Raw genomic sequence first — 86,371 nt, forward strand, 5'->3', positions numbered from 1 at the left:
AGCGGTTCCAAGGACGCGCTGAAGGTCAACGACGCCAACGTGATCTGTGGTGGCGTGCACACCGCCAACGCCACCGTCTACCTCATCGACTCGGTCCTGCTGCCTGCCTGACATCTCCAGAGGTAGTAGTACCGCGACTCCGGGAACCGTGCTTTTGCAGGCGGTTCCCGGAGTTTTTTGCGCGCTTGAAGACGTCGACATGTCGTCCGCGATGTGATCACCGTGTGTCCACATGGCACGGCGGGTTTTGTGTCGCAAAGTAGCGAAGAATAGATGTTTCGAATTATTTTGTGGCGTTGAGCTGCTAGAACAAAAGTTTCTCCACTTTCGTGCAATCTGCTCTATCGGGTGAATCCGAATGCCTGATGTACGGGTGCTGATTCGCCGAAAGGGGGTGATTACATGAAGGCGACATGCTCCACAGCGCTTCGCCGCACTCTCGGTGTGGCCGGGTTCCTGATCGGGTTCGGCCTGCTCTCCGCGGGAGTTGCGAGCGCTGACGAAGGTGACTCGCCCGGCTTGCTGGGCGGCGTTGCCGACCTCCTCGCGCCGGTGACCGACACGGTCGCGCCGGTGACTCGAGACATCACGGCGGTGGCCGATCCGGTGCTCAAGCCGGTGTTGAAGGCCGTCGAACCGGTGACCGAGCCGGTGCTCGCGCCGTTGGCGCCGGTCGTCGGCACCACCGTCCGGACGCTGAGTCCGGTGCTGGAACCACTTTCTCCCGCGACCGAGCCGTTGCTCGCCCCTGTGGTGAACACGGTGCGGGACGTGCCGGTGGTGCCGCGGATCGCGGAACCGTTGGTGGCACAGCCTTCCGCTCCGGCGGAGGTTTCGCCGCCGGTCGCCGTTCCGGAGACACCGCAGGTGCCGGTCGTCGCACCGGAGGTCTGGGCCGCGACGGCCGCTCCGGTGGCCAAGGTCCCGCAACAGCAACACATCTCCGCGCCTGACGTGGCGCCACCGATCGAGGCGCCCTCCCCGCCGTCACCTGACGTGCCGTTCGTTCTGCCCGGCACGATGGGATCGGCGTCCTCCGGTGGATCGACGGGCCTCGTGCTCGCGGATCTCCCGGCAGGATCGGGAGTTCGCCCGAGCGGCGAGTCGCTCGTGGTGGTCACCGGCCACCAGGTGCACGGGTCGTGGTGCTACTACTACGGCCGAAGTCATCCCAGTTGATCAGTCCTGACAACCAAGCCGACAGATCACCAAGCTTGTTTGACAGGAAGGTTCGACATGCACAGCTATGTGCGACGCGGTCTCATGGCCGCAGTGTTCTCAGGAGGCTTCCTCCTGGCGGGATCGGCGATCGCAAGCGCTGACACGGGTGGCAACGGCCTCCTGGGCGGCGTCGGCGATGTCGTGCACTCGGTCGTGAACGCCGGCAACGGCGGCAACTCGGGCAACGGAGGCAACGCCTCCAGCTCGAACAACGCCACGTCCGGCAACTCCGGTAACTCGGGCAACTCCGGCGCCACTGGCGGCAACAGCGCCTACGGCGTCTGCGTGCTGGCGGAGTGCCACACCAAGGTGAGCTCGGGCGACTCGGGCAACACCGGCGCGACCGGTTCGACCGGCGACGCCTCCAACCACAGCAACACGGTGGGCGGCAAGTCCGGTGCCGCGGGCAACGGTGGCGACGCCACCGCGGCCGGCCGTTCGCAGAACGCCAACGCGAACGCGGGCAACGGCGGCAACTCGGGCAACGGCGGCAACGCCTCCAGCTCGAACAACGCCACGTCCGGCAACTCGGGCAACTCCGGGAACTCCGGCGCGACCGGTGGCAACAGCGCCTACGGCGTCTGCGTGCTGGCGGAGTGCCACACCGAGGTCACCTCGGGCGACTCGGGCAACACCGGTGCCACCGGTTCGACCGGTGACGCTTCCAACCACAGCAACACCGTGGGTGGGAACTCGGGTCCTGCCGGTGACGGTGGCGACGCGGTCGTGATGTCCAAGGACCAGAAGTGGGGCCACCACAAGAACTCCGGCTCCACGGAGGCCACTGCGGGCAAGGGCGGCAACTCGGGTAACGGCGGCAACGCCTCCAGCTCGAACAACGCCACGACCGGTAACTCGGGCAACTCCGGGAACTCGGGTGACACCGGTGGCAACAAGGCCGTCGTCCGCTCGATCGGTTCGAAGCAGGGCCACAACTGGTTCCAGGGCACCAAGTCCTGGACCAAGGTGACGTCGGGCGACTCCGGCAACACGGGTGCCACTGGTTCGACCGGTGACGCTTCCAACCACAGCAACACCGTGGGTGGGAACTCGGGACCTGCCGGTGACGGTGGCGACGCGGTCGTGATGTCCAAGGACCAGAAGTGGGGCCACCACAAGAACTCCGGCTCCACGGAGGCCACTGCGGGCAAGGGCGGCAACTCGGGCAACGGCGGCAACGCCACGAGCTCGAACAACGCCACGACCGGTAACTCGGGCAACTCCGGGAACTCCGGCGACACCGGTGGCAACACCGCGGTCGTGAAGACCGAGAACAAGCACCAGCAGTGGAACGGTCACAAGGGCCACGGCTGGAAGAACCACGGCTGGAAGCACGACTGGAAGAACCACGGCACCAAGTCCTGGACCGAGGTCACCTCGGGCAACTCCGGTGACACCGGCGCCACGGGTTCGACCGGCGACGCCTCCAACCACAGCAACACGGTCGGTGGGAACTCCGGTCCTGCGGGCGACGGCGGCGACGCCTCGTCCTGGACGCACGGGAAGCACTCCGTGAAGGCGTGACCACGAGGTGATCAGGGCGGGGCTGACTTCGGTCGGCCCCGCTTTTCTTCATGGAACCAAAGCGTTGTGCCGCTTCACTTCTTCTGCACAGTGGCGACCTGTGCTTCCAGCGCGGCCTGCACGGCGTCGAACGGCGCGGTCGACTGCAACGACCGTGCGGTGATCAAAGCGCCTTCGGCCCCCGCGAGCACCGCGTGCGCGAGCAGACGGGCATCCGACTGCTCGATCCCGAACGCCGAGAAGTGCCCGGCCAGCGCGTCGATGATCATCGTGAACGACCGGCCGCCGACGGCGTCGAGTTCGTCGGACTCGCTGGTCGACTCGATCACCAGCGGCGCGATCGTGCACCCCTGCCGGTAGTCGCTCGCCGTGAGGTTGGTCCTGGCTAGTCCCAGGTAGGCGCGGACGAGGTCGCCGGCTGTGGTGGCGTCCGCAGCCGCCCGGTCGATGTTCTCGACCTGTTCCCGCGTGTGTTCGTCCGCCGCCTCCGCCGCCAGTTCGGCTTTGCCGCCGGGGAAGTGGAAGTACACCGAACCGCGCGGCGCCTCGCTCCGCTTCAGCACGTCCGACAGCGCGGTCGCGTGGTAGCCCTGCTCGCGGAACAGCTCCCGGGCAGCGGAAACCATCTTCTGCCGCGCGTCGGAGCGCTTGCCTGCCATGGAACCCACCCTACCCCGAAGGTATGACGTACGACATAGCTCGTTGCCAAGTATGCCGACCGACATAGTATGGATCCACCGACTCGGGAGGGTTCTCATGTCATCTGTTCTCATCACGGGCGCGTCGAGGGGAATCGGCCGCGCCATCGCCGTCGAACTGGCCGGCCGCGGCCACCGCGTCATCGCGACCGCCCGAAACGTGGACGACCTGGCCGATCTGCCCGCCGATCTGCGCCTGCGGCTCGACGTGACCGACCAGGCGAGCGTCGACGAGGCCGTCCGCGCGGCCGGCGAGGTCGACGTGCTGGTGAGCAACGCGGGCACGACCGTGCGCGCGCCGCTCGAGACCGTCCCCATCGCCGAGGTGGAGAACCTGTTCCAGCTCAACACGTTCGGCGCGTTGCGGGTGGCGCAGGCCGTGCTGCCCGCGATGCGCGAGCGCGGTTCCGGCCGGCTGGTGTTCGTCTCCAGCGTCCAGGGCCGGGTGGTGCTGCCGATCATCGCGCCGTACGGCGCCAGCAAGTGGGCCCTGGAGGCGATCGCCGAAGGCCTGGCGCTCGAAGCCGGTCACTTCGGCGTCAAGGTCAGCGTCGTGCAGCCGGGGGCGGTGTCGTCCGGCGGCGCGGAACGGGCGAAGTCGTTCTTCGCCGACGACGACCCGTACCTGCCGCTGCTCCGCCAGGTCGGCGCCCTGCGCGGTGAAGCGGTCACCCCGGAAGAAGTCGCGGCGGCCGTGGCGGACGTGGTCGAACACCCCGAACCCGCGTTGCGCGTCCCGGTCGGTGTTCCGGCCGAGACGCTGCTCAAGGCCCGCAAGGACGCTCCCGACAGCACGCCGTTCCTCCCCGTGGAACTCGACTGGTAGCCGCCTGCCCGACTCCTGCCCGCCTCTCGCCCGGTATTGACAGAGCTGCCATCTGCGAACAACCATGGAAGCGCTCTCATAACCGGTCTGGACCAGTTCTCGGACCGGGAGGCCGCCGACCACCCTGATGCCGGTCGGGGCCCTGCTGACGGAGCACCCCTGCACAAGGAGTCAGATGCGCACTCGAACGAAGTGGTTCAGCGCGCTCGCCGCACTGGCGGCGATCGCATCGGCGGCTATCGCGAGCACACCGGCACAGGCGATCGGCCCCGACCTGCTGCCGCTGAACGTCACGAACAACAGCGGCCGGTCCGAGGCCGTGCACCTGTACGTCCTGGGTACCGACATCCGCAGCGGACGTCTCGGGTACGTCAACCAGGCGGGCGCGTTCACGCCGTGGTCGCCGGGCGGCAACCCGCCCACGCCCGCGCCGGACGTGTCGATCGCCGGCCCCGGTCCCGGCGGCACCGCCTCGCTGCGCGTGCCCCGGTTCATCTCCGGCCGCGTCTACATGTCGTTCGGCGAGAAGCTCAAGTTCTTCCTGACGCCCGACGGCCTGGTGCAGCCGGCGCCGTGGGCGGGCGGCGACCCGAACAGCGGCATCCTGTTCGACTGGAGCGAGTTCACCTACAACGACGCGGGTCTGTGGCTCAACAGCTCCCAGGTGGACATGTTCGCGGTCCCGCACGCGGTGACCGTGACGGGCGCGAGCGGCGCCACGAAGAAGACCGGTGAGCTGAAGTCCGGCGGCCGGGACGCCGTCATCAACGGCATCCGCAACCAGTCCGGCTGGGGCGGGTCGGTCATGTCCCGTTCGGACGGCACGGTCCTGCGCGTGCTCGCGCCGGGCAAGGCGGCCGACGTCGGCAACTTCGACCGCAACTACCTGGACTCGTACATCACCCAGGCGTGGAACGCGTACATGACCAAGACGCTGACCGTGCAGCCGTTCGGCGACCGTCCGGACGTGAAGTACTTCGGCGGCACGTCCGGCGGCACGATGAACTTCAGGAACAGCGCCGGCCAGCAGGTGGCGTCGTTCCAGAAGCCGTCCACGTCGAACGTGTGGGGTTGCGACGGCAATCTGGCCGCTCCCAACGACCAGGTCGTCGGCCCGATCGCGCGCACCCTGTGCGCCGCACTGCACCGCTCCACGCTCGGCCGCATCGACGTGCAGCCCGGCGGCGGTCCCGCGGACTTCTACCAGGGCGCGATCACCAACCACTACTCGCGGCTGGTGCACCAGAACATGGTGGACGGCAAGGCGTACGGGTTCGCGTTCGACGACGTGCAGGCCCAGGAGTCGCTGGTGCACGACGGCGACCCGCGCTCGGCCGGCATCATCCTCACCCCGTTCAGCGGCGGCTCCACGACGCCTCCGCCCGCCACCACCGGCAGCATCGTCAGCGACTGGCACGGCAAGTGCATCGACGTGCCGAACTGGAACTTCGCCGACGGCCAGCGCCTGATCGTGTGGAACTGCACGGGTGGCACGAACCAGAAGTTCGAGTTCACCGGCGGCACGCTGCGCACGGAGAACAACAAGTGCATGGACGTGGCGTGGGGCTCGCGGGACAACGGCGCGGCCGTGCAGCTCGCGACCTGCTCCGGCAACGCGGCACAGCAGTTCGTGCTGAACGGGAACGGCGACCTGGTGAACCCGCAGGCCAACAAGTGCGTGGACATCGCCGAGTGGAACCCGAACAACGACGCCGTCCTGCACATGTGGGACTGCGTCGGCGGCGCCAACCAGAAGTGGCACCGCGGCTGACGAAGAGTTCGTGAACGCGGCGAGGCAGGTCGAGATCTCCGACCTGCCTCGCCGCGTTCGTCAGCAGGGCGGGGAGTACGGCACGTCCGGGACGTACCTGCGCCACTCGTCCTCGGTCAGGCGCGGTCCAGCCGACCCGCACGCCTCGGCGACGGCGGCGTCGAGATCCGCGTTCAGCAGCCGCATGGTCGGGTCGAACATGGTCCACACCAGGGTCCGGCCGTCCGGGCTGAACGCGATGTCGGCGATCGCGATGGCGGGGCCGGACAACGTGGCGATCTCGGTGACGTGCCCGGGATCGCTGACGTTCCACAGCCGCACCGTGCGGTCGTCACTGCCGGACGCGAGCGTACGACCGTCCGGGCTGAACGCGACGCTGCCGACGACGTCCTCGTGGCCGGTGAGCGAGGGGTGCTCGGAAGGCCTGCGCGGGTCGGAGACGTCCCACAGCCGCACGGGTTTGTCGTTGCCGCTGCCGACCGCGATCGTGCGCCCGTCCGGGCTGAACGCCAGGTCGTACACGTCGAGCCTGGTGCCGGACAGCGACGTGATCTCGGCGCCGTCCTGCCACAACCGCACGCTGTGGTCGTCGCTGCCGGTGGCCAGCGTCCTGCCGTCGGAGCTGAACGCCACCGCCCGCACCGCGTCCGTGTGGCCGCGCAGCGTGCCGGTCAGGACGGGGGTGCGCGGGTCGCTGACGTTCCACGTCCACACCTCGCCTGTGCCGGAGCCGGCCACGAGGGTCTGACCGTCCGGGCTGAACGTGACCGCGCGCACGGATCCCAGGCCGGTCAGCGCCGCGATCTCCTTCTGGTCGCTCCACAACCGCACGGTTCCGTCGTCGCCGCTCGACGCGAGGACCTTCCCGTCCGCGCGGTAGGACAACGCGCGCACGGCGCCGGTGTGGCCGGTGAGAGTGCCGAGCCGGACCGGTTCGCGCCTGTCGCTGACGTTCCACAGGTGGATCGAACGGTCGCGGCTCGCCGTCGCCAACGTCCCGTCTCTGCTGAACGTCGCCGCGTAGACCTCCTCGTCGTGGGCTTTCACGACGGTCGCCAGCGTGCTCAGCACCGCGTCGCGCGTCTTGCGCGTCGCGGCGAGGTGGTGTGCGGCCAGACCGAGTTGCAGCCCGAGGGACGGGTTCGCACGATGCTCCACCACCGCCTCGGACGCGAGGTTCTGGGCGATCGCGCTGTTGCGTTGCGACGTGATGTCGTTGCGCGCCCGCACCGCGTAGAACGTCGTCGCCGCCGAGACGACCAGCAGCGCCGCGAGCACTCCGACCAGGTAGCCGAGGCGTTTCGCGCGGCGTCTCGCCACCACGTGCTCCTCGGCTTCGGCGTCGGTGCTGGCCTCGACGAACGCCCGTTCGCGAGCCGTGAGGGCCTGGGACCGGGTGGCCCACTCGCGGGCGGTCGCCAGCCGGGCTCCCCGGTACAGCGCGCTGCGGTCGCGGTCGAGTTGCTCCCACACGTCGGTGGCGTGGGTCAGTTCACGGTGGACGCGTTGCCCGTCGCGGTCGTTGCTGAGCCAGTCCCGGAACCGGGGCCACGTGCGGATCAACGCCTCGTGCGTGATCTCGATGCTGTCCGTGTCGCGCACGACGAGCCGTGCGGCGGTGCACCTGTCCAGCACCACCGCGGTGTCGTGGTCGTCGTCGAGCTCGGCGGGGGAGATGCGGCGCTTGGTGTCCTCGGTGCTCTCACCCAGCACGGCGAGGCGCCGGAAGAGGTCCCGCGCACGGCCCTGCTGGCGCGCGTCCAACGAGCCGTACACCGCCTCGGCCGTCTTCGCGAGCGCACCGTCGATGCCGCCGACGGCCTGGAACCCGGTGAGCGTGAGCCGGTTTCCGCTGCGCCGGCGCCACGTCTCCAGCAACGCGTGCGACAGCAACGGCAGGACACCCGCCTGGCCGTGGGCGTGCGCGATGAGCGTGGCCACGAGATCGCTCTCGACCGTGCAGTTCGCCTTCATCGCGGGCAACGTGATCGCGCGACGCAGCTCCTCCGCCGTCATCGGCCCGACGGTGAACTGGGAGTCCTGCAGCGCGCCCGCCAGCTCGGGAACCATGCAGCAGTGCGTGTAGAAGTCCGACCGCACGCCGATCACCGCCCGGCGGCCGAGCAGTTCGGCGATGAACCGCGTCCGTTCGTCCGGGTCCTGGCAGAGGGTGAAGACCTCCTCGAACTGGTCGACCACGACCACGGTCTCCGGATCGGACGGAAAACCGGGCACCAGCCGCATCGGATGTTCACCCGGTGTCCGGAGAACGTGCGCCGGCAGCCGCGGCAGAAGTCCCGCGCGAATCAGGGACGACTTTCCCGACCCGGACGGCCCGAACACCGCGACGAACTTCTGCCGTTCCACCAGAGCGAGGAGATCGTCGACAAGGCGTTCCCTGCCGAAGAACCGAAACGCGTCTTCAGCGCGATAGACGGAAAGTCCGACATAGGGCGCCTGGTCGTAATCCTCCGGTTCGGCGACAACGGTCGCGTTGAGTTCGGTCGCGAGAGAGTGCCACCGTTGCTCCCACAATTCGACGTCGCCGTCGCAGGCGCGGACGTAGGCGAGCGTGACCTCGAGACTGGGGAACCTGCGCCCGCCGGCGGCCTCGGCGAGCGTCGTCGCGGAGTAGCCGCCGCGCTTCCCGAGCTCGCGGTAGGACGGACCACCGGCGTCCTGACGCAGACGTCGCAGGTCAACGGCGAACTCGACCAGCGCCGTCCCATCGAGCTCCAGCGGTCGCTCCGGGCGTGGCACCTGATGTCTCTCCTCGGATTCGTGTTGTCCGGTGCGCCGCTCTCCGGCGCCTGACAACACGACCACGCTATACACATCACGGGTCCGGCCTCGATGGCCATCAATTGGGGGTGTCATCGAGGCTGGGCCGGTATTGCGACCTGGGTCGTGAATCACTTCTTCACTGGGGAGTTCAACGCATGAAGTTCGCCGCATTGGCCGCTGTGTTCGCCGTGAGCGCCACGCTGATCACAGCCGGGGCGTCCAGCGCTTCGGCGGCGCCGATGTCCGCACAGTCGGTTGTCTGCGTTCAGGAGAACAACGTCATCTATCGCAAGACGCCGGAAGGCACGCCGCTGGGCCAGGTGCACCGCGGCCGGCGTTTTGACGTCTTCGAGTCCGGCGGCCCTGACCTGACGTGGGCCCACGGGAACATCTCCGGCGGGGCCTCGGGCGTGTGGATCTACTGGGGTCTGCTCGGCAACTGCTGATCCCGCAACGCGCGGAACGGGCCCGTCACCCCTGCGGTGGCGGGCCCGTCCGCGTGCCGTGCCACTTTTTAGGAACGGTTGTTCTTGACTGACCGTTCCTGAAAACGCTACGGTCGTCACATGGGACGACGCAGGTCTTTCGACGTCGATGAGACCGTGGCCGCGGCGGCCGACCTGTTCGCCCGCCGTGCCTACGACGGTGTCTCGATCGACGACCTGGTCACTCGACTCGGAGTGCACCGCAACAGCCTCTACGGCGTGTTCGGCAGCAAACGCGGGCTGTACCTGGCGGCGTTGCGCCGGCACATCGAGCAGGACGTCCGCCCGCACCTGGCCCGTGCCGCCCAGCCGGACCACGTGCCCGCGTGGGACTTCCTGCTGGTGGCCGCGGTCGATCGGGCGCCGGACGACCCCGAGGTCGCCGGCCTGGTGTCGGCGGTCCTCGCCGAGGTCGACGAGGCGACGGGTGACCCGCGCGCCACCGAGGTGCTGCTGGGCCGATGGCTGCGCGGCCGGCCGGATCTCGCGCGCCACGACGTCCCCATCACTCACGATGCGCCGGAAGCGGTGCCGGGCAAGGAGATCTGACATGGCGACGATCAGCGTGCAAGGCCAGGACCTGGTGGTGGAGATGAACGGCCTGGACAAGTTGTGGTCGTTGAAGAGCAAGCTGACCATCCCGCTCGCCCACGTGCGGGGTGCCACGGTCGATCCGGGAATCCTGGGGGAGCCGAAGGGGGTGCGGGCGCCGGGCACGCACCTGCCGGGGGTGATCACGGCCGGCACGTTCCACCAGGACGGGGAGAAGGTCTTCTGGGCGGTCCGCGACGGGCTCAAGGCCGTGGTCGTGGAGCTGGCGGACGAGCACTACACCCGTCTGGTCGTCGAGGTCGACGACCCTCGCGCGGTGGTGGCCATGGTCGAGCAGGCGACGAGCCGATGATCGTCAAAGTCGTCTCGGCGCTGGTGGCGGCTGTGTTGGCCGCCGGCATCACGCCCGCCGCTGCCAGCGGTCAGGACTCCTGGTTGCCCGCACGCGACGAGCAGGTGTCCTTCGTGGTCGAGGGCACGACCACCTACGGGACGCTCCACGTACCGGCCCGGCGGCGCGGTGAACGTCTGCCCGCGGCCCTTCTGCTGCCGGGCAGCGGTCCCACCGACCGCGACGGCAACCAGCCGCCCTCGCTCACGCCGAACACCCTCCGCGACCTCGCCACCGCGCTGGACCGCGACCGGGTGGTGAGCCTGCGGTTCGACAAGTACGGAACGGGCCGCACGGGACTGGGAGCCTGGGCCGGGCACCCCCAGGACCTCGACTACCCGGCCTTCGTGCGCCAGGCAGCGGCGGCTCGCGACCTCCTGCAGCGCCGGGCCGAGGTGGCCCGGCACCGGGTGGCGCTGGCCGGTCACAGCGAAGGAGGCATGACGGCACTGGTGCTCGCCGCGCAGGCACCTCCGCGTCAGCGCGCCGCCGCGCTGATCATGCTCCAGCCCCAGTCGTTGCGGCTGCTGGACGTGCTCGCCACGCAGCTGCACGACCAGATCGCCCAACTCGTCGCCGCCGGTGCGTTGACCGAACAGGAAGCGGAGATCATCGACCGGTCGATCGACGTGGCCGTCGCGGATCTGCGAGGCGGCCGCGCCGTCGACACCACGGCCATGCCCGCACCGCTCGCCGCGCTCTTCCAGTCGTTGGCGGGACCGAGCCGCCGCTTCGTGATCACGGACGACGCGATCTTCCCGCCCGACGTCGCCCGCGGGCTGCCGCGGATGCCCGTGCTTCTGACCTGCGGCGAGCTGGACCCCCAGGTGCCCTGCCACGCGACCGACCAGCTCGCGTCCGTCGTGGGCCACCGCGTCGTGCTTCCCGGTGTCGGCCACGCGATGACCACCGCCGACGGGACGCTCTCGCCCGTCCTGATCCGTGAGCTCAGCGCCCTGCGGTGGTGACGGTCCGCCTGGTTGCCCGCGACAAGTAACAATTCGGTTGAGCCGATGAACCTCTCCGTACGTACTCCCGTTCATGCGCCGCATGAACGAGGAGTACGCATGACGCACCGCGTGACGGACAGACGGAAGTTTCGCCTGATCGCATCATTGTCGGCGGTAGCCGTGGTCGCAGCGGGTACCGCGACGGTGGCGTTGGCCGCCAAGGACGGCGAGCCGGCGCCGCTCGGTGCGTTCGCGCCCATCGAAAAGGTGAGCAAGAACGTCGTCGAGCCGAAGATCGGCAAGAACGGCGCCAGTGGCGTCTTCAGGGTCGACTGCGGCACGAACGAGACCAACAAGTTCAGCGCCGACAACCCGGTCGCCCAGCCGGGTCTGAAGCACGGCGCGCAGCACGTCCACGACTTCGTGGGCAACCAGTCGATCAGCGCCGAGTCGACCGACGAGAGCCTGGTCGACGCGGAGACGACCTGCCGCAACGGTGACCGCTCGTCCTACTTCTGGCCGGTCGTGCGCATCAACACCAAGGCCAACCCGCAGGACGTCGGCTCCAACCCCGACAAGATCAAGGAGAACGGCCCGGGCGAGGTCGCGTGTCCGGGCGTCGCCCAGCGCCTGCCCGCCGTTCCGCAGCGGGTGCGCGACGAGATCATCCGGAACCTCCAGCAGCTCTCGCAGCAGCTCAAGGAAGCCAGCGACCGGGTGGCGAGCGCCCAGAACCCGGCCGACCCGAACTTCGTCAACAACACCATTCTCGGCCCGTTGCGCGGCAAGCGCGTCGCCACCCTCGAACGCATCGCGAACGCTCTGAGCCGATCCGGCCGCAAGCCGAACCTGACGCCGCTCGCCGACTGCGACCTGCGCTGGGGCCACGGCCACGGTGGCGGTCACGGCAACGGCAGCAACCACTCGAAGCCGCACAAGTTCGCCGCGGACGGCGTTCTCCAGCAGGCCGAGCAGAACGGCGCGGAGCAGAACGGCGCCGAGCAGGACGCCGCCACGCCGACGATCAAGTGCCCGTCGGTGCGCGAGGCGTTGCCAGGTGTGCCCGACCAGGCTCTGGACGAGGTGGACGACAACCTCAACCAGCTGGACAAGCAGATCGCCGAGGCCAACCAGCGCCTGGTGAAGACCAAGGGCCAGGGAGGCCCGAACTTCATCGACAACGCGATCCTCGGGCCGCTGAAGGACAAGCGCGTCGCGACCCTCGACCGGATCGCGATCGCGATCGGCCGCAACGCCGAGAAGCCGAAGGGACTGGACCGCCTCGCGAAGTGCGGCCTCAACGAGGGCGACGAGGGCGGCAACGAGAACAACGGCAACGAGAACAACAACGGCGGCAACAACAACGGCGGTGCCACCACCACGACCGCCGCGCCGACCACGACCGTCGCCCCGGCGCCGCCGCTGGCCGCTCCCACCGGCAAGAACCTGGAGCTCGTCGGCAACAACGGCAAGATCGTCCGGCCGGCCGAGGTGAAGATCGAGTACCGCGGCAACGCGACCAGCAAGGTCACGGGCATGCCGAAGTTCCTGAAGATGGTCGTCGGTGACGCCAAGCCGACCAGCCGCGGCCCCGCCAACGCCCGCGCCACGTGGACCTGCAGCGGGTTCGAGGACCGTCTGTCCGACAAGTACGTGATCTGCCCGAACGGCAGCAAGGTCATGCGCGTGCACGACTTCGCGGGCTGCTGGGACGGCAAGAACGCGGACAGCGCCAACCACCGCGACCACGTCCGGTTCGCCGACAAGCAGACCGGCGCGTGCCCGCAGGGCTTCAAGGCCATCCCTCAGCTGCGGATCAGCATCTCCTACAACATCTCCCGCGACATCCAGCAGAAGGGCCAGTACCAGCTCGACGCGTTCCCGGAGGAGAACCACAACCCGTTCTCCGACCACAACGACTTCGCCAACGTCAACTCCGACCAGACGATGGCGAAGATCGTGAAGTGCGTGAACGACGGGCGCAAGTGCTCCTGACCTTCGCCTGACCCATCGAACGGGGGAGCCCTCCGGACCTCAGGTCCGGAGGGCTCCCCCGTTGGCGTGCGTGGGGGCTCCCGGCAACTGTCAGGAGACCGAATGCAACGTTGGGGGCCACTTCTCCATTAGGGGTCGAAATCGAAGGCGAGTCGACGATCTGGAGTGGCCGGTGGAGTTTGCCGAGTACGTGGCGAGGCAGCGTCCCGCGCTGATGCGGTTCGCCATGGTCCTGACCTGCCGGACATGGCTGGCCGAGGACCTGGTGAGCGACGTGCTGGGCCGGGCGTTCGAGCGCTGGGAACGGATCTCGAAGATGGACGAGCCGCACGCCTACGTGCGGCGGATGGTCGTCAACGAGTACCTGTCCTGGCGCAGGAGGCTGACGCGCACGTCCCCGCGCGCCGAGATCGAGCCGAGAGTGGTCTCCGACGGCGCGGACGAGCGGGCCGAGCGGGACGCGATGATCAGCCGCCTCGCCGGCCTGCCCAGAAAACAACGCGCGGCCGTGGTCCTGCGCTACTACGCGGGCCTGTCCGACAGGGAGATCGCGGCACAGCTGGGGTGCCGGGAACCGACCGTGCGCAGCCAGATCCATCGGGCACTCAACGTTCTGCGCATCGACCTCACCGCCACCGCCCCGGACTTCCAGGAGACCTCATGAGCGACCTGCGCACTCTCCACGACGCCTTCGCCGAGCTGGAACGGCAGGTCGACGCCGAGGCCGCGTACCGCGCCCCGGTCGTGCGGCGGCGCAGGGCTGTGCGGCTGGTGCCCGTCGCGGCCACCGTCGTCGCGGTGGCGTGCCTGGCCGCGGGTGTGGTGTGGCTGATGCCGGCCGACTCCGGCACGCAGATCGCCGATCCGCCGACCGCACTGTCCACGACCCCGGCGCGCAACCCGGTCCCCACCTCGCCGGACGACCTGATCGCCCGGTTCAGGGTGGTGCTCGGCGACACCGCCACGTTCGAGGCGACCATGAAGACCACCCTGCCAGGAGGTGCCCCGTCGAGGAACCCGGAGCCGCCGGGGACGGGCTCGGTCAAAACACCACAACCGGCGGAGCTGGGCCCCAACCCCACCGCGCTCGTCGGCGGAACCCTGACCTCCGCGGGCATCACCGGGAGCTTCGCCCTGACGATCCATCCCAACCGTTCCGAGCCGAGCGAGTGGTGCCGCCTCGCCCGCACGGAGAACTGCGACGTCACCACGCTGCCCGACGGCTCCCGGCTGGCGACGGGCACCGCGCGGCCGGACACCGGCGCGGTGTCGTACATGGCGGGCATCGAGCGGCCCGACGGCACGATGATCCTCCTGCACGTCGGCAACCAGGAGGACCCCCGAGGCGCCGTGATCGGCACGCCGGGCGGCCAGATCTACGCGCCGCAGCCACCGCTGACCATCGAGCAGATGAAGGCGATCGTCACCTCCGGCAAGTGGTGACGAGGTTCTTCCCTCCCGGCAGTTCGTTCCCTGCCGGGAGGGAAGATTTCGGATGAGCACGCGAAAAGCAGAGAAGCAGGTAGAGACGAATCTCTACCTGCTTCTCTGAAGTACGCCGCCAGGGACTCGAACCCCGGACCCGCTGATTAAGAGTCAGCTGCTCTAACCAACTGAGCTAGCGGCGCTTGTTTGTGTGCCGGAGGCTTGCTCGATCCGACGTGAAGAACGTTAGCACAGGGGTTCCAACGGGTTTTCACGCGGGTCACCCGTTCGACGCTTTGAACCCCGTGTGCAGGAGCCACTGGGCCGCCGCGTAGGTCGGCATGACGCCGGTCGACGCCACTCGCGCCGCGCGTCCCTTGAGGACGAACCGGCTCGCGCCGAGCAGGGCGTCCGAGACCGCGAACAGGGCCGCACCACCGAAAACCCGTCGTGCGCCTGCGCCTCGGGCTGTGGAGGCGGCGGCGACCATCGTGCCGAGCGTCAGGGCGTAGAAGCCCACCGGCTTTCCCATCGGGCCTGCCGCCTTGCCGAACACCACGGCTCCCGCGGCTGATGCCGCGACGATGGGGAGGACGGCCTTGCGGGAGCCGGGGGAGGAGCGGCGGGCCAGTGCGGCGGTGTAGCCGACGTGGGCCACCAGGAAGCTGAAGAGTCCTGTTCGGAACGCCTTGTCCGAGTCGCCGAGCAGTGCGACGTCGCCCAGCCACGAGCCGGCCAGGCCTACCGCCATGCCGGGGTCGCTCGGTGGGCTGGCCACGGCCAGTGCGGGCATCAGAGCGGTCTTCGTCACAGTGCGCGCGGGCTTGGCGCCGCGCACGGCTGCCGCGATCGAGTCCACGACCGCGGCAACCGCGTACGCCTGCTTCTTCATGGGCTCAGACTAAAAGCCTCAGCTCAGGGTGACCGCCGTGTCGTCGATCACGAACGACGTCTGGAGCGAGGCGTCCTCCACGCCGGTGAACTTGACCGTGACCGTCTGGCCCGCGAACGAGGACACGTCGAACGTCTTGAGCACGTAGCCCGCCGCCGCGTTCGTGTTCGAGAGCGTGGCGAGGGTGGTGGTGCCCGCGGTGACCGTCAGCTTGTCGTAGACGGTGCTGCCGGTCTCCTTGGTGTCGATGTGGACGTAGAACGTCAGCGACGCCTTGCAGCCGGCGGGGATCGTCACCGACTGGGACAGCGAGTCGGTGTGCGAGGAGCCGTAGCCGTTCAGCCAGGACGACCAGGTGCCGCTGCGGGCGGGCTCGCCGTCCGCGCTGTGCTGGCCGATGACGCCGGAGCTCGCGGTCCAGGAGGTGGCGCCGGATTCGAAGCCCGGGTTGGCGAGCTTCTGGCCGGAGCAGTTGCCACCGCTGGTGCCGACGGTCCAGCTGAACGACGCGGTGCCGCTCTTGGAGGCGCTGTCCGTCGCGGTGACCGTGACGTTCGAGGTGGCCGCGGTGGTCGGGGTGCCGGAGATGGTGCCGTTGCTGGAGTTGATGGACAGGCCGGCGGGCAGGCCGGTGGCGGACCAGCTGTACGGCGCGGTGCCGCCGCTCGCCGACAGCGGCAGGCTCACCGCGGTGCCGATCGTGCTGGACTGGTTGCCGGGGTTGCCGATCGTCACCGTGCCGGTCGCGCTGCACGTCGGGTCGGCCGACTGCGCGGGCACGCTGATCGCGTCCCAGGCCGCCTTGACCGTGTTGAACTCCGCGCAGCTGCCGGGGTACAGGTTCTTCGCCGCGGTCAGCGTCCAGGTGCGGTACTTGAGGTACGAGCTGCTGGAGGTCTTGAGCAGCATGGCGTTGTAGAAGATCTTGATGGCCTTCTCGACGCCGAGGCCGGTGATCGACGTGTTGTTGCACGTGGTGCTCGTCGGCTGGCCGTTGGTCGGGTTCGTGCCCTGCGAGAGCAGGTAGAACCAGTGGTTGCCGGGGCCGGCGGCCGCGTGGACCTCGGTGTTCGGGATGGAGCTCGAGTAGCAGTTCGCGTGGTTGAGCGCGGACGGGTTGTACATGTTGCGGATCGGGCCGCGGCCGACGAGGTTGATCGTCTCGCCGACGAGGAAGTCCGGGGTGTCGTAGGGCGACGGCTCGTTCGCGAACCACTCGGTGGTGGCGCCGAAGACGTCCGCGACGAACTCCTGGGTGCCCGCGCCGGAGATGCCGCCGGGCGTGTGGTCGTCGATGCCGTGGCCGAGTTCGTGCGCGACGACGTCGATCGAGCCGATCCACTGGCCCGCGGAGTTCTTGCCGATCTGGACCTGGCTGCCGTCGTAGTAGGCGTTCTGGTCGTTCAGGCCGACGCGCATCGGCCAGCCGCCGCCGTTGCCGTCGAAACCGTTGCGGCCGAGCCACTGCGAGAGCATCTTCGACTCGGTCTGCGCCGCGAACAGCACGTCGACGCAGCCGGTCTCGCGGTTGGTCTGGGTGCCGTTGCCCCACGTGTCCGTGGTCTTGGTGAACGTCGTGTTGTTCGCCGCGTCCTGGCAGCTGACGTTGGTCAGCGTCGGGTCTTTGAGCGAGTAGTTCGAGCCGGAGTGCGTGGTGGCGATGGTGACCGGGTTCGGGCCGTTCCAGCCGCTGGTGCCGGTGCCGTGCATGACGCGTTCCTGCTTGCGCAGCACCTTGCCGGTGGCGGCGTCCACGACCACGTCGAGCTTGCTCGGGCCCTCGGAGTCACGGCCGGTGACGGTGACCTTCCAGGCGAGCGTCGGGGCGGAGTCGAGCGCGTAGACGACCTGCTCCGCGGTGCCCACCCCGTCCACAGTGGACATCGTGGTCCTCGCGGCGGTCTCGGCCTGCGCCTTGGTGACGGAAGGCGTGGTGCTGGCGAGGTCGATCGTCGAGTTCTGGCTGACGGAGGTCTGCAGGACCTGGCCGGTCGAGTTCGTGACGACGACGAAGTCGCCGCCCACGACCGGAATTCCCTTGTACGTCCGGTCGTACGGCACGTACTTGAGGCCGTTCGTCGACGAGATCACGCCGTGGCGGACGAACTCGTCGTTCGCGCCGGCGTGCAGCTGTGCGGGGCGGTTCGCGACGAGGCTCGCGGCCGCGTCCACGGCCAGCGCCTCGGCGGTCTGAGCGGGTTGGGCGGCGGCGGTCTGCGCGCCGGTCTGGGTGAGAACGGCTGCGACCAGTGAACCTGCCGCGGCCAGCACGAGTGTGCGTCTCGCTTGCATTTTTCTCCTCGTTGCAGGGCGAACTGACCGGCCCTCGTTTGCAGGGGGAGCCGGTGCGTTCGTCGAGGTGAATGTGGTGGCGGAGCAGGGAAAGGATGAGTTGCGCGGCGACCGTTAACAAGTACTAACTTATTCACACCAACAATTCGTGCGCATTTGTAGGGCTTGCGTCCGCGCATTCCTTTGTCTGGCTTGATGTTCGATTTGCCCCGAGAAGTCTGCGCAGGGCGGTTGGCGTGTGTCCGAGGTGTTCGCGCACTGTGCGGCACAGGTGGGCCTGGTCGGCGAACCCGAGGTCGGCGGCGAGCGCGGCGAGGCTGGGTTCCCCTTCCTCCAACCGGTCCAGCGCGCGGGAGACGCGCATCCCGTTGCGGTAGCGGGTCAGCGACACCCCGAGCTCACGGGTGAAAGCGCGGCTCAGGCGGTACGGCGAGACGCCGAGAAGATCAGCTAACGGAATCAGCCCGGACGCCGCCGGGTGGTCGTCGCCGATCACGCCACGAGCTCTCGCCACCAACGCGCCGTCGCCACTGCCGCCCGGAGTGGGGGTGGTGACGACCTGCTGGACGGCCCGCGCCACCAGCCCCACCAGTTCCTCGGCCCCGTCCTCGCGGGCGGCCAGCAGCAGCCGCCGATGGGCGAGATCGAGCCTGCCGTCCACGTACAGCGACGATCCGGCCAGCAACGGCGTCTCGCCCGCCAGCGAACGCCACAGGTCGGGCCGCAGGCTGATGGACGTGCACACGTCCCCGCCGGCGGGATGGGAGAAGTGCTCCTCCTCGCCGGGTAACCCGAGATAGCCGACCGTGCGGTCCAGATCCGTGCACACACCGCGAACCCGGCGCCGAAATCCACCACTGCGCACGAGCACGAGCCGCACGTCCGCGCGCGGCCGCTCGGCAGACCAGCCGCGGTGGTCGTCCCGGCAGTCCACGGCGGACACGGTGAACTCCGGGCGGGCCGCGAGAGCGATGAAGGAGAGCACCCCTTCAGGCTAGGGACGGGGTCTGACAATTTTCGCGCGCAAGGATGTTCAAGACCCGGAACGCGGTCGCGGAGCAGGCTGGTGCCCGTCGACCCAGAAGGAGAACGAACCATGCCCGCCCAGCTCACCACGATCGTCCTCGACTGCGCCGAACCCGGCCCGCTGGCCGAGTTCTACCGCGCCGTCACCGGGTGGACGATCACCTCCAGCGACGACGATTCCGCCTACCTGGGCGAGAACGGCGTCCAGCTCGCGTTCGTCCGCGTGCCGGACTACCGGCCCCCGGCGTGGCCTGGCTCGGACAAGCAGGCGCACCTGGACTTCCACGTCGAGGACGTCGACCTCGCGGTCAAGCAACTGCTCGAACTCGGTGCCACCAAACCGGATTTCCAGCCCGGCGAGGGCCAGTGGACCGTGCTCGCCGACCCGCAGGGCCACCTGCTCTGCCTGGCAGCGTGATCACGTGGCCTCCATCGTCCTGGAAGTCGTGGTCGAGTCGAGTGCCGACGACGTGTGGAAGGTGATCGGCGAGTTCGCCACCGGCCCGTCCCGGATGGCGCCGGGGCTCGTCGTGGACACCCAGGCAGAAGCCGACTTCCGCACCGTCACGTTCGCCGACGGCACCGTGGTCACCGAACGGCGGATCGGCGTCGACGACCAGGCACGCCGGATCGCCTACTCGATCGTCGGCGGCACCGTGGAACCGGTTCACGACAACGCGTCCATGCAGGCCTTCCCCTACGGCGAAGGGCGTTGCCGGCTGGTGTGGACGCGCGACGTGCTGCCCGACCGGCTGGCCGCGCCCATGGCCGACTCGATGTCGCGCGGACTGGAGGTCGTCAAGCGGACGTTCGAGAAGTCGTAGTGCGACACCGGAAAACTCCTCGCCGCACGGTGTGCGCTCACCGTGGAGGTCGGCCGTAGGAGCGTGGCTTCACCGTGCTGGTTGAAGTAGTAGCTGTGCGCGGTGGAGCACTGTCCGAGGGAGAACACCGAGTTCTGCGTGACCTTGGCGCGCATGCGTTCGAGGAACTCGTCGTTGGCCCGCTGCGAGATCTCGAAGACCTCCGAACCACGGGAGCGCATCGCCGTGAACAGCCGGCGCATGTGCGTCATCTGGCACTCGATCGTCGTGAAGTACGAGAGTCCGCTGTAGGAGTAGGGACTGTTGAGCGACAGGTAGTTCGGGAACCCCGGCACGGTCACGCCCTCGTAGGCCTGGAACCGGTTCTGCCGCCACCACGCACCGAGGTCCTTCTCGTCGCGTCCGATCACCTGGAACGCCGGGAAGTTGGTGTCCCACAGGTTGAATCCCGTCGCCAGCACCAGAACGTCGATCTCGGTGCGGCCCCGCGCCGTCACGACACCGGTGGCGTCGATCCGTTCGATCGCCGACGTCTCCAGCCGCACGTGCGGCCGCGTGAACGTGCGGAAGTAGTCGTTGGAGAACGTGGGCCGCTTGCAGCCGAACGAGTAGTCCGGCGTGAGCTCGCGACGCAGTTCCGGATCGCGGACCTGGCGCCGCAGATGAGCCCGGCACCACCGCTCCGCCAGCCGGTTCACGACCCGCAACTGCTTGTAGCGCACCACTCCCGAGATCATCATCAGCTCGAGGACCGAACTGCCCACCCACCGCACGGCCCGTTGCGCGAACGGCAGCCGTGCGAACAACTTCCTGACCGGCGACGGGATCGGGTAGTCGGGCTTCGGGCTGACCCAGATCGGCGTGCGCTGGAAGACGGTCAGCGCGCTCGCCTGCTTCGCGAGTTCGGGGATCAGTTGCACAGCGGTGGCCCCGGTGCCGATCACCGCCACCCGCTTGCCGGTCAGGTCGGCGGGCTCCCACGCGGCCGTGTGGATCACTTTGCCCTGGAACGACTCGACGCCCGCGATGTCCGGCGTCTTCGGTATCGACAGGAACCCCGTGGCGGTCACGAGGTACCGCGCGGTGAAGGTCTCCTCGCCGGCGACGACCTCCCAGTGGTCGTCCCTCCAGCGTGCGCCCGTCACCGTCACGCCGAAGCGCGTCAACGGCCGCAGCCCGTACTTCGTGGCCACGTGCTCGGCGTACCGCTTGAGCTCGGCACCCGGCGCGAACAGCCGTGACCAGTGCGGATTCGGCTCGAACGAGTACGAGTAGGTCGAGGACGGGATGTCGACGGCCAGCCCCGGATACCGGTTCACGTGCCAGGTGCCGCCGAGGTCGTCCTCCCGCTCCAGGATCAGCAGGCCGTGCAGCCCGAGCCGCTTGAGCTCGATCGCCGCGCCCATGCCGCCGAACCCGGCGCCGACGATGACTGCGTCGTACTGCGGGGCCATGCCGACCTCCAGCTGGAACGGAATCGCGTGTCAGTTTCGGAACCGTATGTCAGTTCTGAGGTGATCGCAAGACTCCGCAGGTCATAGACTTGGGCGCATGACGTCCAGTGCCGAGCCCGTCAGCCGCGCCGAGCGCAAGAAGCAGGAGCTGCGCCGCGAGATCATCGACGCGGCCTTCGACTGCTTCGCCGAACGCGGCTACCACGCCACCGGAATCGCCGACGTGGCCACGCGCCTGGGCATCGGGCACGGCACGTTCTACCGCTACTTCCAGAACAAGCGGGACATCGTCGACCACGTCGTCGACGACCTCGTCGGACGCATCACCGGCGCCCTGACGGCCGAGAACGCGCCGGACGCGGTGTCGACGCTCGCCGAGTACCGCGAGCAGTCCGCGCGCATCGGCGAGTCGCTGGGCCGCATCTTCGGCGAGGACCCCCGCGTGCCGCGCCTGCTGCTGTTCGAGGCGCCCGGCATCGACCGGGCCATGGCCGAACGGATCCTCGACCTGTTCGACCTGGCCGCCGCGCTCACGTCCGCGTACCTCTCGCACGGCGTCGAACTGGGCTACCTGCGCGCCGACCTCGACGTCGAGAACACCGCCAGGGCCATCAACGGCATGATCCTCGGCACCGCGATCTCGTCGCTGCGCACGCCGGAAGCGCAAGCGGCGCAAAGCGAAGCGCTGCGGCGCGTGATGTACGACGGCATCGCGGCCCGCTGACTACCCGAGCCACGTCCGCGCGGCGACGACCAGAGCGTCGACCCCGGTGGTCAGCGTCGGCTCGATGTCGGGCGCGTACTCGGGGGAGTGGTTCATCGCGACGGGCTGCCCGGGTTCACGGGTGCTGAAATCCGTGCCGCCGAGGAACCAGAACACCGTCGGAACCCCTGCCGCCGTCCCGAAGACGCCGACGTCCTCGCTGGCGTTGACCACCGCGCCGGGGATCAGGTTCTGCTTGCCGAAGTGCTCGGCGAACGCGGCCATCGTCGTCGTGGTCGCGTCCGGATCGGACACGAGCACGGGAGTGCCGTCGTACCAGTCGAACTCGGGCTCGCGCGGTGCTCCGGACGCGGCGGCCTCGGCGCGGGCGATCCGTTCGACGGCGGCGCGGACGATGCCGCGGATGTGCTCGTTGAACGTCCGGATGTTGACGCCGATCTCGGCCGTCTCCGGGATGACGTTCTCCTTGGTGCCGGCCTGCAACCGTCCAACCGTGACGACGGCACGTTCTGATGGCGCGATCTCACGCGCGACGATGCCTTGCAACCGCACCACGACATGCGCGGCCATCAGCACCGGATCGACCGTGGTCTCCGGCGCCGAACCGTGGCCGCCCCGGCCGAACAACGTGACCCGCACCGAGTCGGACGCCGCCATCAACGGCCCGCTGCCGTACGCGATCATGCCGGCGGGCAGTGGGCTGACGTGTTGCGCCAGCACGACTTCCGGCTTGCCGAACCGTTCGAACAGCCCGTCGGCGACCATGTCCCGCGCACCACGGCCCAGTTCCTCGGCGGGCTGGAACACCACGAGCAGCGTCCCCGACCACTCCGCACGGGTCTGCGCCAGCCGCTCGGCCGCCCCGATCAGGCACGTGGCGTGCATGTCGTGCCCGCACGCGTGCGCCACCGGCACGTCCTCACCATCTGCGTTCGTCGCACGAACCGTTGACGCGTACGGCAGTCCGGTCGTCTCCGCGACGGGCAACGCGTCGATGTCCGCCCTGAGCATCACGATCGGGCCGTCGCCGTTGCGCAGCACGCCCACCACGCCGGTGCCACCGACCTCGGTGGTGACGTCGAAACCCAGCGGCCGCAAGGCATCGGCGAGCACGCCCGCCGTGCGGAACTCGTGCAGCGACAGTTCGGGGTGGCTGTGCAGATCGCGGTAGAGCTCGTGCAGGTCGGTCATCACCAGATCCTGACCACTGCGCGCGGACAATGCAAAAGGGCCCCGACCGGCGAACCGGTCGAGGCCCTTCCTCACAGCGGGTGGATCAGCCGATCAGGCGCGTGCCGCCCCAGCCCCAGCCGCGGGCGGTGCCCTGGTAGCGGCTGTTGTCACCATCCGAGATCCAGGCGAACTCCACGAGGGTGCCGTCCGTCGCGATGGTGGTGAAGTGGTCCGAGTCGCCGCCCGCGATCAGGCGGACCCAGCGGAAGTCGCTGCCGTAGGACGGGAACTCCTGCAGGCCGGTAGAACCGTTGACCCAGTAGGAGACGCTGTTGAACGCGTCACCCTTGATCTCCAGGAAGAGGTACGGGTCGAGACCGGTGATGCTGCGCGTCGCGCCCCAGCCCCAGCCCCGAACGATCTTGCTCAGGCCGTTCGAGCCGTCGATCGTCCAGTAGGCGAGCTCGCCCTGGTTGTTGACCTCGATGAACTGACCCAGGCTGGTGCCCGTGATCAGGCGGGCGTTGTTCCAGCCCCAGCCGATGACGGCCTCGGTGTACCAGGTGCCGTTCCACGACCACTTGGACAGGCGGCCGTCGTTCTTGACCTCGAGGAAGTTCTGCTCGTCGAGGGTCGTGATGGCACGCGTGCCACTCCAGCCCCAGCCGCGAACCTGCTTGGCGTAGCTCTCGCCGGAGCGCGACCAGTGGACGAGCTCGTTGGCGGCGTTGATCTCGAGGAAGGACTGCCCGTTGGTCGTGAGCGTGGTCGCGCCACGGTCACGCGGAAGGCCCTTGGCCGAGATCGAGTCGTTCTTGTCCCCCTGCGCCACGCTCGGAGCGGCCGTGACGACGGTGACCATCGCCGCGATGCCGAGCACAGCTGCCATTACACGCTTGAATCGCATTGTTCGACTGCCCCCATGACAATCAGTCGTTGTGTGACGCGCCCATCCTGGCGGTAGTTAGCGCAGGTCACAACCTATTTGTGCGCTATGTGAAACACCTGCGACACACAGAGCGATGGAGGAGGTGCGCGGAGTTGCGCGCTTTCCACGCCGCACGTGTGCGGGCTTCCCTCAGTCCTGGCCGAGCTTCGGCAGCGCGTCGACGAGTACTGCCAGCGAACGCAGCAACGCCTCCCGGTCCGCAGCGGGCAGCCGGGCGAGCAGCCGTTCCTCACCGCGCTGGATCTCCGTCTGCACCGCGCCGTGCCGGCGACGGCCCTCCTCGGTGATCGTGACGAGCCGCGCGCGCCGGTCCGCCGGGTCGCGGGTGCGCTCCAGCAGGCCGTCGTTCTCCAATTCGTCGAGCACGCCGATGATCCGGCTCTTGTCCGCTCCGATGAACTCTGCGAGCGCGGCCTGGGTGCGCACCGGCTGGCCTTCGACGGTGTCGAGCACGACGTAGCCCCACATGCTCAGCCCGTGCGCGCGCAACACCGGTTGTTCGGCGGCGACCAGCGCTCGTTGCAACGGCGCGATCATCGCCGCGAGGTCACGTCGCCGGCCATCCACGAACAGGATGATAGCGACCTTGCGGCGATAGTAAGCATGTGCCTATCGTAGGCGCATGCTTATCAATGACCTGCTGGTCCTCCACCGCACGGCGGTGCGGACCAGCGTCGAGATCGTGGCGGAGGTGTCCGCCGACGACCTGGGAAAGCCGACGCCCTGTTCGGAGTGGACACTCGCCGAACTCCTCGCCCACATGACCGCCCAGCACCACGGGTTCGCCGCCGCGGCCCGGGGCAAGGGCTCGGATCTCGCGGCCTGGGAGGTTCTCACCAGTTCGCGGCCCGTCGCCGACTACAGCGAAGCCGCGGAGGACGTGCTCGCGGCCTTCGCGGAACCCGAAGTGCCGCAACGGGAGTTCGACCTGCCGGAGTTCGGGGCGCGGTTCCCGGCGACGCAGGCGATCGGCTTCCACCTGATCGACTACGTGGTGCACGGCTGGGACGTGGCGCGCTCGCTCGGGCTCGACTACCGCCTGGCCCCGGAACTGGCCGAGCCCGCGCTGCGGATCGCGCTGGCGGTGCCGGACGGTGAGGGCAGGCTGAAGCCTGGCGCGCCTTTCGGGCCTGCGCTGGCAACAGACGACGATCCGTTGAACCGAATCCTCGCCGCCCTGGGGCGCTCGCCGAAGTGGTGAGTCCTTTCAGGCACGCGACACGATGAGGCGGAAGCCCGCGTCCCACTCGTCGAGGTCGAGCAGGTCCTGGTGCCGCTCGTGCCAGCGACCGCTGTCCAGGTCCGCGCGCAGCCGGCGGACACCCCGGTCGACGGCGGCGGGATCCGTTTGGGCGAGGGCGGAACAGGCGCGGCGGACGCGGGGATCGAGGTAGGCGGCCGGCCGTCGCCAGTAGGCCGGGAACACGCCGTCGGTGAAGTCCCACGGCAGCGGCAGAACGGTGACGCTGTGAGCACCGAGTTCCTGCGCGATGTCGTCCGCTGACGGCCGGGTGCGTTCCAGGTCGGCGATCTCCGGCACGTACTCGCGGACGAACCAGAAGTCACTGTGCCGCAGCGTGTCGTAGGCGAGGACGACCTGAAGTGGCGCTGTGCGGCGGAGTTCGGCGAGACCGGCGCGCCAGTCGGTCCAGTGGTGGACGGTGAGCACGGCCAGCGCGGCGTCGACGGCGCGGTCGCGGACCGGCAGGGCTTCGGCGACCGCGCGTACGGCCGGACTCGCGCCGGGTGGTCGTTGCCGGATCATCTCGACGGACGGTTCGAGCGCGAGCACCGTCCGGTCGTGCGGCTCGTAGGAACCGGTGCCCGCGCCGACGTCGGCGATCGTTCGAGCGGTGCCGAGCGCGGCGAGGATCTCGGCCATCCACCGCGGATCGGTACGCCGTCCCCACGAGTACCCGGTGCCGATCTCGTCGTACAGGTCCGTTCCGCTCATGCGTCCCCCCGGCTTTCGAGAGTAACGAAAGTGGCCCGGCGGTCGTCGGGACCGCCGGGCCACTCCTGCAGGACGGTGTTACGGGGTGACCGGTGCGTTGGTCAGGCCCTTCACCGCCCCCGTCACGGTGTTGGAGGCGTAGACGACGTTGGGCATCGCCGAGCACTTCGACACCGAGGTGATGTTGATGGCGTACTGACCGACGCCGCCGAGGTCGGAACGGTTGTTGCGCCAGACGTTGCCGCAGCCGTTGGGCAGGCTGGGGGTGGTGCTGGTGTTGTGCGTCTCGTAGCCGTTGGCGAAGGTGCCGGGGCTGCGGAACGTGCCGGTGTTGTCCTCGATGAGGTATCCGATGCCCTTGACGTCGATCCAGGAGTCGGCCGAGTTCTGGCCGCTGATGCCCTGTCCGTCGAAGGTGTTGCCGCGGATGATCCCCTCGTAGGTGCCTTCCTTGACGTCGATCGGCTCGGCCGCGATGTTCGGGCCGATCCTGTTGTTCAGCACCTGGACGCGGTCGCTGCGGTCGATGCCGCCGTTGTTGCCGTGGCAGGCCCAGTTGGAGTTGGCGGAACCGAGGTACACGCCCTCGCCGAAGCCGGGCTGGACCAGGCCGGTGTCGGTGATCGTGGAGTTGCGGAGGATGCCGTCGGCCGAGGAACGGCGGAAGTGGACGGCCTCCTCGTCGACGTGGTGCACCGAGACCGAGTCGATCGTGGTGTGGTGCGAGTTGTCGAGGACGATGCCCTTCTTCGACTCCTGCACGGTGAACCCGGTGAGGTTCCAGTACGGGGAGCCGAAGACCCACAGGCCGTAGCCGGAGTCCCAGCCCGCGGTGGGCGCGGGGCAGGACGGGGCCTCGCCGGTGGGGCCGTCGTTGATGAGCACGGCGTCGCGCGGGCCGCTCAGGGTGATGGGCTGGGACGCGGTGCCCGCGCGGCCGTTCACGACGAACGAACCGCGGTAGGTGCCCGCCGCGAGCTTGATCGTCTGGCCCGGGGTGGCCGCGGCCAGTGCCGCCTGGAGCTGCGCCGCGGTGGAGACGTTGACCGTGCTGCCGCCGCCGGTGCCCGGACTGGTCGTGGCGCTGACCGCCGCGCTCGCCGCCGAGGTGTTGCCCGCCGCGTCCTTGGCGCGCACCGAGAACGAGTACGCGGTGGCGGGGGACAGGCCGGTGACCGTGGCCGACGTGCCGGTGACGGTCGCGTTGACCACGTTGCCGAGCAACACCTCGTAGCCCGTGACGCCGACGTTGTCCGTGGACGCCGTCCAGGCCAGCGACACCGAACCGGACGTCACGCCCGTGGACCGCAGACCCGCGGGCACGGTGGGGGCCTGCGTGTCGGTGGGCGGAGTGCCGCCGCCGCAGGACACGCCGTTGATCGTGCAGTTCGTGGGAAGACTGCCGCCGGACGCGTTGAAGCCGAACTTGGTGCTGGCGCCGGGTTTCACGGCGCCGTTGAAGCTCGCGTTGGTGAACTTGTGGTGCTGGCCCGTGGACGTCCGCACGGAGCTCCAGGAACTGGTGATCGTAGTGCCGGACGGCAGGTCGAACTCGATCGTCCACGACGTGCTCGCGGCGTCACCGGAGTTCGTGATCGTCACGTCCGCGCCGTAACCGCCGTTCCACACCGACGTCTGGGTGACCGCCGCCTTCAGCACTGGTGCCGCGGCCTGCGCGGAACCGCCGCTCAGCAGTGCCGCGACCGTCGCCGTCACCGCGGCGAGCGCGAGTGTTCGTGTGCTCATCAGTTGCCTCCGCAGGACTTGCCGTTGACGGTGCAGCCGGTGGGGAGTCCGGCACCCGAGGCGTTGAAGCCGAACTTCGTGGTGGCGCCGGGTTTGATGGCGCCGTTGAAGCTCGCGTTGGTGAACTTGTGGTGCTGGCCCGTGGACGTCCGCACGGAGCTCCAGGAACTGCTGACCGTGGTGCCCGACGGCAGGTCGAACTCGACCGTCCACGCCGTCGTCGCGGTGGCGCAGCCGTTGGTGATCGTCACGTCGGCGCCGTAGCCGCCGTTCCACACCGAGGTCTGGGTGATCTTGGCGGTGACGCACGCACCCGCAGGCGGCGTGGTCGTGGTGGTGGTTGTCGACGTCGTCGTAGTGGTAGTCGTAGTGGAGGTGGTGGTGCTGGTCGGCGGGGTGCCGTTGACCGAGCTCAGGAACAGCGACGCCGCCGAGTCGGTCTTCGTGGCGTCCACGCCGTGGCCGCCGGTGAAGTCGCGCTGCTCGTTGGTCGCCCAGTCGGTGATGGGCGTGCCGCCGATGTCCAGGTGCTGGTAGGCCGTGCCGTTCCAGCCGAACTGGTAGATCCGCGCGCGGTCGGCGTAGTAGTCGTTGAACGGCCCGCCGGTCGCGGTCTGCTTGGTCATCGTGTTGTTGTGGAAGACGTTGCGGGGACCGGACGCGCCGGACCACTTCACGGCCTTCTTGCCGGCGCCCCACCAGATCGGGAACCAGTTGGAGTTGTCGGGACCGCCGCCGCCCTCCTCGCCGCAGTTGGCGCGGCAGTTGGCCGAGCGGTGCGCGTAGGGCACCCGGGCCGTGTTCAGCTCGAACAGGTTGTTGCGCTCCCAGCCGCCGTGCAGGTTCAGGTCGGAGTCGAAGTCGTTGCCGATCACGACGTTGCCCGACGCGGACCACTGGAACGTGAAGTGGCGCAGGTTGCGCGAGGTGTTGCCGGTGTACAGCGAGTCCCACACGCGCGAGCCGCGGAAGTACCCGTTGCCGCCCTTGCCCTTGTTCCACGAGCCGTCGAGCTCGTTGTTCACGATCTGGAGGTTCTTGGCCTCCTCGGTGACGATCGGGTGCGAACCGGTCATCTCCGCCCTGATGCCGCGCACCCAGGAGTTGGCCGCCCACTTGAAGACGATGCCGTGCATCTCGGCGGCGGGTGCCATGTTGCCGTAGTTGTTGATCGCGTCGGCCTGGTTCAGGCCGGGCATCGCCTGGGTGAAGCCGAAGTCCTCGAAGCCGACGCCCTCGACCGGGTCGAGGAGCGGAGACACCTTCGAGTCGTACGGCGTGCCGTCGATCGGCGCCGAACCGTCCGAAGTGGAGTTGACCGGGACGTCGTACTCGAGAGGCTTGTCCAGCGTCACGGTGTTGCCGGAGACCGAGGTGACGGTGAAGATCTGCTGCCGCATGTGCATGTTCAGCATCGGGAACTCGGTGCCGGTCGCCTGCTGCTGCTCGTAGAACTTGACCGAGTTCGCGGCGCGGACGTTCACGAACATGCCGGCCTTGATCCTGCTCGCCGACTGCACGGTGATCGTGCGGTCACCGGTCTTGGCGGCGGTGGCCACCTTCGCGCCGACCTTCCAGTGCACGTTGACCGTGCCCTCGAAGATGTCCTTGCGGTTGGCGGGAGCCGCGGCGTAGTCGCTCGCGTAGCTCGGGTCGACCCCGCGCGACTGGACCCGGAACAGGCCGCGGCCCGGCCACAGCCAGCCACCCTTGCCCGCGCCGGAGGTCATGCCGTCCTCGTCCCAGTCGGAGCCGTCCGGGGTGAGGGCGTCGTAGAGGGTGTTCGCGTCCGGCCGGTAGGTGATCTTCGTGGCGTCCTTGCCCGCGCCGCGCAGGATCAGGTAGTCGGCGTCCACGTGCAGTTCGCGCGACACGGCCAGCTCACCGGCGGGCAACGTGATCAGGCTCAGCCTCGAGTAGCTCGCGGACGGCGAACAGGTCGTCTTGATCGAATCGATGGCCGATTGCAGACCGGCGGAATCGTCCTGGCCGTCATTCGGGTTCACGCCGAACTGGCTCGCCAATTCGGCCGCGGTGATCTGGCACGCCGCACTGGAGTTGATCTCACTTGCGCCGGGAAGGTTCTGGCCACCCCGATAACCGGCTTTGCTCCAGTCGTACAGCCCGCCCACGGGTGCCCGGCGATTGCCCGCCGAGGTGTCCAGCCCGGTGAGCGCGCCCGCACCGGGAGCCGCGCCCGCGGCGTTGACCAGCACGGCGATGCCCGCCGCGGCGAGAGTGCCCACAATTCCGAGCGTGGCGGCTCGTCGTAGGCCATGACTTCGGGACACGCATGCCTCCAAGGAACAGTTCGACCACGTATGTGGGGCGGCTCACATCGTGGAGTCGAATTGTGAATAGTTCCTGAGGTGTCGTCAATGATTCGCGCGTAATTCGCGACAACGTTCAAGGGTGTGAAAAGTCAGATATGTGAATTAGGGAAATGGCACCGTTTGCAGAAGTCTGTTGTGACGAACTTCGACAGGAGGCCCGCCCCGCGGTGGATCGTGCGGGACGGGCCTCGGTGCCTCGCCGACCTCGGAAGGCCTTGTCAGGGAGCGATCCCGATGCCGGGAATCCGGCTCCACGCGCATTCCTGTGCGTCCGTCAGTGCCGGCCACTTCTGGCCACCCGGCCGCGGCAGGACCCGTGACGCGTACGACGCGGGAGCGAATTCCGGCTGGTAGAAGCATCCGCTGCGGTAGGTCTGGTCGAACGTGCCGCACGAGTCGGCGATCGACCGGGCGGTGGGCTTGCGGCCGGTGCGGACCCAGGTGTCGAGCGCGGCGATCGAGTTGGCGTACTCGGCGTCGCTCAGCTCGCTGTGGTCGGCTTCGTCCGTGAACGTCTGCACGAGGTTGCCGGCGCGTCCGGCGGCCTGGACGGTCTCGCGGTAGGCGGACTCGTGCTCCACGTAGACCTGCGGGTCGTGGATCGCGTGCAAGGTGAGGACGGGGAGGGAGATCTTGCCGGTCAGGTCGGCGTCGTAGGACAGGTCACGCCGTGCGGTGCGGTCTGCCGAGAACCGTTCCACTCCCGCGTTGAGCGCCTTGTCGTCGCTAGAGCCGGTGTACCGGACACCCTCGTTGCCGAACGGGTTCCCGCCGTCGAGCCGCTTGAAGACGATGTCCTGGAACAGGAACGTCGCGTAGAGCAGGTTGGTGGGCAGCACCTCCTCGGACATGCGGGTGACGGCGAGGATCTCGCCGAGGTTGCGCTGCTGCGCCGCGGTCCGCTGAGCGGCGTCGGAGCCGATGCCGGTGCACTCCCGCAGCCGGGACAGGACGTCCTCGGGTGCCAGCGTCGAGTCGGCGGGAAGTCCTTGCCACAGCGGGTATCGCGGCTCGGTGGGACGCGGCAGGTTGGCGCAGTAGTACTGGTAGACCACCCGCAGGTCGACCCGGTGGTCGTAGCCGCGTGAGCCGCCACCCACAAGACCGTTGGTCAGCAGCACGCCGTCGTAGAGGCCGGGCTGCCTGCCGTAGGTCTCCGCGATCTTGGCCGCTACGTTCCCGCCGAAGGACTGACCGTGCAGGTAGGTGCGCGCGGGCTTGCCGAAACGATCGATGAACAACCGCCGGACGTTGTCGGTGTCGGCTGCGGCCATGCGGACGCCGTACCCGCCGCGCCGATACGACGAAGCGGCCCACGCGTAACCCTGGTCGACCATCACCGCCCAGCGTTCCAGCTCTTCGTCCGTGCTGGACTGGTCGTAGGCGAAGTCGGGACCACCGTGGGAGTGCACGACGAGAGACTTGTTCCACTGCTTCGGGACGGCCATCGTGAAGTAGGCGCCGTTGGCGTCCTGACCGGTGTAGCAGGTGGCCTTCTCCGCCAGGGGCGCGGGACACGGGGCGACCGCGCCGGGTGAGGTCCCGGCGTTCGCGACGGGCGTGGCGCCGAGCGTGCCGGCGGCGAGCGTCGTGACGAGCATCGCTGCCATCGCGCGGCGAGCCGGAAGTCGTGCCAAGCCGGACGGGCGTGCGTCGGATGTGTTCAAGAAACCGCTCCATCGTCGAAGGTGCGACCGGTGTGAGGAACGTTGAGCCGCCTGGCGATGCGGGCCCTCTGCGCCGTGCTCAGCACAGGTGGTCGCGCCGTGGTTCCGGCTCTTCCCCATGGGTTACCGACCGGTAACGCGCCGTCACGTTACTGGAGATGCTATAGCAAAAGCAATATGCAACTTCTAGAACGAATGACGTGGATGTCGTGTCGGCATGGTGGCGGAGAGGAAAGAGTTCGCGGGAGAATGACGATGAGTCCGGAAACGCAAAAAAGCAGGTAGAGACGAATCTCTACCTGCTTCTTCGGAGTACGCCGCCAGGGACTCGAACCCCGGACCCGCTGATTAAGAGTCAGCTGCTCTAACCAACTGAGCTAGCGGCGCTTGTTTGTGTGCCGGAGTCTTGCTCGTTCCGACGGGAAGAACGTTAGCACAGCGGCTCCACGCGCTCCCAATCGGCTGGTCAGCACGGGTTTGGGGACGCATCGGCCACGTAACGATCCGGCCACTTGCGCAACTTCGACCCACCCCCTGTCGTCACCTAGTCGGGGGACGCCAAAACGACTTCGTGCAGGCAGTCTCGGGAGTGGCGACAAGCAGATCGGAAGTACGTCGATGGGGATGTGGGGCAGGCGCGGTCGTGGGGTCGTCGCAGCGGGCGTCGCTGTGATGCTGATCGCAGGCTGTTCAGGAGGCGGCGACAGCGGGACGGGCGGCGCCGGCGGGGAGTCGAGTGCTGCTCCTCCTCCGCCGAAGCCCGTCACGCTGACACTGGCGCTGAACGACGGCGCGGCGGACGTGTCGCCCGGTCTGCCGGTCATCGCGACCGCGGCGGACGGGAAGCTGACCGACGTCAAGCTGACGAACCCCGACGGCAAGGTCGTCGAGGGCAAGATGAACCCCGAGTCGACGCAGTGGACGAACACCGAGCCGCTCGGGTACTCCAAGACGTACAAGCTGTCCGCCACCGCGACCGGCGAGGACGGCAAGCCGCAGACCAAGGAGTCGTCCTTCACCACGGTGAAGCCGCGCACGCTCACGTACGTGTCGACGAACCCGCAGGACGGCACCACGATCGGCGTCGGCCAGCCGCTGGCCTTCTACTTCGACGAGCCGGTGGCCGACAAGGTCGCGGCCGAGAAGATGCTGGAGATCACCACCGAGCCCAAGGTCGAGGGCGCCTTCTACTGGTTCAACAAGAAGGAGGTGCACTGGCGTCCGGAGAAGTTCTGGAAGTCGGGCACCAAGATCACGATGAACATCAAGGTCTACGGCAAGCACATCGGTGACGGCATCTACGGCCAGGAAGACCGCACGATCACCACGACCGTGGGCGACGAGGTCATCTACGAGGCCGACGGTCAGTCGCACCAGGTCAACGTCAAGGTCAACGGCAACGTCGTGCGCACCATGCCGACCTCGATGGGCAACGCGGCCAACACCACCCCCCACGGCACGTACGTGCTGATGGAGAAGCACGACCACATGATCATGGACTCGACCACGTACGGCCTCGCGCTGGAGAACGGCGGCTACAAGACGCCGGTCGACTGGGCCTACCGCATGTCCAACAGCGGCATCTTCTTCCACAGCGCGCCGTGGTCCATCGGCGACCAGGGCAACCGGAACGTGAGCCACGGCTGCCTCAACCTGTCGCCGGAGAACGCCAAGTGGGTCATCGACAACAGCAAGCAGGGCGACGTCGTCGTCGTCACCAACTCCGGCGGCCCGCCCCTGGAGCCGTGGGACGGCTTCGGCGACTGGCAGGTGCCGTGGAACCAGTGGGTCCAGGGCAACCGCTAGAGCTCTAGTGGCGCGACCCGGAACGTTGGCGAGGTAATTCACGCTCAGCAGGGCGCCTCGCGGCACCGCCCCCGCACCCCCATACGGTCCAGCATGAGGACGCGGGGGCGGCACCACGATGCACCCGTCTGACCGCGAATTCCCCCGGCAACCTTCCGGGCCACACCACTAGGAGACCGTCACCTGGCCGCCCGACACGGCCAGGTGACGGTTCACCTGCACCGCTTCCAGCATCCGCCGGTCGTGCGTCACCAGCAGCAACGTGCCGGGGTAGTTGTCCAGCGCCGACTCCAGCTGCTCGATCGCGGCCAGGTCGAGGTGGTTCGTCGGCTCGTCCAGCACCAGCAGGTTCACCCCGCGGCCCTGCAGCAACGCCAGCGCCGCCCGCGTCCGCTCACCCGGTGACAGCGACGCCGCCGGACGCTTCACGTGCACGGCCTTCAGCCCGAACTTCGCCAGCAACGTGCGCACGTCGGCCGGGTTCATCTCCGGCACCGCCTCCTCGAACGCGTCCACCAGCGGCAGGTCGCCCAGGAACAGCCCCCGCGCCTGGTCCACCTCGCCCACGACGACGCCGGAGCCCAGCGTCGCGTAGCCGGAGGTCAGCTCGACCCGGCCGAGCAGGGCGCCCAGCAGCGTCGACTTGCCCGCGCCGTTCGCGCCGGTGATCGCGACCCGGTCCGCCCAGTCGATCTGCAGGTCCACCGGGCCGAGCCGGAAGCCACCCCGTTCGACCACCGCGGCCCGCAGGGACGCCACGATCGCGCCGGAACGCGGGGCCGCGGCGATCTCCATCCGCAGCTCCCACTCCTTGCGGGGCTCCTCGACGACGTCCAGGCGTTCGATCATGCGGTCGGTCTGGCGGGCCTTCGAGGCCTGCTTCTCCGTGGCGTCGGCACGGAACTTGCGGGCGTTCTTGTCGTTGTCCGTGGCCTTGCGCCGGGCGTTCTTCACGCCCTTGTCCATCCACGCGCGCTGCATGCGCCCGCGGGCTTCCAGCGAGGCCTTGGTGTCCGCGAACTCCTCGTAGTCGTCACGGGCGTGCTGACGGGCCCGTGCGCGTTCTTCGAGGTACGACTCGTAGCCGCCGCCGTACAGGCGCACGGAGTTTTGGTGCAGGTCGAGCTCCAGCACGCTGGTGACCGTGCGGGCCAGGAACTCGCGGTCGTGCGAGACCACCACGGTTCCGGCGCGCAGGCCCGTGACGAACTTCTCCAGCCGCTCCAGGCCATCGAGGTCCAGGTCGTTGGTCGGCTCGTCCAGCAGGAAGATGTCGTAGCGGCTCAGCAGCAACGACGCCATGCCGGCTCGTGCGGCCTGGCCGCCGGACAGCGAGGTCATCACCGCGTCGAGGCCCACGGTCAGCCCGATGTCCGCGAGGACCTCCAGGGACCGTTCCTCCAGATCGGCGCCGCCCAGCGCGAGCCACTGGTCCAGCGCGTCCGAGTAGCCCTCGTCGTTGCCCGCGGTTAACGCCTCGGTGGCCACGTCCAGCGCGGCCTGAGCCTCCGCGACGCCCGTCCGCCGGGCCAGGAAGTCCCGCACCGTCTCGCCCTCGCGGCGTTCGGGTTCCTGCGACAGGTGTCCGACGTTGGCCCCTGGCGGGCTGAGCGTCACGCGGCCGGACTCGGCGGGGATCAACCCGGCCAGGGTCTTCAGCAGCGTCGACTTGCCCGCGCCGTTCACGCCGACGAGCCCGATGACGTCGCCGGGAGCGACCACCAGGTCCAGTCCGGAGAACAGGACGCGGTCACCGTGACCCGCGGCGAGATCCTTGGCGACGAGCGTGGTCATGAAGACTCCCTGAACGTGAAGAAAGGCCCCCGCGAGTGCGGAGGCCTTTCGACAAAGGGTGAGTGACGGGACTTGAACCCGCGACACCTGGGATCACAACCCAGTGCTCTACCGGCTGAGCTACACCCACCATTGCCAGTCGTTGACCGGCGAGGAAAGCATAGCAACGAGAGCTACCGATATTGAAATCAGGGGGTCATTCGGCGCTCTTCAGCAGGTCAGCGGCCACGGCCTGGGCCTGCTCGGACGACGGACCGGGCTGCGGCACGAACGCCGTCCGCCGGTAGTACGCGAGCTCCCGGATGGACTCGACGATGTCGGCGAGCGCCCGGTGCGCGAGGCCCTTGCCCGGCTGCGCGTAGTAGATGCGCGGGTACCAGCGCCGGCACAACTCCTTGATCGACGACACGTCGACCATGCGGTAGTGCAGGTGCGCGTCCAGCGCCGGCATGTCGCGGGCGATGAACCCGCGGTCGGTGGCGATGGAGTTGCCGGCCAGGGGAGCGGTCCGGGGATCCGGCACCCACTCCTTGATGTAGGCCAGCACGGCGGCCTCTGCCTCCTCCATGGAGACGGCGGACGCGCGCACCTCCTCGGTCAGGCCCGACTTGGCATGCATCTCCATGACGACGTCCGGCATCGAGGCGAGCACGTCGTCATCCGCGTGGATCACAATGTCCACGCCGTCGCCGAGCACGTTGAGCTCGGCGTCCGTGACCAGTGCCGCGATCTCGATCAGAGCGTCCTTGCCCAAGTCGAGTCCGGTCATCTCGCAGTCGATCCACACCAGACGATCCATCACGCCGGAAACATTACTGCGCGAGGGCTCAACTTCGAGTGGCGGCGTGCAGCAACCTGATTACGCTCCTCGTGCATGACGGCTCAAGCTGAGATCGCTGCCGGGTACGCGTCCGAGAGCGCGGCCATCGAACTCGGCGCCGTGCTGGTCGACGGCACCGTGGAGCCGACCGCTCACGTCCGCATCCCGTTGGCCATGGTCAACCGCCACGGACTCGTCGCGGGCGCAACGGGAACGGGCAAGACGAAGACCCTCCAGCTGCTCGCCGAACAGCTGTCCAACAACGGCGTGCCGGTGCTGATGGCGGACGTGAAGGGCGACTTGTCCGGTCTGTCGCAGCAGGGTGGCGTCAGCGACCGGACCACGGCCCGTGCCAAGGACACCGGCGACGACTGGCAGCCGCAGTCGTACCCGACGCAGTTCCTGTCGATCGGCACCGGCGGTCTCGGGGTGCCGCTGCGGGCGACGATCACGAGCTTCGGGCCGATCCTGTTGTCGAAGGTGCTGGGGCTGAACGACACGCAGGAGTCGACGCTCGGCCTGATCTTCCACTGGGCCGACAGCCGCGGCCTGCCGTTGCTCGACACCAAGGACCTGCGCAGCGTCATCCAGCACCTCACCAGCGACGAGGGCAAGGCCGACCTCAAGGGCATCGGCGGCGTCTCGAGTTCCACGGCGGGCGTGATCCTGCGGGCCCTGGTCAACCTGGAGGCGCAGGGCGGCGACAGGTTCTTCGGCGAACCGGAGCTCGACCCGGCCGACCTGATGCGGCAGCGCGACGGCAAGGGCGTCGTGAGCCTGCTCGAACTCGCGGAGCTGCAGGGCAACCCGGCGTTGTTCTCCACGTTCCTGATGTGGTTGCTGGCAGAGCTCTTCGAGACGTTGCCGGAGGAGGGCGACGTCGAGAAGCCCAAGCTCGTCTTCTTCTTCGACGAGGCGCATCTGCTGTTCTCCAACGCCTCCAAGGCGTTCCTCGACCAGATCACCCAGACCGTGAAGCTCATCCGGTCCAAGGGAATCGGCGTCTTCTTCTGCACGCAGCTGCCGACCGACATCCCGAACGACGTGCTGTCGCAGCTCGGCGCGCGCGTCCAGCACGCACTGCGCGCGTTCACGCCGGACGACCAGAAGGCGTTGGCGCGCACGGTGAAGACGTACCCGACGACGCCGCACTACGACCTGGAGAAGGCGCTCACGTCGCTCGGCATCGGCGAGGCGATCATCACCGTGCTCAGCGAGAAGGGCGCGCCGACACCGGTGGCGTGGACTCGGCTGCGGGCGCCGCGCTCGTTGATGGACACCATCGGCAACGACGCGATCAAGCAGGCGGCGTCCTCCAGCGACCTGCACGGCAAGTACTCGGAGACCGTCGACCGCGAGTCGGCCTACGAGCAGCTGATGCAGAAAGTCGCGCCACCGCAGGAAGAACAGCAGCAGGCCCCGGCTCCTCCTCGTCAGGAGAAGGAGGAACCGGGGATGGTCGAGAAGGTGCTGGGCAACAGCGCCGTGAAGTCGTTCCTGCGGTCAGCCGGCAGCGCCCTGGCGCGCGAGATCACGCGAGGTCTGTTCGGGACTTCGCGCAAGCGACGCTGACAGCACGGCCGCGCCGATGCAGAGGGCGCCCGCGACGTACCAGGCCAGGTCGTAGCTGCCCAGGTGGTCGCGGGTGAGCCCGGCCGCCGAGGCCGCGACGGCTGCGCCGAGCTGGTGCGACGCGAACACCCAGCCGAAAACGACGGGCCCGGACATGCCGAAGTACTGACGGCACAACGCCACGGTCGGCGGCACCGTCGCGACCCAGTCCAGGCCGTAGAAGATGATGAACACCAGCATCGACGGGTGCGCCGAGTCGCCGAACAGCTGGGGCAGCAGCATCAGCGAGAGGCCGCGCAACGCGTAGTAGCCCGCCAGCAGCAGCCGCGAGTCGACGCGGTCGGTCAGCCAGCCGGACGCGATCGTGCCCACGATGTCGAACACGCCGACCAGCGCCAGCAGCCCGGCGGCGGTCGTCGTCGGCATGCCGTGGTCGTGCGCGGCGGGGATGAAGTGCGTGCCCACCAAACCGTTCGTGGACGCTCCGCAGATCGCGAACCCACCGGCCAGCAGCCAGAACGGCCGGGTCTTCGCGGCGGTGGCCAACGCGGTGAGGGCACGCTTGGCCGCGCCGCCGGACGGTGGCGGGGGAGTGTCCTCGGTGGCGCCCAGCGGCAGGAGCCCCACGTCACGCGGGTACTCGCGCAGGAAGAACGCGGCCAGCGGCACGACCGCGAGCGCGGCGATGCAGATCACCAGCGACGCGTACCGCCAGCCGTAGGACTCGGACAGCCAGGCCACGGTCGGCAGGAACACCAGCTGGCCGGCCGCGCCACCCGCCGTCAGCACGCCCGTGACCAGGCCGCGGTGCCGCACGAACCAGCGACCGGTGATCGTCGCGACGAACGCCAGCGCCATCGAGCCGGTGCCGAGCCCGACCACGACGCCCCACAGCAGAACGAGCTGCCACGACGCGGTCATGAACACCGTCAGCCCGCTGCCGATAGCGACCAGCGTCAACGCGCAGGTCACCACGACCCGCACGCCGAACCTGTCCATCAGCGCGGCCGCGAACGGCGCGGTCAACCCGAACAGCAACAGGTTGATCGAGATGGCGAGCGAGATCGTGCCGGTCGACCAGCCGAACTCCGCCCGCAACGGCTCGATCAACGCTCCCGGCGCCGCGCGGAACGACGCGGCACCGACCAGGGCGATGAACGACACGCCCGCGACAACCCAGGCCCAATGCAGTCTCACGCCGACAAGGTTCGGTGATGGCGGATTCAGCGACCAGTGGCCCGATGGCCAACATGTGAAAGAATCAGGCCATGCACCGGATCGCCGTTCTCGCGCTGGAGCAGTCGGTCGCGTTCGACATCGGCAGCTCGACGCACATGTTCGCCCGGCTCAAGGACCGCTACGAGGTCGTCGTCTGCTCGCCGGACCGCCGCCCGATCCCCACCAGCGGCGGCTTCACCATCGCGCCCGAGCACGGCTTGGAGGTGCTCCAAGACGCGGACACGGTGCTCGTGCCGGGCACCCACTACAAGCCGGCACGCGAGGGCCGGCTCGAACCGGCGGTGCTGGAGGCGCTCACGACGACCAACGCGCGCCGGATCATGTCGATCTGCACGGGCGCGTTCGTGCTCGCGGCCGCCGGGCTGCTCGACGGCAGGCCAGCGACCACCCACTGGGGCACCACCGACGAGTTCCGCGCGCTCTACCCGAAGGTGCGGCTCAACCCGGACGTGCTGTTCATCGACGACGGCGACATCCTCACGTCGGCGGGCGTCGCCGCGGGCATCGACCTCTGCCTGCACGTCATCAGGTCCGACCACGGCAGCGAGGTGGCGAACTGGATCGCCCGCTACTGCGTGGTGCCGGCGTGGCGGCAGGGCGGGCAGTCCCAGTTCGTCGACCGCCCGGTGCCCAGCTACCCGGACACCTCCACGGCGCTCGCCCGCGAATGGGCCTTGGAACGCCTCCAAGAACCGCTCGACCTCGCCGCGATGGCCACGCAGGTGCGGATGAGCGTGCGCACCTTCACCCGCCGGTTCCGCGCCGAGACGGGGATGTCGCCGGGCCAGTGGCTGACGCAGCAGCGCGTCGACCGCGCCCGGCACCTGCTGGAGTCCACCGACCTGCCGATCGACCAGGTCGCGAACCACGCCGGTTTCGGGACGGGAGCGGCGCTGCGCCAGCAACTGGCGGCGTCGATCGGGGTCTCGCCGAGCGCGTACCGTCAGACTTTCCGCTCGGCGTGACCCTCCACAAAGGAACTACTCGTCGATCAGGAACGGCCGCAACAGGTCCGGCACGGCCTCGTCGGCCAGCGCCAGTCCGTCGGACTCGCCGACGTCCGTGACGTGGTAGACGCCCGCACCCGCCGCGGTGGTCGCGCCGATCGTCACCAAACCGCTGCGGCGCTGGAAGAACGACCGGTGGATGCGCCACCCGATGATGCCGGTGCGCTGCAACGCGACAGTGCTGCGCACGAGAGAGTTGTTGCGCGTCACCAGATAACGCTCGTCCAGGGCGTTGCCGAGCGAGCGGTAGTTGTCCCAGCCGACCAGCGCGGCGAACGGGAGGATCGCCACCGGGATCGGCCACGCCCACGACGGCGCGAAGACCGCGAGGCCGACCGCGATCACGATCCACGGCATGGTGTGCCGGACCATGCTGCGGCGCAACGCGGCGAACGGGTGCTTGCGCAGCCGCAGCGTCGTCGGGTCGTTGCCGACCTTCAGCACGTCCCGCGACACCTGGTGCGCCACGGACAGCGGCGCGGGCGGCAGCAGCAGGTTGCTCTCGCCCTTGGAACCGAGGCCCGTCGTCACGGCCGCGAGCTTCGCGCCCTTGCCGGCGCGCACCAGCAGCGATTCCTGGATGTCGACGCCGCGAAGACGTTGCTCCTCCACCGAAACCGAGCGGGTGGTGAGCAGACCCCGTTGCACGCGCAGGGTTCCGTCCGGCTCGCGGGTCAGCTGGTAGTTCCAGAACTGCAGGATGTACAGCGGGATCGACAGCACGAGCCCGAGGACGGCCAGCACGACCAGGAACACGGCGAAGAGCGCGAGGCTGGGGTTCTCGAACAGCCACTCCCACAGGTCCTGCACCGGGTGCAGGCCGAGGTCGTCGGCGTAGTTGGACAGCACGCCGAACACCGCGCCGATCGCGACGAGACCCGACAACGACAGCGGCGCGAACTTCAGCCACTTCAGGTCGAGCTGCGAGATGACCTCGGACTCGGGCAGCGGAACCGGTTCCGCGTTCTCGCCCTCGGCCACAGCCTTGGGCGCGACTCCCTTCTGCAGCAACAACAAGCGCAGCCGCTCGGCCTCCTGCTGCGTCACGGCGTCGAGCGTGAGGCCGTCCGTGCCGGGGGCGTCCTGCTGCCCGGTGCCGATCCGGACCGCCGACAGCCCGAAGATCCGGTGGCCCGGTTTGGACGTGAGGTCGACCGTCCTGATGCGATCACGCGGCACCGCGAGCTGCTTGCGGGTCAGCAGACCCGTGTGCAGCTCGACCTGGTCGCCGGTGATGCGGTATTTCGTGGTGCGCCAAATGAGATAGCTGAACGCGAGGATCGCCGCGACCGTCGCTCCGGACGCGATCAGCCGCCACTTCTCGCCGTTGCCGGTGAACAGCAGCACGAGGATCGGCACCAGCATCGCGATGCCCTCGTTGAGCGGCCGCACGACCAGCATCCGCACGTGCAGGCGGTGCCATTCCTGCAGCGGCTCGGTGAACTCCGGCGCCGCGGGCAGCTCGGCGGGGGTGGTCACGTGGCATCACCCGGCGTGGCCTGCGTCGTGTTCGTCAGTTCCACCACGAGCCTCTGCGCGACCTCGTGCTCCAGGCCCTCGATCTCCACGGGACCGGCGGCCGACGCCGTCGTCACCGTGACGGTGGACAGGCCGAGCAACTGCTGGAACGGCCCGCGTTTCGTGTCGATCGTCTGGATCCGCGAGACCGGCGCGACTCTCCACTCCTGGTTCAGCCAGCCGGAGAGGGTGTAGACGGCGTCCGGCGTGGTCTCCCAGCGGTGGACGCGGTAGCGCCAGCTCGGTTCGACCGCGGTGTGCACGACGCCGACGACCAGCGTGGCGATCATGAGCACCAGCTCCCACGTGGGCGGGTTGCTCACCAGCAGGAACACGATCAGCTGGGGCACGAAGAGCACGAGCCAGAACACGGCGGCCTGCATCGTCCACAGCAGGACGGACTTCGGACTCACCTGGTGACGAGGCGTGCGCAGTTGCAGAGTCACCCCACAAGGGTGCCTCACCGGTACCTGGTGGTGTGGTCAGGTGCGTCAATTGGTGTGTCGGTGGCCGGGGTGGTCCCGCTTGCGAGGGAGGCGGGACCACCCCGGCTCAGACGATCCGATCAGGGCCGGGCGCAGTACGGGGGAGTGAAGCTGCTGTCGTGCTCGTCAGCCGAGGCCGCGCCCGACATCGCCAGCAGTGCCCCCAAACTGAGGATCACGGCCGCGACGGTTCGAGCGATAGTGTTCAACTTCATTAAGGGGCTCCTTCGATAGGTGGCGGCCGTGGATGAGGGCAGGAAGTCGTTGACGAGGTTCGGTGCGCGGTTGCGGGCGGTCCGGCTGCAACGTGGTTTGTCGCAAAAGGACCTCGCGTGCCCCGGCGTCTCGATGAGCTACGTGTCCCGGCTGGAGTCCGGCGAACGGGTGCCGTCGCCCACCGTCGTCCGCAGGCTCGCCGAGGTGCTCGGCGTCGACCCGTCCGAGCTGATGGTCGACGAGGACCGCACCGCGATGCAGGACGAGGCGCTGGCGTGGTGCGAAGCGCTGCTCGCGTACCACGACGGCGACCTCGTGATGGCCGTCGATCTGCTGGAAACGCTGGGAAAGCGGTCCGACGAGGAGATGTTCGGCTGGTGCGTGCGCTGGACGCGCCTGGTGATGCTCGCGCGGCAGCGAGACCACGAGGGTCTGCTGCTGGCGGGGGCGAAGCTGCGCAAGTCGTGGTCTCCCGGTCCGGCGGTGGACGCGCTCGTGGAGATCCTGCGCGCATCCTCGTTGCGGCGCCTCGGCCGGACGGCCGAATCCGTGAAGGCCGCGACCGAAGCCGTCGAACTGTCGAACGGCGAAGGCGACCGGGTGCGTCGCGTCCACACGCGTGCGCTCATCGCGTTGTGCGCGGAGCTCACCGCGGCCGGCCGCCTGGCGGACGCCGAACAGGTCGTGGACCAGCTTTCCGCGCGGCTGCCCGAACTCGGCCGCGACCGGCTCGCGATCTCCACGTGGTGGGTGCGCGCCAAGGTCGCGGATCGCCTGGGAGACCGGATGGAGGCCGCGCACTGCATCCGCGAGGCCGTCGCGATGCTGGACGACTTCGACGGCGATCCCGAGTACCGCTGCCGCGTCCGCCTGGCCGGCGCGTCCATCACGCTGCGCACGCCGGGAGCGAACCTCGACGACGTGGTCGCGTTGCTGGACAAGGTGGAGACGACGGTCGCGGCCATGCGCCGCCAGGAGAACCTGCTCGCGCACGCCCGTGCGCTGCGGGCGGAACTGGCGCTGCGCGACGGCGAGGTCGACCGGGCCCGCGAACTGGCGGAGGTCGCGCTCGCGACCGGCCAGCTCGACGCCGAGCAACAGCTGCGGTGCCACCTGCTGCTCGTGCGGGCGGCGGACGAGGTCGACGCGGACGGCGGCGACGCGCGCACCGCACTGGCCGCGATGCTCGAACACATCAACCCCGAGGCCGTCGACCCCCTGCTGTGGCGAGACGTGGCACGCATCGCGCTGCGCAAGCACTAGCCCGGCGTTCGGGCGGCGTTGCCTCGTCATGACCGCCCCTCGCTCGTTAACTGGACACCTTGTTAACGGAGCATGACACAGACCAGTTACCCATCACATCACCCAATTACACCGCGTGAACATGGGTAAAACACCCGGGAACCGGCAGTTCCCGGTCAGCGACAAGCGACCGAACGGGCGATGGCCCGCCTGTCCGGTCGGCCCAGTTGTCAAGGGGTTGACAGCGAATGACTAGCTGGTGGTGAGGTTCATCCACCAGACGATGGCACCGGCGCGGCCGTTGACGTCAAGCGTCGTGTAGATGCGCTGGAGGTGGTTCTGCACGGTCTTGGGGGACAGGCCGAGTGACTCCGCGATCATCGCCGTGCTCGCTCCGGCGGCCACGAGTCGCAGCACCTCGATGCCGCGTTTGGTGAGTCCCGCCCGCAGGGCGCGGGCGATCCGGGTGTTCGTGTGTTCCGCGGTACCGGTTTCGTGCAGCTCGCCCGCGTTCGGGACGCGCACCACGGTGTCCTCCCGCTTGGGCTCGAAACGCCTGTGCGCCAACTGTTCCACCAGTCGTGACGACAGGTCGTGCTCGCGCATCCGCAGCAGATCGCGGCCCTCCTGCAGTTCCCACAACCGGTATTGCTCCAGCTGCAGCCGCGCGTGCCGCAACGCCCGTTCCAGATCGCCGGCTCGTTCGTGCGCCTCGCTGAGCTGCTGGTGCGCGTGCACCGCCACTTCCCGTGCCAGGCAGCTCATCGCGAGTTCGGCGGCCTGGGTGAGCTGGGCGATCTGCTCGGGGTAGCGCGCCCGCGCTCCACTGAGGCGTGCCCGTGCCATCAGCGCCTCCGCCCGCGCCACCGGCCGGTTCCTTCCGGCAAGCAACTGGTCAGCGCGCTGCCAGCTGCGGTGTGCGCGGTCAAGTTCACCCAGATCGATGCGCACGTGTGTCAGCAGGACGTTGACCATCGCCATCCGCACCGGGTCGCCGAGCGTCTTCCACCGGTCGCGCACCTGAGCGCACAACGCTTCCGCGCGGCGGATCTTGCGCACGCACGGCTCACCGTCGAGGCTGCAGCGGTTCTCCTCGGTGCGGATCATGCAGTGCTCGTGGTACTGCATGCGCATCACCCGTGCCTGTTCGAACAGCACCGAGCCGATCAGCTCGTTGTCGCCGGTGAGCTCCGCGAGACCCAGCGCGCGGGCGAAGGAGTGGAAGCTCCGCTCCCGCGAGTCGAGCCGCAGTTCCACCACAGCACGGGAAAAGCTGCAGCGCGCCTGGAGTCCGATGTGGCGGTTCGCCGCCGCGATCTCCTGGACCTTGTCGATCGTGTCGAGCGCGCTGGGCCACAGCCCCCGTTTGCCGAGCGCCACCGACTGCGCCAGCACGCCCTCCGCGACACCCTCGACGTCGTCCAGCCACGCGAACGCGGCCACCGCCTTCTCCGCGTACTCCAACGCCTCGCCCGGCCTGCCCTCGTCCAGGGCGATACGTGCCTCGCGCAGGTTGTGCACGGCGTTGGAACGCGGATCCGCGGTCCTGCCGGGAACCGTCATGGTGAAGCCCCCTCATTCGGAGGCTGACTCTAGTGGTGATCTCGCAATTGACGTTTCAACACTTTTCCGGCTGCGTTGCGCGGCAACTCGTTGACGAAGAAAACATCCCGGGGAACGGAGTATCGCGCCAGATTCGCCTTCACGTGTTCACGTATGTGTTCGGCCGTCAGGGTTTTTGCGCCGACAACGAAAGCCGCCAGACGCTGGCCCCACTCGTCGTCCGGTACGCCGAGCACCGCGACCTCCGTGACGCCGTCCAGCGTCGAGAGCAAATCCTCGACGTCGTGCGGGTAAACGTTTTCACCGCCTGACACGATCATCTCGTCGTCGCGTCCTGCCACGAACAGCAGGCCGTCCTTGAGATAACCGAGATCGCCGGTCGACATCAGGCCGTCCAGCGATTCTTTGCTGGTGCCGTTGGTGTAGCCGTCGAACAACATCTCGTTGCCGACGAAGATGCGCCCGGTCTCGCCCGGTGTCACCGGCTTGCCCTGATCGTCCACAATGGCCAGTCTGGTGCCGAGCGGAGGCTTGCCCGCCGTGCCCGGTTCGCGCAGCATCTCCTCCGGTGTCGCGATGCTCGCCCAGCTCACTTCCGTTGAGCCGTAGAGGTTGTAGAGCACCGGACCGAACTCCTGCAACGTGCGGGCCGCGACGCGGGGCGGCAGGGCGGAGCCGCTGGAGGCGATGATCCGCAGGTTCGGCCGGTGCGAGACCTCCAGCATGCGTTGCAGCATCACGGGAACCACGAACATCGCGGTGCACCTGTCGGCGTCCTTGAGCGCCTGCGCCGGATCGAACCTGCGCCGCAGCACCAGGGTGGCGCCGAGCACGAGCCCGAGCTGGAACGCGGCGAGGCCCCAGGCGTGGAAGAGCGGGGAGGTGATGGAGATGACGTCGCCGTGCTTGAGCGGGATCCGCGACAGCAGCGCGGCGGCCGGGGCGAGGCTCGCGGGTTCCGGCCTGCGGGCGCCCTTCGGCGTGCCGGTGGTGCCGGAGGTGAGGATGATCAGCCGGCCGCGCGGAGGCCTGCGGGGCAACGAGGTCGTGGGCCCGTTCGCGGTCAGCGACTCGAGCTCGTCGGTGAAGAACACCGGGATGTCCGCGGGCAGCGCGTCGGCGAACTCGCGGTCGGCGACGATCCTGCCGATCTTCTGGTCCTGCGCGACCTGGGCCAGTTGTCCTTTGCTCAGGCCGGTGTTGAGCAGGACGGCGTCCGCGCCGATCTTCGTGCAGGCGGTCATCGTCTCGATGAAGGCGCGGCCGTTGCGGCACAGCAGGCCGACGCGCTCCTTGGGGCGGAAGGCGTGCGCGAGCCGGCTGGTGCGCTCGTTCACTTCCGCGTACGTGAGCATGCCGTCGTCGTCGACGATCGCCGCACGGTCCGGGTGCCGTCCCGCGCCCGTCTGGAAGCCCCACGCCAGCGTGATGTCCCACTGCAGATACCCGCGCACGGTGCCGGAGAGCCCGCGCGGGCCCAACGGCCGGATCACTCCGGCTTTGACCAGGGTCAGCAGCACGCGGGTCACCATGCGACCCACTCTGCCATCTACCTACTAGCGAGTAGGTAGCGGTGTGACGGCGGTCACATGTCGGTGTTGGACGCGCTCACGACCGCATCGCGCAACGCCGCTCGCAGGCGGCCGACTTCCAGTGGTGTCAGCACGGCGGCCTCACCCGGTGGCACGGTAATCACTATGTGCCCCTGGCTGACGAACACCGTCATGTCCCGTCGGCGCGAAGCGATGTCGCGGCAGCTCACCTGCCACTCCTCTTGGGCTCCCACGGGTTTCTTCCTCCAGCTACCTCGGCGCACCGGCCCGGTGATGCCGGTGCTCGCGTCAGTAGAGACGCGCGTCACCGTCGGTCATGACGAAGGTTTCGCGTTCTCCGTTCAGCGACCGCGCCGAGCTGCGGATAGCGTCGCACGTGGGATGAGACTTGGTCACCTGGAGGGGTGAAAATGGCGGAACCGCAACGGATCGTGATCGTGGGGACTGGCCTCGCCGGTGCCTCCGCAGCCGGCGCGCTCCGAGACCGCGGCTACGGCGGCAAGATCACCATGTTCGGCACCGAGCACCACCGCCCGTACGAACTTCCCGCGCTGTCCAAGGACGTGCTGCTCGGCAAGGCGGCCGAACCCGCGTGGGTGCACGAGCCGAGCTTCTACTCCGACAACGAGATCGACCTCCAGCTCGGCGTGTCCGTGCTGGAGCTGCGGCCCGGCGATCACACGATCGTGGACTCGGATGGAGCAGTGCGCCCCTACGACCGGTTGCTGCTCGCGACCGGATCGCGCCCGCGCGTTCTGCCTGGCGCGCAAGGACATGTGCTGCGCACGCTGGACGACTCGCTGGCGCTGAAGTCCGCGCTGCTCGAGGGCAGGCACGTCGTGATCGTCGGCGCGGGCTGGATCGGGTGCGAGGTGGCGTCCGCCGCTCGCACGCACGGCTGCCGCGTCACGGTGGTCGACCCGCTGGCCGAACCGCTGCTGCGCGTGCTGGGTGCCGAGATGGGCGCGATGTTCCGCGGCCTGCACACCGAGCACGGCGTGGAGTTCAAGCTGGGCACCGGTGTCGCGGGCTTCTCGCCGGCGGGCGTGCGCCTGGACGACGGCACCGAGCTGCACCCGGACGTGACCGTGCTGGCCGTGGGCGCGACACCCCGTCTCGAACTGGCCGAGGCCGCCGGTCTGGAGCTGGCCGAGGGCGGCGTCGCGGTGGACGCGCTGCTGCGCACGTCCGCGCCCGACGTGTTCGCCGCCGGCGACATCGCGGCGCAGGAGCACCCGCGCTACGGCCACCGGGTCCGCGTCGAGCACTGGGCGAACGCGAAGGACCAGGGCACGCACGCGGCCGGACCGCTGATCGGGCTGGACGAGCCGTACCTGAAGTCGCCGTACTTCTTCACCGACCAGTACGACCTGGGCATGGAGTACCGCGGCCTCGCCGGGCCGGACGACGAACTGGTCGTGCGCGGCGACGTGGCCGCGCGGGAGTTCATCGCGTTCTGGCTGCGCGACGGACGGCTGCGGGCGGCCATGAACGTCAACGTCTGGGACCACGGCACGGCGTTGAAGGCGCTGGTGGACGCGCAGGCGACCGTGACGGCGGAGCAGCTGCGAGAGGCAGACCTGGGCTCTCTCGTCTAGATGCAGGAGCCGTGCATCGGGCCCTCGCCGCGCGAGAGGTCCTGCAGGGCCTTGCGGATGATCGCCATCTCCTCGGCGGTGAAGCGGGAGTGGAAGGCGCGTTCGACTTCGGCGAGCGCGTCACCCGCCTCTTTCTGCAGCTCCCGGCCCTTGTCGGTGATGATCGGCGTGCGCACGCGCCGGTCGCTGGGGTCGGGCACGCGCATGACCAGACCGATCCGCTCCAGCTTGTCGAGCTCGCTGGTGAGCGTGGTCTTGTCGAGGCCGAGCATCGCGCCGAGCTTGAGCTGGGTGCGCATGGCCTCCTCGTTCGCGAGCGCGCCGAGCACCAGCTGACCGCGCAACGAGATCCCGAACTTCGCGATCTCTTCGGCGTACGCCGCGCCGACGCGCTGGGTGGCGCGGTGCAGCAGCCAGTTCAAATCCCACTTCTCCAAGCAGGCTTCGACGAGTTCCGGCTGCTCCTCCATGTGTCCCATCCTACATCCCGAAGGAGATGTTCTTAGCTCGGAACATCTTGACTCGGAAGTTCTTCGCTCGTATGTTCCGAGTATGACCAATCTGCTTCACATCGACACGAGCATCCGGTACGAGGGCTCCGTGACCCGCGAGATCTCCAGCGCGTTCGCGGAGAGCTGGCGTGCCGCGAATCCCGGCTCCGGCTACACCTACCGCGACCTGCACGCGTCGCCGATCCCGCACAAGGACGGCACTGACCAGGGCATTGCCGCCGGCCTGATCGCCGAGGTCGACGACGCCGACGTGCTGCTGATCGGCGCACCGATGTACAACTTCTCGATCCCGTCGACCCTGAAGGCGTGGATCGACCAGGTCGCGACTTCCGAGCACTTCGCCCGTGAGGACGGCACGTTCGCGTGGGGCGGCAAGCGCGTTGTGGTCGTGACGGCCCGGGGCGGTTCGTACAAGCCGGGCACGCCGCGCGAGGGCTTCGACTTCCAGGAGCCGTACCTGCGCGCCGTGCTGTCGATGGTCGGCCTCGACCAGAACCTGGAGTTCGTGCACGCCGAGCTGACCCTGGCGGACGTGGTGCCGCAGATGCACCAGTTCCGCGAGCTCGCCGTCGAGTCGCTGGCCGACGCGCACCGCGTGGTCAAGGAACTCGCCAGCGCCTAACCTCGGTCGCGTGATCGACAAGGTGGCTTGGATCTACTTGAAGGACGGCCGCGTGCTCGGCACGCGGTCAGCGGGCAAGGACACGTACTACCTGCCCGGCGGCAAGCGCGAGCCGGGGGAGTCCGACGTCGAGACGCTCGTGCGCGAGATCCGCGAGGAGCTGTCCGTCGAGATCGACGCGGCGTCGGCGAAGCACCTGGGGACGTTCGAAGCGCAGGCACACGGCCACACGTCGGGGGTGATCGTGCGCATGACCTGCTACACCGCGTCGTTCGACGGGGAACCGGTGGCGTCGGCCGAGATCGAGGAACTCGCCTGGCTCACCACCGCCGACGCGGACCGGATCTCACCGGTCGACCGGATCATCTTCGCCCACCTGCGGGACATCGGAGTGCTGTCCTGACGTTCGCGGACCGCGGCCGCGAACGCCCGTCCACAGCGCCGTTCCCGCGGTGAGTGCCGCGATGACCAGGTAGATCACCTCGAAGTCCACGTTCGCCACGAGCGCGGCACCGGCGGCCAGCCCGAGCGGCACGGCACCGAACACGATGCTCATCGCCGTGGCGCTGACCCGGCCGAGCACGGCGACTGGTGTGCGTTGCTGGACCAGCGTCGCCACCGCGATCACGGTCCAGGCGAGACCCACGCCGTTCACGAACCCCGACACCAGCACCGCGGGCAACCACGCCGACATGCGTGCCGCGGCGGCGACGGCCATCAGCACCAGCCCCGCCGTGACGTTCGCGCGCCTGCCCAGCAGGCCCGCGAGCACCGATCCCGCGCCCTGAGCAGCGGCGAGGACGCCCAGGAACTCAGGTCCGTAGCGCAGGCCGTGCTCCACCAACGGAAACGCCGCCGCCGTGTTCAGCGAGGAGGCGAACAACGCCACCGCCGTGCCGATGATCGGCCACCGGAGCGCCCTGAGGTGCGGCAGGCTCGCGAACTCGCGCGGAGCCGGCGGCGGTTCGTCGACCTTGATCATCGCCGTGGCGCCGGCCGCGAGCAGGAACGACAGCGCGTCGATCGCCACCACCGGCCACGCCCCGTGCGCCGCGAACAGTGCCGCGCCCGCCAACGGCGCGATGAGCTTCATGCCCTCCTGCAACGACGTGCGCAGCCCGTTGACCCTGGCCAGCCGATCGGGCGGGAGCAGCGCCACCAGCAACGCCGGTTCCGCCGCGCTGACGAGCACCGCCTTCGTGCCGTAGAGCAGCAGCACGACGAAGATCACCCAGATCTCGTCGGTGAAGAACAGCACGGCCAGCGCGGGCACGATCGCGAGGTCCGTGCAGATCAGCAACGGCCTGCGGCGGTAGGAGTCGGCGAACCGGCCGATCCACGGGGACAGCACGCCCGGCGCGTAGACGCACAGCAGGGCGAGGGTGGCGAGGGTGTCGCTGCCGGTCAGCGACTTCACCCACACGCCGGAGACCAGCATCATCGCGCTCGTCCCGAAGAACGACAGCACGAGCCCGGCGAAGTACCACCGCACGTCGTGACCCCCAGAAACGACGAAAGAGGAGAGCAGCGCTCTCCTCCCACTTCAACATATAGCGCACGGGGGGCCTTGCCACAAGACCCCGGGTGTGCTTCATCATTTCCCGGCCAACGTCATCTACCTGGGGAAATGGGGAAGACTCCATGATCGACGTCATCATCGCCGGCGGTGGACCGACCGGCATGATGCTGGCTGGCGAGTTGCGTTTGCACGGCGTGAGCGTGCTGGTGCTCGAACGGGATCCGGAGCCGACGAAGGTCGTCCGGGCGCTCGGCATGCACGCGCGCAGCATCGAGATCCTGGACCAGCGCGGCATCGCCGACCGGTTCCTGACGGCCGGCCAGACGCATCCGCTGGCCGGGTTCTTCGCGGGCATCGACAAGCCCGCGCCGGAGCGGCTGAACACGAAGTACCCGGTCGTCCTCGGCTTGCCGCAGCCGATCACCGAACGGCTGCTCGCCGAGCACGCCACCGAGCTCGGCGCCGAGATCCGGCGCGGCAGCACGGTGACCGCGTTCACGCAGGACGACGAGGGCGTGACCGTCGAACTGGCGGACGGCACGTCGGTGCGGACGCGGTACCTGGTCGGGTGCGACGGCGGCCGCAGCACCGTGCGGAAGCTGGCCGGCATCGACTTCCCCGGCGAGCCGTCGCGGGTGGAGACGCTGCTGGGGGAGATGGAGATCGGCATGCCGTGGGAGGAGGCGATGCCGTTGATGCTGGAGGTCCGCAAGCTCCAGAAGCGGTTCGGCATCGGCCCGATCGGCGGCACCGCGACGTACCGGGTCGTCGTGCCCGCGGAGGGGGTGAACGAGGACCGCGCGGTCATGCCGACCCTGGACGACTTCAAGGAGCAGCTCGTCAAGGTCGCCGGAACCGACTTCGGCGTGCACTCGCCGCGCTGGCTGTCCCGCTTCGGCGACGCCACCCGGCAGGCCGAGCGCTACCGCTCCGGCCGCGTGTTCCTGGCGGGCGACGCGGCGCACGTCCACCCGCCGACCGGTGGGCAGGGGCTCAACCTCGGCGTGCAGGACGTGTTCAACCTGGGCTGGAAGCTCGCAGGCGCGGTGCACGGCTGGGCACCTTCTGACCTGCTCGACACCTACGAGGCCGAACGGCACCCGGTGGCCGAGGAGGTGCTGAACAACACCCGCGCGCAGATCGAACTGATGAAGGTCGAGCCGGGGCCGCAGGCCGTGCGGCGGCTGTTCACCGAGCTCGTGGGGTTCGAGGAGGTCAACCGCTACCTGATCGAGAAGATCATCGCGGTCTCCGTCCGGTACGACCTCGGCTCGGAGAACGACCTGGTGGGCAGGCGGATCGGGGACCTGTCGCTCAAGCGCGGCGGCCTCTACGACCAGATGCACGCCGGTCGCGGCATCCTGCTCGACCAGTCCGGGTCGTTGTCGGTCGGTGCCTGGGCGGACCGGGTCGACCACGTCGTGGACGTCAGCGAGGACCTCGACGCGCCCGCCGTGCTGGTGCGGCCGGACGGGCACGTGGCGTGGGCAGGCGAGGACCAGGCGGCGCTCGAAGTGGAGCTCGCGCGCTGGTTCGGGACGGCCGGCTGAGGTCACCCGTTCGAGGGCCGGAGGCGCTTTGCCACACTGTGCGGCGTGTCCGAGCCGATGACAGCCGTGCTGCTGCGCGCAGCCGAGCTCACCGCCTCGGGGAAGCCGCGGCAGGCGATCGACCTGCTGCGGCCCCTCGTGGCGGCGAACCCTCGGCACGCCGAGGCGTGGTGCCGGCTCGCCGCCGCCCACCTCGACCTCGGTGAGGCGGACCAGGCGCTCGACTCGGCGAAGCGCGCGATGGTGCTCGACGGCGAGCCCGCCTGGCCGCAGCGGCTCGCCGCGCTGGCGTTGAGCGACCTCGGCAGGCACGTCGAGGCGGCCGTCGCGGCGCGGGAGTCCGTGCGGCGCAAGCCGGGCGACTGGCGTTGCTACGTCGTGCTCGCCGAGGTCCTCGCCGACAACCCGGACGGGGCCGTGGAGGCGTTCGACTCGGCTCTGCACGCCTCCCAGCTCGCACCGACCGAGGCGCGGGCGTTCCAGGTGCTCGGCGACGCGGCGCTGCGCATGCGCGACTGGGGCACCGCCGAGCACGCGTACCGGTCGGCGATCAAGCTCGACCCGTCCGACGCGGACTCCAAGGCGAACCTCGCGACCGTGCAACGGCGACGTTCTTCCCGGCCCACGCAGCTGCAGTTGAACAAGGTGCAGGTGTGGCGCGCGCTGCGGATGCTCTCGTTGCTGCTGGTCGGCGGCGGTTTACTCGCGCTGATCGCCGGCATGCCCCGGCCGACGCCCTACCTGGGGTTCTTCACCGGCGCGCTGGTGCTGTGCTGCCTGGTCGTGGCGTTGCGGCTGCGTCCGTTCAAGCTGCTGTTCAGCCTGCGCAAGCTCGCCGTGACGGTGTCCCTGCTCGCCGCCTCCGCCCTGATCCTGGTCGGCTGGACCGTCGCGTTGTTCTTCGGAGCCACCACGATGCAGCCACTTGTGCTTTCCTGGTTGTGCGCTGTCGTGGGGGGAGCGCTCGTCTACGTCGGTGGAGGCAGGAAGCGGTGATGCGTCGCAACGCGGTCGCGCTCGCGTTCCTGCTGTTCCTCGGACAGCTGTTCATCGTCGCCGCGCCCGCCGAGCCCGTGGTCTCCGGTGCTGTCGTCCGGCACGGCCACGACTTCGCGAACCTGCCCGTCACCACGCCCAAACCGCACAACCTCCAGGCAGCCCAGGTCCCGCAGGCCCAGGTGCCGTCCGACGTGCCGCCCATCGCGAAGCCCGCGATGCCGATGCGGTTCGTCGTCGCCTTCGCCCGCCGCGTGCACCGCACGCCCGAGGGCATCCGCTGGACCCCGCAGCCCGCTCGTTCACCGCCTTCCGGTCGCTGAATCTCGTTTCCCAGCAACCCTCTTCGGAAGGCTCACTCACCCATGTCGCGCGACAACGCGCGCCGGGGTCTTCTCGTGCGCGGTCTCATAGCGCTCGGGGTCCTCGTCGCATCCGCTTTTCTGCTGCTCACCACAGATCCCCGCCTCGGCCTCGACCTGCGCGGCGGAACCCAGATCGTCCTCGAAGCCAAGGGCGACTCCGACGCCGCCGACCGTTCGCTCGAGGTCCTGCGCCGCCGAGTCGACGCATTGGGCGTCGCCGAACCGGTGATCGCCCGCTCCGGCGAGAACCGCATCGTCGTCGAACTGCCCGGCGTCCAGGACCCCGCCGAGGCGGTGAAGGTCCTCGGCCAGACCGCGCAGCTCACCGTTCAACGCAACGGCCAGACCGTCATGACCGGCGAGGGCATCTCCGACGCGCAGTCCGCGCGCAACCCGCAGGGCGCCGGTTTCGTGGTCAACATCCAGTTCCAGGGCGACGGCGCGAAGACCTGGCAGAAGGTCACCGGCGAGGCGGCCTGCGAGCCGTCCGGCACTCCTGGCCGGCAGATCGCGTTCGTGCTCGACGGCAAGCCGATCTCCTCGCCGGAGGTCAGCCTCGACACGCCGTGCGGCGCAGGTCAGGCAGGCGGCGCGACCACGGTCACCGGCCGCTTCTCCCAGCCGGAGGCCAAGGAACTGGCACTGGTCATCCGCTCCGGCGCGCTGCCCGTGCCAGTCGAGGTGATCGAACAGCGCACCGTCGGCGCGACCCTGGGCGCCGAGGCCATCGAGGCCAGCGCCAAGGCCGCGATCATCGGCATCGCGCTGACCTCGTTGTTCCTCATGGTCGCCTACCGCCTGGCCGGGTTCCTGGCCGTGGTCGCCCTGGTCGGCTACGCGGGCGTCGCCTACGCCGGGTTGCTGGCGGTGGGGGCGACCTTGACGTTGCCGGGTCTGGCCGGCTTCGTGCTGGCGATCGGCATGGCGGTCGACGCGAACGTCCTGATCTTCGAACGAGCGCGCGAGGAGTACGCCCGAAAACCCAATCTCCGCCGCGCCTCCGAGAACGGCTTCCGCGGCGCGCTGAGCGCCATCGCCGACTCGAACGTGACGACACTCCTGGCGGCCGGCCTGCTGTTCTGGTTGGCCACCGGCCCGGTCCGGGGCTTCGGCGTGACGCTGACCATCGGTGTGCTGGCGTCGATGTTCAGCGCCCTGGTGCTGTCGCGCGTCCTGGTGGTCTGGGCCCTCGGAACCCGTTTCGTCGGCCGGCATCCTCAGCTGAGCGGCCTGCACACGTTGGGCTGGGTCCGCCAGCGCCTGTCCGTCGTGCTCTACCGCCGCCCGTCGTTGTGGCTGATCAGCGCCGGTGCCGTGGTGCTGGTGGCGTTCTCGGGCCTCCTCGTGCGGGGCCTGAACCTGGGCGTCGAGTTCACCGGCGGCCGCATGCTCGACTTCACCGCGGGCGGTGCTGTGGACTCCGGTCGCGTGCGCACCGCCCTGGGTGACGCGGGCTTCTCCGACGTGGTCGTCTCGTCGTCGGGCAAAGAGGTCTCCCTGCGCACCGGCCCGATCGACGACGCCATCTCGTCCCGCCTGGGCGAGGTGGTCTCCTCGGCCGTGGACGGCGGCGCCCGCCAGTCGAGCAACGAACTGATCGGCCCGTCACTCTCGTCCGAACTGCGCCGCAACGCAGTGATCGGCCTGGCCATCGCCGTAGCCGCCCAACTCGGCTACCTGGCCATCCGCTTCGACTGGCGCCTCGGCGTGGCCACCGTCGCCGCACTGCTCAGCGACGTCTTCGTCCTGGTCGGCATCTTCGCGTGGATGGGCAAAACGGCCGACGGCGTGTTCCTCGCTGCCCTGCTGACCGTGATCGGCTACTCGGTCAACGACTCGGTGGTCGTCTTCGACCGACTGCGCGAACTGCGAGGCTCCCGCCTGAAGGCCGCGTACCCGGACGTGGTGTCCGACGCGGTGGTCCAAACCGTGCCACGAACCGTGAACACCGGCATCGGCGTGCTGTTCGTGCTGTCGGCACTGTTGGTCCTGGGCGACGGCTCACTGGCCAACTTCGCCACCGCACTGCTGATCGGCCTGGTCGCCGGCACCGCGTCCACAGTGGTCACCGCCGCACCCGTAGCCATCTGGCTGGAGACGCGCTGGCCCAGGCGAGCGGTTTTGAAGAAGCGCCCGGCGGGAGCGCGGGCCTAACGTTTGCGCATGATCACTCATGTGCACTCGACCACCATCAACGTCCGCGATCTGGACGAGGCCTTGAGCTTCTACGTGGACGTGCTGGGCTGGGAGAAGCGACAGGACAGCAACGCGGCGGGCATGCGCTGGCTGACCGTCGCTCCTCCCGGCGCCCGGACGGCGTTCGCGCTGACCCTGGCGGACGCGCCGAACGTGTCGTTCGCGATGGGCTGCGGCATCTCGCTCATCTCAGACGACATCGACGGCGACGTCGCCGGGCTGGTGGGGAAGGGGGTGCGGGTGAAGGGCGCGCCGGAGACCATGCCGTGGGGTGATCGGGCCACCTGGTTCAGCGACCCTTTCGGCAACGAGTTCTTCCTAGTGCAGCTCGCTTCGTAGCAAAGTAGGCGGCATGACCTCCTTCGCCGGGTACCAGAACGAGATCTTCTGGTTGCGTGGTCGGCGGACCTGCGTCTGTCCGCAGAGGACATCGCTTGAGCAGCGGGAACTATCTCCGTAGTTCTCACGGATTCTCGTGGTCGCCCGACGTCCCACGGCCTGGGGGACGGCCTGGCCGTGACTGACCATGGCGTGTCGGGGTGAGGCCCCTTCTCGTTGGCAAGGCGGTGGAGCCGTCGCGGCAGTCGATCGCCGTGACCAGCTCGGTCGGCAGCGTCACGCGCGATCGTCCCGACTGGGACACCTGCCAAAGCCCAATGGGTCGGGTTCCGTCGTCGGTGGCGTGCTGCCGCGCCGGAGGACCGACGGCGGAGCGAAGCGGGAGCCCGGCGTGCCCGGATGGATGTGGCCACGCTGGTAGGCGACTGGCCCAGTGCGTGCCGCCGACGGCGGCGCCTTGATCCCATAAAGCAGAATTCAGCAGTGAGAGATCTTGCTAGTCTTTGGCGGTGTGTACGGAACTCAAGTCGAGGAGCATTTTCCGCTGAAGCTCGTCCACTGCCTTCTTGAGCTTGCTGTAGAGATCTTCTTCTTCGTCGTCTGAAGCGCTGACGTAATTCCTCAGAGCCGATAGGACTGCCTGACAGGCTGGCTGTAGATTTCCTTCGCTCAGAAATTCTATCTCTGCTAGGCCTGCTTCTAGTTCCTCCATTGCGACCTGTGTGTGCAGGCCAACGGTCGAGTATCCTCTTTGTCTATGTACGGCGTCGACAATGTTTTGTACGACCTGAGTGCGCTCTTCTCCTTCTTTGAGGTCGGTAACTTTAGCTCGCAGGTGCTGCAGTTTCTCTCGTTCTCCTGGGGGCAGTTGGTCAACCTCGGCGCTATCGAGAACGGCGAGGAACTCCTGCTCGTATTGCTTAAGTGATTTATCCAGTGAGGCGCGGGTGAGGCGCGAGGTGAATTTCTCTGAATATGTAAATCCAACTGCTCGGCCTAGTCTTGCGATGACCTTGCTATAGGTCTCTCGCTTGACTTTCTCTATCTCAAAGAAGTTCTTTCGGTAGTCTTGCTGCTCTGCTATATATTTTTGCGTCTGGCGTTGGCGCTCGCCTACTTTGTAGGTCGAATAGATGCCGGCTAGACCAACTAGTGCTGTGCCGACCCACTCGTAGGCCATGATCGATACCTCATATGTAATAGGGGGATGGCCGTTCTTCATGTCCGTAATTGATTCTAATTTTGATTGAGGGGTTTACGTTTAGCTCGGATATGAGGGCGCGCTCTATCCAATGAACTTCCTTGGACTCGCTGCTGGTGTGAAGCTCTCCGCCCACATGCCGAGCTCGGAAACAGATGGAGAACTCCTGACGTACCCCGCCGCCGTCGTCGTCGTAGGCGATGACGTGATCGGGGTTGGAGTACAACCCGATGAGTCCCGTAACCTTGACGTCAACGCCGGTCTCCTCCTTGACCTCCCGGATCGCCGCCTGAGCAAGCGTCTCGCCGACTTCCTGTTGTCCGCCACGGATCGCGTACTTGTCGTTGTCTGTCCGGCGGATCATCAGCAACCGCCCGGCGTCGTCCTGGACGAACGCGCTCACGGCGGTCGGAGGCTGTTGGCGTTCGGGGCGTTCGGGGCGTTCGGGTCGTGGAAGTGGTCCACGCGCGCCATGCGTCTCCTTAGAACGTTGCTGGCTTCGACAGGTTCCAAACGTGCTCGAAGCTCTCAGAGTAGGTCTCGAAGAGGTCGCCTGCACCGAGGCGGCGCAGGTGCAGGGCCGGAGCGTGTGCACCCTGGAACCCATACACGTGCGTGTTGATGATCATCTCGTCGTCGATCCGGAAGAGAGTGGTCGACAACGTGCACGTCTTCGCGCCTCCCAAGGGAGGGAAGGAACGAGACGTGCCACTGCCTGAAAGCGTCCTGCGGGACCTGGACGACTACATGAAGAACTTCCCGCCGGTCGAGGTCACGTTGCCGTGGAAAGAGGCTGACGGGGAGCCGGAAACGGTCTCGCTCATCCTCGTGAACCAAGACGGCAAGCCTGTCCGCAGGGATGGCTTCAACCAGTACGTGTGGTGGCCCGCCCTGAAAAGGGCCAAGGTAACCAGGACACTGCGGCAAGACGGGATGCACGCGCTGAGGCACTTCTACGCTTCGATACTCCTTGATGCGGGCGAGTCGATCAAGGCTCTTGTCGAGTGGCTCGGGCACGCGGACCCGGCCTTCACGATGCGCGTCGACACCCACCTGCTGCCGTCCAGCAGCGATCGGACGCGGAAGGCGGTAGACCGGGTGCTTGCGCCTCCGCCCGATGACAACGAGCGTGATCGGGCCACCTGGTTCAGCGACCCTTTCGGCAACGAGTTCTTCCTAGTGCAGCTCGCTTCGTAGCAAAGTAGGCGGCATGACCTCCTTCGCCGGGTACCAGAACGAGATCTACCTTCAAGGGCTCGGTGGCGCAGTGCCGCCGTTCACCACCGATCCGGACGCGCTGGAGCAGTCCGCGCGCGACAGGCTCGGACCGGGCCCGTTCTGGTACGTGGCGGGAGGCGCGGGTTCGAGTGCCACCGTGCGGGCGAACCGCGAGGCGTTCGACCGCGTGCGGATCGTGCCGCGGATGCTGACCAACGCGACCGAACGGCACCTCGGCGTCACTGTGCTGGGCACCGAGTTGCCGGCGCCGGTGATGCTCGCACCCGTTGGCGTGCAGTCGATTCTGCACCCGGACGGCGAACTGGCGACTGCGCGGGCGGCGGCTGAGCTCGGTGTGCCGATGGTGCTGTCGACGGCCTCGTCGCACACCATCGAGGAGGTCGCCGAGGCGTCCGGCGACGGGCCGCGCTGGTACCAGCTCTACTGGCCGAACGACCCCGACGTGTGTGCGTCGTTGCTGGATCGGGCGCGCAAGGCCGGGTACACGGCGCTGGTCGTCACTTTGGACACTTGGACGTTGGCGTGGCGGCCGCACGACCTGGACCAGGCCTACCTGCCGTTCCTGCGTGGGGTGGGCACGGCGATTCCGTTCAGCGACCCGGTTTTCCGCGCCGGACTGCAGAAGTCGCCCGAGGAGGATCTGCCGATGGCGATCCTGCGGTGGGTGCAGCTGTTCACCGGCACCGACAAGTCGTGGGACCAGCTGGCGTTCCTGCGCGAGCACTGGGACGGGCCGATCGTCCTGAAAGGAATCCAGCACGCGGACGACGCGCGCAAGGCCGTCGAGTACGGAATGGACGGTGTCGTCGTCTCGAACCACGGCGGGCGTCAGGTGGACGGCGCGGTCGGCTCGCTGGACGCGTTGCCGTCCATCGTCGAGGCGGTGGGGGAGCAGATCGACGTGCTGTTCGACTCCGGGATCCGCACCGGCGCGGACATCGTCAAGGCACTGGCGTTTGGTGCCAAGGCCGTGATGGTGGGGCGGCCCTTCGCGTACGGGCTGGCGCACGGCGGTCAGGTCGGCGTGAAGCACGTGCTGCGCAGCCTGCTCGCGGACTTCGACCTGACGCTGGGGCTGTCGGGTCACCGCAGCCCGGCCGACCTGGGGCCGGACGCGCTGCGGTTCTCCTGAACGACGTCGGCCGGGCCGCAGCTGCGACCCGGCCGACGGGGCAGTTCTTCTTCGCCTTTACGGCATGGTGGCGGTCATCCGCGCCAGCGTGCCGAAGTCGGCTGGCTGCACCCGCAGCCAGCCGTCGCTCTTCGCCGCGAGGTACCGCCCGCTCGGCGTGTCGATGTAGGTGAGCGGGTTGACGCAGCGCTGCTTGCGGCCCATGTGATCGCGCTTGGCCGAGAAGACCTGACCGCCGCCGGTGCGCGGCTGGCTCATGATCTCGTTGAGCTGCGCGACCAGTTGGTCGTTGGGCGTGCTCGTCGGCCTGCTCTGCTGCATGAACGAGCCGGTGTCCTCGTAGGACTGCCGCGGCTTCTGCTGCAGCGCTTCCTCGGGCAGCGTGATCGGGTTGCCCCTGCCCGCCGGCGTGGGAGGCAACGCGCCGACCAACGCCTGCGGTGCCTCGTCCGCGCGCACCGGTTCGAGCACGAACTGCTGGTCCTGGGTGAGCAGGATCCGCAGCGCGTCCTGGCCGTTCGACACGACCAGCACGCTCTGCTGCGGGCCGTCCTTCAAGCTGAAGAACGCCCAGTACTCCACACCCGCCTCGACCACGAGCCGCAACGCGTTCGCCAGATCCGGGTGGATCTGCCCGCCGCGCGCGAGCCCGTACTGCTCGAGCTGCGCCCACGCCGACCGCTGCAACCGTTCGAGCTCGCTCACGTCGCCCGACTCGAGGAGATCCTCGTCGAAGTCGACCTGAGCGATCAGTGCACGGTGCAGCGTCGGCAGGCCCGCGGCCTGCCACGCCTGGTAGAGCGCCGTGACAGGGATTGCGACCCTGCTCCGCAGCACGATTCCCCCTTATCCGCCGATGACCGGCGGAGCAACCATTGTTCCGTCGCCGAAGATGTCCTCGGTCTCCTGCAGGTAGGACGCGGACTTGTGCTCCTTGTCCTCCTCGCCGTCGCCACGACCGCCACCGGCGCCCATACCTCCGGCGCCCATGCCGCCCGCACCACGGCCACCGGCACCCGCGGCACCGGCACCGGACGGCCCGAAGCCACCGGCGCCACCACGACCGTCACCGGCAACACCGGACGCGCCACCGAAGCCGCTGCCCATGCCGCCAGGACCACCCATGCCCTTGGCCGCCGCGGCGCCACCGAGGCCGCCACCGCCGGGTCCGCCGAGGCCACCGCCACCGCGACCACCGCCGGCACCACCACCGCCACCGCCGCCGGGCCCGCCAAGGCCACGGCCACCGGGTCCACCGGGACCGTTGGGGCCGCCAGGACGGTTGCGCGGGTTGTTGGGGTCGAGCGGGCCACCGGGACGACGCGGGTCGTTCGGGTTGAACACGCCGTCCGGCGGCTGGTTCGGGACGCCGATGTTGGGCGGCGGACGCCGCCCGCCGTCATCGGTGGGCGGCTGCGGGAACCGGTCGTCGACACCCGCGGTGCTGGTGTCGTCATTACCGCCGCCAGGAGGCTTCCACGCGGCCAGCTGGGAGTCGTCCGAGCCGTTCCGGTCGCCACCGCCGCCGGGCGGGTTGCTGCCGATGGGCGGCGGCTCGCCGTGTTTCGGCGGGGTGACCGGCGGGATCGGGGGCTCTTTGCTCTCTTCGAGATTGCCCTCGGTAGCCGTCGGCGCGATGAACGTCGGCTGGTTGTCCATGCTCGCGTTGACGGCGCCCGCGTACTGGTTGAACGCGCGGACGTTCGCCTCGCTGACCTGCTGGTTCTTCTCGAGCGCCTTGTCGTAGTCGGTGTCCCACGGGCGCCAGTCGTTCAGGAACGGCTTGTCGGGGACGGTCGGCGGCATCGACATCGCGTTCTTGGCGTCGACGTACGCGCTGCCGACGGTGTCGGCGGTCGTGCCGGCCTGGGTCGCGGACTCGCCGGTGACGGTCGCCCAGGTCGCGAGAGGTGAGGTGTTTCCACGGGCCGCGTCACCCGCGGAGCCCTCCCAGGCGGCGCCGGAGTCGCGCACGGCCTTCTCGATCAACTGGGCGACGTCCCCGTGCCCGGTGGAGAGATTGCGCCAGGCCTGCGAGGTGACAGAGGTGCTCTGGCCGGGCCCCTTGCCGTTCTCGAACCACTTGTAGATCGTTTCGCCGCCCGCGAAGGGGAGCATCGCGAAACCGCCGATGTTCGGCTCATCCCCAGCCATCTCGCTACCCCTTCAGGTTTGTGATGATCAGCTGCGCTACGCGCTCTGCCTCCGGGCAGGCCTTCTTGGTGGCCCGCTCGTCAGCGGCGGTACCGACCTGCACCGTGACCGAGTCGGTCGCCGACGCCTGGAGAGACGCCTGACAGGCCAGTTCCCCGTCGATGGCGTCGGTGACGACGACCCGGACACCGTCGACCTTCTTGTCGGTGAAGACCGGGTTGCCCTTGAGGTTTCCGACGATCTCGTCGAACGACTTCTTCTCGGTCACGTTGACCGTGTACCGGGAGTTCTTGATGACGTCCTGGCCCTTCCAGGCGCAGTTCGGACCGAGCACCGAGGAACCGGGTTCGGGAGCACGCACCGACCCGAGCGTGGTGACCTGGCCCGCCGTCAGGATGCTGCACGGGTCGCTGAGGTACTTGGCGATGCTGAGACCTGGGCCGCTACCGGTACTGGTGGGATCGCTGCTCGTCTGGCCGGCGCTGGTCTGCGGAGCCGTCGTGGGGTTGCCACCGGTCTGAGTGCTCGTGCACCCGGCCAACGCACCGAAGGCGAGCGCGGCGGTCAGCAGGGCGGTCATGCGCTTCAAGATCGTGTCAGCCCTTCATCGCGGACTGCGCCGCTTCATCGGTCTTCTGGTAGTCGGCGAGTTGCTTCTCGATGTTCTTGATGGTCAGCTCCAGCGCTCGCTGAGCCTCCCGATTCGCCCAGCGGTAACCGCCGGACTCGGCTCCGGCCGTCTTGCGCATGGCGAGCGTCGCGTAGCCGCTGAACGGGTCGGGGCCGGGGGCGCCGGCGGTCTGGATCTGGCCGGCCTCGGTTTCCAGTTCCATCAGCCGCTCGATGGCCTTCTTCAGGCCTTCGATCATCGTCCGGGCCTGGTCCGGGTCAACGCTGAACCTCACGACTCCGCCGCCGGCGGCACCCGCGGCTGCTCCCGCTGCGGCACCCGCCGCTGCCCCGACCACGGGTACGAGTGCGTCGAACATCAGCATCCTGGCCAGCTCCCCTCAGAACTCCACACCCCTGTTAGAGGATTTTCGCATAGGACCGGTTCCCCGCGGAGTCGAACGGATCAGCTGATCAGGTCACATGGCCGATTCGTTCAAGACCGCACACGGTGACCGGCATAGGTTCGAGGCATGATCGAACAGGCGAGGAACTTCCTCTGGCTCAACGCCCGCACGCTGGAACAGCGCTGGTTCGAACACGCTTTCGCCGGCGGAAGCGCCGAGCACGTGGTCAGCGCCGTGCTGGCTTATCGCAACGACGACGGCGGCTACGGGTACGGCCTCGAACCCGACCACCGCGGTCCCACCAGCCAGCCGTTGCACGCCCTGCGCGCGCTCCAGCTGTTCGTCGAGGTCAACGCCCCGGAGCAGGCCGAATCGATCCTGCGCTGGCTCACCGACACCTGCCCGGACGGAAGTGTCCCGTTCGGCATGTCCACCTCGAAGGACCACCCCAAGGCACCCTGGGTCGCCGCCGACGACCAGGGCGGACTCCTCCTGACCGCCCAGATCGCCGCCGCACTCCACGCGCTCGGCACGACCCACCCGTGGCTCGACAAGGCCACGGACTACTGCTGGCAGGAGATCGAGAAGCTCGAGCAGACCCACCCGTACGAGCTGCGAGCTGCGGCGATGTTCCTGGACGAGGTGCCGGACCGGTCCCGCGCCGAGCTCGCGGCGGAGAAGCTCAAGCACCTCCAGCCGAGCACCGAGGGATACGCGGACGGCGAAGCGCTCGAGCCGCACACCTACGCGCAGAAACCCACCAGCCTCGCCTGCGGCTGGTTCACCGAGAAGGAACTGGCCGAAGACCTCGACGAACTCGAACGGGGCCAGCAGGAGGACGGCGGCTGGAACTTCGGCTTCCCCGCCTTCACCCCGATCGTCGACTTCGAATGGCGTTCCATCGCCACGGTCGACGCACTGCTGACCCTGCGCCGCTACGGCCGGATCAGCTGACCCAACGGCACTCCGGCCAACGCGCGCACCTCGCGGGCCAGGTGAGCCTGGTCCGCGTAGCCGGCCTCGAAGGCGACGGCGGCGAACGGCACCCCGCTCCAGGCCAGCCGAAGAGCCACGTCGAACCGCAGCACCCGCTGCAACACCTTGGGCGGATACCCGAACGCGTCCAGGCACCGCCGCCGCAGCTGACGTGAGCTCAGCCCGATCTCCCACGCCGCCGACGCCACGTCCACGGAACGCAACAACGAAGCCGTCGCGGCCACCGCCGGATCCACGACCACCCGCGAGGCGCAGAACGCCACCATCTCGGAGAACGACGAGAGCCGCGCGGCAGGCACCAGGTCAGACAACGGCACCCGCAGATCCCGGACGGCATGCGCGGGCACCCCGAACACCGACGGGAACGCTCCCGGCGGCAACCGCACCCCGTACAACGTCCCGGGAGCGACCACGGCGAGCTGAGCCGAAGCGTCCGGACCGGCCACGAACAGCGCGCCGGTGGCGGGCGCCCACATCAGGTCGGTGCAGCCGTCCGGCACCACCCGCTGCACGGTCGGCGAAGACACCGTCCGCGTCCAGAGGCAGGTCAGACCCGCGGGAGCAGGACGTTCGGCGTACACCGGTCCATTGTCTCAGCTCCGCAAGAGGACCGGACCTGTTTCCGGTCCCTGCAAACGTTGTCATCCGTGGTAGGCAAGAACAAAACTCCCGTCGCCACACCCCACGAGGAGACGACCGAAGGACAACTTCATGCGAGGCAAACCCCTGCACAAAGCCTTGGCAGCAGCGACGGCGGCGCTACTCCTGCTGACCGGAGCGCCGTCGGCCCAGGCCGCCCCGCCCACGTTCACCCACCCCGGCGTGCTCGTGAGCAAGGGCCAGCTGGACGTCATGCGCACCCGCGTCAACGCCGGCACCCAGCCGCAAAAGCGGGCCTACGACGCGATGATGGGCTCCCGGTACGCGTCCCTGTCGTACACGCCGCACCCACGCGCGGTGGTCGAGTGCGGTCCGGTGTCCAATCCCAACAACGGCTGCACCGACGAACGCGAAGACGCCATCGCCGCCTACACCCACGCACTGGCCTGGTACGTGACGCGCGACGCCAGGTACGCCAACAAAGCCATCCAGATCATGGACGCCTGGTCCGCCACGATCCGCGACCACACCCACGACAACGCCCACCTGCAGACGGCGTGGTCGGCGTCGAGCTGGCCGCGCGCCGCCGAGATCATCAAGCACGTCTACGGGACCTGGCCCAACGCGGGCAGGTTCGGCACGATGCTGCGCAACGTCTACTACAACGAGATCCAGGGCAGCGACCCCCGCACGGGCAACTGGGAGCTCAGCATCGCCGAGGCCATCGTCGGCATCGGCGTGTTCCTGGACGACAAGGCCATCTACGACCGCGGCATCAGCCTCTACCGCGCCAGGGTCCCCGCGTTCATCTACCTCACGTCGGACGGCGCTCTGCCGAAAACCGTGCCCAGCAACAACCTCAACACCCGCGAGAAGATCATCGGCTTCTGGCACAACCAGTCGACGTTCGTGAACGGCCTCACCCAGGAGACCTGCCGCGACTTCGTCCACACGGGATACGGCCTGTCCGCGATCTCGCACGTGGCCGAGACCTCCCGCATCCAGGGCGTCGACCTCTACCCCGAGGTCGGCACGCGCCTGCGCGAGGCACTGGGCTTCCAGGCCACCTACGAACTGAACGGGCCGCCGTCGTGGCTGTGCGGGGGAGCGGTCAAACGCGGCCTCGGCCCGATCACGGAGGTCGGCTACAACGCCATGCACAACAGGCTCGGCAACCCCATGCCCAACACCGAGACGTGGACGACCCAGCGCCGCCCGCTCGGCACCAACAACCTGTTCGTGTCGTGGGAGACGCTGACCCACGGCGACAACCTGGGCTAGAACAAGAAGAAGGGCCCGTCGCCAGACGGGCCCTTCTCTCAAGTGGACGATACTGGGATTGAACCAGTGACCCCTACCGTGTCAAGGTAGTGCTCTCCCGCTGAGCTAATCATCCGTGTCGTACGGATGACATTCTAGCGGACGAACCGGTCCCTTCGCTCAGGGGGTCAGAGGCCGAACTTCACCCAGTTCACGCTCACGTAAGCCGCCGGCTGGCCGCTCGTGAACGTCACGTACACGTCGTGCGTGCCGGAGATGTTCGAGATGTTCGCGGGGATCGTTCTCCACGCGTCCCACCCACCGGTGTTGCCGACCGCGAACGAACCCGCCGGAGTCGCCGTGCGCGATCCGAGCCGCACCTCGACCAGGCCGCTCACCCCACTCCCGGCGCCGGAGGCGACGCGAGCGAGGAACTGGGTCGCGGGGCCGTTGCCGAAGTTCACGCCGGAGAACTTCAGGTAGCCGCCGTTCGCGATCTGATGAACGCCGGAACCACCATCCCCAGGCGCCACCGAACCACCGGAGCGTTCCGAGGCGTTCTCCGCCTGCAGCTCGCTGTACGCGGAACCCCCACCGCCGGGGTTCGACGTGGTGGTCGTGGTCGTCGGGGGAGTGGTGGTCCCGCCACCAGCCGAGAAGACGGCCACGTAGTCCACGACCATCGAGTGCCCGGATTGCGTGGCCGCGACAGGGGTCGGCTGGTTGTTGTTCAGCGCGTTCGGGAACGCGCCGCCCATCGCTAGGTTGAGCAGGATGAAGTGCCCCGCGTGCGACGTCATCGCGTTCCACACGTTGACACCGACCCGGGCCTGCGTGACCTGGTGGAACGACTGGCCGTCGACGAACCACGTGAACGTCTTCGCGGCGTCGTCCCACTCGAAGCGGTAGGTGTGGAAGGCGGACTGGCAGGACGAGCCGGGGCACGCCCGCGAGTTGCCGATGCCGGTGAACTCACCGCAGGCACCGCCGGGAGCGACGTCGCAGTGCAGCACGCCCCAGACGGAGTTGATGCCGTTGACGTTCTCCATGATGTCGAACTCGCCGATGCCCGGCCAGTTCCAGTAGTTGCCGCGGTACGGCGCGCCCAGGGTCCAGAACGCGGGCCAGTAGCCCAGAGCGGCCTCGCCGGTCACGTTCGGCATCTGGATCCGGCCCTCGATGGCGAGCTTGCCGCCCGTCGGAGGCTTGAAGTTGGAGCGCTGGGTCTCGATGCGCGACGACGTCCAGTTGCCCGCGCCGTCCTTCAACGCGGTGATGCGCAGGTTGCCGTTGCCGTCGAGCTTCAGGTTGTTGGTGCTGTTCGTGTAGTTCTGGATCTCCCCGGTGCCCCAGTTGGCAGGTCCGCCGGGGTAGCCGTGGCCGGTGTCGATGATCCAGTTGGAGCTCGACGGCAGCGATCCGTTCGAACCGTTGAAGTCGTCACCCCACACCTGCGTCCATCCCGAAGCAGGGGGAGGGATCGAAGCGTTGGCGGACATGGCGGCGATCGCCAGGGGGACCGCGGCAATAAGAGCTGTCGTGGCCGCGAGGATGCGGCGGCGTTGCCTCATGCGCGAGTGACCTCCTTGTCACGGGTGCAGTCCACTTATGAGAGCGCTCTCACGGTGTAAGAACAAGCGCCCGTTCGGACCAACGACGCAGAACGCACGAGGACACGAGCGTCTCGTTTGGACTTATTTCGCGTCTGCGTAGCAGGTCACGGGCACCGCGTTCATCGGGAAGCGCACCGCCGTGTCGCCGAACAGAAGTCGCGTCGCCTCCCGCCCGGCCTCGGCGATCGCCTCGATCACGGCGTCGGCCTCGGCGAGCGGGCAGTGCACGAGCACCTCGTCGTGCTGGAAGAACACCAGGTGCGCGTCGGCGGGCAACCGGCTGCGCAGCACGCCCAGCAACGCCGCCGTCCAGTCCGCCGCGCTGCCCTGGACCACGAAGTTGCGGGTGAACCGGCCCCAGTTGCGCGCCGCCTGCCGCGACGAGCTCGACGACTCACCCGACTCGTCGGCACCGCCGGTCAGCTCCTGCCACGCCGCCGACGGAGTGGGTGACGTGCGACCCAGCCTTGTGCGCACCATCCGGCCCTGCTCGCCGGCGCGCGCGGCGCTCTCCACGTAGCCGACGGCGACGGGAAACCTCTTGCGCAGCACGGCGAGCAGCGGCCCGGCCTCACCCGAGGTGCCGCCGTACATGGCCGACAGCATCGCGATCTTCGCGCGCGGCCGTTCGCCCTTGAACGAGTCTTCCGCCAGCGCCGCATAGAGATCGTCGTCCGTGCACACCTCGATCAGCCGCGAATCCCCTGACAGCGCAGCGAGAATCCGCGGTTCGAGCTGCGACGCGTCCGCCGCCACCAGACACCAGCCGTCGTCCGCGATCACGGCCTGGCGCATCAGCCGCGGAATCTGCAACGCCGCCCCGCCCCGCGACGCCCAACGCCCGGAAACCACGCCACCGACGACGTAATCAGGCCGGAACCGCCCGTCCGAAACCCACGCATCGAGCCACGACCACCCGTGCGCCACCCACAGCCGTGCGCGCTCCTTGTAGTCCAGCAGCGGTGCGACGGCAGGGTGGTCGACCTTCTTCAGCACCCACCGCCGCGCCGACGGCACCTCGACGCCGGCCCGCGCGAACGCCCGCACGATGCTGGCCGGCGCGTCCGGGTTCATCTCCTTGCCCCCGAACGCCTCCTGGATCTGATCCGCCAGGTCCTGCAACAACTTCGGCCGCTGACCGGGCGCCGGCCGCGGCCCGAGCACCTCCTCCAGCAGCCGGACGTGCACGTCCTCCCGCCACGGCAACCCGTGGAACGTCATCTCCGCCGCCACCAGCGCCGACGCCGACTCCGCCGCGATCAGCAGCCCCAAAGCCGGATTCCTTTGCTGCGAACGGAAAACCATCGACAACGCGGCCAGCTCGTCCGTGTCGCCCGGCAGCGCCACCGGCTCCGGCCCGAACAACGTCAGCGCGTCGTCTTTCTTGGGCGGCCCGACATCGGCAGGAGCAGGCAGCCCGAGCACTCGCGCCAGCGCACCGGGCAGTTCCTTCGGCTCCCGATGCCGACCCTCGGCGCCGAGCAGCAACGATTCGGTCAGGTGCAGGTCCCAGCACCGGTCGACCCGCACCCCGGCGGCGAGCAGCACGGGGTAGATCTCGGACGTGTCCGCCCACACCCAGCGCGGCTTGTGGGCGCGCTCCAGCGACGCGACGGCGGGAGCCAGCGACGAAGCTGTCATCACAGGACCAGACGGCGTCCCGTCGTCCTGAAGCTTCTGCCACCGTCCCGCACCGTCCGCCTCGGCAACCAGAGCGACCAGCACACCTGGGATTGTGCCGAACAGGTCTGACAATTTCAGTCCAGGCTGAGACTTTCACGAGTAACCAGTACATGAGCGGCGCGCGCCGGGAGGTAGCGCTTCGCGCAGCGCGGTGTTGTGGTCGGAAAGGTTTTCATACAAACCACAGGTCATCCCCTAGTGGAAGCGCTGCCACAGTGCCAAACCAAGGAACGCTCACCTTGGGAGAGCTCTCATGACCAACGGCAACGCGGCCACCGGCCTGCGCGACCTCAACGCCGGCATCCCCGACGCGGCCCAGCTCAAGGGCGCTGTCTCGGCCGTCTACGACGACGTGGCGTCGTGGTCGCGGACAGGCGACTTCTGGAACTGGGGCATGCACTGCCCCGAACTGCTGAACGAGCTCAACAGCCTGCGCCCGAACTTCAACGCGGGTGTGAGCGACGGGTTCTCCGAGCAGCTCTACTTCCAGACCCTGCGCGGGCTGCCGTACACGACCAGCGACTTCAGGACCCTCAAGGTCCTCGAGGTCGGCTGCGGCATGGGCGAGGGCCTCAACTTCCTCACCCGCCTGATCGACCCGGCCCAGGCGGTCGGCCTCGACATCTCCGGCGCGGCCATCCGCAGGGCCAACGCGATCCTCGCGCGCGGCGACCGGCTCACCTACGTCGAGGGCGACGCGGAGAGCCTGCCGTTCGAGGACGGCGAGTTCGACCTCGTCATCAACGTCGAGAGCTCGCACAACTACCCCGACGTCGAGAAGTTCTTCCGCGAGGTCGCGAGGGTCCTCAAGCCCGGCGGCCACTTCTCGATCATCGACGTCTTCGACCCCCGCTCCAACCAGCGGTTCAGGAACAGCCTGCAGCAGGACGTCACCGAGTTCGACTGGATCGCCGAGCGCGACGTCACGGAGAACGTGAAGAGCGCGATCCGCCAGCGGATGGCTCCCGGCAGCTTCTTCCGCAAGGAATACGCCCGCAAGCAGATGCCGTTGCGCGCCCGGATCATCGGTGGCCTGAACGGCGCGCACTACGCCGGCGCCGACTTCATCGGGCACAAGGACACGCTGTCGAAGGTCCTGGAGCTCGCCCGCATCCGGACGAAGTTCGTCGGCGAGTACGAGAGCTACCGGCACCACCTCGCGCGTCGGGCGTAGCTGTTGGACCTTCTCCAAGCCAGTAGGCGATGGGGTGAAGGAAAAACGGGAAAAGGCCACGATGGTGTGGTCTTGCTACCCCTGACCTGACCTGCGACCGACTATGAAGTGGTGGACCGAGCACTCAGCGTCGCCGCATTGCTGGATCCCACCCATCAGGTGGTCCCCTTTCACGGCAGAGAATCCGAGCTGAACACACTCACGCTGTGGCGCGACAGCCCCGCGCCGCAGGCGTCTCTGCTGCTGCACGCCCCGGCGGGCGCGGGCAAGACCAGGCTGCTCCAGCACTTCCAGGAGGAGCTCTGGGCCGACGACGCGCACGGCAGGCTGCTGGTGATCGACGACGCCGATCGCCTCCGGTGGCAGGACGTCTTCCTGCTGCTGCAGGACACGCTCCGGCACGGACCGGCGCGCACGCGAGTGCTGCTGGCGGCGAGGACCACGGGCTGGTGGTGGTCCTCCACCCGCCAGCGCATCGCGGACTTCGACCACGAGGTCACCGACCTCGAACTGGCCGCGACGCTCGACGACCGGGCCGAGTCGTTCACGCTGGCCTGCCAGCACTTCGCCAAGCACCTCACCGTCACCGCACCCGACGAGCCGCCGCCGAACATCGCCGGGGAAACAGTCCTCGACCTGCACATGGCCGCGCTGACCGTGGTGCACGGCGACCCGTGCGACGTGAATCGCACCCAGCTCGTGCGGCAGCTCCTCAAGCGCGACGACGGCCGCAAGACCGGCCGCATCGCCGAGGACTACCTCGCGGTCGCCACCCCGGACACCCCGGATCCGGACCTGCTGGCGCGTGCCGCCCAGCGCTGGCCGAACCTCAGGCCCGCACTCGACGAGCTCGTCACCGGCAACCCGGAGATCGTGCGCGACCTGGCCCGCGACAGCCTCCGCATCGCCGCGGAGATCGGGTCGTTCGCCACCCTGGAGACCATCGCGCGGCAGATCTTCCGCGACGAGCGCTTCGCCACCGACGCGATCCCGTCGATCCTCACCCACCGGCTGATCGACCGCGCCGACGACGTCCTCGAACGCGCCGAGATGTACGGGATGCTCAGCGCCCGCACGATGCTGTGCGGCCTGCGCCAGGAGTCCGTCGAGGCCTCGCAGGCCGAGGTCGAGTGCTACCGCGAGCTCGTGGAGCAGGACAGGGAGAACCGCCCGCTGCTCGCGGACGCGTTGGGAGACCTGGGACTCCGGCTGATCAACGCTCATCGCAACGACGAGGTGCTCGCCGTCTCGGAGGAGGCGATCGACCTCTGGCGCGAGATCGCGGAGGACGACCCGGAGACGATCCCGCAGCTCGCGTCCGCCCTGGAGCAGATCAGCTACCGCTACCAGACGCTCGGCCGCGACGAGGACGCGATGACCGCCATCAGCCGTGCCACCCTGCTCTTCCAGGAGCTCGCGAAGAACCACCCGGCGCTGTTCCGCGCCGACTTCGCCAGGGTCGCCGCCGCGATGGCCCGCCGCTTCCACGTCGAGGGCAACCGCCAGCACGCGGCCGACTCGATGCAGCTCTCCATCGCGAACTGGCGGGTGCTCGCCCAGGAGGACCCGCGCTTCGAACCCGAACTCGCCCGCAACCTCGTCGCGGCGGGCACCATGCTCGTCGACCTGGGCAGGGCGGAGGCCGCCAGCGAGGCGTTGAAGGAGGCCATCGACCTCTTTCGCCGGCTCGCCGTCGCGAACCCCGAGACATTCGGCACCGACCTCGCCGAGGCGCTGACCCAGCGCAGCCAGGCCTTGAGCGAACTGGCCGACGACATCGACGCCGCGCTCACCGCACGCGAGGCCGTGATGCTCTGGCGTGAGACGGGGGACCGCAAGGGCCTGGGTGCCGCACTGCTCAACGTCGCCGAGGTCGTGGGCGACGTCGCCGCGGCCGAGGAAGCCGTTGAGGTGTACCGGGAACTGGCTGCCGAAGACCTGGTCTGGAACCAGGCGGGCCTCGTGATCGCCCTCGCGTCCCTGGTCCAGCAACAACTCCTGCACGACCAGGACGAGCAGGCGTTGCAGACCGCCGACGAGTGCCTCGACCTCTGCCACCGCCTGCCGTCGCAGCTCGTCGAGTTCTTCGGCGCGAAACTGGCGCCACCGCTGCAGAACACGGCCCGCGCACTGTCCGAAGCGGAGCATCACGTCCGCGCGTTGCGGATGTCCGAGTTCGCGGTCGGCGTCTGCCAGGCCCTGAAGGCGAGGACGGCACCGACCGTGTACCTCTCGGCCCTCCAGCAGCACGTGTGCCGGCTCCGTGGCGCGGAACGGAAGGAAGAAGCACGCAACACCGCGCACACGGCCGTGGTGCTGTGGCACCTGGCAGGCCTCGACCTCGACCGTCACGCCGGTTACGGCGACGCGCTGACGATCTACGGCCGGCTGTGCGCGGAGACGAAGTACGAGACGGAGAAAGCACTTCGGCTCACCCACCGCGCGGCAGAGATCTTCCGCGAGGCAGGTGAGCCGGTGAAGTTGCGGTTCGCTCTCGAGACGGCCGCGGAGCTCAGCTCTTCGTGAGCAGCGAGCGCACGAAGAACGCCACGTTGGCCGGACGCTCCGCGAGGCGGCGCATGAAGTAGCCGTACCACTCGTCGCCGTACGGGACGTAGACGCGCATGCGGTTGCCCTCGGCGGCGATGCGGCGCTGCTCCTCGGGCCGGATGCCGTACAGCATCTGGAACTCGTAGGTGTCCTTCGAGCGCGCGGACGCCAGGTCGGCGGCGATCGCGATCAGGCGCGGGTCGTGCGAGGCCACCATCGGGTAGCCCTGCCCCTCCATCAGCACCTTCAGACACCGCACGTACGACAGGTCGACGTCGTGCTTGTCCTGGAACGCAACAGAAGCAGGCTCCTGGTAGGCGCCCTTGCACAGTCGCACCCGCGAACCGGAGTACGCGAGGTCGCGGCAGTCCTGCTCCGTGCGGTGGAGGTACGCCTGCAACACCGCGCCGACCCAAGGGAAGTCCACCCGCAGCTCGCGCAGGATGCCCAGCGTCGAGTCCGTGGTGGTGTGGTCCTCCATGTCCAGCGTCACGGTCGTGCCGACGACAGCGGCGGCGGCACAGATGCGACGAGCGTTCTCCAGCGCGATCTTCTCGCCGTCGATCGCCAGCGACTGCCCGACGGCGGACAGCTTGACCGACACCTCGGCGCCCTCGGTGAGCCCGAAGGCCTCCAGCCGGGACAGCAGCGTCAGGTACGCCTCGACGGTGTCGTTGGCCTGCGACTCCTCGAAGGTGTCCTCACCGAGGTGGTCGAGGGTCACCAGACGACCGTCGCCGAGCACCTCGGCGGTCGCGCGGATCGCGGAGTCGACGTCGGCACCGGCGACGAACCGCTCGACGACGGGCCGGGTCAGCGGCGTCGACTCGACGAGCTTGCGGGCGCTCGCGTTGCGGGCCGCGAAAAGAAGGCTGGAGCGCAACATGGTTCACGTCCTCAGGGTGTGAGAGGTGAGAGGAACGTCGATGTGCTTGTGGCTCAACGACGTTCCCCTCACTTCAGAAGGGCTTGGGTATCAGCCCTGGTGCGGGTGGAGGTGGGAGGTGGGCGCCGCGAAGGTCTCCTTGATGGAGCGCGGGCTGACCCAGCGGAGCAGGTTGTGGACCGACCCCGCCTTGTCGTTCGTGCCGGACGCGCGGCCGCCGCCGAACGGCTGCTGGCCCACGACGGCACCGGTCGGCTTGTCGTTGACGTAGAAGTTGCCGGCGGCGAACCGCAGCTCCTCCTGCGCGTGCGCCACGGCGGCACGGTCACGCGAGATGATCGAGCCGGTCAGACCGTAGGGCGCCGCGCTCTCCATCTGCTTGAGCACGGTCAGGTAGTCCGCGTCCTCGAACACGTGGATCGCGAGCACCGGGCCGAAGAACTCGGTGGTGAACACGGAGTTCGTGGGGTCCGATCCGAGCAGCACGGTCGGCCGCACGAAGAAGCCGTCGCTGTCGTCCGCGGTGCCACCGGCGGCGATCTCCAGCGAGGAGTCCGCGCGAGCGGCCTGCAGCACGCCCGACAGCTTGTCGAACGAGCGGCGGTCGATCACCGCGCCACCGAAGTTCGAGAAGTCGGTGACGTCGCCGTAGGTCAGGGCGTCGACCTCGGACAGGAACTGGTCCTTGATCTTGTTCCACACCGAGCGCGGCACGTAGGCGCGCGACGCGGCGGAGCACTTCTGGCCCTGGTACTCGAAAGCACCGCGGATCAGGGCGACGCGCAGCACGTCGGGGTCGGCCGACGGGTGGGCGAGGACGAAGTCCTTGCCGCCGGTCTCGCCGACGATGCGCGGGTACGAGCGGTAGTTGGCGATGTTCGCGCCGACCTGCGCCCACAGCTTCTGGAACGTCGGCGTGGAGCCGGTGAAGTGGATGCCCGCGAGGTCGGGGGAGCTCAACGCCACCTCGGACACCGCGAGACCGTCACCGGGGAGCAGGTTGATGACGCCGGGCGGCATGCCGGCCTCTTCGAGCAGGCGCATGGTGAGGTGCGCGGCGAACGACTGCGTGGGCGACGGCTTCCACAGCACCACGTTGCCCATCAACGCCGGCGCGGTCGGCAGGTTGCCGGCGATGGCGGTGAAGTTGAACGGCGTGATCGCGTAGACGAAGCCCTCGAGCGGGCGGTGGTCGGTGCGGTTCCACACGCCGGGGGAGGAGATCGGCTGCTCGGCCAGCAGGTTGCGGGCGAACTGCACGTTGAAGCGCCAGAAGTCGATCAGCTCGCAGGCCGCGTCGATCTCCGCCTGGATCGCGGTCTTCGACTGGCCGAGCATCGTGGCGGCGTTCAGCGTCTGCCGCCACGGACCGGCGAGCAGGTCGGCGGCGCGCAGGATGATCGCCGCGCGGTCGTCGAACGACATCGCGCGCCACGCCGGAGCAGCCTCACGGGCGGCACGCAGCGCGTCGGTCGTGTCCTGCTGCGTCGCGCCGGCCAGCGTGCCGAGGACCGAGCGGTGGTTGTGCGGCTGGACGACGTCGAAACGCTCACCGCCACCCATGCGCTGCTCGCCACCGATGGTCAGCGTCAGCTCGAGCGGCTCCTTCTGCAGCTCGACCAGCTTGGCCTGCAGCTCAGCGCGCTCCGGGGTACCGGGGGCGTACTGCAGGACCGGCTCGTTGACCGGGGCGGGAACCTGGGTGACCGCGTCCACTCGCAACACTCCTTATGGCTTGTTCGGTACGCAAACCGTAAGTCCGGCCGACCTGGCCTCGGTTGTTCAACAGGCCAAGATTCACCAGGTCAGATGTACGATCGAACAGTGTCGAGCCTCCGCCACGTTCTCATCGCGCTGGGCGATCCGCTCGTCGAACTCCAGGTTGCCCCGCAGGGCCTGGAAGTAGACGTGCGCGATGTGGTGATCATGGATCCGGACGACCCGCCGGACGTGGTGGCAGGAGACCTCGCCCTGCTCATCGGGGCACGGGGCAGGGCGGCATTGCCGCTGATCAGGGCCGCTGGACGAGCCAAAGCCGCGGCCGTCGCCGTCAAGGAGTCGTCCCCGGCCCTCGTCCAGACCGCCACGGACGCCGGAGTGGCGTTGCTCGAGGTCCGCCCCGAGGTCCGCTGGGGCCACCTGGAGTCGCTCGCCAAGAGCGTCCTCACGACCACGACCGACGACGGCGAGGTCCTCGGGGACCTGTTCGCGCTCGCGCAAACGATTGCCACCCTGACCGGCGGCATCGTCAGCATCGAGGACACGGCTAGCCGTGTGCTCGCTTACTCCCGCTCGACCGACGAGGTCGACGAACTGCGCAGGCTCTCGATCCTCGGCCGCCAGGGGCCGGAGCCGTACCTGAAGATGCTGCGCGAGTGGGGCGTCTACAACCTGCTGCGGTCAGGCGAAGAGGTCGTCCGCATCGACGAACGCCCTGAACTGGGCATCCGCAAGCGCATCGCCGTGGGCATCCACGCCGGGCGCCAGCCGCTCGGCACGATCTGGGTGCAGGAGGGCGACCAGCCGCTGACCGACCAGGCCGAACGAGCGTTGCTCGGCGCCGCCCGCGTCACCGCCCCGCACCTGATCCAGCAGCGCAACCAGCCCACGTCGAGGTTCCGCGAGAACCTCCTCGCCGCCCTGCTCACCGGCCGGATGGACGCGGCCACCGTCGCCGGCCAGATCGGCGCCGACCCGAAGAAACCCGCCGCCGTCGTGGTGTTCGCGGTGCGCAGCGCCGAAGGCGACCGCAGCGAACACGAACTGCGTCGCGCCGAGATGACCGGCCTGATCTCCGTGCACGCGGCGGCGTACCGGCGCAGCGCCCTGGTCAGCGAGTCCGGCGGCCGCACCTACGTCCTGCTGCCAGACCTCGCCCCGAACGCCCAACTCCTGAGCCTGACAAGGGAAATCGTCACCACCGCACGCCGTCACCTGCACACCGCGGTCCAAGCCGCGGTCGGCTCGACGGTGTCCACACTGGACGACGCGCAGATCTCCCGCCAGGAGGCCGAACGCGTGCTGGACGCGATGGCGCGCGACCTCGACGCCGAGGTGGCGACGCTCGCCGACGTCCGCTCCCAGGTCCTGGTGAGCGAGATCCTGGCCCTGCTCCAGGACAATCCGCGGATCCGCGATCCGAGGATCGACGCGCTCGACCCCGAACTCGCGAAGTCGTTGCTGACCTACCTCGACGCGCTGGGCGACGTGCGCGCCGCGGCGGACCGGCTGCACGTCCACCCGAACACGTTGAGGTACCGGCTCAAGCGGATCGACCTCGACCTGGACGACCCGCTCGTCCGGCTCGTCGCCCAGCTTCAGCTCAGGATGCGGTAGAGCAACGCCCGTTCCGCGATCGTCCACGTCGTCGTGGTGAGCAGGTACAACCCGGCGGCCAGCGGCAGGTACGCGGCCACCAGGATCGTCCCGAACGGCAGCACCTTGACCAGCCCGGTCATGAACCCCGGCTGGGGCGTGGTGGTCATCCGCGACTGCTGCCACTTCACGGTCAGATAGGCGACCACGGCCAGCAGCCCGAACAGCACGAAGAACACCCACGCGAACCCGGTCGTGAAGTGCGAGCCGAGCGAGATGCCGAACAACGTGCCGTCCAGCAACGGGTTCGGGGTCGTCACCACCTGGTAGATGACCATGAAGAACGGGACGGTCGCGAGCATCGGCAGCATGCCCGCGAACATCGACACGCCGTTCTTCTTGTAGACCTTCTGCGACTCCTCGGAGAGCTTCATCAGGTCCTTGCCGTACTTCTTCTGCAGCTTCTGGATCTCCGGCGCGAGCTTGGCCTTGGACTTCTCGCCGCGCACGGCCGCGCGGTAGAAGGGGTGCAGCGCGAGCCGCACGACGATCGTGAACAGAACGATGGCGAGCGCGGGCATGCCGAAGCCCGCCAGGGCAGCGCCCAGGTCAGCGAACAAGGGTTGTTTCTCCGTCTTGAGTTGGGTGTGCGGGACGTGTCAGAACGTCCGGCATCCCGGTGCTCGGGGACGGGCTTTGCCTGCGGCGTCAGGGTTTCGCAGCCGCAGCTGAGCCGAGCGTTGAGCTCGTTCGCGGATCGAGAGCGACCGCGCCGGTGCCACCGACAGCGGCACCAGCGCGACGACCACGATCAACGCGAGGGCGAGCGCGGTCACGGCCGCGACGACCTCGGTCGGAGACGAGAACAACGTGAAGGCGTAGAGGGCAGGCAGGAAGACCGCGAGCATCAGCATCGCTCGCTGCCTGGTCTCCGGCCGCCACATGCCTCGCAGACTACCTGTTCTCCGGCGTCACGGTCTCGAGAACGTGACCAGCCTCGTCGTACGTCGTGACCGACGATGCGTCGGCTTCGGACGGCCACCACGCGGCGACCCAGCCGTCGGTCAACGTCGCGATCACCTGCCTGCCGTCCTCGGTGCTGATCACCACGCGACGCACCGCCGGCCGGACGTGCCCGGTCAGGATCCGTGCGAAGCCCGGAATGGAGAAGCCGGACTTGGGCGAGGCTCGGAACCACGTCTCGCCGTCGCCGATCTCGCTCGTGCCGTGGATGGTGATTCCCGGCGCGTACAGGCAGTACACGATGCCCTGCGGACCGGCCATGGCGACCAGCGTCGTGTCGCCTCTTCGGTCGACGAGCGAGGCTTCGACGGGCGTCGGCGTCGGCGCGACACCGGACACCGTCTCACGCCAACGCGCTATCACGTCCTGGCAGCCGCTGGCGATCGCCTGCTCACGGGAACCCGGTGCGCGCGGCTCGGCGCTCCACGACGCGAACGCGGACGGGTTCGACACCGGCCACAGGGCCACGCTGATCGCGACCGCCGCGGCGAGAGCGGTCACGGGCACGGCGAGGCGCCACCAGCGACGGGACGGCTTGGTGCTGATCTCGTTGAGCAGCGCGTGCTTGCGAACCTGGAGCCGCATCGGGTCCAGGTTCGGGATGTCGGGCTTGATCACAGAACCTCCTCAACCAGAGCGCCACGCACGGTGCGTTGCGCGCGAGCGAGTCGGGACTTCACCGTGCCGACCGGGATGCCGAGCACCCTGGCGATCTGCGCCTGACTCAGGTCCGACCACGCGGACATCTCCAGCACCTCCCGATCGCCTGCGGGCAGCTTCTCCAGTTCCGCGATCACCTCCCGAGTCCTGGCCTCCGCGTCCACCCGCCGTGCCACGTCATCGGCGTGGTCGTCGTCGGCGGGCTGCGGTGCAACCTTGTCCAGCGCGGTCTTGTACCGCTTGCGGGCACGTTGGTGGTTGCGGGTGACACCCAACGCGACGGTGTACAGCCACGGCAGGAGCGACTCCTCGACGGTCACGGACGTGCGTTTGCGCCAGGTCTCCATGAACACCACGGACACCAGGTCCTCGGCGACCGCCCACGTGCCGGTGCGGCGCAGGCAGTAGGCGAACACGGCTTGGGCGTGGCGTTCGAACAGCTGCCCGAACGCCTCGCTCACCCCGGCCCGGACCTGCCCCCAGAGTTCTTCGTCGGTCACGGACCCTCCTCTCTGTCCCACCTATGTCCGCGGCGGGCAGAGCGGTTCACGACTCGACCAGACCCGGCCGTTCCGGGTGGTCGTAGCGCACGAAGAGGTCGGCCACCGGCTCGTAGTCGTCGAACACGGGCAGCGTCCACTCCTCGGCCGTCTTGCGTTTCAAAGCGCCGGGGGAGAGCCACAGGTGGACCGTGAGCTCGGCCGGCAGCCACCGGTCGAGCATCAGCGTGCCGTCGACGAGCACGACACCGTTCTCCGGCACGTCGACGTACTCGGCGCGGCTGGCCCGGTCGGTGGCGGCGTTCCACAGCGACGGCAGCACCTTGCCGTCCATCGCCGGGTCGAGGACCTCGCGTTGCAGGCCGCCGTAGTCGAACCAGTCGTGCCGGTAGGAGTACGAGTCGGTGCGGCCGTGTTCCAGTCGCACGGAAGCCGGTCGCAGGAAGTCCTCAAGGGACACTCGCTGTACGGCGCGGCCCAAGGCGCGCAACGGTTCCACGGCGGCGTCCGCGAGCCTGCCAGGTTCGGCGGCGGGTGCGCCGTCGATCAGCACGCGCACCCGCCCGCCGATCTCCGACACCTGGTCGACGATCTCGCCGACGAGTGCGTCGAACGTGAGCGGCCGAACCTTCAAGGCGTCCACGCCGCCCAGGCCGTGTCCCACCAGATCTCACCGGACGCCAGCATCTTCTCGATCTTGAGCCCCTCGGCCCTGATCTCCTCGGCCTCCTGCGCGGAGTACTTGCCGGAGGCGACCTGCTCCTCGAACTCGTCCAGGTCGCGCTGCGCCCAGGTGCCGTCGGGGTCGAGGGTGTAGTCCAGCGCGTGGTCGAGGGTCTCGAACCCGTCCTCGACGCGGCGGTAGGGCGCCTGCAGGTTCAGGTAGTAGTTGCCGAACGTCCTGTCGTCGCCCTTCCAGAACAGGTCGACGGAGTAGGCGTCCTGCGGGCGGTGCAGCATGAGCTTGCCGTGGCCGCGCCAGAAACCTCGTTCCGGCTTGTCCCACGGGTGCGGGTGGTGGTGGTCGGGGTAGGTGAGCCTGGTACCCGGCTCCACGAACACCGCGAGCAGCCCCGGCTCGTCGACGATCACCCTGGTCGGCATCTCGGACCAGACCTTGCCGTGCAGCACCTCACGCCGCACTACGACCTCACCCGGCGTGAACAACCTCATGGTCAGAACTTACGTGATCACGCTCCGCCGCGTCCTCGGCCAGCATCTTCCGCTTGAGCACGGGCACGGCGTTGGTCACGCGCAGGAACGTCCGCTGGAACGCCGCCGCGGCCCGTCCGACCACCGGCTTGTGGACGATGCTGTTGCCGTCCATCATCTCGCGTGACGCTTCGACGGCCTTGAACCCGTACTCGACCATCTCCTGCTCGTACTCGCCGATCGCCTCCACGACGTTCCTGCCGTGGTGGGCCTCGATCAGCTTGCGGGACAACAGTTCCGCGTCGCGCAGGGCGGTGTTCGCGCCGATGCCGCGGCCGGGCGTCATGAGGTGCACCGAGTCGCCGATCATCGTGACGTTGCTCGGCTTCCAGGGCTTCAGCCGTTCGGACGTGCGGACCCTGATCTGGAACACGGTCTCCGGCGTGGCCAGCGCGAAGAGCTTGCGCAGGTTCGGGTGGAACTTCGGGGTCATGGTCAGGACGGCCTGCTTGAGCTCGGCCTGGCTCATGTTCTTCAGGTCCGGGAACTTGTGGTGCGAGGCCGCATAGCCCCACATGATGTAGTCGTCCTCGACGCCCACGCCGTCGAAGCGCATCACGTGGAGGATCACGAACTCGCCGTTCGGCCCGAACAGCAGCGTGATGCCGCCGTCGGCCAGCGGGGGCAGCAGCTTGACGTTCTCGTCGGTCAGCGGAAGCTTGCCCGCGATCGACGTGATGCCGGTGTCGACCACCTTGGCGTCCGGCAGGTGCTGCCTGCGCACCCTGGACTGCGCGCCGTCCGCGCCCACCAGCACGTCACCGGTCTCGGACGTGCCGTCGTCGAAGAACGCGGTGACGGTGCCGTCGTCGTTGCGGGTGAAGCGCGTGAACGTCTTGTCGAACCGGACGACGTCGTCCAGACCGCCGAGCAACGCCGTGCGCATCGCGATCCTGCTGACGGACTTCTCGCTGCGGCTGTCGTCGCGGTCCGTTGCGATGTCGCCGACCAGCAGTTCCTTGTACTTCTCGGTGCGCATGACTATGTGTTTCGGTGCCCGTGCGGTGGTGCGGACGAACTCCGCGAACACCTCCGGCGGCAGGCAGCTGTGCAGCGCCTTGCTGCCGTCCGGGCTGATCCCGACCCGGTAGCCGATCAACATGCTGCGCGGTGTGCGGTCGCGTTCGAACAACGCCACGTCCACGCCGGCCTTCTTCAGCCCGTGCGCCAGGCACAGGCCACCGGTCCCCGCTCCGATGATGAGTACGCGCATGACAACCCCCTCACTAAGTCTCTTAGTGAGGAAGATATTCAGTTCATGAGACTCTTGTCAATCGTCCTGACTGAGTCTCCTGAGTCGCGCGGTGGCGATGGCAAGCCTGACGTCGTCCGGCGGAAGCAGCCTGACCAGCTGTTCCAGTGCCTCGACGTCGTGTTCGCCGGAGTCGGTCTGGGTGAAGGTCCACAGCGCGTTCGCGTCGCCGCGCTGCAGGACCGCCTTGCGCACGCTGGTCGCGAGGTCGTCGCGTTCGGCCAGCACGACGGGTGCCTCGGAACGGCGCAGCAGCGAGCCGCGGTACCTGCTCGCGGCCAGCGGCAGGTCGGCGGCCTTGAGCGCGGCCCGCACCGCCAGGAAGTCGGTCTCGACGTCGGCCGTGAGCCGGTACGGCCTGGTCGCGAGCACGTCGGGGCCCAGCTGGGCGCGCAGCCGGTGCAGTTCGGCGCGCACGGTCGTGGGGTTGCCGCGCTCGCCGTAGAGGTGCAACGCGAGCTGGTCGGCGGTCACCCTGCCCTGCAACGCCAGTGCGCACAGGATCTCCGCGTGCCGCAACGAGAGCGGCACCTCGCGGCCGTCCAGCACGACCTTGGGTTCGGGCAGCAGGAACGACAGCGACAGCACGCTGCGCCGCACGTGCCGTTGGCGTGGAATGCGCAGCAGATAGCCGTGAGCGAGCGGTTCGAGCACCGCCTCGCGGCCGTCGGGAAGCTTCACCCGGTCCGTGGAGACGTCGACGCGCGGGGGCAGCAGCCCGTACGGCTCGACGGCGACGACCCGGCCGGTGGGGCTGAGCAGTGCGCCGGGCTCACCGCGCAACGCGATCAGGTGCCGCATGTTGCGCGCCCGCAGCTCCTCGTCCTGCGCGTGCATCCGGGCGAGCATCTCCGACTCGGCCAGCCGGGCCGACGCCGAGACCAGCGCCACCATCGAGGGATGGACGGTCTCGATCGGGCCACTGAGGTCGACGACCCCGATCGTGGTGCCCGTGTCGGGGTCGCGGATCGGGCTCGCCGCGCAGGTCCAGTGGTGGTAGGTCCGCACGAGGTGCTCGGCCGAGTGGACCGTGACGGGGGAGTTCACCGCCAGCGCGGTGCCCATCCCGTTCGTTCCCGCCGCACCCTCTGACCAGAGCGTTCCCTCCGCCAGACCGACATCCTCGGCGCTGCCGCGGGTGTCCTTGGAGCCCTCGCACCACAGGATGTGGCCCTGGGCGTCCGCGACGATCATGATGTGCTTGGCCTCTTCCGCGAAGCCCAGCAACGTCTCGCGCAACAGCGGCAGCGTCGGGTGCAGCGGATGCCGTTTGCGCAGGTCGGAAAGCTCGTCCGCGGCGAACACGGTCGGCGCGGTGTGCAGGTCGGGATCGACGTTCGCGGCGAGTGACCGCTGCCACGACGCGGAAATCACTGAGCGTGGCGAATTCACCGTGCGAGTGCCACTCAACACGGCTTCTCTGACGCGACTCAGCAACAGTGCGTGTTGCCCGGGTTCGTGGGTCACTGATCCATCCACGGCTTGCAACGAGCATGCAACGTTCTGCTGCCTACTTTCTCATTTCCCCCACCTCAGCCTACGTGTGGGCCCTCTTCTGGCAGGGAGTCGAGAAATGACGCAGTACGCGGCACCGGGTCAGCCCGGCAGCGTGGTCGCGTACCGAGCGAGGTACGACCACTTCATCGGCGGCGACTACGTGGCGCCCGTGGCCGGTGAGTACGCCGAGAACGTCACGCCGGTGACCGGTGAGGTGTTCACCGAGGTCGCCCGCGGCACCGACGCCGATCGCGCCCGTGCACTGCACGCGGCCAGTGGCGCCGCACGCGCGTGGGGGAGCACCACGCCCCGAGAGCGCGCCACCGTGCTGTGCGAGATCGCGGACCGCATCGAGGAGCACGCGACCGAACTCGCCGTCGCAGAGACGTGGGACAACGGCAAGCCGGTCCGCGAGGCCATGGTCGCCGACATCCCGATGCTGATCGAGCTGTTCCGCCAGTTCGCCGCCGTCGTCCGGGCCGAGGTGGGCGAGGTCGAGCAGCTCAGCCGCAACTCCTACGACTACCGCTCGTTCCAGCCGATCGGTGTCGTGCACGAACGCGTCTCGTGGACGTTCCCGCTGTTGAACGCCTGCCGCGTGCTCGCGCCCGCGTTGGCCGCCGGCAACGCCGTGGTGCTGGAGCCCGCCCTGCAGACGCCGGCCTCGATCCACGTGCTGCTGGGTGTGATCGCCGACCTGCTGCCGCCCGGCGTCGTCAACGTCGTGACCGGCTCCGACGACCACCCCGTGGTGGCGGGACGCTGCCCGAACATCTTCTTCTCGGACGTTTCCGCTCAGCGCGACAGCTTCCTGGACAAGGCCCTGGAGGGGTTCGCGATGTTCGCGGCCAACCAGGGCGAGATCTCCACGGCCCCGTCGCGTGCGTTGATCCAGACCGCCATCTACGAGGAGTTCCTGCACCTCGCGACGGTGCGCACGCAGGCGTTGCGGATGGGCGACCCGCTCGACACCGACACGATGGTCGGCGCTGTCGTGAGTCTTGCGCAACGCGATCGAGTTCTTGCGTACGTGGAGCGGGGCAAGGCCGAGGGCGCGCGGCTGGTTGCTGGTGGGTCGGCCTCCGGGCACTACGTCGAGCCGACGATCTTCGAGGGTGATCACCGGTCTTCCGTGTTCTCCGATGACGTGCTCGGACCCGTCGTGTCGGTGACCCGGTTCGACGACCGCGATGACGCGTTGAAGATCGCCAATGAAGCCGTTGCCCAGCTCGGCGCCGGCATCTGGTGCCGCGACGTCGCGCTCGCGCACAACGTCGGCCAGGAACTGCGCGCCGAACGGGTGTGGGTCAACAACTACTACGCGTACCCGGCGAACACGGCTGTGCTCGCCGACTACCGCCGCGTGAAGCACCTGCTGGTCAGTTACTCGGACCGGGGGCAGGGGTACTTCTGAGGGGTCACTTCTTCCACGGCACCTGGGTGCTCGCGTAGAAGTTGATGCCCTGGACCTTCCAGCGTGGTGCCTGTGCGCCCAGGCGTGGGGCGAAGCGGTCCCAGTTGTGGATGCTCGCCGGGGACCAGCCGAGTTCCGCGGCTACCGGAAGCCTCGGGAACGCCATGTACTCGATGTCGGCCGAGGACTTCAGGGTTTCGGTCCACAGTGGAGCTTCGACGCCGCGGATGTTCGCTTCGGTCACGCCCTTGAGGTACGCGCCCGGGTTCCAGCTGTAGGCGTCCTTGACCTCCACCAGGCCCGCCCAGTCCAGGCCCAGTTTGGTGTCCTTGTTGTACTTCATGTCCAGGTAGATGCGGTTCGCCGGGGACATGAGGATCTTGTTGCCGCGCTGGGCTGCTGCGGCCACGTTTGCGTCGGTTCGTTCGGTGCCCCAGAACTGGGGGATCGCCGTGGTGTCGTTGGTGGTCTTGATGAACTCGTGCCAGCCCGTGGTGGTTTTGCCGTACTTCTTGATCAGCGGGAGGACTCGGTTCATGAATGTGGTGTAGTCGGCGTCTGGGGTTGAGAGGGCCTCGTCGCCGCCCAGGTGGAAGTACGGGCCTGGGGTGATCGCGGAGACTTCGCGGATCACGTCTTCCACGAACTTGTAGGTGATGTCCTTGTTGATGCAGAGGGAGCTGAAGCCGACCTCGGTGCCTGTGTAGAGGGGGCGTTTTTTGCCGTCGCAGTTCAACTCGGCGTAGCTGGCTTGGGCGGCGTTGGTGTGGCCCGGCATGTCGAATTCCGGGATCACTGTGATGCCCCTGTTTGCGGCGTACTGGACCAGGTCCTTGTACTCGTCTTGGGTGTAGAAGAGTTTGCCTGTGCGGCCGCCTACTTCGGTGCTGCCGCCGATCTTGGTTAGTTCTGGCCAGCTCTTGATCTCCAGGCGCCAGCCCTGGTCATCGCTCAGGTGCAGGTGGAAGTAGTTGATCTTGAACGCTTGGATCTGGTCTATGTAGCGTTTTACCTGGGCTGGGGTGAAGAAGTGCCTGGAGACGTCGAGCATGGCGCCTCGGTGGTGGTACCTGGGGTGGTCCAGGATGCTTGCTCCTGGGAGCTGCCACGGGCCCTGTTGTTTGGTTTTTGCCTCGGCCTTTGGTGGGAAGAGTTGGCGGAGGGTGGAGATTCCGTTGAAGTGGCCTGCCGTTGTGTTGGCTCGGATTACCACCTGTTTTGGGGTTACGTCCAGTTGGTAGCCCTCTGGGCCCGTTTTCGGGTCTGCGCCTGAGGTTAGGACTATGCCGTCGCCTGTCACGCCTTCCGTTACCGGCAGGGCGTAGCCGGTGGAGGGGCGGAGGATGTTGGCCAGCAGTTCTGCTGGCTTGCGGGCGTCTGGTGTGGCCAGTTGGATCTTGGCTGTTGCGGAGAGGGTGAAGGTTTCCGCCCTGGGTTGGACTTGGACCGGTTGGGGGACCAGTTCTTGCAGGGCGGTGGCTGCTGTTGGCGCTGCGGTTGCGTCGGCTGTTTCGGTCACCAGCACTCCTGATCCGGCGATCACCAGCGCCGCTAGTGCGGCCTGCAGTTGTTTTGACTTCACGCCAATCCTCCACGGGCATGGGGGGACCTTGGCGGCGTTCAGCCACGGTTTCAGGGGGTGGCTGGGGATGTCAAGGTTTAGACCAATTCTGGGGGTGCTGACCGCGATTGGGTGGGTGGGTCACCTTGCGGGCGGCGACCTTGCGGTTGCGTGCTTCCCGGGGGGGGGGGGGGGGGCCCCCCCCCCCCCCCCCAACCCCGGGGGGGGGGGCCGCGGGGGGGGGGGGGGGGCCGGGGAGGAGTGG

The 86,371-nt window shown here is 68.5% G+C and carries 79 protein-coding genes, 4 tRNA genes and 2 pseudogenes; 36 read left to right on the forward strand and 49 right to left on the reverse strand.

Translation table 11 applies throughout. The features are described from left to right. Positions 1-18: 18 nt before the first annotated feature. The 3 genes from ACH413_RS45430 to ACH413_RS45440 all read left to right on the forward strand — a co-directional run bounded on the left by ACH413_RS45430 (position 19) and on the right by ACH413_RS45440 (position 2,745). Positions 19-111 carry a hypothetical protein gene (locus tag ACH413_RS45430; RefSeq protein WP_360048476.1) on the forward strand — a complete coding sequence of 31 codons (93 nt, stop codon included), beginning with the start codon at positions 19-21 and terminating at the stop codon, positions 109-111. Between the two features lie 291 nt (positions 112-402). Further along, on the forward strand, positions 403-1,179 hold the full coding sequence (locus tag ACH413_RS45435) for a hypothetical protein (RefSeq protein ID WP_360048473.1): 777 nt from the start codon (positions 403-405) through the stop codon (positions 1,177-1,179). An 84-nt stretch (positions 1,180-1,263) separates the two neighbouring features. After that, on the forward strand, positions 1,264-2,745 hold the full coding sequence (locus tag ACH413_RS45440) for a hypothetical protein (protein ID WP_396426081.1): 1,482 nt from the start codon (positions 1,264-1,266) through the stop codon (positions 2,743-2,745). A 74-nt stretch (positions 2,746-2,819) separates the two neighbouring features. Here the strand turns inward: ACH413_RS45440 and ACH413_RS45445 are convergent, their stop codons facing one another. After that, positions 2,820-3,404, reverse strand: a complete 585-nt coding sequence (locus ACH413_RS45445) for a TetR/AcrR family transcriptional regulator (protein WP_360048470.1) — start codon at positions 3,402-3,404, stop codon at positions 2,820-2,822. A gap of 97 nt (positions 3,405-3,501) precedes the next feature. On the opposite strand from ACH413_RS45445, the gene ACH413_RS45450 reads away from it, so the two are divergent. Next, positions 3,502-4,269: an SDR family oxidoreductase gene (locus tag ACH413_RS45450; RefSeq protein WP_360048469.1), complete on the forward strand. Its 768-nt coding sequence runs from the start codon at positions 3,502-3,504 to the stop codon at positions 4,267-4,269. Between the two features lie 175 nt (positions 4,270-4,444). Continuing rightward, on the forward strand, positions 4,445-6,040 hold the full coding sequence (locus ACH413_RS45455; protein ID WP_360048467.1) for a beta-1,3-glucanase family protein: 1,596 nt from the start codon (positions 4,445-4,447) through the stop codon (positions 6,038-6,040). A gap of 60 nt (positions 6,041-6,100) precedes the next feature. Here the strand turns inward: ACH413_RS45455 and ACH413_RS45460 are convergent, their stop codons facing one another. Then, positions 6,101-8,800: an XRE family transcriptional regulator gene (locus ACH413_RS45460; protein WP_360048466.1), complete on the reverse strand. Its 2,700-nt coding sequence runs from the start codon at positions 8,798-8,800 to the stop codon at positions 6,101-6,103. 179 nt (positions 8,801-8,979) lie between these two features. On the opposite strand from ACH413_RS45460, the gene ACH413_RS45465 reads away from it, so the two are divergent. The 7 genes from ACH413_RS45465 to ACH413_RS45495 all read left to right on the forward strand — a co-directional run bounded on the left by ACH413_RS45465 (position 8,980) and on the right by ACH413_RS45495 (position 14,640). Next, positions 8,980-9,270, forward strand: a complete 291-nt coding sequence (locus ACH413_RS45465) for a hypothetical protein (RefSeq protein ID WP_360048464.1) — start codon at positions 8,980-8,982, stop codon at positions 9,268-9,270. A 120-nt stretch (positions 9,271-9,390) separates the two neighbouring features. Further along, complete coding sequence (locus ACH413_RS45470) at positions 9,391-9,858, forward strand: helix-turn-helix domain-containing protein (protein ID WP_360048462.1); 468 nt, start codon at positions 9,391-9,393, stop codon at positions 9,856-9,858. A 1-nt stretch (position 9,859) separates the two neighbouring features. Further along, positions 9,860-10,213, forward strand: coding sequence for a hypothetical protein (locus ACH413_RS45475; RefSeq protein ID WP_360048460.1), 354 nt, complete (start codon positions 9,860-9,862; stop codon positions 10,211-10,213). Next, on the forward strand, positions 10,210-11,220 hold the full coding sequence (locus tag ACH413_RS45480; protein WP_360048458.1) for an alpha/beta fold hydrolase: 1,011 nt from the start codon (positions 10,210-10,212) through the stop codon (positions 11,218-11,220). Before ACH413_RS45475 ends, ACH413_RS45480 begins: the two co-directional genes overlap by 4 nt. A gap of 99 nt (positions 11,221-11,319) precedes the next feature. Then, positions 11,320-13,197, forward strand: coding sequence for a DUF1996 domain-containing protein (locus ACH413_RS45485; protein ID WP_360048456.1), 1,878 nt, complete (start codon positions 11,320-11,322; stop codon positions 13,195-13,197). A 172-nt stretch (positions 13,198-13,369) separates the two neighbouring features. Next, positions 13,370-13,861 (forward strand): SigE family RNA polymerase sigma factor, encoded by a 492-nt coding sequence (locus ACH413_RS45490; RefSeq protein WP_360048455.1) that lies wholly within the window; start codon positions 13,370-13,372, stop codon positions 13,859-13,861. After that, complete coding sequence (locus tag ACH413_RS45495) at positions 13,858-14,640, forward strand: hypothetical protein (RefSeq protein ID WP_360048454.1); 783 nt, start codon at positions 13,858-13,860, stop codon at positions 14,638-14,640. The genes ACH413_RS45490 and ACH413_RS45495 overlap by 4 nt, the downstream gene beginning before the upstream one ends. Positions 14,641-14,751: 111 nt before the next feature. On the opposite strand, the gene ACH413_RS45500 is transcribed toward ACH413_RS45495, so the two are convergent. From ACH413_RS45500 to ACH413_RS45515, 4 genes are all read right to left on the reverse strand, one after another. After that, positions 14,752-14,825, reverse strand: a tRNA-Lys gene (locus ACH413_RS45500). 77 nt (positions 14,826-14,902) lie between these two features. After that, positions 14,903-15,514 (reverse strand): lysoplasmalogenase, encoded by a 612-nt coding sequence (locus ACH413_RS45505; RefSeq protein WP_360048453.1) that lies wholly within the window; start codon positions 15,512-15,514, stop codon positions 14,903-14,905. Positions 15,515-15,532: 18 nt separating this feature from the next. Beyond that, positions 15,533-17,806 (reverse strand): M4 family metallopeptidase, encoded by a 2,274-nt coding sequence (locus ACH413_RS45510; protein WP_360048451.1) that lies wholly within the window; start codon positions 17,804-17,806, stop codon positions 15,533-15,535. A gap of 133 nt (positions 17,807-17,939) precedes the next feature. Next, the gene (locus tag ACH413_RS45515; protein ID WP_360048449.1) at positions 17,940-18,791 is read right to left on the reverse strand and encodes an AraC family transcriptional regulator; all 852 of its coding nucleotides are present in this window, start codon (positions 18,789-18,791) and stop codon (positions 17,940-17,942) included. 111 nt (positions 18,792-18,902) lie between these two features. Here ACH413_RS45515 and ACH413_RS45520 point away from each other — a divergent pair, with 111 nt between their 5' ends. Continuing rightward, positions 18,903-19,250: a VOC family protein gene (locus tag ACH413_RS45520; protein ID WP_360048448.1), complete on the forward strand. Its 348-nt coding sequence runs from the start codon at positions 18,903-18,905 to the stop codon at positions 19,248-19,250. 61 nt (positions 19,251-19,311) lie between these two features. Further along, positions 19,312-19,566 (forward strand): annotated as a pseudogene (locus ACH413_RS45525) (SRPBCC family protein); the annotation flags it as partial. Here ACH413_RS45525 and ACH413_RS45530 read toward each other — a convergent pair. Continuing rightward, entirely contained in the window at positions 19,530-21,110 is a 1,581-nt protein-coding gene (locus tag ACH413_RS45530; protein ID WP_360048446.1) for an NAD(P)/FAD-dependent oxidoreductase, read from the reverse strand. The pseudogene ACH413_RS45525 and the gene ACH413_RS45530 sit on opposite strands and share 37 nt — an antisense overlap. 97 nt (positions 21,111-21,207) lie before the next feature. Here ACH413_RS45530 and ACH413_RS45535 point away from each other — a divergent pair, with 97 nt between their 5' ends. Next, positions 21,208-21,834: a TetR/AcrR family transcriptional regulator gene (locus ACH413_RS45535; protein ID WP_360048445.1), complete on the forward strand. Its 627-nt coding sequence runs from the start codon at positions 21,208-21,210 to the stop codon at positions 21,832-21,834. Here ACH413_RS45535 and ACH413_RS45540 read toward each other — a convergent pair whose 3' ends face one another. The 3 genes from ACH413_RS45540 to ACH413_RS45550 all read right to left on the reverse strand — a co-directional run bounded on the left by ACH413_RS45540 (position 21,835) and on the right by ACH413_RS45550 (position 24,523). Next, positions 21,835-23,025 (reverse strand): amidohydrolase, encoded by a 1,191-nt coding sequence (locus tag ACH413_RS45540; protein ID WP_360048444.1) that lies wholly within the window; start codon positions 23,023-23,025, stop codon positions 21,835-21,837. It abuts the gene before it with no gap. 85 nt (positions 23,026-23,110) lie between these two features. Continuing rightward, positions 23,111-23,896, reverse strand: coding sequence for a hypothetical protein (locus tag ACH413_RS45545; RefSeq protein WP_360048442.1), 786 nt, complete (start codon positions 23,894-23,896; stop codon positions 23,111-23,113). 189 nt (positions 23,897-24,085) lie between these two features. After that, positions 24,086-24,523, reverse strand: a complete 438-nt coding sequence (locus tag ACH413_RS45550) for a MarR family transcriptional regulator (protein ID WP_360048441.1) — start codon at positions 24,521-24,523, stop codon at positions 24,086-24,088. A 55-nt stretch (positions 24,524-24,578) separates the two neighbouring features. Between ACH413_RS45550 and ACH413_RS45555 the strand changes: the two genes are divergently transcribed. After that, positions 24,579-25,157 carry a TIGR03086 family metal-binding protein gene (locus ACH413_RS45555; protein WP_360048439.1) on the forward strand — a complete coding sequence of 193 codons (579 nt, stop codon included), beginning with the start codon at positions 24,579-24,581 and terminating at the stop codon, positions 25,155-25,157. 6 nt (positions 25,158-25,163) lie between these two features. On the opposite strand, the gene ACH413_RS45560 is transcribed toward ACH413_RS45555, so the two are convergent. The 5 genes from ACH413_RS45560 to ACH413_RS45580 form a co-directional block, all read right to left on the reverse strand. Further along, positions 25,164-25,910, reverse strand: a complete 747-nt coding sequence (locus tag ACH413_RS45560; protein ID WP_360048437.1) for a methyltransferase domain-containing protein — start codon at positions 25,908-25,910, stop codon at positions 25,164-25,166. Positions 25,911-25,988: 78 nt separating this feature from the next. Beyond that, complete coding sequence (locus tag ACH413_RS45565) at positions 25,989-27,656, reverse strand: cellulose binding domain-containing protein (protein WP_360048435.1); 1,668 nt, start codon at positions 27,654-27,656, stop codon at positions 25,989-25,991. Further along, on the reverse strand, positions 27,656-29,902 hold the full coding sequence (locus ACH413_RS45570; protein WP_360048433.1) for a cellulose binding domain-containing protein: 2,247 nt from the start codon (positions 29,900-29,902) through the stop codon (positions 27,656-27,658). Before ACH413_RS45570 ends, ACH413_RS45565 begins: the two co-directional genes overlap by 1 nt. A 305-nt stretch (positions 29,903-30,207) precedes the next feature. Continuing rightward, positions 30,208-31,656, reverse strand: a complete 1,449-nt coding sequence (locus ACH413_RS45575; protein WP_360048431.1) for a DUF6351 family protein — start codon at positions 31,654-31,656, stop codon at positions 30,208-30,210. 313 nt (positions 31,657-31,969) lie between these two features. Then, a tRNA-Lys gene (locus ACH413_RS45580) sits at positions 31,970-32,043 on the reverse strand. A gap of 285 nt (positions 32,044-32,328) precedes the next feature. On the opposite strand from ACH413_RS45580, the gene ACH413_RS45585 reads away from it, so the two are divergent. Further along, the gene (locus ACH413_RS45585) at positions 32,329-33,462 is read left to right on the forward strand and encodes an Ig-like domain-containing protein (protein ID WP_360048430.1); all 1,134 of its coding nucleotides are present in this window, start codon (positions 32,329-32,331) and stop codon (positions 33,460-33,462) included. Between the two features lie 168 nt (positions 33,463-33,630). Here ACH413_RS45585 and ACH413_RS45590 read toward each other — a convergent pair whose 3' ends face one another. The 3 genes from ACH413_RS45590 to orn all read right to left on the reverse strand — a co-directional run bounded on the left by ACH413_RS45590 (position 33,631) and on the right by orn (position 36,058). Then, entirely contained in the window at positions 33,631-35,256 is a 1,626-nt protein-coding gene (locus ACH413_RS45590) for an ABC-F family ATP-binding cassette domain-containing protein (RefSeq protein WP_360048428.1), read from the reverse strand. Between the two features lie 57 nt (positions 35,257-35,313). After that, a tRNA-His gene (locus ACH413_RS45595) sits at positions 35,314-35,386 on the reverse strand. Positions 35,387-35,452: 66 nt separating this feature from the next. Continuing rightward, positions 35,453-36,058, reverse strand: a complete 606-nt coding sequence (gene orn / locus ACH413_RS45600) for an oligoribonuclease (RefSeq protein ID WP_360048426.1) — start codon at positions 36,056-36,058, stop codon at positions 35,453-35,455. Between the two features lie 72 nt (positions 36,059-36,130). Between orn and ACH413_RS45605 the strand changes: the two genes are divergently transcribed. Beyond that, positions 36,131-37,648 (forward strand): helicase HerA-like domain-containing protein, encoded by a 1,518-nt coding sequence (locus tag ACH413_RS45605; protein ID WP_360048424.1) that lies wholly within the window; start codon positions 36,131-36,133, stop codon positions 37,646-37,648. On the opposite strand, the gene ACH413_RS45610 is transcribed toward ACH413_RS45605, so the two are convergent. Beyond that, positions 37,580-38,845 carry an MFS transporter gene (locus ACH413_RS45610; RefSeq protein ID WP_360048423.1) on the reverse strand — a complete coding sequence of 422 codons (1,266 nt, stop codon included), beginning with the start codon at positions 38,843-38,845 and terminating at the stop codon, positions 37,580-37,582. The genes ACH413_RS45605 and ACH413_RS45610 overlap by 69 nt on opposite strands. Before the next feature lie 71 nt (positions 38,846-38,916). On the opposite strand from ACH413_RS45610, the gene ACH413_RS45615 reads away from it, so the two are divergent. Then, positions 38,917-39,852 carry a helix-turn-helix domain-containing protein gene (locus tag ACH413_RS45615; RefSeq protein ID WP_360048422.1) on the forward strand — a complete coding sequence of 312 codons (936 nt, stop codon included), beginning with the start codon at positions 38,917-38,919 and terminating at the stop codon, positions 39,850-39,852. A gap of 15 nt (positions 39,853-39,867) precedes the next feature. On the opposite strand, the gene ACH413_RS45620 is transcribed toward ACH413_RS45615, so the two are convergent. The 3 genes from ACH413_RS45620 to ACH413_RS45630 form a co-directional block, all read right to left on the reverse strand. Then, on the reverse strand, positions 39,868-41,373 hold the full coding sequence (locus ACH413_RS45620) for a PH domain-containing protein (RefSeq protein ID WP_360048420.1): 1,506 nt from the start codon (positions 41,371-41,373) through the stop codon (positions 39,868-39,870). Then, entirely contained in the window at positions 41,370-41,852 is a 483-nt protein-coding gene (locus ACH413_RS45625) for a PH domain-containing protein (RefSeq protein ID WP_396426113.1), read from the reverse strand. Before ACH413_RS45625 ends, ACH413_RS45620 begins: the two co-directional genes overlap by 4 nt. 125 nt (positions 41,853-41,977) lie before the next feature. Further along, complete coding sequence (locus ACH413_RS45630) at positions 41,978-42,112, reverse strand: hypothetical protein (protein ID WP_360048418.1); 135 nt, start codon at positions 42,110-42,112, stop codon at positions 41,978-41,980. 28 nt (positions 42,113-42,140) lie between these two features. On the opposite strand from ACH413_RS45630, the gene ACH413_RS45635 reads away from it, so the two are divergent. After that, a complete protein-coding gene (locus ACH413_RS45635; protein ID WP_360048417.1) occupies positions 42,141-43,376 on the forward strand; it encodes a helix-turn-helix domain-containing protein in 1,236 nt (411 codons plus the stop codon). A 231-nt stretch (positions 43,377-43,607) separates the two neighbouring features. On the opposite strand, the gene ACH413_RS45640 is transcribed toward ACH413_RS45635, so the two are convergent. The 3 genes from ACH413_RS45640 to ACH413_RS45650 are packed head-to-tail and all read right to left on the reverse strand — an operon-like array spanning position 43,608 to position 46,704. Further along, positions 43,608-44,918 carry a LuxR C-terminal-related transcriptional regulator gene (locus tag ACH413_RS45640; RefSeq protein ID WP_360048416.1) on the reverse strand — a complete coding sequence of 437 codons (1,311 nt, stop codon included), beginning with the start codon at positions 44,916-44,918 and terminating at the stop codon, positions 43,608-43,610. 29 nt (positions 44,919-44,947) lie between these two features. Further along, positions 44,948-46,450 carry an AMP-binding protein gene (locus ACH413_RS45645; RefSeq protein WP_360048414.1) on the reverse strand — a complete coding sequence of 501 codons (1,503 nt, stop codon included), beginning with the start codon at positions 46,448-46,450 and terminating at the stop codon, positions 44,948-44,950. Positions 46,451-46,503: 53 nt separating this feature from the next. Then, positions 46,504-46,704, reverse strand: coding sequence for a hypothetical protein (locus ACH413_RS45650; protein WP_093599065.1), 201 nt, complete (start codon positions 46,702-46,704; stop codon positions 46,504-46,506). A gap of 177 nt (positions 46,705-46,881) precedes the next feature. Here ACH413_RS45650 and ACH413_RS45655 point away from each other — a divergent pair, with 177 nt between their 5' ends. Continuing rightward, positions 46,882-48,069 carry an FAD-dependent oxidoreductase gene (locus ACH413_RS45655; protein WP_360048412.1) on the forward strand — a complete coding sequence of 396 codons (1,188 nt, stop codon included), beginning with the start codon at positions 46,882-46,884 and terminating at the stop codon, positions 48,067-48,069. Here ACH413_RS45655 and ACH413_RS45660 read toward each other — a convergent pair. Then, a complete protein-coding gene (locus ACH413_RS45660; protein ID WP_360048411.1) occupies positions 48,066-48,539 on the reverse strand; it encodes a MarR family transcriptional regulator in 474 nt (157 codons plus the stop codon). The two genes, ACH413_RS45655 and ACH413_RS45660, sit on opposite strands and share 4 nt — an antisense overlap. Before the next feature lie 82 nt (positions 48,540-48,621). Here ACH413_RS45660 and ACH413_RS45665 point away from each other — a divergent pair, with 82 nt between their 5' ends. Together ACH413_RS45665 and ACH413_RS45670 are read left to right on the forward strand one after the other, a co-directional pair. After that, entirely contained in the window at positions 48,622-49,203 is a 582-nt protein-coding gene (locus ACH413_RS45665) for an NAD(P)H-dependent oxidoreductase (RefSeq protein ID WP_360048409.1), read from the forward strand. 10 nt (positions 49,204-49,213) lie between these two features. Further along, positions 49,214-49,606, forward strand: a complete 393-nt coding sequence (locus tag ACH413_RS45670) for an NUDIX domain-containing protein (protein ID WP_360048407.1) — start codon at positions 49,214-49,216, stop codon at positions 49,604-49,606. On the opposite strand, the gene ACH413_RS45675 is transcribed toward ACH413_RS45670, so the two are convergent. Further along, positions 49,550-50,695, reverse strand: coding sequence for an MFS transporter (locus ACH413_RS45675; RefSeq protein ID WP_360048405.1), 1,146 nt, complete (start codon positions 50,693-50,695; stop codon positions 49,550-49,552). The genes ACH413_RS45670 and ACH413_RS45675 overlap by 57 nt on opposite strands. A gap of 149 nt (positions 50,696-50,844) precedes the next feature. Between ACH413_RS45675 and rox the strand changes: the two genes are divergently transcribed. The 5 genes from rox to ACH413_RS45700 all read left to right on the forward strand — a co-directional run bounded on the left by rox (position 50,845) and on the right by ACH413_RS45700 (position 56,168). Continuing rightward, complete coding sequence (gene rox / locus ACH413_RS45680) at positions 50,845-52,272, forward strand: rifampin monooxygenase (RefSeq protein WP_360048403.1); 1,428 nt, start codon at positions 50,845-50,847, stop codon at positions 52,270-52,272. 45 nt (positions 52,273-52,317) lie between these two features. Then, positions 52,318-53,268: a tetratricopeptide repeat protein gene (locus tag ACH413_RS45685; protein WP_360048401.1), complete on the forward strand. Its 951-nt coding sequence runs from the start codon at positions 52,318-52,320 to the stop codon at positions 53,266-53,268. Further along, positions 53,268-53,591 carry a hypothetical protein gene (locus tag ACH413_RS45690; protein ID WP_360048400.1) on the forward strand — a complete coding sequence of 108 codons (324 nt, stop codon included), beginning with the start codon at positions 53,268-53,270 and terminating at the stop codon, positions 53,589-53,591. Before ACH413_RS45685 ends, ACH413_RS45690 begins: the two co-directional genes overlap by 1 nt. Before the next feature lie 75 nt (positions 53,592-53,666). After that, positions 53,667-55,787 carry a protein translocase subunit SecD gene (secD, locus tag ACH413_RS45695; protein ID WP_360048399.1) on the forward strand — a complete coding sequence of 707 codons (2,121 nt, stop codon included), beginning with the start codon at positions 53,667-53,669 and terminating at the stop codon, positions 55,785-55,787. Between the two features lie 9 nt (positions 55,788-55,796). Further along, the gene (locus ACH413_RS45700; protein WP_360048397.1) at positions 55,797-56,168 is read left to right on the forward strand and encodes a VOC family protein; all 372 of its coding nucleotides are present in this window, start codon (positions 55,797-55,799) and stop codon (positions 56,166-56,168) included. 496 nt (positions 56,169-56,664) lie between these two features. On the opposite strand, the gene ACH413_RS45705 is transcribed toward ACH413_RS45700, so the two are convergent. From ACH413_RS45705 to ACH413_RS45715, 3 genes and pseudogenes are all read right to left on the reverse strand, one after another. Further along, positions 56,665-57,348, reverse strand: a complete 684-nt coding sequence (locus ACH413_RS45705) for a hypothetical protein (RefSeq protein ID WP_360048395.1) — start codon at positions 57,346-57,348, stop codon at positions 56,665-56,667. 10 nt (positions 57,349-57,358) lie between these two features. Beyond that, entirely contained in the window at positions 57,359-57,772 is a 414-nt protein-coding gene (locus ACH413_RS45710) for an NUDIX hydrolase (protein ID WP_396426100.1), read from the reverse strand. A gap of 79 nt (positions 57,773-57,851) precedes the next feature. Then, positions 57,852-58,016 (reverse strand): annotated as a pseudogene (locus tag ACH413_RS45715) (XRE family transcriptional regulator); the annotation flags it as partial. Between ACH413_RS45715 and ACH413_RS45720 the strand changes: the two are divergent. Together ACH413_RS45720 and ACH413_RS45725 are read left to right on the forward strand one after the other, a co-directional pair. Next, positions 57,991-58,566, forward strand: a complete 576-nt coding sequence (locus tag ACH413_RS45720) for a site-specific integrase (RefSeq protein ID WP_360048393.1) — start codon at positions 57,991-57,993, stop codon at positions 58,564-58,566. The pseudogene ACH413_RS45715 and the gene ACH413_RS45720 overlap by 26 nt on opposite strands. Positions 58,567-58,579: 13 nt before the next feature. Next, complete coding sequence (locus ACH413_RS45725; RefSeq protein WP_360048392.1) at positions 58,580-59,740, forward strand: lactate 2-monooxygenase; 1,161 nt, start codon at positions 58,580-58,582, stop codon at positions 59,738-59,740. A 57-nt stretch (positions 59,741-59,797) separates the two neighbouring features. On the opposite strand, the gene ACH413_RS45730 is transcribed toward ACH413_RS45725, so the two are convergent. Genes ACH413_RS45730 through ACH413_RS45745 form a run of 4 tightly spaced genes read right to left on the reverse strand, consistent with a single transcriptional unit; the run spans position 59,798 to position 62,889 of the window. Further along, positions 59,798-60,577, reverse strand: a complete 780-nt coding sequence (locus ACH413_RS45730; RefSeq protein ID WP_360048390.1) for an ESX secretion-associated protein EspG — start codon at positions 60,575-60,577, stop codon at positions 59,798-59,800. Between the two features lie 9 nt (positions 60,578-60,586). Further along, positions 60,587-61,894 (reverse strand): PPE domain-containing protein, encoded by a 1,308-nt coding sequence (locus ACH413_RS45735; protein ID WP_360048389.1) that lies wholly within the window; start codon positions 61,892-61,894, stop codon positions 60,587-60,589. Positions 61,895-61,898: 4 nt separating this feature from the next. Next, positions 61,899-62,474 (reverse strand): DUF3558 domain-containing protein, encoded by a 576-nt coding sequence (locus ACH413_RS45740; protein ID WP_360048388.1) that lies wholly within the window; start codon positions 62,472-62,474, stop codon positions 61,899-61,901. Positions 62,475-62,490: 16 nt separating this feature from the next. Continuing rightward, positions 62,491-62,889 (reverse strand): hypothetical protein, encoded by a 399-nt coding sequence (locus ACH413_RS45745; RefSeq protein ID WP_360048386.1) that lies wholly within the window; start codon positions 62,887-62,889, stop codon positions 62,491-62,493. 147 nt (positions 62,890-63,036) lie between these two features. Between ACH413_RS45745 and ACH413_RS45750 the strand changes: the two genes are divergently transcribed. After that, positions 63,037-63,864 (forward strand): hypothetical protein, encoded by an 828-nt coding sequence (locus ACH413_RS45750; protein ID WP_360048384.1) that lies wholly within the window; start codon positions 63,037-63,039, stop codon positions 63,862-63,864. Here ACH413_RS45750 and ACH413_RS45755 read toward each other — a convergent pair. Further along, a complete protein-coding gene (locus ACH413_RS45755) occupies positions 63,846-64,487 on the reverse strand; it encodes a helix-turn-helix domain-containing protein (protein ID WP_360048382.1) in 642 nt (213 codons plus the stop codon). The two genes, ACH413_RS45750 and ACH413_RS45755, sit on opposite strands and share 19 nt — an antisense overlap. A 130-nt stretch (positions 64,488-64,617) precedes the next feature. Between ACH413_RS45755 and ACH413_RS45760 the strand changes: the two genes are divergently transcribed. Further along, positions 64,618-65,787, forward strand: a complete 1,170-nt coding sequence (locus ACH413_RS45760; protein WP_360048380.1) for an alginate lyase family protein — start codon at positions 64,618-64,620, stop codon at positions 65,785-65,787. 43 nt (positions 65,788-65,830) lie between these two features. On the opposite strand, the gene ACH413_RS45765 is transcribed toward ACH413_RS45760, so the two are convergent. From ACH413_RS45765 to ACH413_RS45775, 3 genes are all read right to left on the reverse strand, one after another. Then, a tRNA-Val gene (locus ACH413_RS45765) sits at positions 65,831-65,902 on the reverse strand. A 52-nt stretch (positions 65,903-65,954) separates the two neighbouring features. Continuing rightward, on the reverse strand, positions 65,955-67,337 hold the full coding sequence (locus tag ACH413_RS45770) for a carbohydrate-binding protein (RefSeq protein ID WP_360048379.1): 1,383 nt from the start codon (positions 67,335-67,337) through the stop codon (positions 65,955-65,957). Between the two features lie 123 nt (positions 67,338-67,460). Beyond that, positions 67,461-69,104 carry a bifunctional 3'-5' exonuclease/DNA polymerase gene (locus tag ACH413_RS45775; RefSeq protein ID WP_360048378.1) on the reverse strand — a complete coding sequence of 548 codons (1,644 nt, stop codon included), beginning with the start codon at positions 69,102-69,104 and terminating at the stop codon, positions 67,461-67,463. A gap of 211 nt (positions 69,105-69,315) precedes the next feature. Here ACH413_RS45775 and ACH413_RS45780 point away from each other — a divergent pair, with 211 nt between their 5' ends. Both ACH413_RS45780 and ACH413_RS45785 read left to right on the forward strand, forming a co-directional pair. Continuing rightward, positions 69,316-70,236: a class I SAM-dependent methyltransferase gene (locus ACH413_RS45780; RefSeq protein WP_360048377.1), complete on the forward strand. Its 921-nt coding sequence runs from the start codon at positions 69,316-69,318 to the stop codon at positions 70,234-70,236. A gap of 111 nt (positions 70,237-70,347) precedes the next feature. Beyond that, complete coding sequence (locus ACH413_RS45785) at positions 70,348-72,762, forward strand: hypothetical protein (protein WP_360048375.1); 2,415 nt, start codon at positions 70,348-70,350, stop codon at positions 72,760-72,762. Here ACH413_RS45785 and ACH413_RS45790 read toward each other — a convergent pair. After that, positions 72,749-73,672: a proline dehydrogenase family protein gene (locus ACH413_RS45790; RefSeq protein WP_360048373.1), complete on the reverse strand. Its 924-nt coding sequence runs from the start codon at positions 73,670-73,672 to the stop codon at positions 72,749-72,751. The two genes, ACH413_RS45785 and ACH413_RS45790, sit on opposite strands and share 14 nt — an antisense overlap. Before the next feature lie 90 nt (positions 73,673-73,762). Continuing rightward, a complete protein-coding gene (gene pruA / locus ACH413_RS45795; protein WP_360048371.1) occupies positions 73,763-75,388 on the reverse strand; it encodes an L-glutamate gamma-semialdehyde dehydrogenase in 1,626 nt (541 codons plus the stop codon). A gap of 93 nt (positions 75,389-75,481) precedes the next feature. Between pruA and ACH413_RS45800 the strand changes: the two genes are divergently transcribed. Continuing rightward, positions 75,482-77,008 carry a PucR family transcriptional regulator gene (locus tag ACH413_RS45800; protein WP_396426107.1) on the forward strand — a complete coding sequence of 509 codons (1,527 nt, stop codon included), beginning with the start codon at positions 75,482-75,484 and terminating at the stop codon, positions 77,006-77,008. On the opposite strand, the gene ACH413_RS45805 is transcribed toward ACH413_RS45800, so the two are convergent. From ACH413_RS45805 to ACH413_RS45840, 8 genes are read right to left on the reverse strand one after another with little or no spacing between them, the layout of a single operon-like run. Continuing rightward, entirely contained in the window at positions 76,990-77,607 is a 618-nt protein-coding gene (locus ACH413_RS45805; RefSeq protein WP_360048368.1) for a membrane protein insertase YidC, read from the reverse strand. The genes ACH413_RS45800 and ACH413_RS45805 overlap by 19 nt on opposite strands. Before the next feature lie 39 nt (positions 77,608-77,646). Then, positions 77,647-77,931 carry a DUF6412 domain-containing protein gene (locus tag ACH413_RS45810; RefSeq protein ID WP_360048366.1) on the reverse strand — a complete coding sequence of 95 codons (285 nt, stop codon included), beginning with the start codon at positions 77,929-77,931 and terminating at the stop codon, positions 77,647-77,649. A 10-nt stretch (positions 77,932-77,941) separates the two neighbouring features. Continuing rightward, positions 77,942-78,628, reverse strand: a complete 687-nt coding sequence (locus tag ACH413_RS45815) for a hypothetical protein (protein WP_360048365.1) — start codon at positions 78,626-78,628, stop codon at positions 77,942-77,944. After that, entirely contained in the window at positions 78,625-79,170 is a 546-nt protein-coding gene (locus ACH413_RS45820; RefSeq protein WP_360048363.1) for an RNA polymerase sigma factor, read from the reverse strand. Before ACH413_RS45820 ends, ACH413_RS45815 begins: the two co-directional genes overlap by 4 nt. A gap of 46 nt (positions 79,171-79,216) precedes the next feature. Beyond that, the gene (locus tag ACH413_RS45825) at positions 79,217-79,834 is read right to left on the reverse strand and encodes a uridine kinase (protein WP_360048362.1); all 618 of its coding nucleotides are present in this window, start codon (positions 79,832-79,834) and stop codon (positions 79,217-79,219) included. Next, the gene (locus ACH413_RS45830; RefSeq protein ID WP_360048360.1) at positions 79,801-80,343 is read right to left on the reverse strand and encodes a DUF402 domain-containing protein; all 543 of its coding nucleotides are present in this window, start codon (positions 80,341-80,343) and stop codon (positions 79,801-79,803) included. Before ACH413_RS45830 ends, ACH413_RS45825 begins: the two co-directional genes overlap by 34 nt. Beyond that, positions 80,321-81,595 carry an NAD(P)/FAD-dependent oxidoreductase gene (locus tag ACH413_RS45835; RefSeq protein ID WP_360048358.1) on the reverse strand — a complete coding sequence of 425 codons (1,275 nt, stop codon included), beginning with the start codon at positions 81,593-81,595 and terminating at the stop codon, positions 80,321-80,323. The genes ACH413_RS45830 and ACH413_RS45835 overlap by 23 nt, the downstream gene beginning before the upstream one ends. Positions 81,596-81,652: 57 nt before the next feature. Further along, entirely contained in the window at positions 81,653-83,008 is a 1,356-nt protein-coding gene (locus ACH413_RS45840) for a GAF domain-containing protein (RefSeq protein WP_360048357.1), read from the reverse strand. 199 nt (positions 83,009-83,207) lie between these two features. Between ACH413_RS45840 and ACH413_RS45845 the strand changes: the two genes are divergently transcribed. Continuing rightward, positions 83,208-84,545 (forward strand): aldehyde dehydrogenase family protein, encoded by a 1,338-nt coding sequence (locus ACH413_RS45845; protein WP_360048355.1) that lies wholly within the window; start codon positions 83,208-83,210, stop codon positions 84,543-84,545. Positions 84,546-84,549: 4 nt separating this feature from the next. Here ACH413_RS45845 and ACH413_RS45850 read toward each other — a convergent pair whose 3' ends face one another. Then, on the reverse strand, positions 84,550-86,127 hold the full coding sequence (locus ACH413_RS45850; RefSeq protein ID WP_360048353.1) for a beta-N-acetylhexosaminidase: 1,578 nt from the start codon (positions 86,125-86,127) through the stop codon (positions 84,550-84,552). Between the last annotated feature and the right edge of the window lie 244 nt (positions 86,128-86,371).

This window comes from Lentzea sp. NPDC020367 (assembly GCF_044387305.1).
Taxonomy (GTDB): Bacteria; Actinomycetota; Actinomycetes; order Mycobacteriales; family Pseudonocardiaceae; genus Lentzea.

Excerpts from the sequence above, each read along its gene's own strand:
- ACH413_RS45435 (WP_360048473.1), top strand. The coding sequence starts at position 403 with ATGAAGGCGACATGCTCCACAGCGCTTCGCCGCACTCTCGGTGTGGCC.
- ACH413_RS45440 (WP_396426081.1), top strand. The coding sequence starts at position 1,264 with ATGGCCGCAGTGTTCTCAGGAGGCTTCCTCCTGGCGGGATCGGCGATC.
- ACH413_RS45445 (WP_360048470.1), bottom strand. The coding sequence starts at position 3,404 with ATGGCAGGCAAGCGCTCCGACGCGCGGCAGAAGATGGTTTCCGCTGCC.
- ACH413_RS45450 (WP_360048469.1), top strand. The coding sequence starts at position 3,502 with ATGTCATCTGTTCTCATCACGGGCGCGTCGAGGGGAATCGGCCGCGCC.
- ACH413_RS45455 (WP_360048467.1), top strand. The coding sequence starts at position 4,445 with ATGCGCACTCGAACGAAGTGGTTCAGCGCGCTCGCCGCACTGGCGGCG.
- ACH413_RS45465 (WP_360048464.1), top strand. The coding sequence starts at position 8,980 with ATGAAGTTCGCCGCATTGGCCGCTGTGTTCGCCGTGAGCGCCACGCTG.
- ACH413_RS45470 (WP_360048462.1), top strand. The coding sequence starts at position 9,391 with ATGGGACGACGCAGGTCTTTCGACGTCGATGAGACCGTGGCCGCGGCG.
- ACH413_RS45475 (WP_360048460.1), top strand. The coding sequence starts at position 9,860 with ATGGCGACGATCAGCGTGCAAGGCCAGGACCTGGTGGTGGAGATGAAC.
- ACH413_RS45480 (WP_360048458.1), top strand. The coding sequence starts at position 10,210 with ATGATCGTCAAAGTCGTCTCGGCGCTGGTGGCGGCTGTGTTGGCCGCC.
- ACH413_RS45485 (WP_360048456.1), top strand. The coding sequence starts at position 11,320 with ATGACGCACCGCGTGACGGACAGACGGAAGTTTCGCCTGATCGCATCA.
- ACH413_RS45495 (WP_360048454.1), top strand. The coding sequence starts at position 13,858 with ATGAGCGACCTGCGCACTCTCCACGACGCCTTCGCCGAGCTGGAACGG.
- ACH413_RS45505 (WP_360048453.1), bottom strand. The coding sequence starts at position 15,514 with ATGAAGAAGCAGGCGTACGCGGTTGCCGCGGTCGTGGACTCGATCGCG.
- ACH413_RS45510 (WP_360048451.1), bottom strand. The coding sequence starts at position 17,806 with ATGCAAGCGAGACGCACACTCGTGCTGGCCGCGGCAGGTTCACTGGTC.
- ACH413_RS45520 (WP_360048448.1), top strand. The coding sequence starts at position 18,903 with ATGCCCGCCCAGCTCACCACGATCGTCCTCGACTGCGCCGAACCCGGC.
- ACH413_RS45530 (WP_360048446.1), bottom strand. The coding sequence starts at position 21,110 with ATGGCCCCGCAGTACGACGCAGTCATCGTCGGCGCCGGGTTCGGCGGC.
- ACH413_RS45535 (WP_360048445.1), top strand. The coding sequence starts at position 21,208 with ATGACGTCCAGTGCCGAGCCCGTCAGCCGCGCCGAGCGCAAGAAGCAG.
- ACH413_RS45540 (WP_360048444.1), bottom strand. The coding sequence starts at position 23,025 with ATGACCGACCTGCACGAGCTCTACCGCGATCTGCACAGCCACCCCGAA.
- ACH413_RS45545 (WP_360048442.1), bottom strand. The coding sequence starts at position 23,896 with ATGGCAGCTGTGCTCGGCATCGCGGCGATGGTCACCGTCGTCACGGCC.
- ACH413_RS45555 (WP_360048439.1), top strand. The coding sequence starts at position 24,579 with ATGCTTATCAATGACCTGCTGGTCCTCCACCGCACGGCGGTGCGGACC.
- ACH413_RS45560 (WP_360048437.1), bottom strand. The coding sequence starts at position 25,910 with ATGAGCGGAACGGACCTGTACGACGAGATCGGCACCGGGTACTCGTGG.
- ACH413_RS45565 (WP_360048435.1), bottom strand. The coding sequence starts at position 27,656 with ATGAGCACACGAACACTCGCGCTCGCCGCGGTGACGGCGACGGTCGCG.
- ACH413_RS45585 (WP_360048430.1), top strand. The coding sequence starts at position 32,329 with ATGCTGATCGCAGGCTGTTCAGGAGGCGGCGACAGCGGGACGGGCGGC.
- ACH413_RS45590 (WP_360048428.1), bottom strand. The coding sequence starts at position 35,256 with ATGACCACGCTCGTCGCCAAGGATCTCGCCGCGGGTCACGGTGACCGC.
- ACH413_RS45605 (WP_360048424.1), top strand. The coding sequence starts at position 36,131 with ATGACGGCTCAAGCTGAGATCGCTGCCGGGTACGCGTCCGAGAGCGCG.
- ACH413_RS45615 (WP_360048422.1), top strand. The coding sequence starts at position 38,917 with ATGCACCGGATCGCCGTTCTCGCGCTGGAGCAGTCGGTCGCGTTCGAC.
- ACH413_RS45630 (WP_360048418.1), bottom strand. The coding sequence starts at position 42,112 with ATGAAGTTGAACACTATCGCTCGAACCGTCGCGGCCGTGATCCTCAGT.
- ACH413_RS45640 (WP_360048416.1), bottom strand. The coding sequence starts at position 44,918 with ATGACGGTTCCCGGCAGGACCGCGGATCCGCGTTCCAACGCCGTGCAC.
- ACH413_RS45645 (WP_360048414.1), bottom strand. The coding sequence starts at position 46,450 with ATGGTGACCCGCGTGCTGCTGACCCTGGTCAAAGCCGGAGTGATCCGG.
- ACH413_RS45655 (WP_360048412.1), top strand. The coding sequence starts at position 46,882 with ATGGCGGAACCGCAACGGATCGTGATCGTGGGGACTGGCCTCGCCGGT.
- ACH413_RS45660 (WP_360048411.1), bottom strand. The coding sequence starts at position 48,539 with ATGGAGGAGCAGCCGGAACTCGTCGAAGCCTGCTTGGAGAAGTGGGAT.
- ACH413_RS45665 (WP_360048409.1), top strand. The coding sequence starts at position 48,622 with ATGACCAATCTGCTTCACATCGACACGAGCATCCGGTACGAGGGCTCC.
- rox (WP_360048403.1), top strand. The coding sequence starts at position 50,845 with ATGATCGACGTCATCATCGCCGGCGGTGGACCGACCGGCATGATGCTG.
- ACH413_RS45690 (WP_360048400.1), top strand. The coding sequence starts at position 53,268 with ATGCGTCGCAACGCGGTCGCGCTCGCGTTCCTGCTGTTCCTCGGACAG.
- ACH413_RS45700 (WP_360048397.1), top strand. The coding sequence starts at position 55,797 with ATGATCACTCATGTGCACTCGACCACCATCAACGTCCGCGATCTGGAC.
- ACH413_RS45705 (WP_360048395.1), bottom strand. The coding sequence starts at position 57,348 with ATGGCCTACGAGTGGGTCGGCACAGCACTAGTTGGTCTAGCCGGCATC.
- ACH413_RS45720 (WP_360048393.1), top strand. The coding sequence starts at position 57,991 with ATGATCATCTCGTCGTCGATCCGGAAGAGAGTGGTCGACAACGTGCAC.
- ACH413_RS45725 (WP_360048392.1), top strand. The coding sequence starts at position 58,580 with ATGACCTCCTTCGCCGGGTACCAGAACGAGATCTACCTTCAAGGGCTC.
- ACH413_RS45735 (WP_360048389.1), bottom strand. The coding sequence starts at position 61,894 with ATGGCTGGGGATGAGCCGAACATCGGCGGTTTCGCGATGCTCCCCTTC.
- ACH413_RS45740 (WP_360048388.1), bottom strand. The coding sequence starts at position 62,474 with ATGACCGCCCTGCTGACCGCCGCGCTCGCCTTCGGTGCGTTGGCCGGG.
- ACH413_RS45745 (WP_360048386.1), bottom strand. The coding sequence starts at position 62,889 with ATGCTGATGTTCGACGCACTCGTACCCGTGGTCGGGGCAGCGGCGGGT.
- ACH413_RS45750 (WP_360048384.1), top strand. The coding sequence starts at position 63,037 with ATGATCGAACAGGCGAGGAACTTCCTCTGGCTCAACGCCCGCACGCTG.
- ACH413_RS45760 (WP_360048380.1), top strand. The coding sequence starts at position 64,618 with ATGCGAGGCAAACCCCTGCACAAAGCCTTGGCAGCAGCGACGGCGGCG.
- ACH413_RS45770 (WP_360048379.1), bottom strand. The coding sequence starts at position 67,337 with ATGAGGCAACGCCGCCGCATCCTCGCGGCCACGACAGCTCTTATTGCC.
- ACH413_RS45780 (WP_360048377.1), top strand. The coding sequence starts at position 69,316 with ATGACCAACGGCAACGCGGCCACCGGCCTGCGCGACCTCAACGCCGGC.
- ACH413_RS45790 (WP_360048373.1), bottom strand. The coding sequence starts at position 73,672 with ATGTTGCGCTCCAGCCTTCTTTTCGCGGCCCGCAACGCGAGCGCCCGC.
- ACH413_RS45800 (WP_396426107.1), top strand. The coding sequence starts at position 75,482 with ATGTACGATCGAACAGTGTCGAGCCTCCGCCACGTTCTCATCGCGCTG.
- ACH413_RS45810 (WP_360048366.1), bottom strand. The coding sequence starts at position 77,931 with ATGTGGCGGCCGGAGACCAGGCAGCGAGCGATGCTGATGCTCGCGGTC.
- ACH413_RS45830 (WP_360048360.1), bottom strand. The coding sequence starts at position 80,343 with ATGAGGTTGTTCACGCCGGGTGAGGTCGTAGTGCGGCGTGAGGTGCTG.
- ACH413_RS45835 (WP_360048358.1), bottom strand. The coding sequence starts at position 81,595 with ATGCGCGTACTCATCATCGGAGCGGGGACCGGTGGCCTGTGCCTGGCG.
- ACH413_RS45845 (WP_360048355.1), top strand. The coding sequence starts at position 83,208 with ATGACGCAGTACGCGGCACCGGGTCAGCCCGGCAGCGTGGTCGCGTAC.